Annotated in this window: 89 protein-coding genes and 1 tRNA gene (2 of these 90 only partly in view); 48 read left to right on the top strand and 42 right to left on the bottom strand. The window is 51.3% G+C overall.

All coding sequences use genetic code 11. The features are described 5' to 3' along the window. The 3 genes from Q4E93_RS16795 to Q4E93_RS16785 form a co-directional block, all read right to left on the bottom strand. A protein-coding gene (locus tag Q4E93_RS16795; RefSeq protein ID WP_303587135.1) for a GMC oxidoreductase crosses the window boundary here: on the bottom strand, positions 1-412 show its beginning. 1,268 nt of this gene lie to the left of the window's left edge; the window shows 412 of its 1,680 coding nt (coding positions 1-412); the start codon lies at positions 410-412; its stop codon lies off the left edge, out of view. 138 nt (positions 413-550) lie between these two features. Next, a complete protein-coding gene (locus Q4E93_RS16790; protein WP_303587133.1) occupies positions 551-1,441 on the bottom strand; it encodes a hydroxypyruvate isomerase family protein in 891 nt (296 codons plus the stop codon). Positions 1,442-1,552: 111 nt separating this feature from the next. Next, on the bottom strand, positions 1,553-2,800 hold the full coding sequence (locus tag Q4E93_RS16785) for an MFS transporter (RefSeq protein WP_303587130.1): 1,248 nt from the start codon (positions 2,798-2,800) through the stop codon (positions 1,553-1,555). A 178-nt stretch (positions 2,801-2,978) separates the two neighbouring features. Here Q4E93_RS16785 and Q4E93_RS16780 point away from each other — a divergent pair, with 178 nt between their 5' ends. The 5 genes from Q4E93_RS16780 to Q4E93_RS16760 are packed head-to-tail and all read left to right on the top strand — an operon-like array spanning position 2,979 to position 7,191. After that, positions 2,979-4,139, top strand: a complete 1,161-nt coding sequence (locus Q4E93_RS16780) for a Gfo/Idh/MocA family protein (protein ID WP_303587129.1) — start codon at positions 2,979-2,981, stop codon at positions 4,137-4,139. A 22-nt stretch (positions 4,140-4,161) separates the two neighbouring features. After that, positions 4,162-5,217: a sugar phosphate isomerase/epimerase family protein gene (locus Q4E93_RS16775; protein WP_303587127.1), complete on the top strand. Its 1,056-nt coding sequence runs from the start codon at positions 4,162-4,164 to the stop codon at positions 5,215-5,217. A gap of 56 nt (positions 5,218-5,273) precedes the next feature. Next, the gene (locus Q4E93_RS16770) at positions 5,274-5,681 is read left to right on the top strand and encodes a c-type cytochrome (RefSeq protein WP_303587125.1); all 408 of its coding nucleotides are present in this window, start codon (positions 5,274-5,276) and stop codon (positions 5,679-5,681) included. Positions 5,682-5,708: 27 nt separating this feature from the next. Continuing rightward, positions 5,709-6,404 carry a 3-keto-disaccharide hydrolase gene (locus Q4E93_RS16765; protein WP_303587123.1) on the top strand — a complete coding sequence of 232 codons (696 nt, stop codon included), beginning with the start codon at positions 5,709-5,711 and terminating at the stop codon, positions 6,402-6,404. A 13-nt stretch (positions 6,405-6,417) separates the two neighbouring features. Beyond that, a complete protein-coding gene (locus tag Q4E93_RS16760; protein WP_303587121.1) occupies positions 6,418-7,191 on the top strand; it encodes a ThuA domain-containing protein in 774 nt (257 codons plus the stop codon). 6 nt (positions 7,192-7,197) lie between these two features. On the opposite strand, the gene Q4E93_RS16755 is transcribed toward Q4E93_RS16760, so the two are convergent. Together Q4E93_RS16755 and Q4E93_RS16750 are read right to left on the bottom strand one after the other, a co-directional pair. After that, entirely contained in the window at positions 7,198-8,043 is an 846-nt protein-coding gene (locus Q4E93_RS16755) for a phosphatase PAP2 family protein (RefSeq protein WP_303587119.1), read from the bottom strand. Between the two features lie 160 nt (positions 8,044-8,203). Then, complete coding sequence (locus Q4E93_RS16750) at positions 8,204-9,535, bottom strand: Gfo/Idh/MocA family protein (RefSeq protein ID WP_303587117.1); 1,332 nt, start codon at positions 9,533-9,535, stop codon at positions 8,204-8,206. A gap of 152 nt (positions 9,536-9,687) precedes the next feature. On the opposite strand from Q4E93_RS16750, the gene Q4E93_RS34555 reads away from it, so the two are divergent. Then, positions 9,688-10,761, top strand: coding sequence for a hypothetical protein (locus Q4E93_RS34555; protein ID WP_303587115.1), 1,074 nt, complete (start codon positions 9,688-9,690; stop codon positions 10,759-10,761). Positions 10,762-10,807: 46 nt separating this feature from the next. Then, positions 10,808-11,245: a DoxX family protein gene (locus tag Q4E93_RS16740; protein WP_303587113.1), complete on the top strand. Its 438-nt coding sequence runs from the start codon at positions 10,808-10,810 to the stop codon at positions 11,243-11,245. On the opposite strand, the gene Q4E93_RS16735 is transcribed toward Q4E93_RS16740, so the two are convergent. From Q4E93_RS16735 to Q4E93_RS16725, 3 genes are read right to left on the bottom strand one after another with little or no spacing between them, the layout of a single operon-like run. Further along, complete coding sequence (locus Q4E93_RS16735; protein WP_303587110.1) at positions 11,169-12,068, bottom strand: ROK family protein; 900 nt, start codon at positions 12,066-12,068, stop codon at positions 11,169-11,171. The two genes, Q4E93_RS16740 and Q4E93_RS16735, sit on opposite strands and share 77 nt — an antisense overlap. Positions 12,069-12,070: 2 nt before the next feature. Continuing rightward, positions 12,071-12,808: a glucosamine-6-phosphate deaminase gene (locus tag Q4E93_RS16730; protein WP_303587109.1), complete on the bottom strand. Its 738-nt coding sequence runs from the start codon at positions 12,806-12,808 to the stop codon at positions 12,071-12,073. Further along, positions 12,805-13,386 carry a Crp/Fnr family transcriptional regulator gene (locus tag Q4E93_RS16725; protein ID WP_303587108.1) on the bottom strand — a complete coding sequence of 194 codons (582 nt, stop codon included), beginning with the start codon at positions 13,384-13,386 and terminating at the stop codon, positions 12,805-12,807. Before Q4E93_RS16725 ends, Q4E93_RS16730 begins: the two co-directional genes overlap by 4 nt. A gap of 59 nt (positions 13,387-13,445) precedes the next feature. On the opposite strand from Q4E93_RS16725, the gene add reads away from it, so the two are divergent. Continuing rightward, the gene (add, locus tag Q4E93_RS16720; protein WP_303587106.1) at positions 13,446-14,516 is read left to right on the top strand and encodes an adenosine deaminase; all 1,071 of its coding nucleotides are present in this window, start codon (positions 13,446-13,448) and stop codon (positions 14,514-14,516) included. A gap of 56 nt (positions 14,517-14,572) precedes the next feature. Here the strand turns inward: add and Q4E93_RS16715 are convergent, their stop codons facing one another. Next, the gene (locus Q4E93_RS16715; RefSeq protein ID WP_303587104.1) at positions 14,573-14,836 is read right to left on the bottom strand and encodes a hypothetical protein; all 264 of its coding nucleotides are present in this window, start codon (positions 14,834-14,836) and stop codon (positions 14,573-14,575) included. A gap of 232 nt (positions 14,837-15,068) precedes the next feature. On the opposite strand from Q4E93_RS16715, the gene Q4E93_RS16710 reads away from it, so the two are divergent. Continuing rightward, the gene (locus tag Q4E93_RS16710; RefSeq protein WP_303587102.1) at positions 15,069-16,655 is read left to right on the top strand and encodes a vWA domain-containing protein; all 1,587 of its coding nucleotides are present in this window, start codon (positions 15,069-15,071) and stop codon (positions 16,653-16,655) included. 6 nt (positions 16,656-16,661) lie between these two features. On the opposite strand, the gene Q4E93_RS16705 is transcribed toward Q4E93_RS16710, so the two are convergent. After that, positions 16,662-17,627, bottom strand: coding sequence for an N-acetylmuramoyl-L-alanine amidase family protein (locus Q4E93_RS16705; RefSeq protein WP_303587100.1), 966 nt, complete (start codon positions 17,625-17,627; stop codon positions 16,662-16,664). Positions 17,628-17,676: 49 nt separating this feature from the next. Between Q4E93_RS16705 and Q4E93_RS16700 the strand changes: the two genes are divergently transcribed. From Q4E93_RS16700 to Q4E93_RS16660, 9 genes are all read left to right on the top strand, one after another. Continuing rightward, a complete protein-coding gene (locus Q4E93_RS16700) occupies positions 17,677-18,579 on the top strand; it encodes a magnesium transporter CorA family protein (RefSeq protein WP_303587098.1) in 903 nt (300 codons plus the stop codon). Positions 18,580-18,765: 186 nt separating this feature from the next. Continuing rightward, positions 18,766-19,788, top strand: coding sequence for a hypothetical protein (locus Q4E93_RS16695; protein ID WP_303587096.1), 1,023 nt, complete (start codon positions 18,766-18,768; stop codon positions 19,786-19,788). An 18-nt stretch (positions 19,789-19,806) separates the two neighbouring features. Further along, positions 19,807-21,294 carry an MBOAT family O-acyltransferase gene (locus tag Q4E93_RS16690; RefSeq protein ID WP_303587095.1) on the top strand — a complete coding sequence of 496 codons (1,488 nt, stop codon included), beginning with the start codon at positions 19,807-19,809 and terminating at the stop codon, positions 21,292-21,294. A 98-nt stretch (positions 21,295-21,392) separates the two neighbouring features. Then, a complete protein-coding gene (locus Q4E93_RS16685) occupies positions 21,393-21,953 on the top strand; it encodes an RNA polymerase sigma factor (protein WP_303587094.1) in 561 nt (186 codons plus the stop codon). 42 nt (positions 21,954-21,995) lie between these two features. Continuing rightward, on the top strand, positions 21,996-23,048 hold the full coding sequence (locus Q4E93_RS16680; RefSeq protein WP_303587092.1) for a FecR family protein: 1,053 nt from the start codon (positions 21,996-21,998) through the stop codon (positions 23,046-23,048). Positions 23,049-23,067: 19 nt separating this feature from the next. Next, positions 23,068-26,829: a SusC/RagA family TonB-linked outer membrane protein gene (locus Q4E93_RS16675; RefSeq protein WP_303587091.1), complete on the top strand. Its 3,762-nt coding sequence runs from the start codon at positions 23,068-23,070 to the stop codon at positions 26,827-26,829. A 10-nt stretch (positions 26,830-26,839) separates the two neighbouring features. Beyond that, positions 26,840-28,603 carry a SusD/RagB family nutrient-binding outer membrane lipoprotein gene (locus tag Q4E93_RS16670; protein ID WP_303587090.1) on the top strand — a complete coding sequence of 588 codons (1,764 nt, stop codon included), beginning with the start codon at positions 26,840-26,842 and terminating at the stop codon, positions 28,601-28,603. 3 nt (positions 28,604-28,606) lie between these two features. Beyond that, the gene (locus Q4E93_RS16665) at positions 28,607-30,514 is read left to right on the top strand and encodes a metallophosphoesterase (RefSeq protein ID WP_303587089.1); all 1,908 of its coding nucleotides are present in this window, start codon (positions 28,607-28,609) and stop codon (positions 30,512-30,514) included. 30 nt (positions 30,515-30,544) lie between these two features. After that, entirely contained in the window at positions 30,545-32,785 is a 2,241-nt protein-coding gene (locus Q4E93_RS16660) for a ligand-binding sensor domain-containing protein (RefSeq protein WP_303587088.1), read from the top strand. Positions 32,786-32,795: 10 nt separating this feature from the next. Here the strand turns inward: Q4E93_RS16660 and Q4E93_RS16655 are convergent, their stop codons facing one another. Beyond that, the gene (locus Q4E93_RS16655; protein ID WP_303587087.1) at positions 32,796-35,171 is read right to left on the bottom strand and encodes an ABC transporter permease; all 2,376 of its coding nucleotides are present in this window, start codon (positions 35,169-35,171) and stop codon (positions 32,796-32,798) included. A gap of 127 nt (positions 35,172-35,298) precedes the next feature. Between Q4E93_RS16655 and Q4E93_RS16650 the strand changes: the two genes are divergently transcribed. The 7 genes from Q4E93_RS16650 to Q4E93_RS16620 all read left to right on the top strand — a co-directional run bounded on the left by Q4E93_RS16650 (position 35,299) and on the right by Q4E93_RS16620 (position 46,159). Beyond that, positions 35,299-35,784 carry a hypothetical protein gene (locus Q4E93_RS16650; protein WP_303587085.1) on the top strand — a complete coding sequence of 162 codons (486 nt, stop codon included), beginning with the start codon at positions 35,299-35,301 and terminating at the stop codon, positions 35,782-35,784. 105 nt (positions 35,785-35,889) lie between these two features. After that, entirely contained in the window at positions 35,890-36,471 is a 582-nt protein-coding gene (locus Q4E93_RS16645) for an RNA polymerase sigma factor (protein WP_303587083.1), read from the top strand. Between the two features lie 74 nt (positions 36,472-36,545). Beyond that, positions 36,546-37,742, top strand: coding sequence for a FecR family protein (locus Q4E93_RS16640; RefSeq protein WP_303587081.1), 1,197 nt, complete (start codon positions 36,546-36,548; stop codon positions 37,740-37,742). 155 nt (positions 37,743-37,897) lie between these two features. Next, positions 37,898-41,230: a SusC/RagA family TonB-linked outer membrane protein gene (locus tag Q4E93_RS16635; protein ID WP_303587080.1), complete on the top strand. Its 3,333-nt coding sequence runs from the start codon at positions 37,898-37,900 to the stop codon at positions 41,228-41,230. 10 nt (positions 41,231-41,240) lie between these two features. Further along, complete coding sequence (locus tag Q4E93_RS16630) at positions 41,241-42,785, top strand: RagB/SusD family nutrient uptake outer membrane protein (RefSeq protein ID WP_303587079.1); 1,545 nt, start codon at positions 41,241-41,243, stop codon at positions 42,783-42,785. A gap of 55 nt (positions 42,786-42,840) precedes the next feature. Continuing rightward, complete coding sequence (locus Q4E93_RS16625; RefSeq protein ID WP_303587077.1) at positions 42,841-43,656, top strand: phytanoyl-CoA dioxygenase family protein; 816 nt, start codon at positions 42,841-42,843, stop codon at positions 43,654-43,656. A 4-nt stretch (positions 43,657-43,660) separates the two neighbouring features. Then, positions 43,661-46,159, top strand: a complete 2,499-nt coding sequence (locus Q4E93_RS16620) for an alpha-L-rhamnosidase-related protein (RefSeq protein WP_303587075.1) — start codon at positions 43,661-43,663, stop codon at positions 46,157-46,159. Positions 46,160-46,164: 5 nt separating this feature from the next. Here the strand turns inward: Q4E93_RS16620 and Q4E93_RS16615 are convergent, their stop codons facing one another. Continuing rightward, the gene (locus tag Q4E93_RS16615; RefSeq protein ID WP_303587073.1) at positions 46,165-46,872 is read right to left on the bottom strand and encodes a Crp/Fnr family transcriptional regulator; all 708 of its coding nucleotides are present in this window, start codon (positions 46,870-46,872) and stop codon (positions 46,165-46,167) included. A gap of 124 nt (positions 46,873-46,996) precedes the next feature. On the opposite strand from Q4E93_RS16615, the gene Q4E93_RS16610 reads away from it, so the two are divergent. From Q4E93_RS16610 to Q4E93_RS16550, 13 genes are all read left to right on the top strand, one after another. Next, positions 46,997-47,272 carry a hypothetical protein gene (locus Q4E93_RS16610; RefSeq protein WP_303587071.1) on the top strand — a complete coding sequence of 92 codons (276 nt, stop codon included), beginning with the start codon at positions 46,997-46,999 and terminating at the stop codon, positions 47,270-47,272. A gap of 16 nt (positions 47,273-47,288) precedes the next feature. Continuing rightward, the gene (locus Q4E93_RS16605) at positions 47,289-47,891 is read left to right on the top strand and encodes a methyltransferase domain-containing protein (RefSeq protein WP_303587069.1); all 603 of its coding nucleotides are present in this window, start codon (positions 47,289-47,291) and stop codon (positions 47,889-47,891) included. 9 nt (positions 47,892-47,900) lie between these two features. Beyond that, positions 47,901-48,320, top strand: a complete 420-nt coding sequence (locus Q4E93_RS16600; RefSeq protein ID WP_303587067.1) for a DUF983 domain-containing protein — start codon at positions 47,901-47,903, stop codon at positions 48,318-48,320. Further along, positions 48,307-49,959, top strand: coding sequence for a SulP family inorganic anion transporter (locus tag Q4E93_RS16595; RefSeq protein ID WP_303587065.1), 1,653 nt, complete (start codon positions 48,307-48,309; stop codon positions 49,957-49,959). Before Q4E93_RS16600 ends, Q4E93_RS16595 begins: the two co-directional genes overlap by 14 nt. Before the next feature lie 45 nt (positions 49,960-50,004). After that, the gene (locus Q4E93_RS16590; protein ID WP_303587062.1) at positions 50,005-50,589 is read left to right on the top strand and encodes a Crp/Fnr family transcriptional regulator; all 585 of its coding nucleotides are present in this window, start codon (positions 50,005-50,007) and stop codon (positions 50,587-50,589) included. Between the two features lie 69 nt (positions 50,590-50,658). Continuing rightward, positions 50,659-51,630 (top strand): quinone oxidoreductase family protein, encoded by a 972-nt coding sequence (locus tag Q4E93_RS16585; RefSeq protein ID WP_303587060.1) that lies wholly within the window; start codon positions 50,659-50,661, stop codon positions 51,628-51,630. A 141-nt stretch (positions 51,631-51,771) separates the two neighbouring features. Continuing rightward, positions 51,772-52,638 carry a hypothetical protein gene (locus Q4E93_RS16580; protein ID WP_303587059.1) on the top strand — a complete coding sequence of 289 codons (867 nt, stop codon included), beginning with the start codon at positions 51,772-51,774 and terminating at the stop codon, positions 52,636-52,638. A 217-nt stretch (positions 52,639-52,855) separates the two neighbouring features. Then, positions 52,856-54,478, top strand: coding sequence for a T9SS type A sorting domain-containing protein (locus Q4E93_RS16575; RefSeq protein WP_303587058.1), 1,623 nt, complete (start codon positions 52,856-52,858; stop codon positions 54,476-54,478). A 146-nt stretch (positions 54,479-54,624) separates the two neighbouring features. After that, positions 54,625-55,179, top strand: a complete 555-nt coding sequence (locus Q4E93_RS16570) for a sigma-70 family RNA polymerase sigma factor (RefSeq protein ID WP_303587056.1) — start codon at positions 54,625-54,627, stop codon at positions 55,177-55,179. Positions 55,180-55,249: 70 nt separating this feature from the next. Beyond that, positions 55,250-56,299 carry a FecR family protein gene (locus tag Q4E93_RS16565; protein ID WP_303587054.1) on the top strand — a complete coding sequence of 350 codons (1,050 nt, stop codon included), beginning with the start codon at positions 55,250-55,252 and terminating at the stop codon, positions 56,297-56,299. A gap of 86 nt (positions 56,300-56,385) precedes the next feature. Next, the gene (locus Q4E93_RS16560; protein WP_303587050.1) at positions 56,386-59,544 is read left to right on the top strand and encodes a SusC/RagA family TonB-linked outer membrane protein; all 3,159 of its coding nucleotides are present in this window, start codon (positions 56,386-56,388) and stop codon (positions 59,542-59,544) included. A 17-nt stretch (positions 59,545-59,561) separates the two neighbouring features. Beyond that, on the top strand, positions 59,562-61,163 hold the full coding sequence (locus Q4E93_RS16555; RefSeq protein WP_303587048.1) for a RagB/SusD family nutrient uptake outer membrane protein: 1,602 nt from the start codon (positions 59,562-59,564) through the stop codon (positions 61,161-61,163). A 41-nt stretch (positions 61,164-61,204) separates the two neighbouring features. Further along, the gene (locus Q4E93_RS16550; RefSeq protein ID WP_303587046.1) at positions 61,205-66,667 is read left to right on the top strand and encodes an Ig-like domain-containing protein; all 5,463 of its coding nucleotides are present in this window, start codon (positions 61,205-61,207) and stop codon (positions 66,665-66,667) included. A 115-nt stretch (positions 66,668-66,782) separates the two neighbouring features. On the opposite strand, the gene Q4E93_RS16545 is transcribed toward Q4E93_RS16550, so the two are convergent. Genes Q4E93_RS16545 through Q4E93_RS16480 form a run of 14 tightly spaced genes read right to left on the bottom strand, consistent with a single transcriptional unit; the run spans position 66,783 to position 88,331 of the window. Then, positions 66,783-67,847, bottom strand: coding sequence for a mannonate dehydratase (locus tag Q4E93_RS16545; RefSeq protein WP_303587044.1), 1,065 nt, complete (start codon positions 67,845-67,847; stop codon positions 66,783-66,785). Between the two features lie 19 nt (positions 67,848-67,866). Continuing rightward, a complete protein-coding gene (locus tag Q4E93_RS16540; protein ID WP_303587042.1) occupies positions 67,867-68,559 on the bottom strand; it encodes an RraA family protein in 693 nt (230 codons plus the stop codon). 8 nt (positions 68,560-68,567) lie between these two features. Continuing rightward, positions 68,568-68,987, bottom strand: coding sequence for a hypothetical protein (locus Q4E93_RS16535; protein ID WP_303587040.1), 420 nt, complete (start codon positions 68,985-68,987; stop codon positions 68,568-68,570). A 1-nt stretch (position 68,988) separates the two neighbouring features. Beyond that, on the bottom strand, positions 68,989-69,786 hold the full coding sequence (locus Q4E93_RS16530) for an SDR family NAD(P)-dependent oxidoreductase (RefSeq protein ID WP_303587038.1): 798 nt from the start codon (positions 69,784-69,786) through the stop codon (positions 68,989-68,991). Next, positions 69,783-70,988, bottom strand: a complete 1,206-nt coding sequence (locus Q4E93_RS16525; protein WP_303587037.1) for a CaiB/BaiF CoA transferase family protein — start codon at positions 70,986-70,988, stop codon at positions 69,783-69,785. The genes Q4E93_RS16530 and Q4E93_RS16525 overlap by 4 nt, the downstream gene beginning before the upstream one ends. Continuing rightward, a complete protein-coding gene (locus tag Q4E93_RS16520) occupies positions 70,978-72,162 on the bottom strand; it encodes a M24 family metallopeptidase (RefSeq protein WP_303587034.1) in 1,185 nt (394 codons plus the stop codon). The genes Q4E93_RS16525 and Q4E93_RS16520 overlap by 11 nt, the downstream gene beginning before the upstream one ends. Positions 72,163-72,164: 2 nt before the next feature. Then, on the bottom strand, positions 72,165-72,932 hold the full coding sequence (locus Q4E93_RS16515) for an enoyl-CoA hydratase/isomerase family protein (protein ID WP_303587032.1): 768 nt from the start codon (positions 72,930-72,932) through the stop codon (positions 72,165-72,167). After that, on the bottom strand, positions 72,919-74,064 hold the full coding sequence (locus Q4E93_RS16510; protein WP_303587030.1) for an ABC transporter substrate-binding protein: 1,146 nt from the start codon (positions 74,062-74,064) through the stop codon (positions 72,919-72,921). Before Q4E93_RS16510 ends, Q4E93_RS16515 begins: the two co-directional genes overlap by 14 nt. A gap of 9 nt (positions 74,065-74,073) precedes the next feature. After that, the gene (locus Q4E93_RS16505; RefSeq protein WP_303587029.1) at positions 74,074-75,480 is read right to left on the bottom strand and encodes a sugar porter family MFS transporter; all 1,407 of its coding nucleotides are present in this window, start codon (positions 75,478-75,480) and stop codon (positions 74,074-74,076) included. Beyond that, on the bottom strand, positions 75,477-78,344 hold the full coding sequence (locus Q4E93_RS16500) for a glycoside hydrolase family 38 N-terminal domain-containing protein (RefSeq protein WP_303587027.1): 2,868 nt from the start codon (positions 78,342-78,344) through the stop codon (positions 75,477-75,479). Before Q4E93_RS16500 ends, Q4E93_RS16505 begins: the two co-directional genes overlap by 4 nt. Before the next feature lie 5 nt (positions 78,345-78,349). Further along, positions 78,350-81,046, bottom strand: a complete 2,697-nt coding sequence (locus Q4E93_RS16495; RefSeq protein WP_303587026.1) for a glycoside hydrolase family 38 N-terminal domain-containing protein — start codon at positions 81,044-81,046, stop codon at positions 78,350-78,352. Between the two features lie 6 nt (positions 81,047-81,052). Continuing rightward, positions 81,053-83,716, bottom strand: a complete 2,664-nt coding sequence (locus Q4E93_RS16490) for a glycoside hydrolase family 38 N-terminal domain-containing protein (RefSeq protein WP_303587024.1) — start codon at positions 83,714-83,716, stop codon at positions 81,053-81,055. Continuing rightward, complete coding sequence (locus tag Q4E93_RS16485) at positions 83,713-85,197, bottom strand: RagB/SusD family nutrient uptake outer membrane protein (RefSeq protein WP_303587022.1); 1,485 nt, start codon at positions 85,195-85,197, stop codon at positions 83,713-83,715. Before Q4E93_RS16485 ends, Q4E93_RS16490 begins: the two co-directional genes overlap by 4 nt. 11 nt (positions 85,198-85,208) lie before the next feature. Then, positions 85,209-88,331, bottom strand: a complete 3,123-nt coding sequence (locus tag Q4E93_RS16480) for a SusC/RagA family TonB-linked outer membrane protein (RefSeq protein ID WP_303587020.1) — start codon at positions 88,329-88,331, stop codon at positions 85,209-85,211. Positions 88,332-88,584: 253 nt separating this feature from the next. On the opposite strand from Q4E93_RS16480, the gene Q4E93_RS16475 reads away from it, so the two are divergent. The 4 genes from Q4E93_RS16475 to Q4E93_RS16460 all read left to right on the top strand — a co-directional run bounded on the left by Q4E93_RS16475 (position 88,585) and on the right by Q4E93_RS16460 (position 95,634). Continuing rightward, positions 88,585-89,463, top strand: a complete 879-nt coding sequence (locus tag Q4E93_RS16475; RefSeq protein WP_303587018.1) for an AraC family transcriptional regulator — start codon at positions 88,585-88,587, stop codon at positions 89,461-89,463. 234 nt (positions 89,464-89,697) lie between these two features. Continuing rightward, positions 89,698-92,016 (top strand): PSD1 and planctomycete cytochrome C domain-containing protein, encoded by a 2,319-nt coding sequence (locus tag Q4E93_RS16470; RefSeq protein ID WP_303587016.1) that lies wholly within the window; start codon positions 89,698-89,700, stop codon positions 92,014-92,016. A 5-nt stretch (positions 92,017-92,021) separates the two neighbouring features. Then, the gene (locus tag Q4E93_RS16465; protein WP_303587015.1) at positions 92,022-93,479 is read left to right on the top strand and encodes a DUF1501 domain-containing protein; all 1,458 of its coding nucleotides are present in this window, start codon (positions 92,022-92,024) and stop codon (positions 93,477-93,479) included. Positions 93,480-93,492: 13 nt separating this feature from the next. Further along, positions 93,493-95,634 (top strand): c-type cytochrome domain-containing protein, encoded by a 2,142-nt coding sequence (locus Q4E93_RS16460; protein WP_317505169.1) that lies wholly within the window; start codon positions 93,493-93,495, stop codon positions 95,632-95,634. Here Q4E93_RS16460 and Q4E93_RS16455 read toward each other — a convergent pair. The 4 genes from Q4E93_RS16455 to Q4E93_RS16440 all read right to left on the bottom strand — a co-directional run bounded on the left by Q4E93_RS16455 (position 95,631) and on the right by Q4E93_RS16440 (position 101,074). Further along, positions 95,631-96,482 (bottom strand): AraC family transcriptional regulator, encoded by an 852-nt coding sequence (locus tag Q4E93_RS16455; RefSeq protein ID WP_303587011.1) that lies wholly within the window; start codon positions 96,480-96,482, stop codon positions 95,631-95,633. The two genes, Q4E93_RS16460 and Q4E93_RS16455, sit on opposite strands and share 4 nt — an antisense overlap. Before the next feature lie 57 nt (positions 96,483-96,539). After that, positions 96,540-99,266 carry a glycoside hydrolase family 38 N-terminal domain-containing protein gene (locus Q4E93_RS16450; RefSeq protein WP_303587009.1) on the bottom strand — a complete coding sequence of 909 codons (2,727 nt, stop codon included), beginning with the start codon at positions 99,264-99,266 and terminating at the stop codon, positions 96,540-96,542. 419 nt (positions 99,267-99,685) lie between these two features. Further along, positions 99,686-99,759, bottom strand: a tRNA-Val gene (locus tag Q4E93_RS16445). A gap of 76 nt (positions 99,760-99,835) precedes the next feature. Then, positions 99,836-101,074: a proline dehydrogenase family protein gene (locus Q4E93_RS16440; protein WP_303587008.1), complete on the bottom strand. Its 1,239-nt coding sequence runs from the start codon at positions 101,072-101,074 to the stop codon at positions 99,836-99,838. A 118-nt stretch (positions 101,075-101,192) separates the two neighbouring features. Here Q4E93_RS16440 and Q4E93_RS16435 point away from each other — a divergent pair, with 118 nt between their 5' ends. From Q4E93_RS16435 to Q4E93_RS16425, 3 genes are read left to right on the top strand one after another with little or no spacing between them, the layout of a single operon-like run. Continuing rightward, positions 101,193-102,866, top strand: coding sequence for an N-acyl-D-amino-acid deacylase family protein (locus tag Q4E93_RS16435; protein ID WP_303587006.1), 1,674 nt, complete (start codon positions 101,193-101,195; stop codon positions 102,864-102,866). Positions 102,867-102,876: 10 nt separating this feature from the next. Next, positions 102,877-103,974 carry a mandelate racemase/muconate lactonizing enzyme family protein gene (locus Q4E93_RS16430; protein WP_303587004.1) on the top strand — a complete coding sequence of 366 codons (1,098 nt, stop codon included), beginning with the start codon at positions 102,877-102,879 and terminating at the stop codon, positions 103,972-103,974. Between the two features lie 17 nt (positions 103,975-103,991). Next, entirely contained in the window at positions 103,992-104,513 is a 522-nt protein-coding gene (locus Q4E93_RS16425; RefSeq protein ID WP_303587002.1) for an acyl-CoA thioesterase, read from the top strand. On the opposite strand, the gene Q4E93_RS16420 is transcribed toward Q4E93_RS16425, so the two are convergent. After that, positions 104,514-105,281: a lysophospholipid acyltransferase family protein gene (locus Q4E93_RS16420; RefSeq protein ID WP_303587000.1), complete on the bottom strand. Its 768-nt coding sequence runs from the start codon at positions 105,279-105,281 to the stop codon at positions 104,514-104,516. Positions 105,282-105,367: 86 nt separating this feature from the next. Here Q4E93_RS16420 and hxpB point away from each other — a divergent pair, with 86 nt between their 5' ends. Continuing rightward, positions 105,368-106,027, top strand: coding sequence for a hexitol phosphatase HxpB (gene hxpB, locus Q4E93_RS16415; protein WP_303586998.1), 660 nt, complete (start codon positions 105,368-105,370; stop codon positions 106,025-106,027). A 50-nt stretch (positions 106,028-106,077) separates the two neighbouring features. Here hxpB and rpsA read toward each other — a convergent pair whose 3' ends face one another. Then, entirely contained in the window at positions 106,078-107,994 is a 1,917-nt protein-coding gene (gene rpsA, locus Q4E93_RS16410) for a 30S ribosomal protein S1 (protein ID WP_303586996.1), read from the bottom strand. Between the two features lie 265 nt (positions 107,995-108,259). Here rpsA and Q4E93_RS16405 point away from each other — a divergent pair, with 265 nt between their 5' ends. Together Q4E93_RS16405 and Q4E93_RS16400 are read left to right on the top strand one after the other, a co-directional pair. Further along, on the top strand, positions 108,260-108,565 hold the full coding sequence (locus Q4E93_RS16405; RefSeq protein WP_303586994.1) for a type II toxin-antitoxin system HigB family toxin: 306 nt from the start codon (positions 108,260-108,262) through the stop codon (positions 108,563-108,565). A gap of 10 nt (positions 108,566-108,575) precedes the next feature. Beyond that, positions 108,576-108,950 (top strand): helix-turn-helix domain-containing protein, encoded by a 375-nt coding sequence (locus tag Q4E93_RS16400; protein ID WP_303586992.1) that lies wholly within the window; start codon positions 108,576-108,578, stop codon positions 108,948-108,950. Between the two features lie 16 nt (positions 108,951-108,966). Here Q4E93_RS16400 and Q4E93_RS16395 read toward each other — a convergent pair whose 3' ends face one another. The 10 genes from Q4E93_RS16395 to rplR form a co-directional block, all read right to left on the bottom strand. Further along, positions 108,967-109,386 (bottom strand): VOC family protein, encoded by a 420-nt coding sequence (locus Q4E93_RS16395; protein ID WP_303586991.1) that lies wholly within the window; start codon positions 109,384-109,386, stop codon positions 108,967-108,969. A 71-nt stretch (positions 109,387-109,457) separates the two neighbouring features. Then, the gene (locus Q4E93_RS16390) at positions 109,458-110,708 is read right to left on the bottom strand and encodes a BaiN/RdsA family NAD(P)/FAD-dependent oxidoreductase (protein ID WP_303586989.1); all 1,251 of its coding nucleotides are present in this window, start codon (positions 110,706-110,708) and stop codon (positions 109,458-109,460) included. A 20-nt stretch (positions 110,709-110,728) separates the two neighbouring features. Next, complete coding sequence (locus tag Q4E93_RS16385) at positions 110,729-111,049, bottom strand: heavy-metal-associated domain-containing protein (RefSeq protein ID WP_303586987.1); 321 nt, start codon at positions 111,047-111,049, stop codon at positions 110,729-110,731. A 75-nt stretch (positions 111,050-111,124) separates the two neighbouring features. Then, positions 111,125-111,472, bottom strand: a complete 348-nt coding sequence (locus tag Q4E93_RS16380) for an HYC_CC_PP family protein (protein ID WP_303586985.1) — start codon at positions 111,470-111,472, stop codon at positions 111,125-111,127. 63 nt (positions 111,473-111,535) lie between these two features. Continuing rightward, complete coding sequence (gene map, locus Q4E93_RS16375; RefSeq protein WP_303586983.1) at positions 111,536-112,363, bottom strand: type I methionyl aminopeptidase; 828 nt, start codon at positions 112,361-112,363, stop codon at positions 111,536-111,538. A gap of 75 nt (positions 112,364-112,438) precedes the next feature. Next, positions 112,439-113,773, bottom strand: a complete 1,335-nt coding sequence (gene secY / locus Q4E93_RS16370) for a preprotein translocase subunit SecY (protein ID WP_303586981.1) — start codon at positions 113,771-113,773, stop codon at positions 112,439-112,441. 79 nt (positions 113,774-113,852) lie between these two features. Further along, positions 113,853-114,302 carry a 50S ribosomal protein L15 gene (gene rplO / locus Q4E93_RS16365; protein ID WP_303586979.1) on the bottom strand — a complete coding sequence of 150 codons (450 nt, stop codon included), beginning with the start codon at positions 114,300-114,302 and terminating at the stop codon, positions 113,853-113,855. A gap of 55 nt (positions 114,303-114,357) precedes the next feature. Further along, positions 114,358-114,540, bottom strand: coding sequence for a 50S ribosomal protein L30 (rpmD, locus tag Q4E93_RS16360; RefSeq protein WP_303586978.1), 183 nt, complete (start codon positions 114,538-114,540; stop codon positions 114,358-114,360). A gap of 27 nt (positions 114,541-114,567) precedes the next feature. After that, positions 114,568-115,086: a 30S ribosomal protein S5 gene (rpsE, locus tag Q4E93_RS16355; protein WP_303586976.1), complete on the bottom strand. Its 519-nt coding sequence runs from the start codon at positions 115,084-115,086 to the stop codon at positions 114,568-114,570. 36 nt (positions 115,087-115,122) lie between these two features. Then, positions 115,123-115,343 carry the 3' portion of a 50S ribosomal protein L18 gene (rplR, locus tag Q4E93_RS16350; protein ID WP_303586974.1) on the bottom strand. It continues 133 nt past the right edge of the window, so 221 of the gene's 354 nt are visible here — the last part of the coding sequence; its start codon lies off the right edge, out of view; the stop codon is at positions 115,123-115,125.

The raw sequence follows: 115,343 nt of genomic DNA, 5'->3' as shown, positions 1-115,343 counted from the left end.
CAGCAATGCCTTCCTTGGCATTGGCTTCAAAATCATAATCGCTCCAGCGATAGCTTTGACGCCCCCACATCAGCGAACGGCCGCCGACATGATACCCCCTGAACCAGTCGAATCGCTTCGTCTCCGTATAAGGACATTCACTATCCTTTACCCAATAATCCAGGTTCCACTCACTCAGCGGATAATCCCTTTTCAGGACAGGATATTCAGCTTTCATCTGCTCGGTCGCCTTGCCGCGATGCGGGAGATCCCAGGCTTCCTTATTGGCATTGACATAATCTTTTACATGCTCGATATTTCTGCCACGCTCCAGCATGATCACCTTCAACCCTTTTTCAGTAAGCTCCTTCGCAGCCCATCCTCCACTGATACCGCTGCCTATTACAATCGCATCGTACGTGTTTTCAGCCATATTCTTTTTTTTAGCCTCAAGCTGCAAGCTACAAGCCGCAAGCCTGACCTTTATTAAATATTAAATCCTCGTTCTCTTAAATGAACCCACCTTGTAGCTTGTAGCTTGAAGCTTGTCGCTTGCAGCTAAACATCACAGCTACACATCACAGATCTTCACCCCCTGTTTCAGGGACTTTAATTTATCCTCCCGGGCAGGAATGAACTCCTGCGCAACATACCCCTTAAATCCCGTCGCAAGGATCGCCCGCATAATGGCGGGATAATACAGTTCCTGCGAATCGTCGATCTCATGCCTGCCAGGAACGCCGCCCGTATGGTAATGCGCAAAATATTGATGGTTGTCGTTAATGGTGCGGATCACATCCCCTTCATCGATCTGCATATGGTAAATGTCATACAGCAGCTTGAAATTTTCAGAGCCTACTGCCTTCACCAGTTCGACACCCCATTTCGAGTTGTCGCACATCTGGTCCGGATGATTCACCTTGCTGTTCAACAGCTCCATCACAATGGTAACGCCTTTCTGCTCCGCCAGCCCGATGATCTGCTTCAATCCCGCCACGCAATTCTTAATGCCCGTCTCCCGGTCCATCCCCTCGGAATTGCCGCTGAAACAAATGAGCTGCTTGTACCCCGCTTTCGCCACCAGATCGATATGCTCAGTGTAATTTTTTACCAATGTATCATGATATTCGGTGTGGTTCCAGCCCTTGGTCAGGCTGATCTCCGCGCCATTGCACATGGACGACCAGATGCCATTTTGCTGCAGGATGGGCCAGTCCTTGGGACCTACCAGGTCGATGGCGCTGAAACCTATTTTCTTCACAGCTACGCATAATTGTTCCAATGGAATATCCCCATAGCACCACCGGCATACGGAGTGATTGATATTACCTTTCAAGGCCATGTTCGTTTGATTTGCTGCTTCGGAAGTACTGAAGGACGACAGCATCCCTGCTGATCCCAATGCGGCTGTTCCCGCTACGATATTTTTTATTGCAAGGCGTCGGGAAGGTTGTTTAGACATAAGTGGTTCCGGTCATTAAAAAAAGAAAGTTACAAAATGTTCCAATGCAATCGATAACAAAAGTGATGCATGGCAGGAAAAAAAGATTAAAAAAGTATTAATGTGCGGCTGTCAATGCGCAGCGCCGGCCTGCACCTGCTGTTTGTGAGCAGCGTAAGATTTACGGCGCACAAAATAGATCAGCACAAATACCACGATCAGTATCGCAGGCATAATAGCCACTTTCATTAACGTATTGGAGCCCGCTATGGCATCCGCTTGCGCAGAACTGGATCCTGTGGCCACAGCCGCATCTTTAAAGTCCTGATACCATTTTCCCATCAATGGAAGTATCAGCGACACGGAGAACATCCCTGCCCCTCCCATCAACGAAAGCCCCAATGCTCCCGTCTTTGGTAAATATTCCGCTACAAAGCCCAGCATGGTAGGCCAGAAAAAACAGATCCCCACCGCAAATACCAATGCAGCCCCAAAAGCCCCGTAACCACTTGCATTGCTCAATAAAACAAGCCCGATGGCGGCAAAAATGGCCGAAAAGATCAACATCCCATTGGGGTTCAACCGATGTACGACCGGCCCCGCAAACGATCTGCCCAATGCCATAAGACCATTGATAAACACCAACACCAGGATGCCCGAAACATTGGCTCCCTGCAATAAGGCGACAATCCACTGATTCGTACCTAATTCAGTGGCCGCAGTCAGGAACATACAAAGGAGCATGACGATAAACAGCGGCGAAAGACAAGCCAGGAACATATCCTTCGTGCTCACTCCCGAGGTGACCCTTTCCGTCTTGGGAAAATCCAGCTTCCAGAACAGCACTCCATAAATAACAGCAGGAATGAACAATACACTGATCAGTAAATGCCAGCCCAGATGCAAAGTGTCCATCAACAAATAGGCTATAAGGCCGCCCACCGCAAGCCCGCCCGGAAACCAGACGTGAAACCGGTTCAGCATCTTGGTCTTATTATTCGGATACAATGTCACTGTCAGCGGATTGCAGGCGGCTTCCACCATCCCATTACCGATGCCAGTGCATAACGTGCCTATAAATAACATAGTCGCATCCTTGGCCAGCAGATAGACGATCACGCCGGAAATATGGCCGATGAAAGCAAGTCCTAATAATCTTTTCATCCCAATCACATCACACAGCGGTCCCCCAAAGATCATGGCCAGCGTGAATCCATAAAAAGCCGGACTGAATATCCAGCCTAACTGCTCCTTGGTTAAATGGAACTCATTGCTCCAAACCCCCTCTAAAGAAGCGCGGAAGGCAAAAGTCATAGCAGTAAAGATGAGCGCAATACGGCTGGCGAGAAAAAGTTTGTTGGATTGAATGGTGGGAGCCATAGCAAGTTCGTTTTATAGTTTGTAAATGTAATTTTTTATTTTAAAAATACTACAGCAGAATGCCTGTAACATCAATAATTTTTTAATTATTGTCCTAGTTCCGTAAAGAAACATTAAAATTGCAGTCGCAGAATGGACCACAGGTCCATTATCACACCAATAGAAGAAACCAGATATCATGAACAGAAAACTTAGAATGGGAATGATCGGCGGAGGCAAGAACGCCTTCATCGGCGCCGTTCACCGGATCGCTGCCAATATGGACGGACTCATCGAGCTGGTCTGCGGCGCACTCAGCAGCAACCCCGCTACAGCAAAAGAATCCGGCCTGGCCCTGTTCCTCCCGGAGGACCGCATCTACGGCAGTTATAAAGAGATGATAGAAAAGGAAAGTCAGCTGCCGGACGACAAACGAATGGATTTTGTCGCCATCGTCACGCCCAATCACGTCCATTTTGAACCGGCCATGCTGGCCCTCGAAAAAGGTTTTCACGTCGTCATCGACAAACCCATGACCTTCTCGCTGGACGAAGCGAAACAATTACAGAAAAAAGTGAAAGAGACGGGATTGCTGCTCTGCCTCACCCACACTTACTCGGGCTATCCCATGGTAAAACAAGCCCGGCAGATGGTGAAGGAAGGCGCCTTCGGTAAGATACGCAAGATCTATGTGGAATATCCCCAGGGCTGGCTCAGCCGCCTTTCCGAAAAAGACGGTAGCAAACAGGCGGAATGGCGCACAGACCCATCCCGCTCCGGCAAGAGCGGCTGTATGGGCGACATCGGCACGCACGCTGCCCACCTGGCGGAATATATCAGCTGCCTCCAGATCAAACAGCTCTGCGCAGACCTGACCATATTTGTGGAAGGACGCGCCCTGGACGATGATGGCAACGTCCTCTTACGCTTCGACAACGGCGCCACCGGCGTCCTATTCGCCTCCCAGGTGGCGGCAGGAGAAGAGAATGCCCTCAAGATCCGCATCTATGGAGAAAATGGCGGCCTGGAATGGTCCCAGATGGAACCCAATACCCTCCTGGTAAAATGGCTGGACCAGCCGACACAGGTGTATCGTGCCGGCATGGGCTATCTCTCATCCTATGCGAAACACAACACCAGGACCCCCGGAGGACATCCGGAAGGCTACCTGGAGGCCTTCGCCAACCTCTACCGCAATTTCGCGCTGGCAGTAGCTGCAAGGCTGGACGGAACAGTCCCTTCTCCCGAAGTACTGGACTTCCCCTCCGCCGCCGACGGCGTTCGCGGCATGGCATTTGTCGAGAATGTGGTCAAAAGCAATGAAAGCCCCGAAAAATGGACTTTCTTCAGAATAGATTAATTACCAATCAAAATATTGCCACATGACTACCATTAAAGGCCCGGCTATTTTTTTGGCCCAGTTCCTGGGAGACAAGCCTCCGTTCAATTCTCTGGCTTCCATCTGCAAATGGGCGGCCAGCCTCGGTTACATCGGCGTGCAGATCCCCAGCTGGGACAGCCGCTGCATCGACCTTCAAAAGGCGGCGGAAAGCAAGACCTATGCAGATGAAATTAAAGGCATCGTCCAGGATGCGGGTCTCCAGATCACCGAGCTCTCCACCCACCTCCAGGGTCAGCTGGTGGCCGTACATCCGGCCTATGACACCCTGTTCGACGGCTTTGCCCCCGCACAAGTGCACAACAACCCCAAAGCCCGGCAGGAATGGGCTGTCCAGCAATTGAAATACGCGGCAAAAGCATCCCGGAACCTGGGCCTGAACGCCCACGCCACTTTCAGCGGAGCCCTGCTCTGGCCCACGGTCTATCCCTGGCCCCAGCGTCCTGCAGGCCTGGTGGAGACAGGCTTTAAAGAGCTGGCCGCACGCTGGATGCCCATCCTCGATGAATTTGATAAAAATGGGGTCGACCTCTGCTACGAGATCCATCCGGGGGAAGACCTCCATGACGGTATCTCTTACGAAATGTTCCTGGAGCATACCAACAACCATCCCCGCGCCTGCCTGCTCTATGACCCCTCCCATTTCGTCCTCCAATGCCTGAATTACCTGGAATACATCGATAATTATCACGAACGCATCCGGATGTTCCACGTCAAGGACGCAGAATTCAATCCCACAGGCAAACAGGGCGTCTATGGAGGCTACCAGGGCTGGGTCGATCGCGCAGGCCGCTTCCGCTCGCTGGGCGACGGTCAGGTGAACTTTAAATCCATCTTCAGTAAGCTCACCGCCTACGATTTTAAAGGCTGGGCCGTGCTGGAATGGGAATGCGCCCTCAAACATCCTGAGGACGGAGCCCGGGAAGGCGCCATCTTTATAAAAGATCATATCATCCGGGTCACCGAAAAAGCATTCGACGACTTCGCCGGCACTGGCAGCGATGAAAAATTTAATCGCTCCGTTCTGGGGTTGAAATAGTATTATTTCGGAACTTGAGGGCCCTACGGTCAAAAGAAAAATTTAAAAAAAGAATCATGAGCAGAAAATTATTAGTCATTCTATCCTGTACCATCTTCGCCGCCGCCTGCGGCAACTCAGGAGAATCCAAACCCACGGACACCACCGCCAAGACACCTTCCACTTCCACAGCACCCGCAACGACCAATGCCGACAGCAAAGGTCTCGAACTCATCGGCGCCAGCGATTGCACCACCTGCCATCGTCTCGACAAGGCAGGCAGCGGCGCTTCCATCGGACCCGCTTACAGCGAAGTGGCAGCAAAATATAGCCCGGCAGCAGACTCCACTGTCAACAGGCTGGTAAAAAAGATCATCTCCGGCGGCAGCGGCGTTTGGGGCGCCGTTCCTATGACCCCTCACCCTTCTATACCCGAGCCTGACGTAAAGGAAATGGTAAAATATATCCTGACACTGAAAAAGTAGAGCTGCTACTACACGTAACTATTCAACATGAAGTATACACTGATTGCATTGCCTGCCGCCCTGTTGTTGATGGCAGCCCTGCCGCTTTCGAAACATAATAATATGACTGCAGAGGGATGGAAGCCATTGTTCGACGGCAAAACTACCAGCGGATGGCACACCTACGGGAAATCCCGCGCTGACGCCCAATGGGAAGTAAAGGACGGCGCCCTGCACCTCGATAAATCCAAAGGCGGCGGCGGCGATCTGCTCACAGACAAGGAATACGGCAATTTCGATCTTAAGCTGGAATGGAAAATAGCGCCAAAAGGCAACAGTGGCTTGCTCTTCTATGTTCACGAAGATCCCGCCAAATACCAGGAAGCCTATTACACAGGTCCCGAAATGCAGGTGCTGGACAACGACGGTCACCCCGATGGCAAGATCCACAAACACCGGGCAGGAGACCTGTACGACCTGATCCCCTGCTCCAAAGAAACGGTGAAGCCGGTGGGCGAATGGAATGAAGTAGAGATCATCAGTAAAGATGGAACCCTGAAATTATTCCTCAATGGAACCAACGTGGTGACCACTACCCTGTGGGATGAGCATTGGAAAAACATGGTGGCAAACAGTAAATTCCGACAGTGGCCCGATTTTGGCACATTTAAAAGCGGTAAGATCGACCTGCAGGACCATGGCAACGAAGTGTGGTACCGAAACATTAAAATAAAAGAACTTTAATAAAAGCCTCCACATGAGATCATTGAGACCTTCCGACTTTATCCGTTATGCGGCAGTCCTGGCATTTGTCACAGGCAGCATCCTCCTGATGAGCTTCGCCGGCCATAACAAGCCCTGGCCGGAGATCTTTGCAAAACGAAAAGTATTGATCTTCTGCAAGACCAATGGCTATCACCATGCCAGCATAGCCGCAGGCACCGCCGCGATCCGGAAGCTGGGAGAACAAAACGGCTTCGACGTGGACGTCACCGTGGACTCCACTCAGTTCCGCTATAAGATCCTGAAAAAATATGCGGCGCTTATTTTCCTTAGCCCCACCGGTAAGGTCTTCGGCCCCGAAGAAGAAAAAGGCCTCCAGGAATATATCAAGCATGGCGGCGGATTCGTAGGCATTCACGCAGCCACCGATTGTGAATACGATTGGCAATGGTATGGCGATCTGGTGGGCGGATATTTCAAATCCCATCCCAAACAGCAGCAGGCCAACATCATTGTTGTCGATAAGGATAATGCTATCACCAAAGGCCTTCCCGAAACATGGTCCCGCTGGGACGAATGGTACAATTTCAAATACCTCAATCCCAATCTTCATATACTATTGAAGATCGACGAAAAATCCTATACGGGAGGAGAGAACGGGGACAATCATCCCATGGCCTGGTATCATGAATACGAAGGAGGAAGAGCGTTCTACACGGAGCTGGGCCACACGGACGAGTCCTTCGCAGAGCCGCTTTACCTGGGTCACCTGCTGGCCGGTATCCAATACGCCATGGGCAAAAAATAAATCATTTTATAAAGCCTTCGCAAAAGACAATCCGAAAGATCCATTCTGGTAAGAAGGCATCAGCACCGTACCGGGAGAGCCTTTAAAGATGGAATGCTGCAGCTTGGGGTACAACCAGTACGCAAGACGGGTACCGGCAATGCCAAATCCCGCCCCGGCAACCACGTCGTTGAACCAATGCTTATTATTGTACATCCTCAACATACCCGTAGCCGTAGCGACGGCATAGCCGGCTACGCCATACCAGGGAGAGACGTCCTTGTACTCCAACCGCATAAATTCAGCGTTGGCAAAGGCAGTGGCAGTATGTCCGGATGGAAATGAATTATACGCGGACCCATCGGGCCGTAGGATATGACTCTGGCCTTTCAGCGAAAAGACAGCCGTCTGAGTAAATAATTGAGACATCAGCAACAAAATGGTCCGGTCCTTGAAATTATGCGCGCCATGGATCCCTGCCGCATTCAAGCCATATACCGCCAGGGCCGGAACATACATCAGGTAGTTGTCCGCATGCATAGGACGATGCGGGGACTCTGTCCATATTTCCTCCTTTATTCCGGAATTGATACTCTTCAGCCCCTTCACATTTAAGCCCGCAAACCCATAAGCCACCATAGCAGCAGGGACGATGAATTGCTGCACGGGGAAAGGCTTCTTATATTCAGGGATGGTCCAGTCCAAACGATGGCGAAAAGGAATGGTATCATGCAACCTGGAAGAGACCGGCGTGATACTGATCTCTTTGATAACTTCACTATCCTCACTCCCATTCAAGGGAAGAGAATCCTGAGATTTGGCCGAGAGGCAGACGCCGATGCACAGCGTCAACACAGTTGCCATTTTCGTCATGCGGGGCTAATTTTTGTTAATGTAAGAACGACAAAAATCCGGATAAATTCTGTTCAAAATCTGTTTTTCTGTCGCATTTACCCCCCAAAAGGGTTGTTTTAACAGGAAATTAAGGACCTTTCACAGCCCTTAGCCCGGGGCTTCCCCTTACGACGCTCCCCTATATCATAGGTAATTTATACCCATTATGATATTCCTTCATCAGGTATTGCTGATTGATCTTTTCCTCATTGAATTTCCCCGCCTTCGCATCCCAGGCCAGGCGTTGACCACTGCGCAGGCTGATATTCCCCATCTGGGCGACGGTAGCGACATGAGCCCCCGCCTGTATAGAACAGTGCAGATCCTCCATTTTCCGGTTGCGTACCACCTCTATAAAATTTGCAAAATGCTTGTCCAATCCATTGTCCGAAGATTTTACAAACGGCTTGCTGACCTTATTCTTCGACTGCCGCTCCTCAATGACCTCCCACCCGCCCCGGCTTAGTACCAGCGTGCCGTTGTTACCGATGTAGGCGATTCCATGATCACGGCCATAGGACCCGTTGTCGATGCCCATCGCATGGTCCCACACCAGGTTGAATCCGTCAAATTCATACAGCGTGGTCAACGTGTCTGGCGTCTCCTCATAAAGGTCCGGATAGGCAAAATTGCCACCCAGGGCCGCAATGGTCTTGGGAACACCTGCCTTCATGCCCAGCAGCCCATAATCCAGCAAATGGACGCCCCAGTCCGTCATCAGCCCGCCGGCATAATCCCAGAACCAGCGAAAATTGAAATGGAATCTGCTGGCATTAAAGCTGCGCACAGGCGCAGGCCCCAGCCAGCTCTTAAAATCCACCCCCGGTGGCGGAGCAGAGTCCGGCACCACCGGACCTGGCTTCATCCATCCCTGGTAGCACCATACCTTTACTGTACGTATATTCCCCAATTGCCCGGATTGTACAAAGTCCACGGCATCTTTAAAATGCTGCTGACTTCGCTGCCACTGCCCCGCCTGTACAACCCGGTTGTACTTCTGCTGGGCAGCGATCATAGCCCTGCATTCCCCAATGGAATTGCCCACAGGCTTTTCGACATATATATCCTTACCGGCCTGGCAGGCTTCTATCATGATCAGGGCATGCCAGTGATCCGGCGTGCCGATGATCACCACATCGATATCCTTCCGCTCCAGCAGCTTTCTATAATCGGAATAAACCTTCACCTTGCTGGTATCCACGTTCATCTTGGCCAGATCACCCATCCGCCGGTCCAGGACGTTCTTATCCACGTCGCACAATGCCACCACGTTGACACCCGGCAGCTTCAGGGCGGACGATAGATCCGCCCAACCCATACCATTGATGCCAATGGCGCCTACATTGATCTGATCCGAAGGGGTCAATCGCCTGCGTAAGTGCGCAAAAGCCTGGTTGTCAAAGGCGGAAAGCAAAAGAGCCCCACCAGTGAGGAGAGTGCCCTGTTGAAGAAAGTTACGTCTGGTTGGCATAGCTCATCGTATTTTATGATTACTGCGCCAATTTAGGGAAAAAAATTCAACCGATTGCAATCTGTTAGAACATAACGCTGCTGACAGAATAAGCTGGCACTTGCATTTCTCCAGGACGCTTATTATTTTTAGCGGCTAACAATGTCTGACCCATGAGGTACTTTGCCCTATTATTCCTGTTTCTCTGTATTATCACCGTCACACAAGCCCAAAAAGATTCCATTTGCCAGATAGTCATAAAGAAAAATTATGGATCCGCTTTCATTCAGTTGCCCCTGAAACGCAAAAACTATAATTTTCCTCCCGTCTTTAATAGTATACAGGTTGTCGATTGCCGGCAGGATACTTCCAGGCTCGGACTGGCAACCCGGGGCTTGCCCAAAGGACAGATACTTTTCCACACTACGGCAGCCGACGAGATTTCCACCTTTCTCAGTCTGAATTTCACCGACCCAAAAGGGGACAGATCTCTCCTGGTTGCTATAAAGGACCTTTGGCTCTACGATGACGTTGACAGCACCATCGAAGAATCATTTAAAAAGACGATTTATACCAGGCCGCAAGGCAACCTCGTATTCAGATGTGAAGCATACCTCCAGGTAGGTGAAGGCTATCTTCCCCTCACCTACCTGGATACCGTTTTGGCTTCCACGCTTCATAAATCATTGGGTATGGGGGAGGCAAAGTTGCCGGATCTGCTCGCTATCTTTATGAACAAAGTTGCCTCTGTCGACGTCGATGCCATCTCGAAAAGAAGAAGAGTTATTTCGTATAATGCCATTGACTCTTTCAGCCGCACCCGGTACAATTATCCCATGGATACGGCCATTACATTAAAAAAAGGTGTCTATGCCAATGTGGATGAATTTCTGAACAACCAACCCTCAATTGCAGAGTATGAAATAGTAAAGAACCCCAATGCGGAAATGGAATTGCGTATCCGGGATGAGAATGGTACATTTTATTATACGCACAAAATGTGGGGGTTCTGTGACGGGCGGTATTGCTATGTAATGATGGACGGAACCCTCTTCCCTATCCTCCCGGTCCAACACACATTCTATGTGTTAGGCTCTAAAGCTTACAAAGCCAAAAAAGTACACATCCCTCTCTTTATCGCATTTCCGGGAGCATACCTGTACGGGTTCGACACGGCAAGTGAGACGATCATAAAAAAACTAACGCTCTTCAGGCTCGACGTTCGGTCCGGAGAGATCATTCAGTAAGCCATGTCACAAAAACAAAGTCCTGTCTGTCCTATGTATAAAAAGAATGAAAAAGGACAGGAGGATCTATCGGATCACTACAGGTATCGTGACCATTGTCATGCTGTACAGCATATTTAGTTTTACTTTGTTCGATCATGCCATATATCCGGAAGGGGCATTCCAGCACCTGCATCTGCCGGGATATTTTCAGGTAGAACTTACCGTCGCCAAAACATTGGGCTTAGTCGCGCTTCTGGTACCCGCCATACCATTCAAAATAAAAGAGTTCGCTTATTTTGGATTTGCCATTACCCTGGTGTCGGCCATCATTGCCCATTCTTCTGTAGGTGATAAGTGGTATAATATTGCTGATCCGCTGGGCTTTCTTGTTGTGCTGATCATCTCTTATATATATTTTCTAAGGATCAGAACACTTCGCCAAACACAAGTGCGGCAGCGCCCAGAAAACCAGCCTTATTACCCAGCAAAGCAGGCTCTATGAGGGTTTGCGCGGCTGTCTCTTTCATGGCCAGGCGCAACGCCTCCTGCCTGATGGGACCTATGTAATCCCCGCCGGCTTCCGTAATGCCGCCGCCAATGATCACTTTTTGAGGACTAAAGATATTGATCAGACTGGCTATGCCGGAGCCCAGGTATGCAAAGTGATGGTGCATCGCCACAACAGCGGCATCCTCTCCTGCGAGATAACGTGAAAAGATCAGGCGGCCATCCGAACCGGCATTTCCACCCGCATCCGCATAATCCCTGCTCAATGCCTTCACCGATGCATGTGCCTCCAGGCATCCCGAAGCGCCGCATCCACAGGGCCGTCCCGGAAAGGCCACCCGTATATGACCCAGCTCGCCGCCCCTGCCGCGATATCCGCTGTATAACCCGCCATTCACTACCAATGCACCCCCGACGCCCGTACCGACAGTGAGAAAGACCACATCGGTCAATCCTTTCGCTGCCCCGAACCGCAGCTCGGCCAGGCCCATAAGGCTTGCATCATTGTCTATTACGACAGGCAGCCGGGCATATCGCTGCAACATGCTCCCGAGCGCCAGCCCCTCTATCTCCGGCAGGTTTGCGCCACAACCCGTAACCACTTCCCCATCCATGAGGGCCGGAACGCCAATGCCGATGCCTTCGACCGACAGCCCCTTCAATGCTGCCACCTCTCCCAGTTCAGTAATGATCGCTTTCAATTCATCCAACACACGGGCCGTAGCCCTCAACCCCTCGTGCAATATTTCTCCTCCAGCATCCACGATGCCGTATTTGATATTCGTTCCGCCCACATCAATCCCGATGGCGTAAGGCATATTTACTCTTTATTGTTCGATAGCTTTCCGGCTGCGGCCCTGTCAAGATGCACATGCAGACTGGGATGACCCCGCAAAAGGCTGGCAGGTAATACTTCGGAGATGGGGCCCTCCAAAGCTTTTTGGACAATAGCCGCTTTATGCTCGCCGATAGCCAGCAGATACAAATGCCTGGCTTCCAGAATATCCCCCAATCCCAGCGTTATGCCACAGGTCAGGGTCTGGTAGCTGGGAAAATATTTCTGCCCGGTAGCCTGGGTGGAAGGATGAAGCACGGATACATGACAACGTACCTCCGGAGAAGTCCCCGGCTCATTCATAGCGATATGCCCGTTGGTCCCAATCCCCAGTATAGCCACGTCAATACCCCCATGTTCCTTTATAAAGCTTTCTCCACGGGCACACTCCCGGGCAGGATCATCCGCCCTGCCATCAAAGAAACAGATCCGCTCTTTACGGATCATCAATGGATGGAAGAGGTCCCGGTCCAGGTAATATCGGCAGGAACCCTCATCAGCTCCATTCATGCCCACCCATTCGTCCAATCCGATGAAATGCCAGTTGGACACATCCAGTCTGTTGGCCTTTGCCCGTGCTTGCATTTCACGGTATAGCGCAGCCGGCGTATCTCCCGACGCAGGACAGAATAATGGGTTCGTCCGGAACGTCATGTAGGCGCTGACACCGTCTGCCACCCGTTGCGCCATCTCTTCCGCAGTATCGCTTATGATCAGATTCATTTGGTAAATGTAGCATTTTTCGATCCTTTCAGCAGCCGGTTCAGGCTCCGGACAGATATGCCCAGGTATCCCGAAAGATCTTTCTTGGTGAATATGACCCCGCCGGCATCCAGCACAGCCAGCAGCTGCGCCAGGCTGTAGGACAAAGTATACAGTTGCTGCCGGGAAGCCCTGATGGCGGTGTTCGCCAGCCTGCCAGCCATCAATTCCAATACCGCCCTGTTAAACGCGCTATTCTCCATCAACAGCTGTAAGAACCAGGCCTTATCGATCCTGACAACTGAAACGGGCGTCAGCGATTCCACCGTAGCCATACCCGTGGTTTTCCGGATAGCTTCCAGCTCCCCCAATATTTCTCCTTCCCCTAAAAATTCAAGGATATATTCCTTACCATTCTCTTCCGCGATAAAACATTTTACGACGCCCTTGCGGATGATATATACGCTTCGGGTATTCTTATCCTGTTGTATTAAACGCTTCCTTGCGGGCAGCTCCTGGATGGCGATTGCCGCCATAGACGCGTCATCGGACATCAGTTTATCTAACAGCTGAAGAAATATGGGACTTTTCCTGATCATGGTGCCGGTTGGGACAAATGTCCTAAAAATCACCGGTAATGGCAGGTAATTTTGTATGTATGAATCGACACATTCCCATTCGACAGCTGATCGCGCTCTCCCTGTCCCTGCTCATGACCCGGCCCGCGCCATGTCAGTCCGCGCCCCCCGCCGCCTGGCCCAAAGTACAGCTGCATCTCCACCTGGATTGTTCACTGAGCTATGCCGTGGTCAAAAAAATCGACCCCTCCATTTCCCCGGAAGATTACCAACGGGACTTTATCGCACCGGCCCGTTGTACCGACCTTCGTGACTACATCACCCGCGCTATACGAAGCATCAGCCTCATGCAGACAAAACAGTCCCTGAGATGGGTGACCCTCGACCTGTTCCGGCAACTGCAAAAAGATCATGTTCTGTATGCCGAAATTCGTTTTGCCCCTCTCCAGCACCTGCAGAAAGGTCTCACCCCCGAAGAAGTGGTGACGGCCGTGAACGATGCCGTTGCGGAAGGCATCCGGAATACAGGCATACAGGTGGGAGTGATCCTCTGCACTTTACGGCATTACTCCGCGGAACAAAGCATGACGACGGTACAGCTGGTTGAAAAATTTCGCCATACCCATATCGTCGGGTTTGACATAGCCGCCGACGAAGCAGGTTATCCCATCGACAATCATATTGCGGCATTCGCCTATGCCAGGGAAAGGAAGATCCCCTGCACTGCCCATGCCGGGGAAGCAAAAGGCCCGGCCAGTGTCCGGGAAACGCTGGATAACTTTCACCCCAGCCGCATCGGCCATGGTGTAAGAAGCATAGAAGACACTGCCCTCGTCAGCTACCTCGTCGCACATCATATTCACCTGGAAATATGCCCCAGCAGCAATCTGCAGACCAATATTTACAACAGCCTGGGAGACCATCCTATCCACCGCCTCTACAAAGCTGGCGTATCGCTCAGCATTAACACAGACGCATACACGATCTCCAATACGACCCTGAACAGGGAGTATCAGCTGGTGATGGCTCAGTTTCACTGGTCAAAGCAACAGTTGCTCACTTGCAACCTCGAAGCCATCGACCATGCTTTCACAGACGATAAAACAAAAAAAGAGATTCGGGAAAGGCTCTTGCAGGGCTATAAAGACTAAAATGGAGGACGGCATCAATACCGTCCTCCATGCGTATATATAGAATAGGAATATTATCAGGCTCTCGCCAACGCCAGGATCCGTTGATCGGAATTGATCAGCGCATCGGTGACGGCATCGAAATATCGCTTGTCCTGGTCCCCACAAGCCTTAAACCCTTTCGAAGGCAATTCATGGATCACCTGCGTCCCGAACAGATACTCCAGCTCCAGGTCCTTGGGGATAATAGTGTACTGAATATGATCGCTCTGGCGTATAACGTTGACATCCACTTCAAATATCGACTTGTCATATTGCAGTTTGATCGAAAAAGATCTCATACGCTGTTTTAGAGAATTCTATCCAAAAAAGTATGCCAATCTTTCATCGATCTTTCTGACGGACACCGGCCCGTCTCCAATGAGGAAAAAAATCCCCAGAATGCGCAAACCCGCTCTGGCCCTTCTATGGCCGTTTTTTTGTATATTTAGCCGGGCGGAATCTTATCAGTTCAGTATAAAATCAAATAACCTGAAAACAGCAGGTTCCATACTATTGCTTAACATCTTTTTCATGCCCCTGTCAGCCCAATACTATTTTACAGGTGAAGTGAAAGGCGCACACGGGGACAATCTGCAGCACGTCGGCATTATCATACGATCCACCGGGGAGATCTACAAAACAAGCGCTTCGGGTAGCTTCGAGATCATCACCCGAAAAACAGAGGATTCGGTGACATTCTATCTGGATGGATACGAATCTTATTCCACCGCTGTCAACACCAACGGATTTCTTCGGGTTACGTTAAAAGAACTGCCGTTGTCGCTGACGACGAAAAAAAAGAGCCTGGCTTCGGTGATCAATGGGTCCAGCATATCATTTGCATGCAACAGCAATGGCATTGCATACTCCAATGTCAAAAGGTTCCTGGATATGGGCATGCACGTTCCGGCAGAAGCCGTCAAGGTGGAAGAAATGTTGAATTACCTCAACTTTTATTACGAAGACCCGGAAAATGAAGAGCTCTTTCATTGCGCCTCCAATTTACTCTCCTGCCCATGGAATGACAGGCACAGACTACTGTGCCTGAACATCTGCACTAAAAAAACCTCCATCCGCAGGCCTGCCAGCCTGGTCTTCCTCATCGACGTCACGGGCTCCATGGATATGCCGAACAAGCTGCCCCTCGTTAAATCCAGCCTTCACCTGCTGATAAAAAATCTCCGGGACATCGACACCGTTTCCATCATCGAATATGGAGGAAGAGGGCGAGCGCTCGTAGGCGTACCCGGTTCCCGAAAAGATCAGCTCGTCAGGACCGTCGAACAATTGTCCGCTGATGGTCCTTCGCCCGGCGAAGCAGGTATCATGCTGGCTTACAAAATAGCGGCAGGACAGTATATCCCCGGCGGTAACAACAGGGTCATATTGATCACGGATGGCGATATCTCCTCCACTCCGGCGGCCAGGAACTACCTGGCAGACCTCGCCAGCCGCTTCTCCTCCGACAGTATACACCTCTCCTGCTTAGGCGTGGGGCTGAACAAAGAAGAAGCTTCAGAGCTCCCCATGCTGGCCCAGGCAGGCCATGGAACCTTCGGCCGTATAGAAGACGCACAGCAAGGCGAACGTTTGTTATTGGACGATCTTGCAAAAGGCCTGTCCGAAGTTGCCGGGAATGTCTGTTTCACCGTCGCCTTCGATACCTCCCTGGTGCAGGAATATCACCTCCTTGGCTTCGAAAACAAACACAGCGCCCTGGAAGACACCACGCTCAGATTTGTCGGGGGCAGCGTAGCTTCCGCCAATGCCCAGATGGCCATCTTCGAAATTATCCCTAAAAAAGACTCCACAGGTAATGAGAACCTTGCAAACATACAGATCCGCTACTGCCTGCCCGGACAAAACAAAATAAGAACAATGAGCTTCGATTGCCCCAACAAGTCGGCGCCTTTCGAGACGGCATCGGCAAGCCTCAAAAAAGCAGTCTGCATCGCCCTCTTTGGAATGAAGCTGAAAGGCCCGGATTATGCCGCTCAGCTCAGCTGGAGTGATATGGAGAAAATGACAAAAAAGATCTTTTCTGCTAACAACTTCATCGACAGGGATTACATCTCCCTGCTGGTAAAAGCCCGGAAGATCTATGAACATGCACCGTGATTCCGCTTACCGCTGACTCTTCGGCTCGCCGGAGCCACTGGTTGTGCTATCAATCCCCGCATTGCTCTTACGATTGCCTTCCACGGAATCCTTATACTTTATAAAAGCATCCAGAATATTCTGTACTACCTCATGCTGCCCTTCCTCGCTATTCAGATATTTCTCCTCTTCCTCATTGGTGAGATAACCCGTCTCGATCAGCACGCTGGGCATGCCGGTGGCTTCCAGTACCCAGATGCCTACCTCCCGCTGCTGCACACCCTCGGTTTTGCGCCCCGCTTTCACGAACTCATCCTGTACCAGCTGGCCAAAAAATGCGCTGTTGGCAAAATACCTTTTCTCGTATAGCTGAGCCCGTATCCTGGCCTCCGGAGAGCTCATGTCCATCGGGGTGGCCGTGCTGTCCCCCATATCTTCTCCCCCCAGGTCCTTTTCATTGATCTGCGTGCCCTTATATTGTCCCCACATCGCCTTCCATATATAGCTCGTGGTTCCCACCGTCATGTTCTTCCTCGTCTCATATTCATACACAGGCTGCCTTACCTTCCTTTTCCCCTTTTTGACCAGCTTGTGGCCCACCAGGTGCCTTACTTCATACTGCCCGGCTGAATGACCATTGGAATTGGCATGAATGCAGATAAAAAGATCGCCTTTCGCCTTATTGGCAACGTCTGCCCGGACACGAAGCCCGGCATGGATGCTGGATGCATTCCCCGGCATTATATCCGTGGTCCTGGTATACACGATCTTGATTTCGGGAAATGCTTCCTGTATGGCCGCCCCCAGCTTCATGGAAATCGATAGCGCTACGTCCTTTTCCCTGGAGAACAGGCCGCTGCAGCCATAGTCGAAACCCCCATGGCCAGGATCAATAATGATCGTGCGCAGGACAGCTTTATGATGGGGACGGGCATTGAATGAAGTAAAAGTGATAATTCCCGTCAGTAGAGCTATAAGGGTTATCTTATTCATCCAATAAATTTATGAAAAAGTGGGTAAATTGACCATTAAACAAGCCCAAATGGTCTACCACCTCACGCCAGGCACCGAATACCCCTTTAATTGGATAGATATTCTCGATCCCAATCAGTCGGAGCTGCAGGATATCGCCAACCAATACAGCCTGCTGGAACAATCGGTGCAGGACGCACTGCAAACAGACCACCTGCCAAAATATGAACACCTCAAAACTTATACATTCGCTATCCTGCGATTTTATGCCCCGGATAATGAGGTCGAGGCCGATACCGTTCAAGAGCTGACAAATAAGCTGGCGCTATTCATCGGAAAGGATTTCATCATCACCATACATAAAAGGCAATGGCCCGCATTGGACAAGATCACCCGGGAATTCATCCATGAAGAAACATGGAAAAAACCTGCGCATGTTTTCAACGCCATCGTTGTGGCCGCACTGCAATCTTTCGACGCCCCCGGAAAGAAGCTGACGAGATCGATCGAGTATTATGAAGAGAATATTTTTCTTAAAAACAAAAAAAAGCCGATCCTGAAAGGCCTTTACTTCCTTAAACGCAAAGTGGATGTCGTCAGAAGAATATTACTCCTCACCCACGACATCATCGAACAGGTAGACCCTCCGGAAGAATCTAATGCCTATACCAGGGATACCAGGGACCTCTACGTAAAAAACCAGAACATTTTCGACTCCCTGTCGGAAAACACTAACCATCTGCTGAATATTTATTTCAACATCTCCGCTCAAAAGACCAATGAGACCATGAGGGTGCTCACCATATTCTCGGTTTTCTTCCTACCCCTCACTTTCATTGTTGGCATCTACGGGATGAACTTTGAGCACATGCCCGAATTAAAATGGCGGCTGGGCTATCCCTTCGCCTACCTCCTGATGGCCATTGTTACCATCGCCATTTATATCTGGTTTAAAAAAAAGAAATGGCTGTAAGGCCCCTGCCAGAGAAAATACCCAGTTCCGTGGATTGATTTGCTGCAAAAATTGCATACCTTGGTTCATATCATCTTATTTTGACCTCATCTTCCTGTCCCTCTACACCTTTCCTTTTATAACGCTTCCGGAGACCACAAAGCCACACGTTGGGTAATAAGCTTCATTCACCTCTAAATCTAAAGAATGCCTGCAAACAATCTTTCGAAGGCTGCTGTATTCGCCCTCCTGGTCGTCGTATTGGTCATCGGAGGCTGGGAGATCTACCTTCGCAGCAAGGGAGTACGCGTATCTTATGACAATGGCAAAGAGCTCTGGGCGGATAAAAGGGCCATGGTCTATGAGCTATCCGATAAGACCACTGTATTCATCGGCTCTTCGCGGATCAAGTTCGACCTCGACATCGACACCTGGCAAAAAGAGACGGGCAGACATGCCGTTCAGTTGGCGATAGAGGGCAGCTCACCGATTCCCGTGCTGACTGACCTGGGCAATGATCCGGATTTTCGTGGCAGGCTGGTCGTCGATGTAACGGAAGGATTGTTCTACTCCGGCGATCGCTATAACCTTCAGAAACCGGAATCCTACACTGCATGGTATAAGAAAAGAACGCCGGCGGAAAAAGCCAGCTTCGTGCTGGATCACGCCCTGGAGTCCATGCTCGTCTTCCTCGACAGGGACAAGTTCTCCCTGAATGCAGGCCTGGATAGGTTCGGTATCCCCGACCGGCCCGGTGTATATGTCTTTCCCAGCTTTCCCATAGATTTCAACTGCAGTGATTTTAACAGGCAGAGCAAAATGACGCCCAGGTTCGTGGCAGACACGCTCCTGCAACATCGCGTTCAGGACGTTTGGCTATTTGTCATGGACCTGGGAAAAAAGGCGCCGCCCCCCAAACAGGATCCGGTGCCCCCGATCCTCGCAGTGGTAAAAGATGCGGTCGATAAGATCCGTGCCCGCGGCGGAGAGGTTGTCTTCATCAGGACTCCTTCCAGCGGCGTCATGCGGGGTGTCGAAGAGCATGTGTTCCCCCGTACAAGATGCTGGGACCCATTGCTGGCAGCCACGCATTGTCAGGGTATCTACTACACCGACTATGACGCTACCAGTCATTTTATTTGTCCGGAATGGTCCCACCTGAGCCCGCAGGACGCCATCAAATATACAAGAGCATTGATCACCGAACTTCCTGCCTCGTTCACCCGGTAACGCAAAACTAACCCGATCATGGTATTCAACTCCTATACATTCATCGTCTTCTTTGCCATTGTGCTGGTCCTGCACAGCCTCCCCTTTCCCTGGAAAGTAAAAAAGATAAATTTGCTGCTGGCCAGCTATATTTTCTACGCGGCATGGAACCCTCCTTTTATCCTCCTGCTCTGGCTGTCCACCATAGTGGATTTTTTTGTAGGCAGTGCGCTATACAGGCAGACCAACATACACAAGCGGCGGGCCCTCCTGGTCATCAGCCTGATCGGCAACATCGGGATGCTCTGCTTCTTCAAATATGGAGGCTTCCTCCTGGAAAATTTTGTCACGGTCATCAATGCGCTTGGCATCGATTATCATCCGGCAAAACCAAATATCATTTTGCCCGCAGGCATATCTTTTTACACTTTTACTACCCTTTGCTATACCATCGACATGTATAAAAAGAAGAGCGAACCCGTGCGGTCGCTCCTGGACTTCTCCCTGTTCGTGACCTTCTTTCCCCACCTGGTGGCTGGCCCGATTGTTCGCCCTCCTCAACTGGTGCCCCAGTTTGAAAACCCACGGAAGGCCACCAGGCAGCAGTTGATGAATGGCTTATTTCTGCTGTCGCTCGGTCTGTTCATGAAGGTGGTGCTGGCTGACAGCATGCTGTCAGCTTCCGCGGATACCATTTTTAACGCACCGGGTAAGCTGTTACCCCTGGATGCCTGGATGGGTGTCCTGGCATTCAGCGGCCAGATCTTCTTCGACTTTGCAGGCTATTCCACCTGCGCCATCGGGGTGGCGCTGTGCCTGGGCTTCGTGCTGCCACAGAATTTCCTCTTCCCTTATGCGGCCATCGGCTTTTCCGATTTCTGGCGAAGGTGGCATATTACATTGTCCGCCTGGCTGCGCGATTATTTATATATACCGTTGGGAGGCAACCGGAAAGGCACGTTCAGGACCTATATCAACCTCATGGTGACCATGCTGCTGGGGGGATTATGGCATGGCGCGAACTGGACCTTCGTTGCCTGGGGCGGGCTGCACGGCCTTTACCTGTGGGTGGAAAAATTCTTCACCGACAGAAAAGAAAAAAGCCGCGTTTCTGCCATTGGCGTGGAAGAAAGCCCCCTGCAAGGCAGGACCAGGCCGGCGATGGCTGGCGTCGGACTGCCCGGCAATAACACCGGGTGGATCTATGCGCTGTTGACATTCTTCCTTGTAAATATTACCTGGGTCTTTTTCCGCAGCCCGAGCTTTACAGGCGCCGGCAATATGCTGGGATCCATGTTCGGGATGACTAACGGAGGTACCCCCCTGCTCACCACCATGGCCATGATCAGGATAGCGGTGATCATTTCGGCTATGCTCATCGCCCATTGGTCAATGCGGAACACCCGGATACTGGACGTCGCTAACCGTCTTCCCTGGTGGTTCACCGGCCTGCTATGGTCGTCAATGTTGATATTGCTGATCCTCAGCCAGGAAAGCAGCAGTTCATTTATTTATTTCCAGTTCTGAGCCCGCGGCCGTTGCCGCATCAAATGGGGATATTATCTTTGGGTTAAGGCTCCTATAAAGGAGCAATCCATATCTCCTTTGCCTAATTTTATGGCCCAATGGCTCAGATTACCAACCATGACGACCTTCACTGGACGCGCCTGAAGATGGGCGACCCGGAAGGACTGGGTTATTTATATGACCGCTACGCCGATAGCCTTTTCCTGGCTGCTATGCGCATCACCGACGACCGGGACCTGGCAAAGGATGCCCTGCAGGAAGTTTTCATCGAATGCTGGAATTACAGGGAAACCCTCGGCGACGTCAGGCATTCCCTATCCTACCTGTCGAAAGTACTCCGGAACATCCTGGTAAAAAAGTTGAGATCCCGGCAAGCCGTGAGCCCTCTCCCGGCATTTGAAACACTACCCTGCCCCGAACATAACAGGGAAGACAGCCTCATTTCCCTGGACACTGACAAAGAGAAGTCCCACCGGCTGAAAGAAGCCCTCTCCAATCTCACAACCCGCCAGGCCCTCATTCTTAAATTACACTTTTATGAAGGCCTCAGCTATGAACAGATCGCCGACAAGCTGAGCATGAACTACCAGTCTGTCAACAATCTCGCTTTCAGGACCATCATGCGCCTCCGCCGCCACGTTCCAAAAAAAATTATCTGAACCAGTGAGTATCGGAAAGCCCCTCCCTTCTCTTTTAGGTAGATGAATCGCAATCCTGACCTATATACTGCTTACGGAGAGGAACTATTCGCGGCTGACGAGTATTTTCAGCAATGGGTATTGCATCCTGACAGCGATAACACCCTTTTTTGGGAATCCTGGCTTGAATTAAACCCTTCCCGGCAGGATATAATCAAAAAAGCAAGAATACTCGTGCGGGAGCTGGCAGCCAATGACTACTTTATTCACCCGCTTAGCGCCTCCGAAAAAGCAGACATAAAGAGTGAGCTGTTCCGGAACCTCAACCTGGGAAGCACCCCCCATCTGAACGAAGCTATCCCTCTTCGCCGCCGCACCCGCTGGATCCCCTGGGCCGCCGCCGCCTGCCTGCTGGCAGCCATCATAACTGCCTGGCTTCTTTTTACTACCAGGCCCTCTGCGAACGAGGCATCGCAAGAATATGCAGCCCTCACCGTCACGACGGGCCCGTCAGAAACGAAAAGAGTCATCCTCGAAGACAGCACCTCTGTCATCCTGAACGCAGGCTCTACCCTGCAATTCAGGAATAGCTCACGCGACCACGATCTCCGCGAAGCCTGGCTCACTGGCAACGCATATTTCAAAGTTAAAAAGGATCGAAAACCTTTCCTCATCCATGCCCGCTCTCTTGCCATCGCCATATTGGGCACTGAGCTTAACGTCAACGCACGCTCCGCGTCAATAGCAGTGGAACTCACCAGCGGCAGGATCAAAGTTCAGCAAAAAGACAGCAATACCGCCGCCTACCTGTTACCCGGCGACCGGTTACAGCTTGACACGATATCCCGTACCCTCGTCAGGACCACCATCGATGCAGGCCTCTATACGGCCTGGACAGAAGGCAATTGGAGTTTCCGGAAGACGCCCCTGGGAGACATCGCCGCATTGCTCGAAGAATACTACGGCGTCGACGTGCAGTTCAGGAGCCCGGGAAGCAGGCGCCTGCGCATCGATGCCCTGATGCCCGTCTCCAATCTACAGGACCTGGTCACCGTACTCCAACACACTTTGCCGATAAAAATTACTTTAATACAACACCAGTTGATAATTAACTAACATCCCTTAACAAACCGCTATGAGTAAAAAGTCTGTCTTTACACAGCGCTTTAGTATCCCCCTATGCCTGTTCCTGACGCTGTTGCTGTCCGGCAGCTTCAAAGAAAAGCAACCCATCTCCATGTCCCTGGAAAAATTCATGACCAGGTTCCAGCATACACACAAGATCTATTTCAGCTATGAAACAGATGCATTGAAGGAGGTGATGATCACCTACCCGCCGGATGCAGACAGCCCTCGGGCCGACCCCGCTGTCGTGCTGAAAAAAGTCCTCGCCCCTTCCCATCTCACCTATGAAAAGGTTAACAATGTCTATATTATAAAATGGGCCGCGGGAAAAAAAACATCACTGGATAACAAGGCGGCGGCAGTATTGGACCTCATCGTAAAAGGGAAAGTATCCGACAGTCACGGTCCGATGGCAGGCGTCACCGTCCTCCAAAAAGGAACTACCAGGGTCACCAATACCAATGAGAATGGCAATTTCGAATTAGCCGTCTCCGGTCCGGACGCCATCCTCGTCTTTACCTATGTTGGTTATGCCAGTACCGAAATAACCCTCAATGGACGCCAGGAGCTGAATGTCATCATGGAAACAGGCAAGGCGCAGGAATTATCCGGCGTCGTCGTGACAGCGTTGGGCATCACCCGGACCAAAAGATCCCTGGGCTACTCGGTGGGTGAGATCAAAGGCGAAGATATGAATCGTGTCAGCCAGACCAATGCGCTCAACAGCATGGCAGGAAAGGTCTCCGGCGTCACCATCAGTTCCACCGGCAGTTCCCCTACCTCCTCCGTCAGCGTGGTGATCCGTGGCATCCGTTCCCTCAACAGTGACAACCAACCCCTGTTCGTCATCGATGGCGTACCGGTAAAAAACTCTCTAAGCAATATCGGTTCCAATATGGGCAGCGACAATGATGCGGATTTTGGCAACGCCATTTCAGATCTTAACCCCAATGACATCGAGAGCGTCTCCGTCTTAAAAGGTCCCAGCGCAGCAGCCCTCTACGGCTCCAGAGCCGGCAACGGGGTCATCCTGATAACGACAAAGTCCGGCAAAAGATCCAACGGACTGGGCATCACTGTCTCTTCCAGCACAGAATTCGATAAACCCTACCATTATCTCCCCACCAATCAAAGCTACACGGTCGGTACCGATCCGTACACCACCCCCAATGGGTTCAATAGCTGGAATGGCAAGATCGTCGACCTGGCAGGCACCAACACCTACCGCTTCGGCACGCCCCTTAACCAGGGCATCAGGGCCATCCAGTGGAACAGCCGGCTATTACCCGACGGCACTTATGAAGAACATGAATTGATCAGCCATAATAACCTGAAGAATTTTGTACAGACAGGCATCACCTCGGTTAACAGTCTCTCCATAGAGAATGCCACCGATAAGGATAATTACCGGCTGTCCTACACCAATACGGCCAACAAGGGAATTATTCCTACCACCGGCCTTTCCCGCCATAACCTGGCCCTGAACATCGAACATAAAGTTGCCAGGAATTTTGCCATCAGCTCCTCCCTCAACTACACGCGGTCTGGCTCAGACAATGTCGTCGCCGGCAACAATGGCGGCGTCCTGAGGGATGTGGCCTACCTGTCCCCCAGCGTCGACATCCGGCAGATGAAAAATTATTGGCTGACCCCGGGCATCCAGCAGCGAAAAGCGCTTCCTCCCGTTGGCGTCGACCAGGACCCCAGCTTGTTCGATCCTGCCTCGGACGACTACGACAACAACCCCTGGTTCACGCTGAACCAGGTTAAAAATAGTTTCCTTCGCCATCGTCTTTTCGGCAACGTCAAAGTAGACTACAAATTCAATCCGCATTTCAGCGCTTTCCTCCGCTATTCCCAGGACCTCCTGCACGAATCGAGGGAGAACAAGATCTCCAAAAGTTACAACGGCGAGCTCAACGGCTTCTACGGCATCCAGAAGCTCTACAACACCGAGTCCAACACCGACTTTCTCGCCACCTATACCAACAGCTTCAAAGATCTGTCTCTCTCCGCCTCCGCCGGCGGCAATATCCAATACGTCTACTCCTCTACCCTCCAAAGCTATTCACAGTCCAAGGCCGGCATCGTCGCCCCGGAATTTTTCAACCTTTCCAATATCGCCCAAAGCAATCTGCGCACTGCCAACAACTATTCCGAAAAGGCCATCTACAGCCTCTATGCCACAGCCTCGCTCGGTTACAAGGACATGGCCTACCTGGACCTCACAGGCAGGAATGACTGGTCCAGCACCTTACCCTCCGATAACTTTTCCTACTTTTATCCCTCCGCTTCTCTCAGCCTGCTGCTGAATAAGATCTTCCACTTCGGCGAACAGGTAAACCTGTTCAAACTACGAGGCGGATGGGCCAAAGTAGGTAAAGACACCGACCCTTACAATCTCTATGGCACCATCGGCATCGGCAGCTTCGGCGGCATCACCACGGAATCCACTTCCGGCACACAGAAAAACCCTACCCTCAAGCCCGAGCAGGCCATCTCCACAGAGCTTGGAATAGATATCGCACTGTTCAAGTCCCGCCTCCGCTTCGAAGGCACCGTCTACCAATCGGATAATAAGAACCAGGTCCTTGGCATCAGCACCCCGCCATCGTCCGGGTCCTCCAGCCGCCAGATCAATGCCGGCCTGGTGCGGAGCAATGGCATCGAACTGCAGATAGGCGGCACCATCCTCACCAACCAGGACTGGAACTGGAACCTGAGCGTCAACTACACCAAAAACAACTCCTATATCATGTCCCTCGCCAATGGCGTCCCCTACTTCTCATTCTGGCAGGACGGCCGCAGCGGCTCATGGACCTATGCCAAGGGACAACCCATCCCCAACACCTTCAAAGCCGACGGATCACCACTGATCAGCGACGGAAAATTAGGCCAGCTCTGGGACAACAGGGTGGCCACCGTCACAGACAAGAACTCTCCCTACTATGGATACCCGCTCCTCGACAATGGCGGTCAGTACCAGCAGGTGGGCAATGGCGATTTCGCTCACAAAGAGGTCGTCGGCAATTTCAATCCCAAACTATTAATGGGCATACAAACCTCCGTCTCCTATAAAATGTTCACGCTGACAGCCAGCATTGACATGCGGCTGGGCGGCACCTTCTTCTCACAGACCTACCGCTATATGCAATCCGATGCGGCCATGGCCCGTCAGACCAATATAGGCATCCCCATCCCCGCCGCCAACAAAGGCGATATCCCCGCCTACCTGAAATCCAATCCCAACCGCTTCATCAAATTCTCGGGCCTGCAGCAGTTCCGGCTCGTGGGAGGACCTACCACGCAGACCGGCGGCTTCCCTTATACCAGCAACGGTAATATCACCATCGATGATGGCGCCTTCTTCCCCGGCGTATACGAAGATGGCAGCGGAGGATATGTCGAGAACCTGGGGGATATGAACCTTACCAAACTGGATAGTTATGAAGATGCCGTCACGGCTGGATGGAATTTTGCCAGGATGAGCATGTTCGACGCCTCTTACATCAAGCTGAGAGAGATCACTCTCTCCGCAGAGCTTCCCAAACGCCTCGCCAGTTCCTTAAAACTGCAGGGGCTCTCCCTGGGTATCTATAGCAGGAACATCATCCTGTGGACAAAGGCCAAGGCTGGCATAGATCCCGAACAGGCATTCCAATTCCAGGCAGGACCCCAGGGCAATGGTTCCCAGTTCAGACAGGGCATTGAACGATATAATATCTCCCCCTGGACCATTCCCATGGGCATCAAACTCAGCGCAAAATTTTAAAACCCCGGAAATGAAAAGTACTCCCAAAATATTCATCTGTTTTTGCACCCTCCTGGTGCTTATCGCCTCCTGCAAGAAATTCTCTGTGCTCAACACCGACCCCAACAATATTCCTCCCTCCGCCGCAGCGCCGGATTACCTCATGGCCAATGTCCTGATAAAGACGGCAATGGACTACGGCAACCTGGGGTCCGGCAATATGTCCGGCGCCATGCAACACACCGTCCAGGACGCCTTCGGCAGCACCTATAGCCAGTACAATTGGGATCCCGTCGACTGGACTGATAATTACGCACGATTGAGAGACAACAAGCTCATGCTGGAAAAAGCCCAGTCCTTCGGTTGGAAATTTCATCAGGGCGTCGGCCTCATCATGCGGGCATTTAATTATGGCGTCATTGCCGACTTCTGGGGAGACGCGCCGGACTCCATGGCTTTGAAAGGAGCCTCGGACGGAGCGGAAAATCAATTCCCCGTATTCGATCCACAGGAACAGATCTATGACCACGTCATCGCCGACCTCAGCGCTTCCCTCCCCTTCCTCACGGGCACAACAGCCGACCATCCCGAGATCACCAGCGTCACCATCTCCTCCGACGTTTTCTATGGCGGCAACCCGGAAAAATGGACGAAGCTCGCCAACTCCCTCCTGCTGCGCTATTACCTCCGCCTCTCCAACAAACGGAATGTGAAGTCCGAAGTAGAGGCGCTCGCAGGAAAGGTCTTCCAGAGCAACGACGACGACTGGGCCATGCCATTCCCCGGCCTCGACGAAAACACTTCCTATGATAAAGCCTCCGCATTCAAAGGCAACTCTAATTTTAATAGGAATAAGATGTGCGCCACCCTGGTAAAAACATTGGACGCACTGAAAGATCCCCGCATCGTCATTATGGCCGAACCGATCGTGACCCCCTCCGTCGTGGACGGCACTAAATTCGCTCCGGGAGATGTCACGACCCTCCTCTTGCTGCAGAATGGCACCAGGTATATCAACCCCGCTGCCGCGACCGCAGCCCATTTCAAGGAGTTCGATATCTCCACCTATGCCGCCGACAGACCCTATGGCACCCCCATCGCCAACGTATGGAATTTCTTCGACACCTCACCCGTATATGTAGGCATCCCTATCAGCTATTCCTCCAATGACTTCGCCTACAATATCAACGGCGTAGGTACCCAGTCCACTTCCAACAACAGCTATGTCTCTTACATGCGCCGGGATATCTATGATAATCCCGGCGGCAGCCTGCTGCGGCAACGAATGGCCTCCTACAGCGAGATCTGCTTCGACCTGGCAGAGGCCGCTCTTAAGGGATGGAGCGTCGGACATTCCGCCGAAGAATGGTATAACGAAGGTATCCGCGCTTCCTTCGACTGCTGGAAAGTCTTCGACACCTATCAGGCCGATGTCAACAACTACGCAGGTTGCGTCAAGGACTATGCCGCCTACATCGCTCAACCCTCCGTGGCATACAATGGTACACTGGACAGGATCATCAGCCAGAAATGGATCGCCTCCTGGCAGGCATCCTGCGAAGCATATATGGATTGGAGAAGGACTGGCCTGCCCTCCTTACACATCGGCTGGGCTTCTTTCCGGGCCGCCATCCCGCTTCGTTTCGTATACGACAATGCAGAATTGCAGAACAACCCGCAAAATGCCGCCGCCGCCGTCAGCAAGCTGGAAACCACCCCTTACAACGGTACAGACGGCAACAATAGCTCCTGGTCAAAATGCTGGCTCCTGCAAGGCACCGGTAAACCCTGGTAACTGATGAGAAAAATATTGCCACTGGCTCACCTGCTTTTTGCTATATCCCTTAACGGCGCCGCCCAACAGGAAAAAATGCGCTTCGTTGTCAGGCCCTACCTGCAATTCGCCACGCAGCACAGCATCCGGGTGCGCTGGGAGACTTCAGAGATGGCCACTACCCTGGTGGAATATGCGCCTGCCGGCTTCAGGAGCGGCAAGGTCCGCTTCACACAGAAAATATCGCAGCCGGGTACGCGCCTCATGCATGACGTAGAGCTTGAAGGGTTGAAGCCGGAAACCAATTACTTCTACCGGGTCAGCTCCATCCTCCCCGGCGGCGACACCCTGATCAGTGAGATCAACCCATTTCGAACAGCCGTTAACGACAGCTCCGCCTTTGCCTTCTCCGTATTCAGCGACTCGCAGGAGCGACCGGCGGTGTGGGGGAATATCACCCGCCTCGCGGAACGGGAAAGACCCGACTTCGCACTTCACGCAGGCGATCTCGTGGACCTCGGCTACATTAAAAAAGACTGGACTGACGAGTTCTTTGCCCCCGCCTATGACTTCATGAAGAAGATCCCCCTCTATTCCATCCTTGGCAACCACGAACACGACGCTTCCTGGTATTACCAATATATGTATAATCCCGCCCCCGCATACCGCTATAGCTTCCGCTATGGCAACGCCGAGTTCTTCATGGTAGACACCGACCAACCCATCGGCCCCGGATCGGATATGTACAACTGGCTGGAACAATCCCTGGCGAGGTCCACCGCCACCTGGAAATTCGTCGTGCACCACTATCCCCCCTATTCCTCCGATGCAGACGATTTCGGGGACACGGGAATGGAACGATCCATATTGGGCGATGAAGACGCTCGCGGACTGGTCCCCCTCTACGAAAAATATGGCGTGGACATCGTCTTCGACGGGCATATCCATCTCTATGAACGTACCTGGCCCATCCGCGGCAACAAGGTCGTGGACCACGACGGCGTCATCTATGTCACCACCGGAGGAGCGGGAGGCGACACCGAGATCGCCGCGCCCACCCGCTCCTGGTTTACCAACACCGTCCGTACCGTCCACCATTTCTGCTACTGTGCCGTCAACGGCAATAACCTTCAGTTCAAAGCCATCGACGAGAATGGCCTGCTCTTCGATTATTTCGGTCTCGATCGCAGCCGACACGCCACTGCTGCCGCAAACATCGCCCCCGCAGCTCCCGTCTTCCCACTCGAACGCCGCGTCTTCCCGGACACTTTGTCCGTATTCCTGGACGCAGCTTTGCCGGACGATACCATCCGTTATACATTGGATGGCAGCCGGCCGAACGCGTCCTCCCCCCTCTATACCAAACCCATCCTCCTTGACAAGACCACCACCATAAACATCGCTTCCTTCAACCGCTCAGGCATGAGCCGCATCAACACCGCGACCTTCGCCCTCCTCAAGCCCTATGCCGCCACTGCCCTCCACCATCCCGGTCAAGGCCTCTCCTATCGCTATTTCACCGGCCAGATCAAAGACCAGGACCTTGAAAAATTCCAACACTGCCTGTTCTCAGCCCAGGGCACGGTCCCTGTCCCGGCCCCGTCTCTCATACCCCATCGCAGGCAGTATTGGGGAGCTATATACGAAGGCTTCATCAAGGTCCCTTCCGACGGGTATTACAAATTTGAAGGCCATGCGGACCATATCTTCCGGCTGCACATAGAGCATCGCCTGCTGATGGAGGAGCTGGACCAGGAGACGAATTTTACCTCCGGCCTCTACCTGAAAGCAGGTTACCATCCCATCCGGATCGACTACTATGACAGCCGGGCAGACCGCGCCTTCCTGGAATTTTATTACAGCGGCCCCGGCATACAACGGCAGCCCGTACCCGCTTCCGCTTTTTTCCACCTGTCAACCCAAAATGATTAACTAATCAACGACACCATGATATTACCTTGCATGAGACGATCTGCTAACCTGGTCCTTTCCATCGCGCTCTCCATCCTGGCCAATCCAATCACTGCACAAAAGCCATTCCCCGGCCAGCCTTCCCATCGGGACCTTCCTTTCCGGCAACTATACAGCATCAAATATAAATTTGACTTTCCCCCTTCCCCAAACGCCCATTCCCCGAAAATATCCTGCGACCGCAACGGCGTCATACAGATCGCCGCTCCTTCCGGTCTCCTTAAACCCTCCGGCGGCGCCCTGCTGCACCCGGGACGGCTGATACCCGATCCATCCTACAAATACATAACAGACATACACATACGATCTATCGACGTGTCCGACGGCCAGCTGGTCTATTTGGACGGCAAGGCGGTCTTCAGCAATGCCTGGGCCGGAAAGCTGTACATAAAACATGCCCTGCCCGACGCGGCCCTGTTCCGCTGCGGTCCGGCATTTTCATTCCTGGTCTCCGACGGCAGATCCCTCCGATACCTTCGCGACAGCGCTGTATGGACGGGTGATGCCGGCGACAAAGTGATCGACATACTCTACGACAACCGCCGCTCATCCTTTTGGATCCTGGGCGAACATTCCCTCTCCGTTTTTTCGACACGGGACCATACGCTGCGCAGCCACTATAAAGGAAATGACTTCACCTGCTTTGCCCTCGACAGCGCCCGGCAGCTCATCGTAGGCACCCATGACGGCTACTTCACCCTCAGCGCGGACAAAGTCCCTGCACCAGCCAATGCCCGCCCCGTCATCCGCCGGGATCTACCCGCCACCGACCTCTCCGTCATCCGCATCATCGACGGCAAGACCTGGTTCGGCTCGACAGCAGGCGCATTCATGATGCAGGGCAACAGCCAGTTCGATTACTATTCCTCCGAAAGATGGATCCCTTCGGACAATGTCACAGACATTGCCAAAGGAAAAAATGGCTCCATCCTCCTGCTGACTGACAAGGGTCTCGGCATCATACATTCCAGTCCCATGACCCTCTACGATAAAGCCACGTTCTTTGAAGAGCAGGTGCGCACGAGGCATATCCGCAATGGCTTCAATGCCACAATTTCCCGTATGAAAGAAGGCAACCCCGACACCGGCATCCTCGAAGACTCCGACAATGATGGCCTCTGGTCTGCCATGTACCTGGGCGCAGAAGCCTTCCGCTATGCCGTCACCCGTTCGCCCGAAGCCCTTCAAAATTGCCGCGAATCGCTCGATGCGATGGAACGATTGTTCATCCTCACGCCTGTCAGCGGATTTCCGGCAAGATCTTTCGAAAGAAGAGGATACGCCTCCGCTGATACGCAAGTGTGGAGAAATGCCGCAGACCCGCAGTGGGACTGGAAATCCACGACCAGCAGCGATGAGGCCATCGGGCATGTTTTCGTTTATGGCGTCCTGGCCGAGGTCGTGGACGATCCCGATATAAAAGCCAGGGCTATTCGCCTGCTGGATACCCTCATGGGCCACATCGTCGAACATGACCTCTACCTCGTGGACTGGGATGGACAGCCCACTAAATGGGGAAGGTGGAACCCCGCATACGTCAATGCCAGACCGGTGATGGTGGGAGACAGAAAGATCACCTCCTCGAATATCCTCGCCATGCTGCAGACAGCCTGGCATTTTACACATAAGCCGGTCTACAGGAACAAGGCCCTCGAATTGCTGAATAAGTATGGTTACCTCGATAATCTGATGCGTCCAATGAAAGACATCGGTCCCGCACCTGACAACGCCGACCAGCTGAGCAAAGACCTCTCGGACGGATGGAACCATTCCGATGACGAAATGTATTTCCTCGGCTATTGGGGATTGTACCGCTATGCGCTCAATGATACCCTTAAGGCAAAGTTCAAATCAGCCATCATCGACCACTGGCAGATTGAACGGCCCGAACAGGAGGCTGCCTGGAATATTGCCACAGCCATCACAAGCGTAAAAAGCTTCGACCTTCCGGAAGCGGTCAATTACCTGCAACGCTACCCCATGGACCTCGTCAACTGGCAGGTGACCAACAGCCATCGTAAAGACCTGGTGCACATAGCGCCCAATTTCCGCAATCAAACGATCACCAGGGTGCTGCCTCCGGACGAGCTGCCCATCACACGCCACAACGCCAACCGGTTCACCTTGGATGGTGGCGACAACGGCACCTCGGAATACAGCGCCGGGGATATATGGCTGCTGCCCTACTGGATGGGAAGATACCTGGGCGTCATAAGCCCGCCCGCTCATTGATGCCGCCTGCTTATTCTGATCGAAGGTTGCGGACTGGATTGGCCAACCCAGCCGCAACAGCCTGGTAGCCCACGGTTACCAGGGCGATAAAGATGGCCAGCAGCCCGGCGACGATAAAGGTCCATGCCCCCATATGTATGCGGTAGTTGAACCCTTCCAGCCAGGAATGCATGGCATACCACGCAATGGGTGTTGCGATGATCACCGCAACGACGACCAGCCGGACAAAATCCCTTGCCATTAAAAATGCAATGCCGGCCACAGATGCGCCCAGGACCTTGCGGATTCCGATCTCCCTCCTCCTGGATTCAGCCATATAAGACGCAAGTCCAAACAGGCCCAGACATGAAATGAAGATCGTCAGCGCACTGAAAAGCAGACCCAGCCTGGCTTCCTGCTGCTGCGCCCTGAACTTCTTGTTATACGCCTCATCGGTGAAATAATATTCAAAGGGGTATTGAGGGTTGTAGCGTTTAAAGACCGCTTCCGCTTTTTTAAGATCCACCGACACGGGATTTTCCGGGTTAAGCCTGAAATGCAGCACTGGATAGGTCGTCGAAAGACCCTGGATGATCATGGGCTCGACGGCTTCATAAGGAGACTCTATTATGAAATCCTTCAGGACACCCACTACATGGCAGTCGACACCCTGACCATTCCTGATCATCTTACCCACAGGATGATCGAGTCGCATGGTTTTCACCGCCGACTCATTCAACAACACCGCAGTGCTGTCTGTAGGATAGGCCTTCAGATCGATATCCCTCCCCTGTAACAGGCGGGTTCCGGTAGTTTGTATAAAGTCAGCATCTGATTCGAATTGCAGAAAATTGATCTTCTTGTCGGCTTCCACACTGCCAGGCCAGGAGAATCCCGCCGCCGCCCCCCAGACCCTGGTCATGGGAGAGAACAGCCTGGTCACTGCGGTGGCGGCCCCGCTGCTGATCAGATCCCGCTTGATCAAATCATAATGCTTTATTACATCGCCCTGTACAAAGGTATATACCAGTTTGTCCTTGCTATACCCTGTGTCCCTCTCCCGTGCAAACCGGATCTGTCTGTCGACAATGATCGTGCAGATAATAAGGATGATGGCAAATGTGAATTGGAGCACAACCAGCACTTTGCGCGGTGTCAGCAGCGCATTCACTTTATGAAAGGTCCCCTTCAGGACCGCCACGGGCCGGAAAGAAGAAAGATAAAATGCAGGATAGCTGCCCGCAACTACCCCCGTGAGAAAGACGAATCCTATTGCAAAAACCCAAAACCGCGCATCTTCAAAATTAATCCGCAGATCGGCGCCGATCAGTTGGTTGAAACTTTTCAGACTGAGCGCCACTATGCAAAGAGCCAGCACGAAGGATAATGCTGCCAGAACCATACTCTCCCCGATGAACTGGGCCACCAGCGAACCCCGGATCGCACCCACTACCTTCCGTATGCCAACTTCCCTGGCACGCTTTGCACTGCGGGCCGTGCTGAGGTTCATAAAATTAATGCAGGCTATCAGCAGAATAAAGATCGCTATGATCGTAAACAGCCTCACCGTGGAGATCAGCCCGCCCGTAAGCCTGCCATTCTCAACCTTGGAATATAAATGCGCACGGACAAGAGGCTGGGTAAAGGTTTCCCGTCCCGCACCTTTACTCTCCGTTGTTTGCCGCTGAACGATGTTTTTTACTTTCAGGTCGAATGCTGCCTCGGAAGTTCCCTGCTTGAGAATTGTATACGTGACGGCATCCGTATTCTTCCAGGACCCTCCATTGTTATCCCATCCCAGCCGGTGAAGGTAGCTCCAGGGTAAAAGGTACTGAAAACTGAACCCGGTGTTATCGGGTAAGTCCTTTAGAACGGCGGTCACCCTGAAATTATCCGCGCTGTCAACGCGTACCGTCTGGCCAATAGGGTCCGTGTCGCCAAATAAGGACTTTGCCACATGCTCGGTAAGCACAATGTCCTGATCCCCGCTAAGCGCCGTCCGCACATCCCCTTTCAGCAGCGGGAAGCTGAAAACGGACAGGAATCCGGCATCGGCAAATGCACCCTCAAGATTGAAATGCTTCTCTCCATTGCTCGTCAGGAAAAAGACAGTCCTTATCCTGACGGCTTCCTCTATTTCAGAAAAGTCCTTTTTCAATTCCGGAGCCATCAGCGAAGACACACGCGGCCACGCTTCTGGCTTGCCGTTGTATTCCTCCCGGGTATATAATTGGTAAATACGATTGGCTTTCGCATGCCACCGGTCAAAACTGTATTCATGCTGCACCCATAATCCGATAAGCAGAGCGGATGCCATACCAATGGCCAGGCCGGTAATATTTATGGAAGAAAAAGATTTGTTCCGCCATAGATTGCGGATAGTGACCAGGAAGACATTCTTCAGCATTTGAAAAGCATTTTAGTTTGATCGATGGGTTGACATTCATTTCCCAAAAAATGAACCAAACACCGACTAGGTTAAAAATCAAACAATTACAGTTCAGCAATGCAAGTCCCTGTTCGCTTTCGATACAATGACCGACCGTTTTTTGAGTATTGAAGGCTGTGGCAGGGATATTGCCCCTATAGGTGAAGGCCCTTCCAATCACAGTTCAATTAATAACATAAAAATGCTAACAACAACGAAAAACCTGGGCATCTGGATGGATCACTCCTCCGCCCATTTAATGGAATTCACCACAGAGCCAATCACGACAAACATCATTTCTAACCCATTTGCCCACCGCCAAAATGAACACGGTCTGGGAAAAAGTAAGGATGGGATGCACCACAAGGAGCAACAGCAGCAATCGGGGTATTACAAACAATTGGGCAACTTTATCCTCAACTTCGAGGATGTCATCCTCTTCGGGCCGACGGATGCAAAGGTGGAACTATTAAATCTTTTAAGGGCCGACCACCAATTTGAGAAAATAAAACTTGAAACGAAAGACACCGATAAAATGACCCAAAATCAACAGCACGCTTTTGTGAAGAATTACTTTTCGAATCGGTTATGACAGGGTCCACCATCCTGCACCGTCCTGCCATGCAGAAAACAATTTGCAAAAAATTTTTAGTTCTGAAAATAAGTCTATTTTTGGTTCGACAAGGCTCGACCCATTTTGAGAAGCGCGCTGCCATATATTGAAAAAGACGAAAAAGAACTTGTTCTTCTGATTGCAGACGGAGACGAGATCGCATTCAAACAATTATACCGGCGCCTGCTCCCCTACCTGGCAGGCACAGGGATCAAACTACTAAGATCGGAAGAAGTAGTCGCCGAAGTCATCCAGGAAACGCTGATCAGGCTCTGGCTCCATCGCGAAAAATTACGCAACGTCCAATACCCCCGCGCCTGGATCTTCAAAATATTTTCCAATGAATGCTTCCGCTACTTAAAACAAAATGGACTACAGCATATACCATTGGAAACGCTTACAGACACCGACCTGAACAGCATCATCAATAACTCCGAACACGCATTTTCCATGAGAGAGACCCAAGGAATCATTCATGATGCAGTAAGGTCGCTTTCTCCCCGGCAAAGAGATATCTACCGGCTGAGCCGGGAACAAGGACTGAAAATTCCGGAGATTGCTGCACAGCTCGGCCTGACTTCCAAATATGTTAAGAAAACACTCATTGTGGCCCTCCGGGCCGTCCGGCGCAAACTCGTGGAAGCCGGGAAATCTTTGTCTCACTAATAATTCCTCCTTTTTTTTAATGGCAATGGGGGCCTAATGCAATTTTGCAGGGTCTCTTTACTATATACTATTCCATGATCAAGTCACGCCTGGCCTATTTGGTAGAGCGATATATGAATAATGCCATTTCTACCTCCGAACAGGAAGAGCTATCGGACTTTATTGAACAATCCGGCAATGAAGCATTGTTCTCACAGGTGATGATGGACCTATTGGATCGGGCGCCGCAGAAGGACAACGATTTGAAGCCCTACGAAGACCTGGCCGATAAAGCACTCCGCGCGGGCAGACCAACCGATCATTCGTCAGCCAGGACCTACAACATCGGAAGGTGGACTGCGGCAGCCGCCTGCGTGCTTCTGATAGTGCTGGCCGGCGTTTATTTCCGCCACACCAGCTCGCCGGTGCAGCCCCGGCTGGTGAAAAAAACCAATAGCACCAATGAGCTTATTGTACCCGGTAAAAATGGCGCGATCCTTACCCTCGCCGATGGTTCAAGTGTCCTGCTGGACAGCCTGGGCAACGGCAAGGTAGCAAGCCAGAACGGCGCGGATCTGGTGATCTCTCAGGGAAAGCTGGCTTACTCCACCACGGGAAGCACCTCCGGCGAGATTGCCTATAATACATTAAGTACGCCAAAAGGCCGGCAGTTTCACATTAAGCTTCCCGACGGTACCGAAGTATGGCTGAACGCAGCAAGCGCTATTCATTACCCTACCATTTTCACCGGCAAGGATAGAACGGTTGAGCTTACAGGAGAAGCTTATTTTGAAGTAGCCGGCAATCCCTCCATGCCTTTCATCGTAAAGGTCGACCAAACGGCCGGTATAAAAGTATTGGGTACGCATTTCAATGTCAATGCATACAGGAACGAGCCGGTCATGAAAACCACCCTGCTGGAAGGCAGCATTCAATTCCACACCGGCATCGAAATGGCGCCGGGAGAGCAAATAGTTAAGCTGAGGCCGGGCCAACAATCACAGCTGGAGACCAGTACGCGCAAGCTCGCGATCGAGAATGACGTGGAAACAGAAAAAGCCGTGGCCTGGAAGAATGGGATATTCAATTTCAATGATGCCAGCCTGCAGGAGGTCATGAATCAGCTGGAACGGTGGTATGATATTGAAGTAGCGTATGAGAATAACATTTCTCCTATCCGCTTTTATGGAAAAATGACAAAGAATATCCCTTTGAACGATCTGCTGCTGATCCTTGAAAAATCACAAGTTCATTTTAAAGTCGTAGGGAGGCGACTGATTGTCCTGCCATGATATGAAAAAATTAGGTCTATGAAAAAACCGGAAGTGTGGGGACACTCCCGGCGAAAATTTAGTTGACCTAAAAGACTGTAGTTAACCACTTTTATTAACAACCAAATCAATTGCAATTTATGCAAAAAACCGCTATTGGGAAAACGCTGTTTGTCATGAAGTTAACCTTTGCATTACTAACTGTTGCATTTATCCAGGTGCACGCTGCAGGCCTGGCCCAGAATGTCTCCATCGTAGGCAGGGCCATCCCAATGAAAAAAGTCTTCTCAGACATTGAAAAACAGACCGGTTACGTCGTTTTCTGCAACCGGGAGGTCATGGCCTTGACAAAGCCTGTCACCATCCACGCCATTCAGATGCCGCTCGCTGAGCTACTTTCATCTATATTGAAAGGTCAGCCCGTGGAGTTTCTCATCAGGGATAAGACCATCGTCCTGTTTGAAAAGAAATCTCCGCCCCAGCCTTTGCCGGCATTGGACAGCAGCCAGGTATTTCCTCCTGTCTCGGGCATAATACGCGGAAGTGATGGCCAGCCGCTGGCAGGCGCTTCAGTGACCGTCAAGGGCAGCAAGACTTCCACTACCACGGGCAATGACGGCACTTTTTCAATAAACGTAAGACCCGGCGATGTATTAATTGTCTCATTCGTAGGCTATGCCACCAGGGAATACAGAGTTGGTTCAAAGACGGCAGAGTTGGACAAGAGCATCGATATTACCCTCGCCTTGTCAGATGCCAAAATGAGCGAGGTGGTGATAGTAAGCTACGGCACGCAAAATAGACGCGACATCACAGGGTCCATCAGCCAGTTGAACACCGCAGAGGTAAAGGACATGCCGGTGAGCAACATAGGTCAAAAGATCCAGGGCAAGTTCGCGGGCGTACAGATCAATCAGAACAGCGGCCAGCCGGGGGTTGAAATGTCCTTCCGGATCCGTGGCGCAGCATCCATCAATGCAGGCAACAGCCCCCTCATCGTAATCGACGGGTTCCCTACGGAAAGCGGCCTTCAAACCCTAAGCCCCGACGAAATTGAAAGCATCACTGTCTTAAAGGATGCATCCGCATCCTCATTATACGGCTCCCGCGCCGCCAACGGCGTAATATTGGTCACTACCAAACAGGCTAAGGTAGGCAGGCAAAATATTGAATTCAGTGCCTTCAACGGGCTCCAGACCGTATCCAAAAGAGGCAGGCCGGATTTAATGAACGCACCCGAATTCGCGCAATTCAAAAAAGAATATTATGAAGATGCCGCCACCTATGAAGGCTACGCCGGTGGCGTTCCGGCACAATATCAAAATCCTTCGCAATACACCCCCTCCTCCGGCACCAACTGGTTTGACGTATTGTTGAGAAAGGCGCGCACCCAGAATTATAACCTGGCGCTTTCCACAGGCACCACGAATCTCAAGTCTGTGGTCAACCTTAACTACAACAAGCAGGATGGTGTGATGCTGAACCAATGGGCGGAAAGATTTACCGCAAGGGCCAACAATATCTACACCGCTTCGGATAGGCTGACATTGGGATTGAACCTGGGTGTAACCTACCGCAATCAGAATATTACGCCCGGATTAGGCGAAGGCCGCAACATTATCCAGGTGGCCTACCTGACAGATCCCACCCTTAATTACAAAAATGCCGATGGGACCTATCCTATTGGATTTGCGCCGCCAGGTATGTTCTCCACCCCCAATTACTACCAGGTGCTGCAGCAAACGGTCAACCTGACTAAAAATACGACCCTGATAGGAAATGCCTATGCCACTTATAAAATTATCGAAGGGCTTAAGTATAAGGTCAGCTTAAATGTAAATACGGATAATTCTGTCAATAGAGCCTTTAGTCCATCCACCATATTGGGAGGAACTTCGCCCGCATCTTCAGCTTCCGGAAGCTATAACACCAGCAACTTCCTGTCCTGGCTCATCGAAAATACATTGACCTATACCAAATCCTTCAACAGGCATAATATAGAGGCCTTCGTTGGATACAGTTCCCAGAAAGTCACACATGAAAGCAGCAACATCAATGGCACCCAGTTCCCGGATGATAATATCCAATGGCTCAATGTCGCCGCAACAAGGATCGGCAACGTAGACGCCAATGACTTTTCCCTGGTATCGTTCATCGGAAGGGCAAATTATGATTACGACGGCAGGTATCTGCTCTCCGTAGCATTCAGGAGAGACGGCTCGTCCAAATTCGGGTCCAACACCAAGTACGGGAACTTCCCTTCCGTCTCAGCCGGATGGATCATTTCCGACGAACAATTTATGAAGAACGTCAACAAGCTGAGCCTGCTTAAATTAAGGGCGAGCTACGGCAAAGTAGGCAATAACAACATAGGTAACTACACCTACCTGGCGGGTGTGAGTCAGAGCAATTACACTTTCAACAACCAGCTTGCCTCCGGCAGCACTTTGAATGGCATAGGCAATCCAAATTTAACCTGGGAAACCACGTCCGGTTATGACCTTGGTTTGGACCTGGGCCTTTTCAAAGGCAGGGTTTCTTTGACCTATGATTATTATTGGAAAAAAACGGACGGCCTGCTTTATGCCATTGATGTACCCGTACAGTCAGGTTTCAACAGCGTGACCTCCAACATCGGCCGATTTGATTTCTGGGGCCATGAATTTACCATCGAAACCAAAAACCTGACGGGCAAATTAAAATGGAGCACCGCCTTTAATATCTCCTTCGACAGGAATATGGTAAAAAAATTGGGCACCAGTGATGCACCGATTGGCGCCTACCAGGAATATTGGGATGATAACAGGACGGCAGTAGGCCATCCGATAGGCATGTTCTTTGGCTATATCAACACAGGCGTCTATATGACCCAGCAGGAATTCGACACGCAGCCGCACGACGCCACCGCCATGGTGGGCACCGCAAGGTTTGCCGACATCAGCGGACCCAATGGAAAGCCCGACGGGAAGATAGACATCAATGACCGGGCATACATCGGAAACCCCAATCCGAAATTTACCTATGGCCTTACCAACCAGCTGAATTATAACGATTGGGACTTTTCTATAACAGTAGCAGGGTCGGTCGGGAATAATATCGCAGATGATGCTTTCCAATCCACGGAGAACCTGGATGGCGTATTCAATGTGAGAAAAGGCGTGGCCAGGCGTTGGAGATCGGAAGCCAACCCCGGCGATGGCATCTACCCCAGAACAAGATCCGGCACCACGGCGGATTTCCGCAACTTCACTACCCGGCAGGTCTTCAGCGGTACGTACCTGATGGCAAAAAATATCACCTTAGGCTATACATTCCCAATAGGCGCAAATGCCTATATAAAAAGCGCAAGGCTGTACCTGAGCGCCCAAAACGCCTTCACTTTTACAAAATACCCGGGGATGAATCCCGAGATCGGCTATGCCGGGTTAAACGGTCTCAATCAGGGACGTGACTTCACCGCCTTTCCTATTGCGAAAACTTATTCAGTAGGAGTAAACGTTAACTTTTAAAAAGAACATTATGAAGAATAAGTTTCTATATATCATCATGCTCCTGGCGACCCTTTCCGCCTGCAAAAAAGACTTCCTGAATCTCGTTCCCGAAACTTCCTTAAGCTCCGCCTCCTTCTTTAAAAATAAGAGCCAGTTCGACCAGGCCGTGGTAGCCGCCTATCAACCCCTCCGCGTCATAGTACATACAGGCTTTTATATGGATGAAATGCGATCGGACAATACTTTCTTCACCCGCTACAATGCCAACAGAGGACTGGAGACCAGTACAGAATCCCTGGCCGAGTTCCTGGACGATGCCAATTCCAGCGCTCAGCCAAATTCACCCGGCAACAGGTACGGCAACGATTATTCCGGCATCGCGAGAGTGAATACCATCCTGACCAGGATCACCACTGCTGTTCTCACCCAATCCGCAAAGGACTCCATTTCCGGTGAAGCATTGTTCTTAAGGGCCTTTTATTATTACGACCTGGTGCAGCATTACGGTGGCGTCCCTTTGCAATTGAAAGAATTGACAGCCCCGGAGCAAGCCTTCCAACCCCGCAATACGGTCGATGAAGTGTATAAACAGATCGTTACCGACCTGAAAGCCGCCATTCCCCTGCTCCCTGTGGTAACTACCTTTCCTCAATCCGGCCGGGCATCCAAAGGAGCCGCAAAAATGCTGCTGGCATATGCTTACATGTCCCAGCCGACGAAAGATTATCCTTCCGCCGAAACCGAGCTGCTGGATATCACCAACATGAACTATTCCCTGCTGCCCAACTATGCGGATGTATTCGACCCTGCTAATAAGAACAATGCGGAGTCCATCTTCGAAGTTCAGTATATGTCAGATCTGGTAAGCGGCCAGCAAAGTAATTTTGCGTGGATCTTTATTCCCAAAACCCTCAACTCCGAGGTGCTCACTGGCTTCCACGGCAGCACGATGAATATCTTCAGCGGCTGGAACGTACCCACCCAGGAAATGGTCGATTCTTACGAATCCGGCGACCAGCGGTTGCCCGCATCCATAGCCGTGGTGGAAGGCACCATCAGTGGCGTGGAAGACTATACGGCCAAGGACCTCAAAAGCCCTGTCGGCTTTACACCCCAGCCGGGCCTGACGAATTTTTACATGATCAAAAAGTATTTTCATCCCCCTTATTCCATCGAGTTCAATACCCCGGACGACTGGCCGGTATTTCGCTATTCCGGAGCGCTGCTATTGCTGGCTGAATGCCTGGTTGACGAGAACAAAGCCGGTGACGCCCTCCCCTATTTGAACCAGGTCAGGCAAAGAGCCGGCCTCGCACCGTTGGCCCAGGCCACCGCCGACAATGTAGCCAATGAGACCCGGCACGAGCTGGCTTTCGAAAATCACCGCTGGACAGACCTTATACGCATCGGAAAAGCTATCGACGTACTGAATGCAAAAGGCGTGACATTAAAAGCGCTCTACGGCTGGCTGCTGCCCACTTCCTTTAACGTCACCGAAAACAGGCTGATATACCCACTTCCGTACAGGGAAATACAAATTAATACAAAGCTTACCCAAAATCCCGGTTATTAGTACCTTGAAGACAATTAGCAGGGGGGCCTCCCCCCTGCTATTAAAATCAATAAACATGAAAACTTCACTCTCGGAAGCGCAAGTGCTCTCCTATCAGAAAGAAGGTTTCCTCCTGATCGAAGATTTTTTGTCCGCGGATGAATTGTCGAGCTGGCGGACAGCAGTCACCGAAGCCATCGAACAAAGAGGCGGGAGAAAATTGCCGTACGGCGATGTAAAGGTGGGAGAAGATGATGGCATTAATAAAGAGAGCGATTACTACGGAAAGGTATTCGATCAGCTGCTCAACCTCTGGCAGACTAATGATAAAGTAAAACAAATAATGCTGGATGAGAAGCTCGGCAAAATGGTGGCGACATTGGCCGGCTGCAGCGGGATCCGGATCTGGCACGACCAGGCATTGATCAAACGCCCATGGGCGAACCCAACCTCCTGGCATCTCGATACGCCGTTCTGGTCTTTCAGCGACAGACGCGCCATGTCCATCTGGGTGGCATTGGACGACGCCACCTATGAAAACGGCTGCCTCTATTTTATTCCCGGCTCCTGCCACAAAACTACATTCGAGAACCCCGGCATCGGGAAAAATATGGATGCCATATTTGACTTCTACCCACAGTTTAAAAATTCAAGGTCCGTAGCTGTCCCCATGAAGGCAGGCAGCTGCTCTTTTCACAATGGTCTGACCATCCACGGCGCAGGCGCCAATATGACCAATGGTTTCAGAAGAGCAATGACCTGCGCCTATATGCCGGACGGCGCAACCTTCAACGGCATCAAAAATATCCTCACCGACGAACAGGTGGCTAAGCTGAAAGTAGGCGACCTCCTGAACGATAACGCACAAAATCCCTTGATCTACAGTAAATAAAAGTATGCGTACATTCCTGATTTTCATTTATTCCCTCGTATTGGCTGGTCCCTGTTTTGCCCAAATAAATAATGACCCCCACGGTAAAAAGATCACCTTCGGCAATCCAAAGCTAAGGCTGACGCTGGACTATAGCAAGAGAGCAGCCATCACACAATTGATCGCCAATAGCCAGTCGATCATCGAAGATCCTGCAGGAATGTATTCATCCATTACAACCGCCACGGGTACCTTATCTACCTTACATCTTTCATCGGAACCTACGCTTAACATAACTAAAAACACCATTAGACTTTCAGGGATCACCTACGGCGATAAAAACCTCGCCATCCATGAGAATTGGACATTCCACATAACAGATAAAGATATCACGTTCGACATAGACCGTACCTTGTCCGCCCCTGTTGCCGCAGAGAAAGTAGCCCTGCCGGTTTTCATGTTCCGCGATATGTCAACCTGGGAAGGCGCCTACCAGGATTATGGGGGTCTGGCCTGGTTTTACCTCTTTAAGAAAATGGATACTTACGGCGTACACAGCAGCTCATCCAGGTTCTGGAACAGCACGACGGACAATGGCCTCACCATCTCCGTAGATGCACCGGGCAGTCACGTGGCGATGGACTACAGCCGTACCCCGGAAGGCAGGCTTGCCTATTCCATTGGGATCTCTCCAAAAGAATTCCTCCCCCGTTTTGATGCCGGCACGCAAAGAAGAAGGTTCGTCCGGGACACCTCCTATGTTTGGGCGCCCCTTAAAATGAATGCCGGCAAGACCCGCCAAAGCATCACCCTGTCCTGGTTCAGCTTTAAAGATCAGTTTGGACGGGGCGCCTTCAAGGGGATAAATGGTGATCAGGTAAGCGCCGTACTGAATACGATCGCAAGGATCGGCGTGATCGATAAGGAACATTTTGGCGGCAACAGCTGGCATACGCCCTATGGCCCCATCTGCCTGCACGAACAATACATCGCCCAGATGGGCCTGGCTATAAATGACGCCAGTTATTTAAAAGGTTATCAGCAGTGCCTGGATTTCTACCGGGACAATGCCATAAAGCCCGATGGAAGGGTCTGGCCAAGATGGGCCTATAGCAATGAGGACGCAATGCCGGACCAATTCACGGATAAAGGATTTTATGAAGCCCAATGGGGTTATTTATTGGATGCAAACCCTGACTTCGTCTCTAACGTAGCTGAACTATACGACCAGACAGGCGACCTTAACTGGGTAAGAACCCACCAACGATCATGCGAAAGAGCCCTGGACTGGATCCTTAAAAGGGACGCCAATAACAACGGCCTCGTAGAGATGATGACGGACAGCCAGCAGCAGCAAAGAGGCAGTGACTGGCTGGATATAGTCTGGGCATCCTATGAAAATGCCTTTGTTAATGCCAAGCTCTACCATGCGCTCGTCTTATGGGCGGCTATAGAACAGCAGCTGGGCAACAAAGAAAGAGAAAGTTACTACAGCCATTTCGCTGAAAAACTAAAAACCAGCTTTAACAAATCAGTGTCCGAAGGCGGCTTCTGGGACGATGAAAAAAAATGCTACATCCACTGGAGAGATAAGGACGGATCCCTCCATGGCAATAATATGGTCACCCCCGTAAATTTCATGGCAATCGCCTATGGCATCTGCGATGATGGCCCCAGGATAAAGATAATCCTGGACAACATAGAGACTCAGATGCAAAAGGAACACCTTTTCTTTTGGCCCGTTTGCATGTATAGCTACAAAAAGGGAGAGGTGAAAGATTCCCAGTTCCCCTTCCCTGAATATGAGAATGGAGATCTGTTCCTATCCTGGGGCAGCATCGCCGTCAAAGCCTATGCGGCTTACAGGCCCGCCCTGGCAGTAAAATATGTAAAAAATGTCCTGGCTCAATATGCGAAGGATGGTTTGGCATTTCAGCGTTACGGCCGTGAAAAGCAGGATGGCCGGGGTGACGATATCCTTTCCGGCAATAGCCTGTCCGTCGTTGGACTATACCAGGCCATCTATGGCATCAACCCTCGCTACAACAGGTTGTACCTGAACCCTCATATTACCCCCGAATTGTCAGGCACGGAATTAAAATATAATTTCAGGGGCCGGAAATTCACCGTTAGCCTGGACACAAACGCCTATAGGATGTCCAGCGGCCAGTCCAGAATCACTTCAGCCACCGACTTCGGCATGTATGTCACCGACACAACCCTCTCCTATTTCGATCGTAGCAGCGTCTCTGCATCCCTGAAAATCAAGACCCCTGCAAACAATAGGCTGGCGCTCGACATAAAAACCTGGAGCCGGGAAAAAATATCCTGGTCCCAAACTTCCAATTCCACTCAATTAATCTACGAATTGAATGACATTAAACCCAATACCAACTACGCCATCTCAATAAACAATAAGGCATTTAAAACAGTCAGAAGCAATGCGGCGGGTTCCCTTACTTTTCAAAATACAATCCACAGCAAGCCCGGTAAGATCGTTATTGTTATTCAACAAGATAATTAATTGTTCTATCTATAATTAGCGATCTTGATCAGCTTCTTTACATCCAGTACGATTATCTTCCTGCCCTTCGTCGTGACTACACCTTCTTCCTTGAACTCCGAAAGCATCCGGACGACATTTTCCCTTGCCGTGCCTACCAGGCTGGCCAGGTCGTCGCGGCCCATATTTATCTCGACAGGCTGGCCAGGCTCAAAATCGACCTTGTATTTTTCGCGGATCACAATCAATTGAAGGGCCAGTCTCTCCCGGACAGACCTTTGCGCAAACATGGTAAGGCTATTTGCAAGGACGGCAAACTCATGGCTTAAGGTCTTGAGAAGCCTTCGGTTCAATACGTCGGATTGTTTGATGGCATCCAGAAAGTCCTCTCTTGGAATAAAAGTAATGAGGCTTTCCTCTAATACGGCCGCAGAATCCGGATAATTGTCTCCGGAAAGAATAGCATGATAGCCCAATAGCTCCCCCGTGTTTGCAACATAAATGATCTGCTCCCTGCCCTCCCCATCCACTTTATATTTCTTTGCCTTCCCGTTTACGATATAAAAGATGCCCGCGGGAAATGCGCCCTCCCGGAAAATGATCTCCCCCTTTTTATAAAGTTGTTCCGATTTACGGGCCATGAGCAATTCCAAATCTCCCGAAGGAAGATCCGCAAGTATCGACTCACTTTCGAAATCCCATTGATCGATCGGAAAAATGCCCTTTATGCTCATACATTACAAATCTATTATATAAAAATTGATATAACTCACTTTTTTTAGTGATAAGTATTACCGGATGGCGGAAGCCCCTTAAGTAAATTTGCCCAGGCTTTTTTCTCCTCTAAAACACAACTTAATGGGAAATTCCAAATCCCCTGTCAGGCTGACGATACAGAACTTACAGCATCTAAAGGACAAGGGATTCCTGTATGTTCTTATTAAAGGCTATACCAGGGACGGACGGGTTGATTATATTGAGCTTGATTATTTCACGCTCATCCCGGTGAAAAGCCTTCCCGACGACCCCAACAAAAAAGAAATATACGAGCCCATCGATAGTACAATATTAACGGGATGGGCCAATTTTCCTGATGAGGGCCTGAAAATATTCATCGAAGAGGAGCGCCAATAATATAACAGAATGCAATATGCCCGTAATTAATAGATCCTGTCCAGGGAACTGGTTTGATTCCGATGTGGAATTTAATACACTTTATCCAATACACATCCAGGCGCTTGCAAAATATCATTGGACGCCTTTGCATATTGCAGCGAAAGCCGCTCGTTTCCTCGCCGGGGACGGCAATACGAAGATCCTGGATATTGGCAGCGGTGTAGGAAAATTCTGTTTGGCCGCCGCCTGGCATACGCCCAAAGCCTGGTATTTTGGAGTGGAGCAAAGGAAAAGCCTGATCGAACATGCCGAAAAGGCCAAAAGCAGCCTGCATCTTGAAAATGTTTCCTTTATACATGGAAATTTTACACAGCTGGATTTGAAGAAATACGATCATTTTTATTTCTACAATGCTTTTTACGAGAACCTGGACGGTACCGACAAGATCGATGACAGCATCGACTACTCCGGAGAGCTGTTCAATTATTACAACCGCTATCTATTCAAACAATTACAGCAAAAACCAGCAGGGACCAGGCTTTGCACGCTTTGCAGCCTCGAAAATGAGGTGCCGCCCGATTTCCATGCTATTAATTCGGACATGGATGGTCTCCTGAAATTCTGGGTAAAAGTATAATCAGCATATATGAGCAAAGTGCCAAATTTATTATCGACGATCCTCCATCAAAAGTGCCCCCGTTGCCGGGAGGGGGACATGTTTAAGAATAAGAATCCCTATCATCTGAGAACTTTATTCGGCATGTACGACAATTGCCCGGTCTGCCACCAGCGTATGGAACTGGAGCCCGGGTTCTATTATGGCACCGCATATGTAAGCTATTCACTGACGGTGGCTTTTTCCGTCTCCACCTTCGTTGCCTGGTGGGTCTTGATCGGCCTGTCTACCGAAGATAATAGGATTTTCTGGTGGCTCGGTATCAATGGGGTTTTATTAGTCTTGCTGCAACCTTTTTTCATGCGAATATCGAGAACAATATGGCTGTCCTTTTTTGTAAAATACGACAAGCATTGGAGAGAGGAAATTTCACACCATGCTAAGGCCTAAATTATTCGATACCCTCAAGACCTACCATAGGCAGCAGTTCACCAAGGATCTGATGTCTGGCCTTATCGTAGGCCTCGTAGCCCTTCCCCTTGCTGTCGCATTTGCCATAGCCTCAGGCGTATCGCCCGAAAAAGGCTTATATACAGCCGTCATAGCGGGTTTTATCATTTCTGCGATGGGCGGCAGCCGGGTCCAGATCGGTGGCCCTACGGGTGCGTTCATAGTGATCGTCTATGGCATTGTTCAGGTACATGGCATAGACGGCTTGATCATTGCGACTTTTATAGCCGGGATCATACTCATCGTCATGGGTTTTGCCCGGCTCGGCTCGGTCATTAAATTTATTCCCTACCCGCTGATCGTTGGATTCACCAGCGGCATTGCCCTTATCATTTTATCTTCCCAGGTCAAGGACTTCTTTGGTTTGCAAATGGGTGCTATCCCGGCCGATTTTACAGATAAATGGGAAAGCTATATTGCCCATTTTCAGTCGGTAAATATCTACGCCGTCCTGATCGGGTCCGCTACTATAGCAATTATCTCCCTATGGCCCAAGATCACCGGCAAAGTGCCGGGTTCTTTAATTGCCATTCTCTTTACCACTGCGATCATGCATCTCCTGCACTTACCGGTGGAAACCATCGGCAGCAAGTTCGGGAGCATCTCCTCATCTTTGCCAAAGGCAGTCTTCCCCCACCTGGATGTCAGGACCATAAAGAATTTAATACAGCCCGCCTTCACCATTGCATTGCTGGGAGGCATTGAGTCATTGCTGTCCGCGGTAGTTTCGGATGGCATGATCGGCGGCAATCACAGGTCGAATATGGAGCTGATCGCGCAGGGCACCGCTAATATATTTTCCGCGGTCTTTGGCGGCATTCCGGCCACCGGTGCAATTGCCCGTACCGCTACGAATGTAAAAAATGGCGGCCGTACGCCTGTCGCTGGAATGATCCATTCCATTACTTTACTGCTGATATTGCTTTTCTTCGGAAAATGGGCAGCATTGATCCCGCTGGCCACGCTGGCCGGCATATTGGTGGTAGTAGCTTATAACATGAGCGAATGGAGGCACTTCCTTTCCGTGCTGAAAGGGCCTAAAAGCGATAGAGCGATCCTCCTGGCGACCTTCCTGCTGACGGTATTGATAGATCTTACGGTAGCCATAGAAATGGGACTGGTCCTGGCAGCTTTCCTTTTCTTGCGAAATATGATCAGGTTCACCGAGGTCAGCAGCCTGAAAAAAGAAATGGAAGACAATGAAGGCGCCGATCAGATGGAAGACCCCGCCCTGCCCAAACACGTGGAAGTCTTTGAAATAAATGGTCCCTTGTTTTTCGGCGCCGCCTATAAATTCAAAGATGCCATGAGACTGATCGAACGGCCGCCCAAAGTGCTTATCATCCGTATGAGAAAGGTACCTATCATTGACGCCACAGGCCTCAAAACGATCAAAGATGTCTACACTGAATCAAAGCAGGGGGGAACTAAGCTGATCCTGTCGGAAGTCCACAGCGAACAGGTGATGGAGGAGCTGAAGGAAGCGAGACTGGTATTTGCCATCGGAAAGGCCAATATAACAGATACTTTTGAGGATGCCATCCAGCGAAGCAAGGTAATTCTATTGGAGGCAGGATAAAGCATCGGGATTCAGGCTTATCTTTGCCTGTCACTTTAATGCTTTATGCTTTTCCATTTTAGAAATAAATTCCCGCAATTAGATCCTTATCTGGATAAATATCTGAAATTCCAGCAGCGCATGGAAGTCCCGGCAAAAAAGACTTTGCTGGAAGAAGGAAAAGTATCCAAGCAGTACATTTTCATCGGGAAAGGTTGTGTGCGCGCATTTTTCAATAATAATGGAGACGACAAGACCATACAGTTCTTCTTCGAAAATGAAGGCCTTACCTCGTTCGAAAGCTTCATCAACAATACCCCCAGCTTGTGTACGATCGAAACGATCGAACCCTCGATCCTCTATATACTCCCTAAAAAATACGTCACCCAATTGATGGATGAGTTAAGCCATGAACCCGGCTTCGTGCAAATGATCCTTCAGATGTCGGCCCGGCGCCAAACCCATTATATGAATGAGTTTGTTTCCTTTATCCGCGATACCCCTGAAGAACGCTATAAGAAATTATTGAGTGAAAGGCCGCATATCGTTCAGCGCGTACCCCAGCATTATATCGCCTCTTACCTCGGAGTCAGCAAAGTGCACCTGAGCCGTATCAAAAGTAAGCTTGCTAAAGGCAAATTACATTTCTGAACTTAATAACATATGTTATCGCTCCGTCGCTGCTTCCGGTCTAATTTTGCTTTACCAAAAAAGAAAAAAATGAAAGCAGCAGTAATGTACCAAAAAGGAGAATTGCCTCAGTATGTTGATTTTCCCGAACCGGTAGCTCAAAACAAAGATGAAATATTGGTAAATGTAAAGGCCGTTGCCATTAAACACTTTGATAAAGGACGCGCCGCCGGTAAACACTATTCAAGTGACGCACCGGCAGGTGGCGGCACAGTAGTTGGAGGTGATGGCATTTGCCTGCTTGCAGATGGAACGAGAGTATACGGGATGGGGGTAAGCGGCATGCTGGCAGAAAAAGCCACCATCCATAAAGACCGTATAGTAAAAGTACCTGAAAATCTGGACGACGCCACGGCGGCGGCCCTGCCCAACGCGGTCATTGGCGCAGCCATGGCCTTACGGTTCCGGGCGGATATTCAGCGGGGCGACGTGGTGCTGATCAATGGCGCCACCGGCTTCACCGGACGGGCGGCAGTACAAATAGCCAAACACTATGGCGCAAAGAAAGTGATCGCCACCGGCAGGAACCAGCAGTCGCTCAATGACCTGTTAACGCTGGGCGCGGATGAGTCCATCTCCGTTGCGCAGAATGATGAACAATTTAGAGCACAGCTCAAATCCATCCATGCTAATACTCCCATTGATGTCATCATTGATTATCTGTGGGGACACACCGCAGAAATGATCCTCGCCTGTGTAAAAGGCGATGGCTCGTTCACAAACAAGATAAGATTTGTATCTGTGGGTAGTGTCACCGGCGATCTTATCCAGCTCTCTGCCGCTAATCTGCGAAGCGTAGATCTCCAGCTGGCCGGATCCGGCCTTGGCGCCTGGTCAAAACAGCAGGTTGCCGCCCTTTTCACTGACATACTTCCTGAAATGTTTCAATTAGCTTCCGAAGGGAAGCTCAAAGCAGGGACGATCTCGGTTAAGTCGCAGGACATCGCAGAGCTTTGGAACCTGGATGTTCCTGCCGGACAACGTCTGGTTGTCACCATTTGACGGGATCCCGAATAAGCGGTGCTCGGCTATTGTATAGGAAATGCAGTTATTCGTCATATCGTGCACTTATAAATTCTGCGCCCTCCGGCGCCGGAAGTAGCATAATTTCATTTGATCAGAGCCATTTAACCCCTTATTTATATGAAAAAAGCAAATTCCCTCCGGATTGGCATCTTTGCCGTGGCATTATTACTCTTGTTGAATTCCTGCCATAAAGGCATCTATTCCTACGATCATTTTCCCGATCCGCTGGAAGGCGGATACCAGGTGGCGGAATATCATATTCCACTATTTGATCATATTTTACCTCAGCCCCTCCATTATCCCTTCGGAAAAAAATTCAACGATTCCTGTAAATTGACAGAGATCATCTGCTCTTTCGACAACGAGCAGTTGCCTTCCGATGTCATTCCTTTCCAGTTGGACCTGCATGTCATTGACCAGGGCAGGACCATCTACCTGCTTACCCGGGACACCACCGGTCATGGCGCCACTGATACAACCGCCCGCATCTATCTTGGCTGGAATGGCAGACCCGACTCCTGCGTATGCAATTACAGGCTTCTTTTTCATCGGACCGCCGAATCCCATGCAACGGGAAAAACTTTTTTTACCTACCGGGACCACCGGCTCTTCTCGGTAAGGAACGACAACGACTACAACAATGGCTTCCCTTTCAGTGGAACCGATACTGTTCGCTATGACCAGCTGGGCAACCCCTTATCCTACTCGCAAAACTCTTATGAATACGACACAACCCGTAAAGCCAGGCAGCAATTCTACTGCGATGATTACATGGGGAGCTCCCATACGTTCTATCTGCTCCAGTACCTGGGCTATTTTCCGGAGATCACTTCGCCGCCGAATGTCCGCACCAAGGTCACCAGGTTTTTTGAAAGCGGTTCATATACGCTCACGGGTCATCAATTCGACCAGGAAGGCCGCCTGATAGCATACAGCTATTTGGGATATAACACACCCAATACCATTACCTGGAAGGGTTATTAGACAGCAATTCGCTTGTTAGCTCTGCAAGAAACGTCAGGCCTGTTATGCAACATCGCATAATAGGCCTGACCATTGCATGACACGCTTATAGGCGATATTGACACGGATTTGCCTAATAGCTGCACGAATATGAACTGTGACTTACTGATAATTTTGAGTTTACTAAATTGCGGGAACATTGAGCCATCAAATACTTTTATCGTATTAACCTTCTATCATGAAACAATTTTCCCTTTTCACTGTCCTATTTCTATTTTCTTATTGTAGCTTTTCACAAACCATTTCTCCGGCTACCAGCAACGAATATTGTCCGGAGGTTGCGTATACCTTCACATTGTCCATAACGGGCGTTGCCGACAATGTTACTTTGAACGGAGACCAGCAAGCTGGCTATACATTTGTTTTGCCCACCGCTGCCATTAACGTAACTCCCATTACTGACAATAATGGAAATACCACGAGTACAACGGTCCAGATCCATGTTACATTTTTACGCATTGATCCTTTAAGCCCGCAAGGTTTTAGGCTGTCCTACATTGACAAGGACAAAAAGCAGCAATATACGCCTTTCTATATCTTCGATAAGGTGAAAACAATCCCCAGTGCGCCGAACTTGGGAATTTCATCCTTTACACCAGGCATCTGCGATCTGACTCCGCTGAACGTTTCGTTCGCACGCGTATCCTATGTTACGGCCAACACCTCGTCCACCGGTGGCAATAATAGTATCGCGTACAAACAAATAACGCAATATGAGTATGCAGTTCCCACGGGATGGCTGGTCAACGGCACTATCTCGACTAGTCCTGGCACCTATATTTTAGGCAGTAATAACGCGACGATCACTCCTGACGGGACCAGTGGAAATGGTGGTTTCATTAAAGTTCGGTCAGTCGGCGAATGCAGCGACAGGGGGCCGGAAGCGCAGATCCCGATCATCAGGCCCAGCTTTTCTCTCAGCGGACCCGATGATGTTTGCGTCACCAATGTCACCTATTCCGTTACCAATTTGCCGGCCGGAAGCAGCGTCGTCTGGCAGGTAGGCAGCGGCATTACCATCACAAGCTCAACAAGCACGACGGTCACTGTCAAAAGCAGCGGAACATTCAACGGGGTCAGTTCCATCAGCGGGACTGTTACTGTGCCCTGTTCGACCATACAATATCCTATCACAAAGTCCGTCAATGTGGGCATGGTGCTGATAGATAATTTAAGCGCTTCGAATACCTCATCCAGCACGAGCACGAATTCACTTTGTCCATACACCACGGAAAACTCCGTGACACTGGCCTTTCGACCAGGCGCTAATGCTTATAGGATAACCATCAATATCTACGGGATCAATACGAACGGTACGGTTATTACGAGCGGTTACACCTCTAAGGAGATCATCTCGCCAGAGGGTATCGGCAGTCAGCAGACTGTTACCAGCTTTGGTTTGCCAGTAACTTATAATGGGTTCTATAAGATCGTTGCAACTGCCTACAATAGTTGCAATACGCCAACAACGCGTAATTTGTTTGCTCAGCAATCCTGTACGACAGGAGGCGGCGGCGGTCAGCTCAAGGTCGCATCCAATACCGTCCTTGCCTCTCCCAACCCCGTGAACTCCTCGCTGACCTTGCAATTACAGTCCTTTTCGGGCAAAACGACTGTGGGTAAGGCTCAAACCATCCTCATTACCATTTTCGATATAGCCGGAAATCCCGTCTTCAAAAAGAAGGCCGAAAATAACTACCAGGAGGTGATCAACACTTCTTCAATCCCATCAGGGACCTATTTTGTCCAGGTTTCCGATGGCATCAACAAATCGGTACAAAAAATTGTGATAGCGCACTAAGCGGCAGGCTGACAAGTAAAGCAAGCCCCTGGCCCCGGTCAGGGGCTTTTTGGAATATAAGTGTCACTGCAGATCACCACTTCCGATCGTATCTCTTGGAATTTCCACATTTATTTCTTTAAATTGCTGTGGTAAATTGCCACGTTTTGAATACGATTGCTGCTTTGAGACAGGGTAACCTTTTGGTGTTCAATGAAGTCTACTATTCCTGGCACAAAAGGGTCTACTATTTTATTCTCCAAAGAACCAGGTCATCCTTCATTGCAGAAGAGGTGACGCAGCTCACATTCATCAAATGCTGGAACTACCGGGAAAGTCTCACTGATGACCTCGATATACAGCTACAGCTGTTCCGCATTGCCCGCACCACCCTGATCGATTTTCTCCGCAAGGAGTCTGTTTACAAGGAAAAGGTAATCCATATAATAGACAAGTATGCCCTGCCGGTAGATGACTTCTGGGGGAAGCTGGCGGAAAAAGAACTACAGGCGAAGCTGGCGAATGCTTTGAAGGAAATGCCCCCGGTGCGTCGTAAGGTATTCGAAATGAGTCGTTTTAAAGGCATGAGCTACCAGCAGATCGCACACGAACTTTCCTTATCGTCCAGAACGGTGGAAACACATATTTTCCAGGCTATGAAACAGATAAAACACTATCTCGGGCTCATGGTCTCCCTCCTGGCCTGGCTTATCCGGTTTTAAAATATTTTTGGACCAGACTACGTAGTTCGCGCGGTAGAAACGTATTACTCATCTGTCAGCCGTATATAATATGATAAATGATGAATTAATTCGACGGTTCTTCAGCGATCAATGCACCCCGGAAGAAGCCCGCAGGGTAGCCAATTTCCTGCAGGAGCATCCTGAAATGCTGGAGAAATACCTGTCGGAAGAGGAATTCCTGCAATTACAGGAAGACGGCCATTTCCCGGAAACCGTCTCCCAACAGTGGCTGAAAAATATTCATGAACAAACGATATCGGCTGATCACCGGAATAAATGGGTTAAACGACTGGCTATCGCTGCAGTAACAGCCGGCGTATTGGTTGGAGGGACCATGTTACTACTCCACCGCGGCCATCAGGAAACAACGGCTGCAAATCCGGGAATGACTGCAACAATTCCTTCCGGACAACAGCAACTGACCACCAACAGCAGCAATAAAGCCATGGCTATCGTATTGCCGGATGGTTCTGTAGTACGGCTGCTGCCGGCAGCCTCCGTAGTGTATAACAAACAATTCAGGGAAAACAGGAACATTTATCTGACAGGAGAAGCTGATTTTACCGTAGTCTCCGATAAATTACATCCCTTCATAGTGTATAGCGACGAACTATATACGACCGTACTGGGCACCTTTTTTCATGTGAAAGCCATCCCCGGGCAAGATATGATCAGCGTAAGACTGAACAGCGGGAAAGTGATGGTGCAAGGATCTGTCAATAAAAAGAAAGTCATCAACGATGTAGTACTTACGCCTGGTAAAGAACTCAACTACTACCGAAAAACAGGAAAATCCTATGTTTTTGACTTCAATACCAGGGGCACGGAAATATTAGTAAGAGCCGGCAACAACGGTACGGATTATACGAAACCAGATTGGTACAAATTCAGCAATCAACCAATGTCGCAGGTACTGGATCAGCTGAGTAATTACTATGGGAAAGCTATCTATTATTACCCTGCAGATGTGATAGATATTTATTTCGATGGAAAATTTGAAAAAACAGACTCGCTGGAGAAGATCCTGACTGATCTAACGCTTCCCAATAATCTGAAGCTGATCCGGAATGATAGCGGATTTATAATTAAGAGAAAATAATTCACCCATATAGTTCTATTCCAAATGTGGGCGCCTTTAGCGCCCCAGGGTTTACTATGCCCTGCACTTAAAAAAACGTTCCAGTTATGAAGATGTTACATCGGCCAAAATGGCGTCTGTTTTTGCTTTTAGTCCTGTTGATATCAGGCGTTTCAATGACCACCCAGGGACAGGGTCGTATGCAGGTCACGGGCATCGTGCGCACAGATCAAGGGGACCTTCTTCCCAATGCCTCCGTGGTGGCGCTCAATGAAAAGACAAAGTATACCGCCGGCGTGGCAACTGACAGCAATGGCGTATTCCGTTTCTCCGGATTACCACCTGAAGGAAAATACTCCTTCAGCGTTTCTTACACGGGTTTTGAGACCCAGCGGCTGAACGATGTTTCCCTGAGATCAGGCGCCACACTCACTTTTTCCGTACGCCTCGTCAAAACAGCAGAGGTCCTGAACGACGTCGTTGTCATCGGTTATGGTATTGCCAGAAAGAAAGATATGGTAGGTGCCTTTAACGTAGTGACGGCGAAAGAAGCCGGCGGGGTAAATGCCACCAATCCCTCGCAACTACTCATCGGTAAGGCCGCCGGCGTACAGGTGCTGCAAAGCAGCGGCAGCGCCGGCGCAGATGCCCAGATTATCATCAGAGGTACCGGTAGCTTCACCGATGTCAATCCCCTGTATGTAGTGGATGGCATCCAGGGCAGCAAAAACCTTTTTAATACGCTCAATCTTCAGGATATAGAAAGTATCACCATCCTGAAAGATGCCTCTTCCACCGCTATCTATGGCTCCGCAGCCGCCAATGGCGTGGTGATCATCACCACCAAAAAAGGAAAGACCGGTCCTCCCCGCGTCAGCTTTACCTCTCAGTGGGGCATCGCCAGGGCCTGGAAACAGCTGCACCTGCTCAATGCAACGCAATATGTGGACGCGCTGAAAGATCTCGCCGCTACCAAGAATACCGTGCTGCCGGCAAAATTCAACACAACGGCGGTTTTACAGGACAGCACCGACTGGCAGCATACCATTTTCCGTAACGCCCTGGTATCCGAAAATGACCTGAACATCAGCGGCGGTGGTGAAAAAGTAAACTATAGTATATCCGCCACTTATATCAATCAACAGGCGATCTTAACCGATGCTACCAACAAGAGATTCCAGGCACGCGTAGGCCTCGAAGAAACGCTGGGCCGGTTCCGGCTTACCCAAAACATCATCGTCAGGCAATACGTAAGCAAAGGTTACTATGCCAATATCATCAATGCCATACAATACGCCCCCTATAAACCCATCCTGGACCCATCTATCCAGGGCGGATATTCTATCCTATCCAACATCGACGACTTCAGTAATGCTGTTAATCCGATCCAGGAGATTTCCATGAAAAGCCAAACTACCAAATCACTGGCTTTCTTCCCGCAACTATCAGGCGAAGTACGTATCATCGATGGATTAAAATTCCATTCACAGTTTGCAGCAGAAGTGAACTCCAGCCGGAGTAATAGCTATCAGCAACAGTTCCAGTCGTCCAATTTCCTGAACCAGGCCCGCCAGTCGATGCTGAGTTTTACGGAAAACTCATACTACATGCTGGAAAACTACCTGTCGTACGAAAAAACACTTGGCAAACATCAGCTCTCTTTGATCGCCGGGCAAAGCTATATTGATCCGGGCATCACCAACGGCTCTTCCATCAGGGGTACCGGTCAACCCAACGATAATATCCCCAATGTGGGGGTAGCTTCTTCCCAATCTGTTACCAATTCCTATTCCAACTATGCACGTCCTTCTGTGATCTCCTATTACGGCCGGGCTAACTATACTTATGACAATAAGTATATACTGACCACCAGTTATCGCAGGGATGGCGCTTCCAACTTTGGCCCTAACAACCGTTACGGCAATTTTGCCGCAGCAGGTTTATCCTGGCGCTTTTCAGAAGAAGCATTTATGAAAGATGGCTTCCCGCTCCTTTCGGATGGCAAGCTGAGTGCCAGTTGGGGACAGACGGGCAACAACAATATTCCCAACTTCCTGAATACCGCAAAAACATACCAGGGTACACCCGGTGGCGCCCTGGTATACTCCCTGGGCAGTACGGAAACATTTGTATCCGGTACCACGTTGACTACCTTGAGCAACCCGGATCTAAAATGGGAACAAACCAATCAAACCGATATAGGCATCGACCTGGCCTTCTTAAATCACCGCCTCACCGTCGAAGCCGATTGGTACGATCGTAAAAGCACCGGTTTGCTGGTAACCACCTTACTACCCGCCAGTATCGGCGTGAGTCCTACGGGTACACAGCCTCGTAAGACCGTCAATGCAGCCAACGCCAGGAATAGAGGCTTTGAATTGACCGTCGGGTATAAGGATAAGATCAGCAATAACCTCAGCTTCAATGTAAGCGTCAACGGATCCGTTAACCATAACAAGGTGTTATCCTTAGGCTATCAGTTTTCTGCGCCTATCCAGGCTGGCGCTTTTACACCCGTACCCGCCACCACTTACACGGCTGCAGGCAATGCCATCGGCTCCTTCTATGGCTACAGGCTGGATCATGTGGCCAGGGATGCTGACGAAATAACTGCCCTCAACCAGGAAGCAGCTAAGAAAACAGGCAAACCCGATGCGAAGTACCAGGATGGTTTATTACCGGGCGATTTTATTTATAAAGACATCGACGGCGACGGCGTGGTTACCGCAAAAGACCAGGAAATATTAGGCAATGCCATCCCCAAATATATTTACGGCATCAATGCAGGTATCACGTATAAAAACTTCGATATGACCCTGGTATTGTCAGGTATCAGCGGATCGAAACTCCTGAATGGCTTAAAGTTAAACACCAGCTTCATGTCCACCGGGCATAATGCCAGCACCGATATTCTGGACAGGTGGCGTAAACCCGGCGATATAGCGGCTTTGCCCCGGATAGGCCAGAATGTCACGGGCAATGGGAACCTCCGCCCATCCGACTGGTGGCTGGAGGATGGCAGCTACCTGCGTCTACGGAATATTACCATTGGATACAGCTCACCGGTGTCGATGTTAAACAGTGCCACCAAGGGCGCCATCAAATCGCTCCGGATTTACATAGCTGCGCAAAACTTAATGACCCTCACGCATTATACCGGGTATGATCCCGAAGTAGCGGGTGACTATCTGTTTGCACGCGGTATTGACCAGGGACAAGTGCCACAGCCAAGAACTTTCCTGGCAGGTATTCAATTAGGGTTTTAATTCTTAAACGTGATTTTATGAAGAAGTATATACATCAATTTCTGCTCATAGCTGGGCTCATCGCCGTCTCCACCGGATGTAAAAAGTCGCGCCTCGACCTGGTGGACCAGAGCGCCTACGCATACGATACCTATTTCACTAACATCGGAGCGCTGAACCAGGCTACCATTGCGAGTTACGCTACACTGTTGCATCCCGGGTTGTGGGCCAGGGAGTATTATTTTATTTTCGACCTGATGGGGGATGAAGCCAAGCGTGCCAGCTTTTTGCAGGGGCCGGAACAGGAATTGGGCGATTACAGTTTTGGAACCAACAACGCAGATCAAAGTGCCTTATGGAGTTCCCTCTACCGGATGATCTTCCGGACCAACCTGGTGATAGACAGGGCAGCAGCCTGGAACCCCACAGCTACCACAGATCGCGCCAAACTGAATCAATACCTCGCAGAAGTGAAATTCCTTCGGGCATATGCGTATTTTCATTTAGTAACCTTATGGGGAGATGTACCACTGTATATAGACTACCAAACCACGCTTCAAAACAACTATTTATCCCGCAGTCCCGCCGCTGATGTATGGAAGCAGGTTGAAAAAGACCTGACGGAAGCGGAAGCAACCACGGAGCTGCCCACCGTATATTCCGCCGCAGAATTAGGCAGGGTAACCAAAGGCGCCGTAATAGCCCTGCTCGGAAAGGCATATTTGTACCAGAAAAAATGGGAACTGGCGCAAACCGCCTTCGAAAAGCTGATGGTTGCGCCATACACCTACAAACTCGATCCCTCATTTGATAATGTTTTCAGCACTACCAATCAGAATACGCCGGAAAACATCTTCCAGATCATGGACCAGCAATGGACCGACTGGGGTATTGGTTCGCCTTACTATATGTTCGGTAATGGCGCAGAACAGGTAGGTAAACAAACCCATACAGGTCGCGCTATGGAATATGGCTTCAACGATTGGAAGAACGTATATATCAGTAATTCCGCTGTGAGCGCATTCACTTATCCCAATCCCACCACCGGTCAACCCTATACCGATCCCCGCGCCAGATCCACTTTCTATGGCACTGCAGCTTCCGGAGGAGATACCATGTACTGCCAGCAATGCGCTACAGGTGCAAAAGCGTTTCCTTTTGATGCCACCGATCCACAAGGCGACTATCGCTGGAAGAAATATGAATATTACAATCTTGTGGAAAAATATGGCGACCCCAAAAGCCCCATCAACGGGCAGGTGATCCGCCTGGCTGACGTGATGCTGATGCTGGCCGAGACCTATATTCAGCAAGGCAATACAGGCAATGCCCCACTGGCGTTGATCGACAGCGTACGCTCCCGCTCTCATGCCTTTTTGTATACCACGCTGGGCGATAAAGACAATGCCATGAAAATATTGATGCGCGAACGCCAGCTGGAATTATGCGGAGAACAATGCCGGTATTTCGATCTGCTGAGATGGGGCATCATCAAACAAACGATCAATACGGAAAAAGCTGCGGAACCAGGAGTCGGCACACAACCTTTCCAGGATAAGCACTTACTGTTCCCTATTCCCGATATAGAGAAAAATTATAATCCCAATGTCGCTAAAGACATTCAAAATGGCTGGAATTAATAACATAAACCATTTTCTAAAACCATCCTTAATACTTCCATATGAACATGAAAAAACGCTACTACATCTTCCTGCTAACAATTTTATATCTCACCGCTTTGCAGGGCGTACAAGCGCAAACGTATACCTGGAACCAGGTTCGGATAGGCGGGTCTGGGCAGCTGCCCTCTTTCATGGCGCACCCTAAAGTCCCCGACCTTTATTTCATCACCACCGATGTAGGCACCCCCTACAGATGGAATAAGAACCTGCAGAAGTGGGAACATTTAATGCTATTTCAAAAGATACCGGTCAACTACTGGAACTGGGAAGTTAACCAGCGTTGCGGCAGCCTCGCGGTGGATCCCAATGATAGTACCGGCAACATTCTGTACGCTACCGTGGAGAACAGCGCCGGTCCCAGTCCTGGCAAAGGTTCAAGCGCAACAGGTACTATCCTGAAGAGTACTGACAGGGGGGATTCCTGGACCGACCTGCATGTTCCCATCGTTGTACATCCCAACAGCACCCAGGCTTACGGGGAAAGGATACAAGTGGATCCCTCCAACAATAATAATGTATGGGTTGTTACAGACCAGGATGGCGCCTGGAAAACGGACAATGCCGGCACCAGCTGGTCGCAGGTAAGCGCCATCACTACGCCAGGCTCCTGTGCTTTTATTCTTTTCGACAAAAGCGCCGGCACCGTTGCTGTAAACGGTCAGAATGTCACCAAACGGATTTACATCGGCCGGTCTACAGGCGTATGGTCGTCAGAAGATGGCGGCGCTTCTTTCACGCTGATGAGCAACAGTCCCCTGTCTCCCACCCGGGCCACGATTCACGCAGATGGGACCCTGTATGTGTCCGCCAATGCAAACAATGTTAAAAAGGGTGTGTTCAAATATCAGGCCGGCAGCTGGCAGGACATCTCTCCTGTCGTTTTAGATCCTGATCCGTCCAAAGACCCAAGAAGCTTCGCTAAAGTGGCGGTGAACCCAGCTAATTCAAATGACATCGTTGTAACCACCCGCGGCACCTGGCAAAAAGATCCTTATTATATTTCAAGGCAGGGCGGCGCCCCGAACAGCTACATATCTGCAAAGATCACCCGCGATAATTCCGAAGCGCCGCACTCGGCAAATGATGGCTTACCCTATAATGATCCGGCCCATAATGCTTGTGGTCTTACCTGGGATCCTTTTTACCCCAACAGGGTTTGGATCAATGATATGCTGGACGTACTGTCTACTGACAATATCTTTGATCCTGTTGCCAATTGGAAGATCCGTGTCGTGGGCCTGGAAGAAGTTGTGGTAATAGGCCCCATGGTGGCTCCTCCCAGCGGCAAAAACCTCCTGCTCACGGTTACGGCAGATATTGGCGGCGCCAGCCACCGTTCCCTTACGGAGCCCTTGTACCAGGGATCAGTTTCCTACACCGCTCTGCATAGCAACATCTTCGATGCGTTTGAAATGCAGGGGGTGGCTTTCCAGTATACCGATCCTGATTTTGTAGTTCGCGTTGGCAGCGATGGCCCCGCGAATACCAGTCTCAGCGCATCGCGCTCAGGTTACTCCACCGATGGCGGCGATACGTATACGCTTTTCCCTAAGTCGCCCGGTGTACGCGGGCGTGTAGCCGTATCAGCCAATCGCAGGAACATCCTCTGGCTCACCCAAATGGATGGTAATAATCCCGGCAACGTTTACTGGTCGGAAGACCTGGGCGCCACCTGGACAAAATCCACCGGTGTTTCTTCGGGTATCTTACCCGCAGGCCCGCAGTGGAACCTTTATCCTGGGGAAAATCATCTTGTAGCGGATAAAGTAAACAGCGATTATTTCTACATCTGGGACAGGGGCTCGTTTTATGTAAGCACCGATGGAGGAAAATCATTCCAGAAGACAACCGCCGCTGGTCTTACTGCAAACGCAGGCAGCAATCCCAACGGCTCTTCGTATGCCACCACTTCCAACGTTGAAGCAACACCAGGGCGAACAGGGGATGTATGGATCGCATTTTACGATGACGCTAACCCACAATACAGCGCCCTTTACCATACCTCGGACACTGGTAAAACGTTCAGTAAGGTGGGCGGTGAAAATTTCAAGCCCAAATGGATAGCGGCCGCTATGTCCGATACCACCGCCAGTGCGCACCTGGCTTTGTACGCCACCAGCCAGGTCCTTCCCATCAATGGCATTTCCTACGGCGCCTTCCGCTCAGATGACACCGGTCGTACCTGGACGACCATCCTGGACCGGCTGCCTGGTGTAGCGCCGAATATTACTGCCGACAACAAGGGAAGAATGTTTATTTCCGCCAGCGGAAATGGCATCTTTTTCGGCTCCCCGGTAGCCGGTCCAGTTCAATCGGTAGAAATAGTCAATCCCGCGTCAGACACCCTTGTAAAAGGATTCTCCGTTAAGCTAAGCGTAAAGCTTACCCCTACCTACCCCACCAATCCATCTGTCACCTGGAGTTCCTCGGATACGGCAATAGCTAAAGTGGACCCCTTTGGGAAGGTCAGCGGCATAAACGCAGGTACTGTCACTATCACCGTTACATCGGTCGATGGAGGAAAAACGGGCACAAGACAGATCGTCGTCATTCCGCCCACTATATCCACTGGTATTACGATAGACAGTGTCTTATATGGTACCATGAATACGCCTAAGCAGATTGCGGCAACCATCGTGCCTTCAAATACCACTAATAAGACCCTGAGCTGGTCAGTGGCGGATAGCACTATTGCAAAGGTGGATGCCAATGGCGTGGTTACTGGTTTAAAGCTGGGCACTACCACCCTCACCATTTCCGCGGCAGATGGGGGCACGACTAAAACCGTGCAGCTGATCGTGAACACCATCGTGACAGCTATTAACGCAGGTACAACGGCTACCACGGGCAGCCCGGCAACGCCGTATCAAAATATGGCGATCGGTCAATATATACCCGAAGGGCCCGCCGGTACCGATAAACTATGGCATGCTGGATATACCTGGAGCGGCCATAACACGGCAACGATGGACCTGAGCCAGGTGACAGCGCCTGCTCCCCGCCAGGTATATGAGTATATGCGCATCTCAAAAAATAGTTCAGCCCAGCTGCGTTATTATTTCCGCAACCTGATCCCCAATGCCAACTATGCGCTGCGCCTGCACTTCGTTGAGCCCAGCGATGTAGACAAAGGCAACCGGGTGTTTACTGTGAAAACCGGCGGCGACAGCCTCGTCAACTTTAACGTTTACCAGGCTGCAGGAAATAAGCTAAACACAGTAATTACACGCACCCTTGAAGCAAAAGCAGACAACGCAGGCTTAATCACGGTATACTTCATTCCTAAGGCTGCCACCAACGATCCGTACATGGCCTCCGTAGCCGCTCTTGAAGCGAGTATCATCCCGCTCCAGGGGATCAGCATCAATTCGGATAGCAGCAATCTCTATGTAAGCTATAAAGACACACTGAAACTGACCACTACGCCGGCAAATGCCACCAATCGGAACCTGGTTTACAGGTCCTCCAATGACGCCGTTGCTACCGTAGACCTCAACGGGGTGGTAACAGGAAAAGCTGCGGGCACGGTTACGATCACCGCTACATCCGTGGAAAGCAGTTTTACAGCTGCCAAAACCTATACAGTTATCTACGTTCCTGTAACTTCCTTAACGCTGGATAGCACTGCCGCCAGTGTATTTGTGGGGTCAACTTTCCAGCTGCATGCCATCATCAACCCGGCAAAAGCCAGCAATAAGGCGCTGATATGGACATCCTCAGATACAACCGTGGCCAAAGTAAGCAACAACGGCACTATCAGCGGTATCAAACAAGGCGATGTAATAATAACAGCCACCTCGGCAGACAATACGGCTATTGCTGCACAGGCCAATATTCATGTAGCCAATGTACTGGCCACCGGTCTTACGCTGCAACCATCTGCGGCCATCATCGGGGAGAGGGATACACTGCGGGTACAGGTTACCTTCCTGCCCGCTAATACTTCCATTAGGAAAACAACCTGGAGCAGTTCTGATACAACATTAGCCAGGGTTGACAGTACAGGCCTTGTCACTGCTATTAAACATGGCGCCCTAACCATCACCGTCAATACCCAGGACGGCTCAGGCGTTTCAGATACCTTGCCGGTGACCGTGGTGCCGTTTGATTCATGCGGAGGAATACCCAATGATGGTTTTGAAAGCGGCCTGATCAACTGGATAGCTTATAAAGTAGGCATTCCTACAGTAGGCGCCGTGTACACCGTTAGCGGGAAAGGCCACTCCGGCGACAAAGCCGCCACATTGGGTTACACTACGGCAAATACCTCTTTGAACATCAAAGATTCGATACCGGTAAGAGGCGGCAGCGTCATCGTATTTACCCAATGGGTCAAAGTAGAGAAAGACGCCACTGGGTATCCCTGGTGGGCAGGATACGGTGTTGCATTTGTAGATAGCCTGGGTGCGGCCACCGGTAATGCTTCCTACCAAAAACAGGTAGACAATGTGGTTGCCTACCGGGACAACTGGGCCCAGATAAGAGATACCATCAATGTGCCGGATAGTGCGGCAGGGCTTACTTATTGGGTGGCTAAGGTGGGACCCGGTACGGTATGGGTGGATGATTATTGTATAGAAGTTTTAAAGACAAATCGATCGGCAGTTTATGGCATAAACGCCGGTACCACCAACACGCCTCCTGGTCCGTATGCCAATACCACCTTTGCCCAATATGTTCCTGAAGGACCCACCGGTACCGATAAACTTTGGCATGCAGGCTATACCTGGATACAAAGAGTGAGTTCACCTGTAGACGTGTCTCACGTTATTGATCCGGCTCCTCCGCAGGTGTACGAATATATACGCGTATTCAAGGACAATATCAGCCAGATGCGTTATTACCTGCGCGGGCTCACCCCCAATACATTTTATGCTATCCGGATGCACTTCGTTGAAGCACAGGATGCACAAAAAAACAACAGGATATTTAGCATAAGAGCCACCAATGCTATCGACAGTCTGATCAATTTCAATATATATCAGGCCGCAGGCAACAAGTTGAATACTGCTGTTATAAAGACCATCAGGGCAAAAGCAGACAGCACGGGTTTGATAATGGTACTTTTCTATCCTAAAAAAGGATTGTATGATCCTTACAGCGGCTCAATTGCGGCTATCGAAGTGCGGACGCCGGCGCCCGGGGACACCCTGCAAAGTTTGATTGCAAATCCAAACATGAAGACAGCAGTCACCAACAAATTAAACACGCACAGTAATCTGGATTTTACAACGGAAATATATCCCAATCCTTCCAATGGCATGTTTAATATAAAAATGACTTCTTCCTCGAAAGCGCCAGCGCAGCTTATCATTGTTAATAATGCCGGCAGCATAATTTATGCTACAAGAATAAATGCCGGCGCATATTACCAGCTTGGTCAGGATCTGAAACCTGGTATTTATTATATCAATATCAGGCAAGGCGCTCAAAGCAAAACGACAAAAGTTGTGAAACACTGAAAAATTAAACTAAGAGAAAAGCTGTCTCATAATAAATGAGGCAGCTTTTTCATTTGTCCGCTCTGGCGAGTAAACCCGCCCCGCTGCCTGGGTTACGGCTCACCAATTACAGTACTCAAATAGCGTCCAGCATTTTCAAACATGCGTTCATATACCCCAACGCATAAGCCATGCCCGCATACCAGGGATCATCGCAGCTCATCTGCGGCGTATGGTCGGGGATAAGCACCCCTTTGAATCCCGAGTCCCGTAGTATTTTCAAGACACGTATCATATCGATGTCGCCTTCGTCTACAAAAACCTCCCGGTAGTGTGGCACTTTACCTTTCACATTCCGGAAGTGTACGTAGGCAATTTCTCCAGCATAAGTGCGTGTGGCCTCGTATACATCTCCTTCCGTCATTTCCGCGATGGACCCCAGGCAGAACTCCAGCGCATTGGATCTGCTGGGATAGATATCAAGCAATTTCCGGTACAATCCCGGCTGATATACTAGCCTGGGAGTACGTCGCACCACCGGCATCGGCGGGTCGTCGGGATGGGCGGCCAGTCTTACACCGGCTTCCTCCGCTACGGGTACGAGCTCATGCAGGAAGTACTCAAGCCGTCTCCAAAGTTCCTCGTGCGGGATTTCGGGGAGATGTCCCGGCGGCGCTCCGGTGTCATAGATCATATTCCATACCATCCCGTTGGGCACCGGCCTGTCATCGACACCGTCCATTCCTACCGAAAGGGCATTGCCCCGGGCAAAATTGCCGGTGATCCTGCTACACACGCCGGCCAGGCTAAAATTATATCCCATGATGGGAATGCCGGCCGCCCCCACATTGCGTATCGTTTCTTTGAGTCCCTCCATTTGTTTCGCTCGCCCCGCACCGCCCAGCAGGATGTCATGCCAATGTGCAGGGTCGAAATTCTCTATAGCCTCCAATACAAGACCCGCCTCATTGATCTCTTTCTTCAAGGCCAGCAGCTCTTCCACCGTCCACAGCTTATTCGGGTCGCCCGCAATACCCCATCCTCCATCGCCTCCGATGGGCTGGTTGTTCTTATTTTCCTGACCGCCCTTGTTGAAATAATCCACCAGGTGGACCACGACATGGGTACAGCCGCACTGTCTGGCAAAATCATAATGGCGCCTGTTCAACATGTGCCGGTAAAGACCTAATCCCAACTTCATATCCTTGGTTTTTGAACTATTAAAGTATTCCGTATTTCTTAAAAGCCGCCGTGCTGGACATGCCATTCTCTATCTCCTTGCGGACCAGCTTTTCTCCCCTCGCCTTTTCCAATGCCCGCAGGGTGACGATCGCTTCGTGCTGGCGCGGAATGATCAGCACGCCATCCATATCTCCAAAGACGAGGTCGCCCGGCAGAATGGTAACCCCTCCGACCTCGATACGGCAACGATAATCCACGACCTGCGTACGTACGCATGAATCCTGCGCATACCGGCCCCGGCTGAAAACGGGCCATTTCTGTTCCAGCACTCTTGTCGTATCCCTGTAAAAACCATTGATCACGGCGCCCGTGGCCCCGCGCATCCTGGCCGTCGCGGTCAGGATCTCTCCCCAATATGCACAACGCATATCTCCGCCGCTGGCAATATAAACCTCGCCCTTCTGCAGTTGATCCAGAGCCTCTGTTAATTTGCCAAATGGATTTTCCTGCGGCCCGTATACATCGATCATAAGGGCAGGCATGGCCCTGCCGACGACTTTATGATGCATCTCAGCGGGCTGTATAGGCTGGGGAAGAAATTGATGGTAACACCCCATCTCATCTAAAATGTCCCCTACCACGGGTGTATACAGTTCATTTCTGTACAATTCGAACAAGGCTTCATCGTCTTTCCAGGTCTGAGAATAACTTAGATCGCTTCCTGTTATCATTGGTCATGCTATTTTAAAATTTCTGAAATCATTGCCTTCAACGCACACTGCTGGTCCGCGGTCAGCTCCAGGAATACAAAATCTCCCAAATGCGTGCCGTCACGCTCCATGATGATCACGGATGCGTCCTTATCCATGGCGATATTATGCCACGTATTCACGGGAATATTATAAGTGAGACCATGCTCCATCCTCACGCATCTGAATGCCGGCTTCCCGCCGGCGTCGATGGTAGCCCCGATCAATACGGCCCGGCCGCGCAATAGGATGAACGCTTCATCAGTCAGCCGGTGCATATCCAACTTACGGATTCCATCCATGCCCTGCGCAGCCGTATGGTTCAATTGAGCCACCTGCCAGCCATCCCTGATCAGGAATGGCGCATATCCCTCTCCTTTATGTTCGTATATCTCTATAGTATCGGGCATTTCATATTTTCTTTTTACGCGGATCGTACGGAATGGTACTTTCTTTATACCCCCCGTCGATGTAAATCTCCGTAGCTGTTATATAAGAGGCCTTATCACTTGCCAGGAAGGCGCAGGTCCAGGCAACATCATCCACCGTTCCTATGCGTCCTGCCGGGATCCACTCATTGAACTTCCCGCGGCCGAAGGCTTCAATTTCCCCTCTGTTCATTTCCGTCTCGATGGCCCCTGGTGAGACGGATACCACCCGGATATGATGCGGCGCCAGCTCCAGCGCAAGGCATTTCGTCATCATATTCAAGCCTGCCTTCGCGGAACAATAATGTATCAGCCCTTTGCGCGGCACCTTATCGTGTATGGAAGAGATATTGATGATAACTCCTTGGCTCCTGGCGATCATCCGCTTGCCCGCCTCCTGCGCACACACAAACGCCCCTCTCAGGTTGACATCAAAAACCATATCCCATTCCGCCAGATCGAGGTCCACAGCATGGTCGACCGTCTCGCACCCGGCATTGTTGACGAGCACATCGATGCCCCCAAGCTGCATATCTGCCGCGCGGAACATCTCCACCACTTCCGGCGGCCGGGAAATATCCGCCTCATGCACAACGGCTTTCACGCCATGATCCCGCCGGACGGCGGCTGCCAATGCCATGGCATTGTCCTCGTCCCGGTGATGGTTGATCAGCACTTGCGCCCCGCAGGCTGCCATGGCCCGCACGATCGCCGCCCCGATACCCCGGCTGCTGCCGGTGACAAGCACGACCTTATCCTTCAGCTCGATGTTGTTGTTCATGATTTCCCGATTTTAATGAATGCCTCCACGGCTTCCGCGCTATATCCGCAGACTTCCCGCAAGATCTCCCCGGTGTGCTGTCCCAGCAGCGGCGCGGCCCTGCTGATGACGGCGGGGGTTTCGCTGAAACTGACAGGGATCCCTGTCGTAGCTACCCGGCCGGCGGTGGGATGATCATATTCCGCTATCATTCCATTGTGCCGCACCTGGGGATCGACGGCCATCTCCCGGAAGCTGTTGACCTGGGAACACCAGATATCATGGGGCAGCAGCACGGCAAGCCACGCATCCGTGGTCCGCGTCCGGAATACGTCAGCAAACACTTCGTAGATGGCATCCCGGCCGTCGATGATATTATTACTTTCGAACTCCTTGCTGTCAAAGGCGTCCAATCCCATGACGGCAGCCAGCTTACGCACGGAATTCATGCCGATGGCGATATAGCTGTCCTTCGTCGGGTACAGCCCGTACGGCGCGCCCAGCCATGGATTGGGAATGCCGCTGGCGCTCCGCGGCGGATTTTCACCTTTTTCCAGATAGGCGGTGATCTCCTGGGTATGGAAAGCGATGATCGAGTTCAGCAGGCATGCATCTATCCGTTGCCCGGCGCCGGTGTGCTGCCGGTGGTACAATGCCGCCAGCACGGACTGCACGATAAAAAGACTGGTCAGCAGGTCGGCCTGCCCTACGGCAGTCACCACCGGCGGATCTCCGTCCCTCCCATTGAGATAAGCTCCACCCGCCAGCGATTGTGCCAGCAGGTCCTGTCCTGGACGGGTCTTGTAAGGACCGTCCTTGCCATAGCCGGAGCTCGCACAATAGATCAGCCCGGGGTGCCCGGCTTTTAATGCCTCATACCCGATGCCGAGCCTGTCCATAACGCCAGGTCTGAAATTTTCTATGACGATATCGCTTCGGGATATGATATCTTTTGCGGCCTGCAGGCCTTGGCCCGTCTTCAGGTCCAGCGCAATGCTTCGTTTGTTCCGGTTGAACCCCAAAAAGGAAATGCTCTCTCCCCCGGGATAAAGATTGCCGTAAGCATAATGCCGCATCCAATCTCCGCCCGGCGGTTCGATCTTTATGATATCGGCCCCCATATCTCCCAGCATCTGCGTGGCCCATGGTCCTTGCACCAGCTGCGTGAAGTCGGCAACGCGCACTCCCTTCAACGCCCCTTGATGCAGATTGTCAGTTGACATGATTTCCTCCTTTCAATTGACGGGGACTGTCGGACAACAGCCGGTGTCCATCCCCGGTGATCAATACATTGTCTTCTATACGCAGGCCGCCGGCAAGCGAGGTCCCATATACGCCGGGCTCGATGGTCAGCACCATACCGGGCTCCAGCACGCCGGTGGAATAAGGCGAAAGCACCGCACCGGGATCATGGTACCTGAATCCGGTCTGGTGCCCCAGCGCATGGTTGAACAGGTCTCCAAAACCTGCGTCGACGATACAGGATCGTGCAGCACGGTCCACTTCCCGCATGGCAACGCCGGGACGTAACAGGTCGAACGCCGCCTGCTGCGAAAGACTAACGGCATCAAACATCCGCTGTTGCAATTCCGAAGGCTCCCCTACGACGGCAGTACGGGTGATGTCCGCCCAATAGCCGTCTACGCATACGCCCATCTCCAGCACGACCAGCTCACCCATCCCGATGACCTTGCCGGTGCTCCGGTTGAACCTTCCCGCGTCAGCCGCATTGCTCCCGGACTGCACCAGGGGCCATGCCATTGCAAATCCGATCCCTTCCCGTCCCACCGCCTCCTGTACGGCAGATCCGATAAGGGCAGCCAGTCCAGCTTCCGTATGCCTTTTCTCCACCTCCTGGTAGAACAGCTCCACCGCACGGGCAGCCACCCTGTGCGTCCGCAAGAGGCCGGCAATGTCGGAGGCTGTCTTGCACGCATACAACGCGAGCAGGTCCGCCCCGGCATCTTTGAAACCACCTTCACTCACCCGGTCGAACCTCTCTACAAGGTGCGACGGCAGCGGCGGCTGCTCCCCGGACATCCTGCAGGGAGCGCTGCTCCCCATATGCCTTATAAAGGATATAGACCCGCCTATGAGATCTTTGCCGGTCAGCACTTCCCTGATACTTTTGTACAACACTTCCCAGGGATCGTTGCCATCGAGGACACCCCAAGGAAATCTTTTGACCGTAACGCCCGCAGGCAGTATGTCTTCAGGCTCCAGTTCGGGCACGAAAAGCACGGGCTCCCCATCCGCCGTGTACAACAGTACGGAGATACCCCACAAAGGCATATACCCGAGCATCATCACCAGCTCGTCAGGCCGCCAGAACAACAGTCCCGCCAGCCGGTGGTCCCGGATGATAGCATCCACCATCGCCTTCCTCCTTGTATCCATCGTCATTTATTTTTTTCCACGAATTCCTGTATAAGCTTCCTGGCCTCGGCGGTATGGAATAATGCCGCCACAGCTGCACCTTCCCGGTCCAGCCTGGACTCGAATGCAGCCTCGATGGCGGATGGCGTCAGCATCCCCTTGATAGCCTTCACCGCCTGCCGGGGCCTCCGCTTCAGCTTCTCCGCCAGCGCATTTGTCATTTCCTCCAGCGATCCATCTTCGGCCACGGCATGCACGACACCCCATTCCAGCATTTTCGCCGCCTCATAAGCCTGTCCCAGCAGCAGCATCTCCTTCGCCCTGCCCAAGCCTATTCTTAGCAGCAGTCGCTGCGCGCCTCCTCCACCGGGTATCAGCCCAAGATGCACTTCCGGCAGACCCATTTTTGCCGAAGCGGCCGCCACGATGAAGTCACAGGCCAGTGCGATCTCGAAGCCGCCCCCCAATGCAAAACCATTCACCGCCGCGATAAAAGGTATTTCCGCGCCTTCGATCAACGCATAAAGCCGTCGCCCCTTGCCCTGGAAACTCCTGAACTCGTCCGGCGTCTGCCGGCTGTATTCCTTTATATCCGCGCCGGCCATGAACGCTCTTCCACTGCCTGTGATGACTGCCACGGATACCTGCTTGTCGCCCGTTATAAACTCCAGCGCATCGATGATCTCGTCCATCATAAGACGGTTCATCGCATTCAGCATATCGGGTCTGTTGAAGCCCAGCTGGGCCACCCCGTCCTGCACGTCGCAGACGATGGTCTCATACTGCCTCATAACATATAGTTTGATAAAGGTTGTTTAATTGCCGCATGCATGAAGACGTCGCCGCCCTGTCCCGCACCCAGCGATGCACAAGATCGGCGCCTTGTTCCTGGAATCTGTTGAATCCGGGAACGCCCTTCCGGCGATAAGCATGCTCCAGGGTATATAAGGTGCGGGAAAAAAAACCGCCGCAATCCCAATTGCACACCGGATCTTTCCACGCCGACAAATGCCCGGGCTGGCCACCGTTGCGGTAGTACACGGTCCGCTGGACGACTGGGTCCAGCACATATCGTATAAAATCCATGGAAGCCTCCTGCCGGGTGCTGCGGCTCGAGACCGCAATGCCGGCGCCGCCCAGCAGCGTAGACACACCATCGGCGCGACGTCGCGGTGCATCCATAAATACAAGCTTCCTGCCGGAAAGATCCCTCCGTGCATAGTTGGTATACCCAAAGCTGAAAGGACAGTATACGATCTCGTCCTCCGACACCATGCGGTCCATCATTTGTATGGGGTTCATATGAAATGAATCCCGATGCAGGAACCCGGACCACTCCCCAAGCTGATCCAGGGCATAACAGCCGGCCTCCACATCCAGACCCGAGGGCGAAAAGAACTCACCGTTGTTGTATTGGGCGCACAGGGTGAGGAAGACGCACCAAATGTCGGTAGGGCACAAGGGCACGGCCATATAATACTTACCGGGCAGCTTCGCCGCTGCCGTCCGCAGTTCGTCCGTAGATACAGGCGGCTGCCAGCCAAAGGCATCGGCAAGGTCCATCCGATATACGGCCACCTGGGCGGCGGCATCCACGGGCAATGCATACTGATGTCCGTTCCAGCGATAGCTTTCATACGACGGCCCAACACTTTCCCCCGCCTGCACGGCCAGGAACTCTTCCGGCAGGTATTCATCCAGGGGCAGCAGCAGCCCTTTCGACGCGGCTTCTCCCATATATGGATGATCGACAATGATAAGGTCATAAAGATCGACGAGCTTCTCCACAGGCATATCTCCAAACTCCTGCAATGTCCGCACATCCCATTGCAGGTCGATACCCGACGGCTTGCGCCAGATGTCGGCCGCAGCGCGTAATGGCTGATAGCCCCTCGGATGATCCCAACTGATACCTTTTAACATCGTTGTCTGTTAGTTTAAATTTTTGTTTTTTTCTTCCACCGTCCAGTGACGTTCGATGTCCTCCAGCGTCCGGCCCTTTGTCTCGGGCACCAGCTTCCCGACAAATGCGATGGCGGGGGCCATCGCCAATCCGTATAGCACGAATGCAACCCCGATACCCAGCGATTCCCGCAACAGCGGATAGGTCTGCGTGACAAAGGTCGAACCCAGGAACAGCGACAAAGTGGCGATGGACATAGCCCGGCCCCTTACCCGCGTGGGATAGATCTCCGCAATGATAACCCATACCCCCGGACCGATAGTAGCCGCGAATACAGCTATATAAAAAATAAAAGCCCCCAGCAGGAAATGCTGATCGCCGCCACCATAGAACAACAATCCGATAGTCAGCAGCGCCACGCTCAGTCCGGCAAAGCCCCAGATAAGCATCGGCTTTCTCCCCCAGGCATCGATCTTCCATATAGCAACGAAGGTGAAGATCATGTTGAAGAAGCCGATGACCGAGGCGCTGCCCATGGCCGATCCGGACTGGAAACCAGCCTTCTCGAAAATGGCGGGCGCATAATACATGACGGTGGTGATGCCGGTGAGCTGGCTTAGAAAGGGCAGCGCCAGCCCGATGACGAGCGCAGTCCTTAATCCCGGCGCCAACAGCTGCCGGAAGTTGCCCTCCCTTTCCTCCGACAGGGCCATCGTTATCTCCTGGAGCTCGCCGGCGGCCTGTACTTCTCCATTGATACGACGCAACACTTCATAAGCAACCCTCTCCCGACCTTGCTGCACCAGCCATCGGGGACTCTCCGGGACCAGGAACAGCAGCAGGAAGAAAAGCAGCGCAGGCAGGACATTCGACCCCAGCATGCCCCGCCACACTTCAGCTACCAGGAAATAATGAACGGGACCGCTGGCCGCACCGATATGCGCAGCTGCATATTGCAGCAACAGGGCGTTGGATAAATAGGAACAAAGAATGCCGAGCGTAATAGCCAGCTGATAGATAGACACCAGTCGCCCCCGCAATTTGGCGGGCGCCAGCTCGGCGATGAACATCGGCGCCACCATGGCGGCAAAACCCACCCCGACGCCTCCGACGATACGCGCCACCACCAGCACGGCAGGCGTACCCGCCACCATACAGCCGAGCGCGCTCATGATAAAAAGCAACGCCGATGCGAACAGCACTTTTCTTCGGCCGTACCTGTCCGAAAGCAAGCCGGCAACGGCGGCGCCGGCAACGCATCCAACGAGCGCCGAGCTCATGATCCAACCTTCCAACGCGGGACTCAGCCGGAACTGAACCCGCAAAAAATTCACCGCGCCCGAAATGACGGCCGTATCAAAGCCAAAAAGAAAACCTCCCATCCCGGCGGTGGCGCAAATACCCGTTAAATATCGTTTGCCTTTGGTCATCATCATTTTTTAAGGTCGATGGAATAAGTTTCGATCCTTCCGCCCCCGATGGTTTCATTGATCCCACTGCCACGAGGGCTCAGCACCTGCTCCTCTTCTTCGATGAGGTTCACCCGCCTCAACCCCGTGATCTCCCTGAACAGATGCAGCTCGTTCACCTGCGGCGCCTTGTCCATATTTACGATCCGCAGTATCGTGCCATCACCCTTGTCGGCCTTTTTGATGGCCGTGATAAGCGTACCGGGAGCGGAAGATCCAAAAAAGCTCATCCGCACAGGAAGGGTCGCCACCCCGGATGTGGGCGCCGTGACGGCGTACAGCTCATGATTGCTGCCCATGCCGAAGAAAAATGCTTTTTTCCAGTCCGGAGAATGAGTACTGATGGACAGGCGGAAAATATGCTTCCCCCGTTGTTCATACCAGGGCCCCTCGCCATGACAGCTCTTTTGCGTCGTCATCATCACGGCCTGCAGGACGGGGTAGCTGACGGCATCCCTCGTCGGATCGATCCAGTCGAATACGGCCATCCTGGAGGCCAGGGTAATCCCAAACCTGTCCGTGGCGGCCGTTACAAAATTCTGCGATTCCCTTGGGTGGATATCCTCCGGCTTTTGCCGGTAGGTGCCATCCCAAGCCCATCCTCCGGGTCGCATGCTCAGCTCGGTGCCATGCACGGACGCCATCCCCATCGGCACATCGTAACGGATGGCAGCGCGGAGGGTATTCAGCGGCAGGGCAAAGCTCAGCTGCCGGCTTCTGATCCCGTGCCAGTCGGGCAGCTCGTATTCAAAGTCTATCTTCTTTTTGTGCTTGTACACGGTGATACGCTGAATAAGGACGTCCCTTCCGAGCACACCCTTGCACCCGAAGGTGGTGAACACGGGACCGTCGCTGACCCTGGACCATTGGGAACGATGGTTGCTGAGCTTGTCATAATCCCGCATATTGGTTGGCGTTATCTCTGTGAATTCCCCGGCATCCAGCCCATCATAGCCCATGTCGAGGACGTCTCCGCCCGCAAATCGCGTGGTATTCAGGAGTTCCTGCCCCAGTTCCTTATCGAAAAGACTTTTGATCCCGCCATCGCCGAACGAGATCCTGTAGAAATCATTTTCATATCCGTTGACGGCCGCCTCCGTGGGCGAAGCTTCAGCAGCCTTCCTCTCCTTCGAGATATAGTACGTAGTGTATCCGATGGCAGGCACGCCTTCCGCCAGGATGGCAAGTCGGCTTCCTTCGGGTGTGGTCACGGGCTGTGACGGGATAAGCCTTCCTTCCGCATCGCGCACGGAACATGCGTTGGGATCGCCCTTCGCCGGCAATAAGACCACTGCATCCCGCTGCCATGACAGGTCGTTGAATACGACCACGGGGTCGCGCCGCCGGGCGCCGACCCTGGATGCGATCCGGCGCAGCGCCGGATACAAGGTGGCCAGGGCGATGCTGTCGCCGTCCTCCAGGCTCCTACGATAAATGCTGTCGGTGATATCCCCATGCTTGCCGCCCCAGCCGTGATCGGGATAGATGGACTTATACCAGGCGCTGTCGAATGCGGCCTTTGGATAGTTCGTAAAATTGCCGCCGAGCAGGCCGTCGATGGTATTGAACATCTCGGATGCCGGCAGATGGATGGCAGCGGCCCGTTTGGCCTCGATGGCCTCATAATGCGCGGGCCCGTGAATATACAGCCACAGATCGGGCCTCTCGCCCGAAATGGAGTCGATATGCGCCTCGGGGACATCCACCTCATCCAGGAACTGGTCGGCGGTGGTATACCGCAGACGGGGAATGGGCAGCGCGAGCTGGCCGGCCAGGTGGTTCCATTCTTTCAGCACGCGGTCATAGTACACAGGCCCCGACGCGTCGTTGCTGATGACGACGGCATAGTGCGGAGGTATGTGCCGGGATGCATAATAGTCATTCCAGTTCTTTAATACCTCATGCAGCTTGTGCATCGCGGTGGGCGCGTCCACATCAAAATACTTATAGAACATGACGGCCCAGCCATAGTTGCCTGGACTGTATGTGAATATCTTCGAGCCGTCGGGACTGTACCAGTTGAAAAAGCCTTCTTTGAAGCGGCTGATGAAAAGATGCCTGACCCCGCTGCGGGCCAGGATCTGCGGAAGCTGCGGCGTCCTGCCCGGCACATCCACGTTGAAGGCCGTATGGGCGTCGATGCGCCCATTAAAATAATCTTTCATCCACTTGCGTCCCAGGTACAGCTGCCGGACCAGCTGCTCGCTGGATTCCAATCCCTCATAGGGCTGATTGAAGGTGGCTCCCCAGCCGAACTGCCCATGCTCATAAGCACGTACTGCCTCCTCCTCATACGAAGGGTCCTGCTTTATAAGCTCCATGAGATTCAGGGTCTGCTCCATGCCAAAACGGAATGCGCTGTCCCGCTCCATGATATGCATGGCAGGTACGATGATCTTCTCTATCCGTTCCATACGGCAGGAGTCGGGCGTATTCATCCACGCGATGTCCTGGTGGGAAGACGAGATGATGTCGATGGTGCCGTTGGCAAAATAGTTCCAGTCGGAAGGAACAAATGGCTCGAACTCCTGCACAAGGGTGATCCTCCCTCCCCGCCGGAATACCATCCGGCCTTTGTCGCCGGTGAGGGGCAGCCGCACGCGCAACGAATCCCCGTCGGCGGTAAAGGACAGCGGCTTCCCATACAGCTCCGCCGAAAGCCCGTCCTTCTCTCCCCTGTAGACGATAACAGCCTTTGTCTGCATCATTCCTCCCGCCATGCCATATCGCATGGGATGCGGATAGACCACCTCTGCCTGCTGCGCAAATGTCCCCAACTCCGCCATCACCAGGACGGCGGCCGCTAACAATTTCCTTATATATGGTCTCATATATGCTACCGCCAGTAAATTTTTAATGTCTCGATGGCATTATGCCCCATCCTGTACTTTATCTGTCTGCCCATCACGGGTATCTCTTTCGCCCCGTCCTCGATAAGGGACGTGCGATAAGCTTTCCGGACTTCCTTATGAAAGATCAGTGTCACTTCCACATCCTTTCCTTCTGTCTCATACATCCGAAGTACGGTACCATCGTCGTCCTCCGCCTTCTTCAGGGCAGTGATGACCACATTGTCCCTGTTGACGGATACAAAGCTGTCCCTTGAAGGCAGCTTCTTCCCGGACATTCTCTCCGCACCGGCGACCGCTGCCAGCGGCGAGTTCACCTGGCTGCCAAATCGGGCGCCGCGTTCCCATCCCGGCGCGTGGGTCATTAGCGAAAAGCTGAAATTGTGATCGCCCGTCTGCGGATAGTTGGGCCCCTGTCCATGACAGCTTCTCCGCGATGCCAGCAAAATAGGCTGCAAAAGAGTGGCATGTGGAGCGAGCCCTGTGATGTCAGTATAGTCGAACGCTGCCGTGCTCACCCCAAGGGTTACACCCAGCGCCTTTCCGGAGGCGTCGATCCAGTCCTGGACCGCCCGCGGATGGATCTCCTTCGGCGGGTCCATATATATCTGCCCCGCGGGGTCTTTCAGCTCGTCCCTGCCAACCTCCACCTTACCGAACGGCACTTCATAAGCCACCCGGGCATCGGACAGGTTTAGGGGCAGCGCCATCCTGTATTCCCGGTACATAGTGCCGTCCCAGTTCTTCAGGGCAACGTTGAAGTCTATACGCTTCACCGTTTTGTATATTTTAATGTCCTCTTCCACAGTGGCATTACGTATCGCCTGCCGGCAATGCAATATCGTGTATATATCGCCATCCTCGGTCATGCTCCAGCGGGTGTCGTAATTGCCTGTCCTGTCGAACCCTTCCATGGTGGGCTGCTGCACGCTGCCAAACTCTCCTGCATCCTCACCAATAGACTGCACGGTAAATATTTCTCCCGCCGCCAATGAGCTGCCATCCACCAATGTGCTTCCGGTGGTCCTGTCCACCAGGTGTACGATACCTCCTCTGCCCATCCGGAGACGGTAAAACCGCCCTTCTACACTGTCTGCCGCCCGGGCTGCAAATGCGGCCGCCGGCTGGCCCGCCTTTATATACCAGGTGGCATAGCCCATGGAAGGGACATCTTCCGCGATAAAGGTGAGCATTTCCTCGGGTGCGCCGGCCAAGGCAGGACGCTGCCATTGCTGACATGGGACCCGCTTGCCATTTCTATCATATACCTCCACAGTCCGGCCATTGAACGAGGAGGGCAGCCCGAAAGACACGGGGTCGGTCCGCCGCCAGCTCAGGCTGTTGAAGACGACGACGGGCACGCCTTTCTCTTCCGGCGTTTCTATCCTGCCCGCAATCCGCCGCATGGCGCCGCCGAGCAGCTCGTCCCCTTTATCACGGGCATAGGTGAATTTTGACAGGAAGATATCGTCGGTGGATTGGCCTTCCAGCCCTCCCCACCCATGGTCGGGATACACTTTTGACATCCACGCCTGTGAAAGTTCACGCTGTGGATAACTTACTCCGGGATCCATCATCCTGTTGACGGACCAAAATTTTTCTGCGGCGGGCAGCAGCTTGTCCGCCTCCCTGCTGGCGCTTAGCGCCCAGTGATGTGTGGGACCGTGAATATATACCCAGACATTCGGCCGCTCGCCTTCGATGACGGGTATATGGGAAGAAGCCTGCTTCACCGCCTGAAGGAATTTATCGAATGTGGCAAAGCGGAACTTCGGCAGCGAGACAGATAGCCTTTCTCCGGCCTCATTCTCCACAACGGAAATGCCGTTCCACCTGCTGACGAATGGATATAAATTACGCACGGCTTTCTGATCCCAGCCGAATTCATAGTTGAGGACGGCGGGCACGGCCTTTTCCATACCCCTGTCATTGAAATGCTTCAGCCAGTACACCACCTGCGTGGCCATAGCGGCGATGCCCGCGGTATCTTCCTTCGCCAGGATATTGTAGAAGTCGATGTAGTGCCCGGGCGAATATGCCGTAATACCGGACCCATCAGGGCTTTTCCAGTCGTAAAGGCCCATGCCAAACCTGCTGAAGAACATCCCGGTGACCCCGGCCTTTGCCATCAGCTGCGGCATCTGCATGCTGCGGGCCGGCACATCCGAATTATAATAAGTGGTCGTGTTGTATCCGAATTGATCATGCAGCCACTTCTTGCCAAAATAGAACTGTCTTGCGAGGCTCTCGGACGCGTACATCTCTTCATACACCTGCGTGTAGGCAGCTCCTACCAGCATCCGGCCCTGCTTCATATACATTGCCATCGTGTCCTTCATCTCAGGATGCCGTTGAATATACTCCATGACGATGGAAGATTGCTCGATGTCCATTTGAAAATCGGGCGATTGCCGCAGTCGCGCGATATAGGGCGTCAGCCATAACGAATCCCGCATGATCTTACATCTTTCTATGGAATTGATCCAGGCCAGGTCTTCATGCGTAGTCACCGTCAGATAAATGGCGGCCTTGCCGGCCGACAATAGGTTGGCCTCCTTCAGAAGGGCAAAGCAGGCGTTGTTCACTTTTAGCGTCCCTCCCGCCGGGACCTGCCCGGTTGACGGATTCGCAAAAGAACAAGAAAGAACGGCAAACAAAATCATCTTTTCATGTAAGTACTTCATATACGATTATTTTCTAAATGGCCACGCATCGAACTGGAAAGTTTCTATGCTGTATTTATTTACTGACACCGTCCCCTTGCCGCCGGCAGCCACGGGAGACTGTTCGATGATATTCGTCATCGCCAGGTTATGGATCCCTTTGAACCAGCTCAGCACCGCCTCGGTGTCCCTGCCTTCCATGTCGTAGCAACGCAGGATGATCTTATCCAGGTCGTCATTTTTTTTTATCGCAGAGATGACGATATTGCCTTTATCCACGCCGGCAAAAGAATACCGTTCGGGCAGGACAGCCCCCGGATCCGTAGTCCGGCTTCGGCTGTCAGGGATATCGTCCACTACCATCAGAGGCTGTGCCGCCTGTTTGCCGTCCTTCCAATCCGGACGGCCTTTCAAATCACTGGAAAATAAGGAGAAGGTGAAATGGTGGTCTCCGCGCTGGAGATACCAGTTGGCCAGCGGGCTTTCATTACAGCTCCTCCGGCTGGCCAGAAGCAAGGGCTGCAGGACAGGTTTGTCATTGGGACCCGTAGGGTCTATCCAGTCGAAGACTGCAACGTCGGAGCTGATCGTAACGGAACCCCTGTTATCCCAGGCCCCGAACCAGTCCTGTACTTCGCGGGGATGAACCTCCCTGCACGGCGTATTGTATATCTGCTCCGGCTTTGAAAACCCCGGCGCAAACGGGAGCTCGCTCTTTCCGACCTCTACAATACCCATCGGCACTTCATAGCCCACACGGGCGCTGTCCATATTCAGCGGGAACGCCATCCGGAACTCGCGGGATCGCTCTCCGTTGAAGCCGATGATATCCGCCTGGAAGTCTATCCGTCTGACCATGGTGTAAAAGATCACCCGTTGCCGTACAGTGCAGTTGCGCCACGGATGCACCGTCTCCAGTACCGTACGCACAGGACCATTCTCCACCAGCGACCACGGCGCATTATATTGGCCCATTCGCTCAAAACCTTCCATGGTGGGCTGTTGCACGCTGGTAAATTCCCCTGCGCCATTGCCGACGCTCCGAAGGGAGAACACCTCTCCGGCCAGCAGCCTTCCGGGTGCTATCAATTCTCGCTGCTGCGTCTTATCAAATATAGACTTAATGCCGCCTCCGGCCAGCTCCACTTTGTAAAATCTTGTATCGATGACATTTCCCGTGATATTGACAGCCAGTTTTTCCGCGTCGCCCGCCTGGCCCGGAACAAGATAATAGGTGGCGTAGCCGATGGAAGGGACATCCCGCGCGATGAAGCTGATGGTAAGTCTGGCATCCGGGCCCTGACCGGGCGAGGAGATCACCTGGTAATCCACCCGATGTCCTTGTTCGTCCAGCAACCGGAACGCGTTGTCATAAATACCCTCCGTACTGACGGTAGCCTGTACGGGGTCGGTCCGCGACCAGGACAGGGCGTTGAAGACGATGATCGCCTTGCCTGCGTCTTTATATTTTATCGACTTCGCGATCCGCTGCAGCTTGCTGCGCAAGATGGAATCTCCCAGACAGGCGGCCTTTCCATAGCTCTTCGCAAAGATCATGTCGGTGCTGTCTCCATGTACCCCGCCCCATCCGTGGTCGGGGTAGATGGCATGCTGCCATGCGTTGTCGAACATACCTTGCGGATAGTCGGAAAAACTACCTTTCAACACGCCGTCGACCACGGAGAACTTCTCGGCCGCAGTCAGCAGCCTGGCCGCGAGGCGTCCGGCACGGACGGCCTTTTCATGCGTCGGTCCATGGATATAAAGCCAGAGATTGGGATATTCACCCATAACACTGTCGATCCTCCCCTTGCCCGCCGTCAAAGCCTCCAGCGCCTCCGAACCCGTGGCATAGTTGATAAGCGGCAGATCGCTGCGCTTGTCACCCACCTCTTTATTCCAATGGGCAAAATAGGCATCGTAATCCAGGGGTTCGGAAAAATCCTCCGAACTGATATAGATAAGGTCAGGCGGCAGCGATCGCCTTTTGTAATAGTCGTTGAACGTGGACAATTTATCCGCAAAGGCCGCTGTCCTCTCCGCGTCGCTGCCGGCGCCTCTTATCACCCTCCCGGACTCCTCGTACTGCCCGGGCGTCCAGCACGTGATATGACTTCCATCGGGGCTGTACCACCTGTATACCCCGGGCTGGAACCGGCTGAACTGTAAATAGCGTATCCCTGCTTTCGAAAAAATTTGTGCCGTCTGCAGCGACCTGCCGGGTACATCCTCCGACCAGGCACAGGTAAATTTCCCGCCCGGCAGGAGTTTCTCCAGCTTCTTCTTGCCGTAATAGACCTCGCGGATCAGCGCTTCTCCGTCATACAATCCTTCATATGGCTGGTTATAGGTAGCACCCCATTCCAGTCTTCCTTCCCGTGTGTATTGGGCGATCTCGGGCAGCCGGTCCGGGTGACGTTCCAGGTATTCGTATAAGTTCAATGCATTTTCGACCGAAAAACGAAAATCCCTGCTTTCCTTGAGCCGGCGCAGCGCAGGCGTAATGACGAAGAGATCGCGAAAACGCTTGCAGCTATCGGGCGTATCCATCCACGCAATGTCCTGATGGGAAGAAGGCACGACATGGATCATGCCACCTGTGAAATAGTCATGGCTCATGCCCTGACCGTGGCTGGACCCGGGAACCAGCGCCACGGCAAGGAGTACTACGATCTTTATACGTTCTATCATTTCAGCAATGGGTTGACCTGTACTTCTGACAAGGGTATGGGAAATTTAAGGTTGGCTGACTGGAAGGTAGCCCCGGACGGAAGGACAAAACCCACCGCATCCACAAAGAGCCCGTTTGTCGCATCGAATATCTTATGCGTACGCACGATGTCGTACCATGCCTTGTTCTCCGCGCACAGCTCCCAGATCCGCTCCTTCCACACGGCCGTCCGGAAATCTGCCTGGCTGAGCCCCGACAGGGCAGGAAGACCTGCGCGGCTGCGTATGCCGTTGACCGCAGAAAAGGCATCGGTGTTCGGACTCCCGTCCGCCTCGTTCTGTGCCTCCGCATAGGTCAACAGCACATCCGCATACCGGATCAGTGGAAAATCTTTGCCGGAACGGGGTGCCTTGTCCAGCAAATTCTTGTCGAAGAACTTATAAAGGCTCCAGGGGAAGCTGTACTTCGTCCCGTCGACATTGATGGTGTCGTAAAAGAAGCCGTTCTCCTGCCTTCGCAGGTCCGCCGGATCGTATGAGCTTAGAAAGCCAGTTTCGGGATACAGCAGCCCCATGTCGTTGTTGACATAGCCGTTGCGATTGAATGATACGCCCTTCGGATAAAGCTCGATGGGAAGAATATTGTTGACGATGTCCAAACCGAAATTGATGCTGAAGATGTTCTCCTCCTTGTTGTCGAAGTCGGGGTTGTTCAGCTTGTTAAACCAGGTCAGCGATCCATCGGACTGGAAGAGATGAAAATCCCCGCCGTCTATTACTTCCTTCGCCTTGTCACGCGCGAGTGCATATTTGTCGGTCTCTGCAACGGGAAAGCCAGCCATGCTGAGATAAACCTTTGCCAACAGCGCTTTAGCCGCGCCGGTGCTGGCCCTGCCGCTGCCGGCGGGCGTGGCGGCTAGCCCGCTGGACTCCGCATCCTGCAGGTCCGGAACGATGGCCTGCTCATAGATGTCCTTTACTGCCGTCTTGGGGATAAGCCCGTCCGCGGCGCTGGCCGTAGGTTTTAGCTTCAAGGGCACATCCCCGAATATGTTCACCAGCGTGTAATAATAGTAGGCCCGCAGGAACTTCGCTTCTCCGACCATCGACTTTTTCAGCGCAGCATCCATGGAAATATTCGGGACATTGGCGATAACGAGGTTGGCAGCTTCGATACCCTGGTAGGCAGATGTAAACCATTGCTGCAGCAAAGGGCTCGCCGAGTTCTGCCGGAGATTGTATACGTTCACCAGGTCATTGCCTTCGGACACTGTACGGAACTGTCCTGTCACTAGCTCCAACATGGCGTAGGAATAGTTCCTGCCTCCGCCTGTGAAGGGTGGATAAAGGAAGTAATATAACCCATTGACGGCCGACTGGGCATCCTGCTGGGTCTTATAATACTGATTGGTCGTAATAACAGACTTGGGAGCTTCTTCCAGCCATTTTTTGCAACCGGAAAGTCCAAGCGCGATCAAAAGTATGAGAACAATATTTTTCATATGCAATATGTTTAGAAATTAGCAGTAAGGCCTATCGTATAAGCGCGCGGTCTGGGTGAGCCATAGAATTCTATACCCTGTGCGAACGATCCGCCGAAAGTGCTGACCTCGGGATCGAAGCCTCTGTATTTAGACAGCAGGAAGAAATTCTGCACATTGGCATAAAACCGCAGTCCGGTGAGTCCCAGCCTCAGCACTTGCTTGTCCGGGAGTGCGTACGCGAGATTGATGCTTTTGCCTCTGACAAAGCTCCCATCCTCCACCCAACGGCTGTCCATGAAAAAGGGAAGATCGGTGCCCCAGGGGTCGATATTCGAAAATCGCAGCGAAGGCACGACGGTATTCTGGTGGTCGGGTGTCCAGGCATCCTTGAGGATGCTCGCATAGCTGTTGGCATAATACTGCCTGTCTTCCACCGTCAGGGTGGTAATGTTCATCACCTTATTGCCATGCCGTATCTGTACGTCTGCGCTCAGGGTCCAGTTCTTGTAACGTACGGAGGTGGTGAGATTCAGCTCATACTTCGGGAACATATTGCCCAACACCATGGCGTCGCTGTTGTCGAAAACATGGTCGTTATTGACATCCAGCCGTTTGATATCACCCGGCTTCTTACCATACAAAGCGGCCTCGGCGGCCTCCTTGTCGCTCCAGGTGCCCACGCGCTTGAAACCCCAGAAATTACCGATGGGCTTGCCCACCTGCAGGATATTGGTTTGTCCCAGAAAATTGGGACCAGGGAAAATATCTGCATTGGTAGTACCAAGCGCCAGTATCTTGTTCGTATTGGTGGAGATCTGCGCACCCAGACTCCAGCTCAGGTTGTGGCTCCTGACGATGTCTCCGTTCACAGCCAGCTCTAAACCCGTATTCTGAAGACTGCCGATATTGGTAGTGACGGACGTGTAGCCTGTGACGGAAGAGATGGGTACGTTCAACAGCAGGTTCGTGGTCTTTTTCTTATAATAGTCAGCCGTAAGGGACAGACGATTGTCCAATACCCGGAAGTCGACGCCCACATCTGTCTGAGCCGTCTGCTCCCACTTCAGGTTGGGATTCGGGACGCTGACGGGACCGGTGCCCTTCACGATCTGGTCGTTAAGGCCGATGGTATAGACCCCCACATTGCCCAGCGACGAATAAGGCGTGATCTCGGAGTTCCCCGTAATTCCATAGCTGCCGCGCAGCTTCAGGAAAGAAATAAAATGACTGTTCGCGAGGAAGTTTTCCTTCGACAGGATCCAGCCGACGGCGCCGGAGGGGAAGAACGCGAACTTGGTGGCGTCACCGAACTTCGACGACCCGTCATACCGACCCGTAAAGGTCACCAGATATTTGTCCAGGTAGGCGTAATTGAGCCTGCCATAATAGGAATTCAGCTTGTAATTGCTGTAGCCGGACTGTGGCGTGCCGAGAACGGACCCTGCGCCAAGGTTATTGTACTGGTAATAGTCGGTGGAAAAGCCGGTGGCGCTGGCCTGGGCGCTCTCCAACGTGGATTCCATCCAGCTGGCGCCAAGCACGGCGTTCAAATGATGATTATCGCCGAAGTTCCGGTCATAGGTCAGGTAGTTCTCGGCCTGCCAGTATACGGTCCTGGAATTACCTACGATGGCTGAACCACTGTTGGCTATGCCGATGTCCTCCAGGTCTTTGCCGACGTACTGGTTATTTTTTGTGGAGAACACCTGCGAGGAATAGGTGGTCTTGAAGGTAAGCCCTTTGGCGAGCCTGACGCTGGCGAATGCGTTCAGCAGGATCTGATCGGTGAGATAAAGATTGACCATTTGATCCAGTTGGCGGACGGGATTCTCGGCGGGATAAATGCCCGCTTTTGTATGTGCGCCCGTTCCGTCGAAGTTATAGCCGAACTGATCCAGCCTGCTCCAGTCCCCGTTGGGATATTTTATAGGGAAGATGGGCAGGAACTCGACGAGCATGCGGGTGGCGTTCTCGGCGCCCACGGCAAAGTCATCCACCCGATTGGTCCGGATCTGGTTGTAGGAGATGTCGCCGCCTACGGTGAACCAGGACCGGAGATTCATTTCAGTATTGTAACGTGAGGTGAATTTCCGGTAATATGTATTACGCAGGATCCCCTCATCGTCCTGGTAGCCCGTATAAAAACCATTTTTCGACTTTGCCGTACCCTGGGTCAGGGAAATAAAATGACGGTGGGACAAAGCATTACGGGTGGCAGCCTTCTGCCAGTCCGTATTGTAGAGCGGGTTTTCGCCGGCGTCAAAAAGAAGCGGATAGTCAGCATGCAGGTCCGGCAGGGGTCCTCGCTTGGGATCATAGGCCCATGCCCGCTTGAACCATTCCATCCAGCCTTTGGAATCCAGCATGTCCATCCTGCGGGCCAGCGTGTTCAGGCTCGCGCTGCCGTTGTAGGAGATCCCGAAATCGCCGTTCCTCGCCTTTTTGGTCGTGACGATGATGACGCCGTTGGCGCCGCGTGATCCATAAATGGCGGTGGAGGACGCGTCCTTCAGTACATCCACGGTCTCGATATCGCTGGGGTTGATGGATTGGAAATCCGCTCCCACCACACCGTCGATCACGAACAGCGGTGAGTTCGAAGCCGAAATGGAGTTGAATCCCCGCAGATTGACACTCACACCGCCGCCGGGCCTTCCGGAATTGTTGTAAACACTCAGACCCGGGACCTTGCCCGACAATGCCTCCAGCGGGTTGGAGGTGATCCTGTCCGCCATGTCAGACGCCTTGACAGACGCCACCGCGCCCGTCACATCGACCTTTTTCTGTGTACCATATCCAATTACCACTACATCGTTGAGCACACCGACCTGGGCCGTCAATACGATGTGTAATGGCGCGTCGCCCCGCACCTGTACGCTCTCCGTCCTGTACCCTGTAATGGTAAATACCAGCCGGGCGCCTTCGGCCGCCTTGATACTGAACTCGCCGCGTTCATTCGTTATGGCTCCGCCCTTGCTGCCCAAAACCTGTACGCTGACACCGGGCAGTGGCACGCTCGCGCTGTCCATGACGACTCCGGTAACAGGACCTGCCGTCTGCTGGCCGGAGGAAGAAAAGGTGCATATAAGCACGAAACAAAAAGAACAGATCATCCTGGGAAGATGCTGCAGTAAATAATTTTCTCTTTTCATAATAGCAGTTCGTCGCGTTTTAAAAATATTGTTAAAATGGAGGAATAAGGTGTGCCGGGATAGAGGTTACCGTGTGAAAGTTTGTTGTGTGGCGCCCTTACGAAGATAGATTGCGGCTGATCCGGCAGCTAAAACTTTATTATTTTCTATTACAATTATTTTAATCCAATTGAAGTATTTCGGGCATTATATCGAGAAAATTCTTCTACAAATAAAGAATTGTACTACATTAGGGATACGAAAATCGCTTGTCATGAAAGCTCAACTGATAGAAGTAGGACTGCAAAAGGAGGAGACATTCTTTATCAAACAGCTGGATTGCGATCATTTCAACACCCCCTTTCATTTCCATGAATTGTGCGAATTGAACTTCGTGGTGGAAAGCTCCGGCAAACGCGTCGTAGGCGACAATATTTCTAATTTTTCTTCCGGCGATCTTGTACTGATGAGCTCGAATCTGCCGCATATCTGGTACAACGATCCGGACTATTTCAAGGACATCGATCGCGGCACGGCCAAGGCGATCGTCACGTATTTCAACCCAAATTTTCTTTTGCACCTGACAAAGGACGAACACTATGAGCTAAAGATCACGCACCTGCTGGAGAAGGCCAGGCGCGGCATACGCTTCACGGGTGATACGCAGCAATATGCCACTACCAAACTCCGGGGCATCGTTCATAAAAAGGGATTGGAAAAAGTCATCGACTTCCTTGACATGATCAAACTGTTCCTGGATACTACCGAATACGAATGTCTCGCATCTATAGGATACCAGCACTCTTTTAATGAGAAGGACACCAGGCGGATGAGCACGGTTTATCAATACCTGCTCAAAAATTTCACCGACCCCATATCCCTGCCGCAGGTAGCAGCCATCGCCAATCTCTCGCCGCCCGCGTTTTGCAGTTTTTTCAAACGTCGCACGCAGAAACCGTTCTCCCGCTTCCTGAACGAACTGAGGGTGGGTCATGCGTGCAAGCTGCTCCACAACAACGAGCTGTCCATATCGGATGTCGGCTATCAGTCCGGCTATCAGAACATGACGAATTTCAACAAGTTTTTTAAGGAGATTACTGGGAAGACGCCGTCCCAATACAGGAAAGAGATCATCGACTCATTGTCAGTATGAACGCCTGTCCTACCCCTCTCTATCAACCTCCACTGCAGGTCCTTTCGATACTCCTCCTGTTCTCCAATCTTAAAGGTATGCCGAGCTCATTCTGGATCACCATGGTTAGGGTTCGCCGTAGCAGCATTTGTTCAATACAGTAAAAGTAATCAGCATTATAGAGGAATAAAAAGAGCAGGCATACACCCATATTTGCACAAAAATCCATTTCATAACTGACAGCCAACTCATTTCATGAATAAGAGATTATATATATTAATTGTTCTTGGCACAGGGTTTTTCCTATACATTCTTCACTTAAACAGTTGCTCTTCATCGGTTCGTGGGATTGATGACCAGGTACCCGGTACAATAAGTTATGATTTTAATATCCGCCCGATCCTTTCAGACAAATGCTATAAATGTCACGGGCCCGATTCGACTCAGAGAGCAGCAGGGCTAAGGCTTGACATACCCGAAGAGGCATATAAAGCGCTGAAGGATAATCCAAACGCACATGCTTTGGTGCCTGGAAGAGTAGATTTGTCTGAGCTTTTCAAACGGGTTTCAACGGAGGATACCGCTGAAATTATGCCGCCAGTATCCTCAAATTTAAAAAAGCTGACACAAAATGAGGTAGATCTGATTGCAAAGTGGATAAAACAAGGAGCTAAGTTTGAAAAACATTGGTCGTTCGTACCGCCTCGTTTATGGCCTTTGCCACCTGTGAAAGATAAAAAATGGCCGAAAAATGAAATTGATTATTTCGTACTGAATAAACTCGAAAAATACGATCTGTCGCCCAACCCCGAAGCAGACAGGGAACGTTTGTTAAGACGGGTGTGTCTCGACCTGACCGGCCTTCCTCCGACCCTTCAAATGATGGATTCATTTTTAGCCAACAACAGCCCCAAAGCATACGAAAAAGTCGTCGATGAGCTTCTAAAAAGTCCGGCATATGGAGAAAAAATGGCGCTGCACTGGCTCGATGTAGCAAGATTTGGGGACACTTATGGTTATCAAAACGACAATTATCGCAGCCAGTGGCCCTGGAGAGATTGGGTGATCCATGCATTTAATGTGGACCTATCCTACGACAAATTTGTAACCTGGCAATTAGCCGGTGACCTTATGCCCAATGCGACAAAAGAACAAATACTTGCCACAGCGTTCAATAGGAACCATAAAATAACAGAGGAGGGGGGCATCATACCTGAAGAATACCGCGTGGCTTACGTCACCGATCGTACCAATACATTTGGCAAAGCGTTGTTGGGTATAACGCTGGAGTGCGCCCATTGTCATGATCATAAATATGACCCCTTTTCGCAAAAGGAGTATTACCAGGTCTTTTCATTTTTCAACAGCGTCAAAGAGTCCTTTGAAGAGCAGGGCGGGTCGCAGACCTATGCAAAAAAGCCCAAAATGAGTATTACGAATGACGATGTAAAGAACGTGCTGAGATTTATAAACAAGCCCGATACAGACAATCTCATCGTCTCGGTGATGGGCGATAGCGAGGTATATCGCAAAACCCATATACTCTTGCGTGGTGACTATAATACATACGGCGATGAGGTACACCCGGGCACACCCAAGGCGATCCTACCCTTTAATGACTCCTATCCCCAAAACCGGCTGGGTCTTGCCAGGTGGCTATTTGACACGGCCAACCCGTTGACCGCACGTGTTTTCGTTAATCAGATGTGGCAGGAAATTTTTGGAAGGGGAATAGTAAAGACCAGCGCGGACTTCGGCATGCAGGGCGGTCTCCCATCGCATTTAGAGCTGCTGGATTGGCTTTCCGTGGATTTTATGCGTCACGGATGGGATATCAAGCGACTGATCAGGCAGATGGTAATGTCGGCTACCTATCGCCAATCGGCCCTGATGACTCCGGAAAAAATGAAGATCGATCCCGAGGATGTTTTGCTTTCCCGGACTTCTCGTTCCCGGTTGCCCGCAGAGATCATCCGAGACGTGGTACTGGAAAGCAGCGGGCTGTTGGTTCACTCTATTGGAGGGCCGAGTGTAAATCCTTATCAGCCCGCGGGGTTATGGGAAAGCGCCGGAAGCTCAGGCTCGACATTTAAAGATTACAAGCAGTCTCACGGTCCGAATTTATACAGGCGTGGAATATATACTTTGGTCAAGAAGACGGTACCTCCGGCGGCCTTTGCCATATTCGATGCCAGCAACCGCGATCAGTGTGAGGTAAACCGTTCAAGAACAAACACCCCCCTTCAGGCATTGGTCATGATGAATGACCCTACTGTTTTGGAGGCAGCAAGAGTTTTGGCAGCGAAGCTCCTGGAAGAAAAGACAGGTTTAAACGATAAAATATTTAAGGCCTTTAGGCTGATCATTAACAGAAGCCCTGATCAGCAGGAACTTTCGATCCTTGTTTCTTATTATGTACAGCAACAAAAAATATTCGATCAACGTAAAGCCGAAAGAGTATTGAACGTGGGAGAGTATCCGATACCAAGTGGTATGAACAAGGTCGAGCTTGCGAGCATGATGGAAGTGGTTGATGCCATATATAACCTTGAGGAAGCCATAACAAAATCATAAAGAGAATGGAAAAAAATATTTTAGAACACCATTTGAATATCAACAGGCGCCGGTTCTTATCCCGGCTGAGCCTGGGACTGGGAAGTGTGGCTTTAGGATCCTTGCTTATGCCCAAACTTTTTAGCAGGCTGGGCGCCGACGATGAACCGGATTTTACTCCTGGGATCCCGAACTTTGCACCCAAAGCGAAGCGCGTAATCTATATGTTCCAGGACGGCGCGCCCTCCCAGTTGGAATCTTTCGATTATAAGCCAAAGTTAAGAGAAATGATGGGACAGGAGCTACCACCTTCTGTTCGTGGCGGTCAGATATTAACAACCATGTCGGCTGGGCAAAAGTCTCTTCCACTTGCCGGATCTTTCTATGATTTTAAGCAATATGGGCAGTCGGGAGCATGGATAAGCGACCTTTTCCCCTACACAGCAAAGATCGTAGACGATATCTGTATCATCCGGTCCATGTTTACCGAATCCTTCAATCATGATCCCGCATTGACCTTCTTTCAGACGGGCGCCACGCAGGGCAATCGCCCCTGCATGGGATCCTGGGTTAGCTATGGATTAGGCAGCGATAACAAGAACCTGCCTACGTTCACCGTCCTGCTTTCGAAAGGAAAGGGGAACGGTCAGGGTGTTTACTCCAAGCTTTGGAGCAATGGCTTCTTAGATTCAATACACCAGGGAGTGCAGCTTAGCAATAGCGAAAGCCCGGTGCTATATTTGAATGACCCCGATGGCTTAGACAGGTTGGACCGGCGCCGCCTGCTCGATAAATTAGCTCAACTCAATGAAATAGACTACAAAGAACTCGGTGATCCTGAAATAATCGCAAAAATGCAGCAGTATGAAATGGCCTACAGGATGCAAACCGCCGTCCCTGAGACGTTGGATATATCGAAAGAATCGGATGATACGATAAAAATGTACGGCCCGGACTGCCTGGTCCCGGGGACTTACGCAGCAAATTGCCTTTTAGCAAGAAAACTTTCGGAGAACGGTGTTCGCTTTGTCCAGCTATATCATCAGGGCTGGGACCAGCATGCTAACCTTCCTCAGGAGATGGCTGGTCAGGCAAAAGATGTCGACCAGGCATCCGCAGCATTGGTCACCGACCTCAAGCAGCGTGGTTTATTGGATGAAACACTGGTTATTTGGGGAGGAGAGTTCGGGCGCACGAACTATAGTCAGGGCAAATTGCTAAAAGACAATTATGGCCGGGATCACCATCCCCGTTGTTTCAGTATATGGATGGCCGGAGGCGGTATCAAACCAGGAGTTGTTTATGGTGAAACAGACGAGTTCGGCTACAATATCATAAAAAATAAGGTGCACGTCCATGATTTCCAGGCAACAGTCCTTAACCAGCTGGGGCTGGACCACACCAAGCTCACTTTTAAGAACCAGGGGCGAAGGTATAGGTTAACCGATGTTGGTGGAAACGTAGTTAGAGATATACTAATTTAAATAATCCCCCGGGATGTCAATACGGAACATAGGCAGGTATGCAACAAACCTGCTAATAGCTCTGAATTCGCTCATTGCTTTTTTACTGGTATTCATTAACGAATTGGTCGTGCCCAAATGGCTTCAACCGGCCGGTAGGCTACACCCGTTACTTCTTCATTTCCCCATTGTGATACTTATTATGGCGATGGGGCTGGAATGGTTTAGATTTAAAGAAAGAATAAGACAGCAGGAACTAATTCAAAATTTTATCACATTATTATGGCTTGTTGGGGCCCTCTCCGCAGCAATAACCGTAGTCATGGGGATACTCCTATCAAAGGAACCCGGCTATGAGGGCAGCACTTTGGAATTGCACAAATGGTTCGGAGCAAGCGTCGTTCTCATTTCGTCCGCTATAGTTTGGTGCCGGAATGCTTCCTGGTATTCCATAAGGGTTGCCCGATCCGCATCCCTGGCGTCAGCCCTTGGCCTCGTTGTCGCGGGGCACTTTGGAGCCGACCTGACACATGGAGCAAATTTTGTCCTGCAGCCCGTTTTGAAACCTTCAAAAGAAGATATCTCTATAGAGCAGGCGTTAGTCTTCAGCGATGTGATCCTTCCCATTTTTGAAAATAAATGCACTAGCTGTCACAATGCCGACAAGCAAAAGGGTGGCTTAATGCTCGTTGATGAAAAATCCATTCTAAAAGGTGGCAGGACCGGCAAATTATTTGAAACCGGGCAACCACAGGTTAGCCTGCTTTTGCGCAGGATCCACCTGCCCGATGGAGAAAAGGAACATATGCCGCCAAAGGGCAAACCTCAATTAACGGAGGACGAGGCTCAACTACTCTATCTCTGGATAAAGGAAAAGGTCGACTTCAAGAAGAAAGTAATCGACTTGCCTTTAAATGACTCCCTTCGCCAATTGTCTGCCGCCATATTAAAACCCGCCGGCAACACCGGGGACGAATATGCCTTTGCCGCCGCCGATGAAAAATTGATCAAAAAATTAAATACTAACTATCGTTCCGTCTCTGCAATGGGAAAAGAATCCCCGGCACTAGGCGTCAATATTTACAATAGAAAAAATTATGATCATAAGGTATTGGAGGAGTTGAGCCCGATCCAAAAACAGATTGTATCTCTTTACCTGGACCACATGCCTGTGAAGGACGCGGAACTAAAGGATATTGCAAAGTTCGAGAACTTAAGGAGCTTGAATCTAAACTTTACCGACATCACCGGGACTACGTTGAAGGAACTGGCAGTCCTTAAGCATCTCAAATCACTGTCACTTTCCGGAACAAGACTATCTCCCGACGCAGCAAAACAATTAGGCCTGTTAAAGAACGTCGAAAATGTCGTTCTATGGAATTGCGGTCTCAAGGCCGACGAAATTTCAAAATTAAAACAAACCAATAAAAATATCAACTACACGGAAGGCTTTAAGGATGATGGAAAACCCATAAAACTGAATTTTCCCCAACTTAAGACGCCCTTGGTATTTTCGAACGCGCTATTGCTGCAGTTATCTCATCCGATCAACGGCGTGGAAATGCGATATACCACCGATGGAAGCCAGCCGGATAGTGTGTCCTCGCCATTGTATAAACCCGGGATCGTCTGCAGTCAGGACAACATCTCGTTGAAAGTCAGGGCTTATAAAGCCGGCTGGCTTAGCAGTGATGTTGCGCAGTTCGAATTTCACAAAAGCACGTACACTCCCGATAGCATTAGCTTTCTGACATTTCCAAGTTTTCAATCAAGCCCTCAACGGGCAAGATCATTAATTGACAAAGACCTGGGCAGCGGCTTTATTGCTGATGGTAAGTGGATCGGTTCTCAAAAAGATCTGGCATTGTATGTACAGTTTGCCCGCCCCGCTAATTTAAAGTCAATTACGATAAACTCGCTTCGCGATAATTTACCCGGTGAGATAGAGATCTGGAATGACGTCAATAACGCCGATACAAAATTGCTTTGCAGGATGACTCCTAAGAGATCCCCGGATCCAAATTCAGGCGTTACCAGGAGCATAGAATGTAAACTACCAAAAGCTTGTCTTGCATCGAGCCTGAAAATAGTTTTTAAGCCGGCAGGCAGAACGTCGCAGCCAGGTAAAATAAATCAAACCCCGTATTTTTTTGTCGATGAAATATTCTTTAATTAGGAATAGCCCTTTCTAAAAGTCCTTGGCGAAAGATTCACCAAAGCGTTAAACTGCTTGTTGAAATTAGATAAACTGCCGTAGCCACATTCGTATGCTATTTCCGCGATGGACTTTTCAGTTTCGATTAATAAACGTTTGGCCAGGCCAATTCTCATTTCATTGACAAATTGAGTAAACGTCTTCTGGGCTCTTTTTTTAAAATAATGGCTAAATGTGGAAACGCTCATATTTAAAAGACCTGCGATCTCAGCTATTTCCAAAGGATTACCTAAATTATGATATACGTAACTATATACTTTATTCATCCTGGTAAGCTCTGTCTCGTGAAGAGATGGTTTAAATCCCGGACTGGATAGGTAATGAACCTCCGACTTTGCGAAAAGATCGAGTATTTCAAGTAGTAGCAAAGTTTTCCCAAAGGTATTCAGATGATTGAACTTAAGCAATTTATCAAGTATGATGGCCTTTGCATTGGCGTCTTTTAAACAAATTCCCCGCCCGTCATTGATCAATCTGTCGATATGTTCAGCTCCGGCCAGCTTAAAAAAATCTTCGCCAAGGAAATCTTTTTTAAACTGCAATACGATTGCCCTCGCGCAACTATCTTCTGACAAAATAGGGGAACTGCACCAGTAATGAGGGATATTTTCACCCACCAATACAAGATCCCCCGGCTGAAATTCCTCTATACTGTCTCCAACAAATCGTTTACCTGTGCCTTCCAATATCAATGTAAGCTCAAGTTCCGGATGATAATGCAACAACGCGGAAAACCTTTTTTCAACGACCTCTGTAACGACAATGGGCTCATTCGAGTTGGCGGTTATTTTTATAAACTGACTCCTCATCTGGTGGAATATTATCGTTTATTTCGCCTGGGCCGACCCAGACATCCGCCCATGCGTTCATTTCAACAGAAACGTCCTTGGCTGATTGGGCCCGATCTCAAATACAAAGGAATTCATGGAAACAGGGATACCCGCCGCATTTGCCGTGCCTTCTCCACGCAGGTTGCATGGGTAAGCGAGCTTAAATTGCGAATGCTGAGGCAGCGTTACGGTACATTTTCCCGAGTTGCCTGCTTCTTCCCACAGCCGGATCATAGCTTCATTCCCGTGTGTATTGAAAGACGTGACCAGGATCCCCTTTCGATCCAGCATAAGGCCGCCCTGCGTGTCGGGCAGGTCGCCATTGGTGTCATAATTATAAGCAAATGAAAGACCTGTCGGCGCATAATAAGCGGCGCTGAGCGGGGTACGCGTTTCTTCGGCGGGTGTGACAAAAGTCGATTCCGCATTGTAATTTTTGTAACTCCAGACGTAGAATTTTGCAGCATGCGACCCTTCGATCCATTCGGTAAAGTTGGTACCCCAGACATTGTTGTACAAATTCGACAACACGGTACCCGAAGTCAGGGTTCTTGATCTTGAATACACCCCGATCCCAGGCTGGTCGATGCTTACACCAGGCGTGTGCGGACAATTCAATCCAATGCCGCCGCTACTGTCATACATCGCCATGGCAGTATTTAAAAAATAAAAATCATGATTGGCGCCATTCACCAGATCTCTTTGCGGGTCTACGACACCGCCGGTGCGCAGCAGCCGGTATTCCGGCTTGTCCAGGCTGAACGGGAAAGCCACCCACCCTGATTCGGGATCGGGAACAGGTCTCTTTCCATTCAGTCCCATCGTGATCTCGATATAGGGCTCATTTTCGTACAGGGTATAGGTCACCAGGTAACGCTGCGCGGTGCTGTCGTTCAGCCGGCATAAGGCCGTTGCACGTATCATGCTTTTGTTGCTGAGCCACTCAATTCTATCGCATGACCCGGTGTATCTTATATTGTGTTGATTGGGCACTTTCCATCGGATAAACTCTTGTGCCGCCCAATCGACATTGCCAGGCTTGATATAATTGCTATCATAGGCATCGATCTGGTCCTGCCCCAGTCGTTCATAAACATATTCCCCGAAACCATATTTACTTTTCGAATTCACCAGTTCACGGTCGTTGACCTTATCCCGGATGGATTGCAATGTGCCCGTGTGCGGATCGATGGTCAATCTAAAAAACTTGTTTTCCATGGTCTGGTTTTGCTCATCGTGTAGCAGCGACGAGGACAGTTCTCCGGGATTATCGACCACCTCAAAAGTTTTATACCCGCCCGCAGGAATTTCCGTTGCATCAAAAGACAGCAGGTTACGGTCCTGGTATACAGGGATGAGTTGTCCAGTCCCCGGGTCTTTCAGCGCTGCGATCACTGGCGCCTCGTGGAGGGGCGTTTCATAAAAGCTTTGGAACAAAGTGACATGCCCGTGGCGGGGCCAGGGCAGGGGATTGTAAACGGTGACATGCCGCTCCTTGTTCTTTACGGACTTCACCAGTTCGAAGAGGAGGTTGCGCTTGAGGGGCCACATGATCTTCTCGGCCGTTCGTGGATAGGCAGATTTCTCCTCCCATGACTTTTCCAGGAAATAATAATTTCCCTCGGCCTTGTTTATCTCAAAATCATCTCCATATTTCCAATATGGCTGGTTTCCATGCGATAGGGCCGCACCAAATGTGTGTTCATCGAACAGCAGCATATTTTCTGCCGCCTTGTCCACATATTTATCGATCGAGACATGTTTGCCTTTCCATATATTCATGTGGGCATTCAACTGCTCGGCGACATATGTTTCACGTTGAAATATTTTATTCGTCTTGACATCTTCCGGCGCGGACATAAAGCCGTGGATCCAGGTGTCAGGCATATCTCCTCTTATCACCGGCAGATTGGGTTTCTCCTTCATCAACAGGTCATAAAAGTCAGCAATTCGTCCGATGTGCACTCTCGCATTCGGCATTTTCTGCCTGGCTTCTTTTATTAGTCCGGCTACAAGTTCGGGATCAGGCGCACCGGTATTTTCATGTGTCATGATCATGGCCAGCCAGGTTTTGTATGGCCAGTCCTTTGGAGGCAGGATACCGGAGCCATAATACTTATCCCAGTAGAAGGTCAGCAGCCTTGAGCTATCGGGCCCCTGCCACCAGAACAAGGTCGGTACAGCCGGCGACGCAGAGCCCGGATTGCAGCCAATATGCAAAACATCCACCCCTGCATTTTTTAACAGGGTCGGAATTACCCACGAATGTTCGGGTACATCGGTAAACTTCGCGTCACGTGCAGGTTTTAGTCCCCACCTGCGGTTGATGTTATCTGTAAACGACAGCCCGCGGGTAAGATTCTCCATATCACTTGCCTCAGTCTCCAGGGTAAAGGGCAAGGCATGCGGAATGATACGCTGGTCTTTGATGGCTTTCTCCAGCCTGATCTTATTCTCAGGGGAACAATTGTCGAGCATATAGTGTAATGGCCAGCCCGGCACGGTCCACACAAATCGTTCGTTCTTCGGCAGCGAGGAAGTCTGATCGATGTACCGAAGGGTCTTATCCAACATAGGTCCCGCGTACTTCTGAAGCACCGCCCCCGCCCATTCGGTGTATCCGATGTCAAAATGCATTTTAAAGACCACCACTATGTCCGTGACATTGTTGTTCTCCCCTCCCTTCCCCGCGTCTACCGCACTTATCTGCGCTTGTAATACAAGCGGAAAAAGCTGTAAAAAAGCCAGTCTCCATATTTTCATATCCCTAATCGTTTCAAAATGTGGCGCAAGTGTATAATTTGCATCATGCCGCGCGCAATTGCCAACATGGGAATTTCACCACCACCGCTCGGGGGCAGTAGGACATAAAAATTTCCTTTTATTTTCATATTCCCGATCACAAGCGCCTCAAAAATACTTTTCAGCAATGGCTGCCCCTAAAAGGCCTCTAATCAATAGTTAAACTATTTTAATCATTTAATCAACAAAAAGGCCTCCCATCCCACTTCGCGGGATCGTACAGGATTAGCTTCGCTGATCCTTTGCCTCCGGCGGCCTCCTTACCCGAAGCCCCACCGAACCGCTTCGCGGTCCGCGGCTTTTTCATGCGTCCGCTTTGGAGAATAAATTCTCCACGCTACCGCACGAAAAAGCCCCTCGGCATTTGCCGAGGGGCTTCGTGGATCGTACAGGATTCGAACCGGTGACCCCTTCCATGTCAAGGAAGTACTCTAACCAACTGAGCTAACGATCCGGTTTCAAAATAACAGGGCGTAAAAGTAAAGAATTTTTTAGATTTATCCCATAAAAAATGCCCAGCTTCCTCCCCTTCATACCCCTCTCCTCCGCAGCTCCTTCCTGATCAACCCCAGTTCCCGCCCCGTCTGCCCCGACACCGAACTATTCTCCTGTGCCCTCCGCATCAGGTAAGGCACCACATCCCGTATGGGCCCGAACGGCAGGTACTTGCTCACCGGACACCCTGCCTTCGCCAGGTTGAAGGTAATATTATCGCTCATCCCATACAGCTGCGAAAAATGAATATGCGGATGATTCAAAGGCAACCCCCGCTCCTGCAGCAGCTGCACCGCATAAAGGTTGCTATATTCATTGTGAGAAGCTACGATAAGCCCCACACGATCCAGATGCCCGATACAAAATTCCAGCGCCGTATTATAATCCTTATCCGAAGCTTCCTTGGAAGGCTGTATAGGCGAAGCATACCCCACTTCCGCCGCCCGCCGCCGCTCCTTCTCCATATAAGCGCCCCGCACCAGCTTGGCGCCCAGGATGAAATCCCTTTCCACCGCTGCTTCATAGCAATCCTTTAAAAAACTTAATCGATCATGGCGATATAATTGGATCGTATTGTACACCGTTACCCGGCCCCGGTTCAGCTTCTCCATCATGAGGATGGTCAGCACATCCACGGGATCCTGCACCCAGGTCTCTTCCGCATCGATCAGCACACCGACCTTTTTCGCCGAAGCTTCCACGCAGATCCGCTCCATCCGCCGCTGAACCCGCTCCCATTCCTCTTTTTCCTGCCGGGTCAGCGCATCCACAGCCCGGGCATAGCGCTTCATCAGGCTTCCACCCTCCCCTACGCTGCCTACACCGCGGTCCAGCTTCTCCAGCAGCCCAAAACGGGCAATACCCGTCACTTTTACGCTCATAAAAGGAATATTGGGCTGGGAGGCGGCATAGTCGATGACCCGGATAAACTCCTCGCAGGCATGGTCAAACCCCTCCTCCCCCTCATCACCGCCCTCCACCCCATAGTCCAGGATCACCTGGACATGGTATTCCCCCAGTTTACGGGCGACGGCAGCCGTTTCCGCAAGGGTCTCGCCTCCCACGAATTGCGCGAATATAGTGTTGCGTATCAGGCCTTTCACTGGCAGGCCGGAACGGATCATCCAGGGCGTGAGCCGCGTTCCCAGCTTTACCAGGGTGCCATTGCCCATGCTGGAAAATAAAAAAGCCGCTTTTTTCAGCTCCTTGTCGGATTTGTACTCGAAGGCATTCTGCGTATTGTCGAAAGATATGGTGCCGGGGTCTGCATTCATAATGGGAAAACCTGATTTGCGGGCAAAAGTAAGAAGGAATCTTGAAGCCCCGGCCCCGACCCAAATTTTTCAACGCCCAATTCCATGCAATTCATATATTGAACTCAAATAGCCTCGCATGAGAAGATATAGTTGGTTCCCACTATGTATAGTCCTCCTCTATTCCTGCCATAACGCCCCCTCCTACGACACCATTATCCGCCATGGAATGCTTTACGATGGCACAGGCAAAGCACCCATTCAAACCGACATCGCCTTACAGGCCGATACCATCGCCTTCATAGGAGACCTCTCCAAAGCCACCGCAAAACATGAAATAGACGCCGCTGGCAAGGCAGTAAGCCCCGGCTTCATCGATATGCAAAGCTGGTCCGTCACCTCGCTCCTGGCCGATGGCCGTTCCATGGGCGCCATCCGGCAAGGCGTGACCCTGGAAGTTTTCGGCGAAGGCAGCTCCGAAGGCCCCCTCACCGATACAATGAAAAAAATAGAGGAATCTCAGCAAGGCGATATAAAGTACAAGGTCGAATGGACTACCCTGAAGGATTATCTGACCTGGTTACAAAAGAAAGGCGTCTCCACCAATGTAGCCTCCTTTGTGGGCGCCTCCACCATCCGGGAGAACGTACTGGGGGACGCCAACAGGCCCCCCACTCCCGCCGAGCTGGACAAAATGAAGGCCCTGGTCAGGCAATCCATGGAAGAAGGGGCCCTGGGCATCGGTTCAGCCCTGATCTATGCACCCGGGTTCTACGCCGGCACAGACGAGCTGATAGAGCTTTGTAAGGTCGCCGCACCCTATGGCGGCATATACATCTCCCACATCCGCAGCGAAGGCAACCGGCTGCTGCAGGCCTCCGACGAACTGATCCACATTGCCCGGGAAGCCCGTATTCCGGCCGTATTCTATCACCTGAAGGCCGCCGGCAGGAACAACTGGGGCAAGATGGATTCCCTCATTGCTAAGATCGACAGCGCCCGGGCCGCCGGTCTGGACATCTCCGCCTGTATGTATACCTACACCGCCGGCGCTACAGGTTTTGACGCTTCTATGCCCCCGGCCGTACAGGAAGGAGGACTGGATAAATGGATAGAGAGACTCAAAGATCCCAGGATATACAGGCAGACCCTCAGGGACATGACCACCCCCACCAATGCCTGGGAAAACCTTTATCTCGGCGCAGGGGCGGATAACATCATTTGCGCCGGCTTTAAACAGGATTCCCTGAAATACCTCACGGGCAAAAGACTGAGCGAGATTGCCAAAATGCGCCATACGACCCCCGAGGCGACGATCATCGATCTGGTCATACAGGACCATTCCCGGGTGGAGGTGATCTATTTTCTTATGAGCGAGGACAACGTGAAAAAAGAGATCCGGCTGCCATATATGAGCTTTGGCTCCGATGCGGCCAGCATGGCCCCGGAGGGCGTATTTTTAAAAAGCAGCACCCATCCCCGGTCCTATGGCAATTTCGCCCGCCTCCTCGACACTTATGTACGGGAAGAAAAGGTCATCCCGCTGGAAGAAGCGATCTATAAGCTCAGCGGTCTGGCAGCCGCCAGGCTGAAATTGAAAAAAAGAGGCGAACTTCGCGCCGGTTATTACGCCGATGTGGTGATCTTTGATCCCGCTGCCGTTCGCGCAAATGCCACTTACGAGAAGCCACATCAGCTGGCCACAGGCGTATCGGCCGTATTCGTCAACGGCGTGGAAGTGCTGAAAGATGGTCAGCATACAGGCGCCAGGCCGGGAAGGGCCATTTTCGGACCGGGCTATAAAGGCCAATAAAAAACAAAACATGAAGATCCTTCAGACCGACATCTATAAGCTCAGTATTCCTATGCATCCCTTTACGATTGCCACAGGGACGATGCATGCTGCACAGAATATCTTCATCCGTATCCATACCGACGCGGGCTACTATGGAGTGGGCGAATGCTCTGCCTTCCCTATGATCGTTGGCGAAACGCAGGCCACCTGCTTCGAAATGGCCAAAGACTTTGCCGCGCTCTGGAAAGGTAAAGCCGCCGAAAACATCGAAGAGCGAATGAACGAGCTGCATGCTTTCACCGCCTTCAACGCCACCATCAAAAGCGCTTTCGACATGGCCCTCTACGATCTGGCGGCAAAAAAGGCCGGTCAACCCCTCTATCAATACCTGGGTGGAAAGAAAAAGGATATCGAGACCGATCTGACCATTGGCATTGATACGCCGGAGAACATGGCGGCAAGAGCCATTCAATTCATGGAAAATGGTGTCAGGATCATCAAGATCAAGTTGGGTAAAAATGTCAGGGAAGATGTGGAAAGGGTTAAGCAGATCAGGGCCGCCGTCGGAGAGGACATCCAGCTGCGGATCGACGCAAACCAGGGCTGGGACTTCGATACAGCCCTCGATGCCCTGTGTGATATGGATCCATACCATGTTCAGTTCTGCGAGCAGCCCATGCGGCGTTGGGACGACCACAAGTTGCCTTTGCTGCGCAAGGAATCTCCCGTAAAGATTATGGCCGATGAAAGCGTCTTCGATCACCATGACGCGGCAAGACTGATCAGAGCGCATGCCTGTGACTACATCAATATCAAATTCGCCAAATCCGGCGGCATCCTGGAAGCCATCGAGATCGACAAATGCGCCAAACAGCACGACATCCCCTGTATGATGGGCGGCATGCTGGAAAGTCGCGTGGCCCTCAGCGCATTTGCTCATTTTGCCCTGGCGCACGATAATATCATCTTCCACGACATGGACACCTGCCTGCTGGGCCACAAGACAGATCCCGTCACGGGCGGCGTGCAATATAAAGGCTATTTCCTGGAGATCCCTGATACCCCGGGCCTGGGCGCGGATGTCGACGAAACATTCCTGCAACAGTGCGAAAAGATCACCGTTTAAGGTGTTATATTTGCCCCATGCAACTCAAAGCAAAGACCGCCCATGAATCACTGATCGTAATGACAGAGCTGGTCCTACCCAATGACACCAATGTATATGGCAACCTGATGGGGGGCCGCCTGATGTACTGGATGGATATAGCAGCCGCCCTGTCTGCCGGAAAACATTGCAACGCACCGGTGGTCACCGCCTCGGTGGATAATATCTCCTTCGAGAATCCTATCAAGCTGGGCAATGTCGTGCACATCGAAGCCAAGGTCACCCGTGCATTCACCAGCTCGATGGAAGTATACCTGAAAGTATGGGGTGAAGATCACCTCCAGCAGTATAAATACAAGAGCAACGAAGCCTATTACACCTTTGTCGCCCTCGACCCCAACAGAAGGCCGCGGCCTGTTCCCCAGCTCACCGCGGAGACAGAAGAAGAAACGCGATTGTTTGAAGGTGCCCTTCGCAGAAGGCAGTTGCGCCTGATCCTGGGCGGTAAGCTAAAGCCGGAAGATGCGGGTGAGCTAAAGGCATTTTTTATGAAGAGCTGATCACGCCGGCTGGCTCTTCCAGTGGTGCGCCCCCTTCATCATATATTCCTTACTCTGCTCGATGGCATCCATGATGAGGGCAAGGATCTCCTCCGCAGGAGCGTCGTAATTAATGTCCAGCGGCGCCTTGAACGTGACGGATAATTGTACCCCTTTCTTTTTAAACTTAAGTCCCGTTTTATTAAAGGCCCTCCAGAAACCGCTGATCACCACTGGTACTACTACGGGTTTGTTCTGCTTGATGATAAGCGCCGTTCCTTTTCTCCCCGGAGCAAAAGCCTTGGTGGTTCCCTGAGGGAAGGTGATCACCCAGCTGTCCTCAAGGGCCCGGGTGATCTTACGGGTGTCGGAAGGGTCCAGTCCCCTCCTTACTTCCGTACCTTTGTTGGTCCAGGTTCTTTTTACGGTCAGCGCTCCGGCCAGCGTGAAAAGCCGGCTCACCCAGCTGCCCCGCATCGTTTCTTCCGCAGCGACATAATATACATTGGTAAAAGGATTCAGCAAATAGTAAGGGATCCCCAGCTTATTGTTCTTACGCCATTTCACGGCACAGAAAATATGAAGGAAAGTGATCACATCCGCAAAATAGGTCTGGTGGTTGCTGACAAAAAGAACATTTTTCTTCGGCAGGCGACGCAGATGCTCCGTGCCGCTTATTTTGAGGCGGTTCACCATCGTCAGGCCAGGATATGATATAACGCCTACGACAGCATACACCAGCTTGCGAACAAGACGGATTCTTTTTAGACGATCGCTAAATGTGCTCATTCCCCGTGTTTAGTAGAAGTATAACATCCCGAATGTACGGAAATGTTACGACAGAAATCCTTACATCTCGTTAACTTTGGAACCCTATGCAATTGAACACCGTTATTTTTGATATGGATGGGCTCCTGATCGATTCCGAGCCCTATTGGCAGATAGCAGGAATGGAAACCCTGAGAGAGTATAATGTCACTTTAGCGCCGGCACAGTACCATCATACGACAGGCCTGCGTACCCCGGAATGGCTGGATTACTGGTTTGGCTATTATGACATCCCCAAAGACAATATACCGCAGGCCGTACAGGCCCTTCACGAAAATGTCTTTGAAAAGATCCGGACAAAAGCCGAAGCCCTGCCCGGCGTCGATCACATCTTTCAATTCTTTAAACAGAGAGGTTTCCGCATCGGGCTGGCGACCTCCTCCCCCCTTTCCCTGGTGGACATAGTGACAAAAAAGCTGAACATCGGTCATTACCTGGATGCCACCTCTTCCGCGGAGCATCTTCCCTTCGGCAAACCGCATCCGCAGGTGTATATGGATTGCGCCGCCGCCCTGGGTGTACACCCATTGGAATGTCTCTGCTTTGAAGATTCCTTCAACGGGATGGTTGCCGCCAAAGCCGCCCGTATGCGCTGCGTGGCCATCCCTGTCGCGGATCAATACGCACTGCCCAAATGGGGTGCCGCCGACCTGAAGCTGCATTCCCTGGCAGACTTCGGCGATGCACAATTCGACCAGATAAAATAAAAAAACCCCAGGGGTCACCTGGGGTTTTATATGTAAGCTTTATGATGGCTTTACTGTGCGGGCGTCTCGCCGCCTTGCTGTCCCTTCTCTTCCTGCTTCAGCTTTTCCTTGATCGATGCTAAAGCGCCCAGGTCTCCGAGTGTCGGCTTTTCCACCTTGCTCTGGATATTCTTGACGGCTTTGCGCGTCTTGTCAGCGTCAGCACGTGCTTCCTTCTTGGCAGCTTCCTTCTCTTCCATCTTGCCTTGCTCCCACAGACGGGTGTGCGATAATACGATACGTTTTTCATTGCGATCGAATTCGATCACCATGAACTGTGCCGTTTCATCAGCAACCACCTGCTTGCCGTCTTCCTTGTTCAGGTGACGGTTGGGGGCGAAGCCTTCCAGGCCGTAAGGCAGCTGTACGATAGCACCCTTGTCATCCTTCCGGGTAACAGTGCCTTCATGGACAGATCCTACTGCGAAGGTTTCTTCCAGTGCATTCCAGGGATCTTCTTCGAGTTGTTTGTGTCCAAGCTGCAGCTTGCGGTTGTCCTTGTCGATACCCAGGATCATCACGTCGATGTGCTGACCGACCTTGGTGTATTCGGAAGGATGGTTAAAGCGTTTCAGCCAGCTGAGGTCGCTGATATGGATCATGCCACCGATGCCGGGAGCCAGCTCCACGAATACGCCATAAGGGGTGATGTTCTTCACCAGGCCGTTGTGGCGGCTGCCCTGCGGGAATTTGATCTCGATAGTATTCCAGGGATCTTCGCTCAGCTGTTTGATGGAAAGGCTCATCTTACGGGCATCCTTATCCAGGGTAACAACCTTGGCCTGGTGCTCGTCGCCCAGTTTGAAGAACTCCTTGGCGTTGATGGGGGTATTGGCCCAGGTAATTTCGCTTACGTGTACCAATCCTTCTACGCCCGGCATGATCTCCAGGAATGCGCCATAATCTTCGATGTTCACCACCTTGCCCTTCACGATCTCACCTTCCTTGATGGTCTCAGGCAGCACATCCCACGGATGCGGGGTCAGCTGCTTCAAACCCAGGCTGATACGTTTCTTGCCGTCGTCGAAATCCAGTACTACTACCTGGAGTTTCTGGTCCAGCTTCAGCACTTCGCTCGGATGGCTGATACGGCCCCAGCTGATATCGGTGATATACAGCAGACCGTCCAGACCGCCCAGGTCCATAAAAGCACCGAAGTCGGTAATATTCTTGATCGTACCTTCCAACACCTGGCCTTTCTCCAGCTTGCTGATGATCTCCGCACGTTGTGCTTCGATATCGCTTTCGATAAGCGCCTTGTGGGAAACTACGGCATTCTTGATCGCTTCGTTGATCTTTACCACCTTGAACTCCATGGTCTTGCCGACAAACTGATCGTAGTCGGTCACAGGCTTCACGTCGATCTGGGATCCGGGTAAGAAGGTCTCCATTCCGAATACGTCGACGATCAGGCCGCCCTTGGTCTTGCTGGTAACTGTGCCGGTAACAACTTCGCCGGTCTTGTGTACTTCCACGATCTTTTCCCATGCACGGGTGATACGCGCTTGCTTGCGGCTCAGGTGCAGGTGACCTTCCCTGTCTTCCTTCTCCACAACCATAACTTCCACTTCATCGCCCGTCCTTAAGTTCGGGGTGTCGCGGAACTCATTCAGAGAGACGAGACCGTCGCTCTTGAATCCAATGTTCACTACCACGTCGGTCTTGGTCATGCCCACCACGAGGCCCTTCACCAGCTCTCCATCAGTGATAGCTACGAATGTGTTGTCATACACCTTGTCGTACTTCTCTTTTTCGTCCTTGGTGTAAGCAGCAACATTACGTTTGTCGATGCTCCAATCGAAATCATCGTGCGCAGTTTGCACGAAAACAGGTTCTTTTTTTGTCGCTGTAGCCTCGGCAGTAGCAGTAGCCACTTCCGCAGTCTCCTGTCCTTCAGCGTTTGAGTTAACAATATTGTTTTCAGACATTTTTAAATCCCGAAGGTTTTTATATTCGGGGCTGCAAATATACAAAATTTTCAGGAAAAATCCGCTGTAGCCACCATTGATTTCCAATTGATTATGAAACAGTTCGTTCTAGAGCTTTGTACTTAAGTAGAACAAGTATTACAAATGAGAACATTTTTCACATTTGAGAAAAAAGTTATAAATTTGCCATAATTAAATTGCAGTATTATGAACCAAAAATTAAATTATGGTCTTCACATGAAGATCATTAAAAACATTAATATTTATGGTCATTATATCAAGACCAGTGATTCGCGATTTCATATCCCGTTATCCACTAAGCGCAAACGCCCTGAATGAATGGTATAGTAAGACAATGGGAAGTGACTGGGCGCAATTCAGCGATGTTAAAAAAAACTGGAACAGTTGTGACGCCATCGGCAATGATAGATCCGTATTCGATATTGCAGGGAATAATTACAGATTGATCGCAATGATCCATTTCAAGAAAAGAACGTTATATATCCGTCGGGTTCTTACCCACAAAGAATATGACGTATTAAACAAACGGGGAGAGTTAAATACCTTGTAGGGAATTAAAAATGTCAAAAAAAATCAACAACAAACAACAATACTATGCTGCAATGGCGGAGATCGAAAGCTATTTGCAGAAAGGCTTCTCCAATCTGACCACAAAGGAAGAAGATCACCTGGAAGAGCTCTCCAAAGCCGTGGAGGCCTGGGAGCTTAAAGAGTTTCCCATGCCCATGCAGCCCTCTTTCCAGGATATACTCATCTATATCATGCAATTCAAACGTTATTCCCAATCGGAGCTGTCCGAAGACCTCTCCATCTCAAAATCTTTACTGTCCGAAATTCTGAACGGAAAAAAACAGCCCAACCTCAACATCGTGGTCAGCCTTCACCAGAAATTTGGCATCGACGCCAATGTGTTACTGGAAAGTGTATCTCATTAGTATAATTTAGACCACCTTACTCCGGCCTCACAGCAATCCTTTTCTGGAATGTCCACAAATGCCCGAACGGGTCCTCCACCGTCCCCTGCCGCAGCCCGTAGAAGTAATCCTGCATGGGATGCGCCTCCTTCCCACCTGCTGCCAATGCCCTCGCCATCAATGCGTCCGGATCAGGCACAAAGATCACCAGCTCCACCGTCGTCCCTTTCACGCTCTCCGGACTCCGCCCCTGGCTGCCCGGCATCTCCTCATGAAGATAAAACTCGGTGCCTTCCAGCATCAGCTCCGCCACATGAATACTTCCATCATCATTGGAATAGCGCTTCAATTCCACCACGCCAAAAGCATCCTTATAGAATTGCAGCGCCGGCGCCAGCACGCGCAGGGTTAAGGAAGGCGCAAAAGATGCCTTTCCCGTTCCGGTTTGATTGCTCATATATAAAGGTTTAAACTCCTCAATAAAGGTAGTCTTTCCCTATATACCTCACCTGCCGGCCGCCCGAAATCTCACCCGCTTATTTGTCCACTTCGCCGGCTGATATTGGCAGCCGCAATCCATCCGCTCGTCCAGGCATGCTGAAAATTAAATCCTCCCGTCACCCCATCCACATCCAATATTTCCCCCGCGAAAAAAAGCCCCGGCACCCTTCTGCTCTGCATCGTCGACGGATCAACTTCCGCCAGTCTTACACCTCCTGCCGTGACAAACTCTTCTTTAAAGGTTGTCTTTCCACTCACCGGGAATTCTCCTGCAGCAAGAAAACCAACCAGCTTATTCGCCTCCTTCGCCGGCAGGTCTGACCATCTAACGTCGTCACGTACCCCACACACTTCCAACGCATACTCCCACAACCGCGCAGGGAGACCAAACGGGTTTTTCGACGCTACCTTTTGAGCCGCCCATTCAAAACGCACCTCTTGCAACCGATCACGTACCTTCTGTTCAGAAAGCTCGCCGGTCCAGTTCACCAACGCCGTAAACTTATACTCGCCCACAGCCAGTTCCCTTGCTCCCCAGGCAGACAGCCGTAGCACCGCCGGCCCGCTCATCCCCCAATGCGTGATCAGCAACGGCCCCTTCTCCTGGAGCTTCGATCCCGCTATCTTCACCCTGGCCTCAGGCACCGACAATCCCATTAATTTTGTGATCCCATTTCCCGGCATATTAAATGTAAAAAGAGAAGGCACGGGCTCCTCGATCGTATGGCCCAAAGCGCGTATCCACTCGAAGGACGCAGACTTGGGATAACCGCCGCAGGCAATACACACCGCACTCGCTTCCAGCACCTGCCCGCTCGCCAGATGCACGGCGAATGTATCATCTGTCCGCGCCACCCGCACCACTTCCGCATGCAACCGCACCTCAACGCCATACCTTTCAACCTCCTCAGTTAAACAATCTATGATGGTCTGCGACGAATTGCTGACCGGGAACATGCGGCCATCCGCCTCGGTATGCAGCTCAACACCCCGCTCCGCAAACCATCGCACCGTATCCGTAGTAAAGAACTGGTGAAAAGCTTTCCGGACAAACTGCCCGCCCCGCGGATATTTCTTCATCATCTCCCCGATGTCAAAACAGGAGTGCGTGACATTGCAGCGGCCGCCCCCACTGACCTTTACCTTGCTGAGCAGTTTGCCGGTCTTTTCCAGGAGGATCACCTGCAGGGAAGGATCCAGACGGGCGGCATTGACGGCGCAGAAAAAGCCCGCGGCGCCGCCACCGATGACCACCAGTCGTTTGTCCTTGGTTTGCATGCGGCAAAAGTATACAACATCTACTTAACCCCAACCCTCCGCAAACAAATAGTGTCTTGTCTCTTCGCAGCTATCGACTGCTGTATCTTCTCCGGGTTGGTCCGGGTGCGCAGATATTCCACCAGCAGTGTTTGAGAATCCATGTCCCAATGCGCGTAACGTACCCCTGGCGTGCTCTTCGCAGCCCGCTCTATCCGGTGCTTGCACATTTCACAATCGCCATATATCTTAATGGTCTTCTTCACAAGGAAAGGCCCGTCCAGCTTGTAGTTCTGGGCGTTAGCAAAAGAGCTCGCACACAAAAAAAGAATCATCGCTGAAAATATCCTGATCGGCTTCATACAAACAAAGTTTTGTTGATTAAAAATGTGGAATGAATGCCTGCCATAGCAGGCCATCGCTTGGAAGGATGCCGGTCAGATGCGAAAATTACAGTTGCGTAAGAACAGGGGGACTTTATCCGGAAGGAGATGATCCTGGTGAGGGAAATACTTTGCAGAAAAGCCATGTGCTGCCTGGCCTGGCCATCGGGCTGGCCATGCTGAGCATACGGCGGCGGAAGAGGGATGAATTTTAAACGAAGCCGCCAACCCTTGCAGGTGATGCTCTGCCTGTACATGTCCCGGCGCTTCCTTGCAACAGTCGTTCTTACCTTGAGAAAGACAGATGCCCTGTCCTGCCTCGCAGTAGTGCAGGTACGATCCGGCGCCCATCGAGGTGGAAAGATAGATCAGCGCTAATATGAAGGCAAAAGTCTTTTTCATCTTTAGAACCTTCAATAAAAATACGACCGCTGCAATCCTCCCTGGTCTTAAGAAATGTTAATATTACTGGGGCTGCACCAGCACAGGTGAATCCTGCGCGGTGAAAAGATGAGGGTTCCCCTTCTCGGCCGCCTCGATGATGCTGTAATCCGACAGGATATCAGCCTTGCCCTTTTGAATGGCCACATCATGTTCGAAATGAACGGAAGGTTGATGATCGGCCGTGCGCACCGTCCAGCCGTCCCTTTCCGTATACACTTCCTTTTTCCCGAGGTTGATCATGGGCTCGATGGCCAGCACAAGGCCTTCTTTCAGCTTGGCGCCTGTACCGCGCCTGCCATAGTTAGGCACCTGCGGTTCCTCATGCAGATGCTTGCCGAGACCGTGTCCCACCAGCTCGCGCACGACGCCATATCCATATTTTTTTTCGGTATGCTCCTGGATCGCAAAGGAAATATCTCCTACCCGGCCGCCTGCCACCGCTTTCTCGATGCCTTTATAGAGAGATTCCTTAGTCACGCGTATCAGCTGCATGATCTCCGCCCCCGGATCACCGATGGCGAAAGTATATGCATGGTCGCCATGCCAGCCATTCTTGATCACGCCGATGTCCACCGAGATGATATCCCCTGCCTGCAGCGCGCGTTCGTTGGGGAAACCGTGCACCACCACGTCGTTGACGGAGATACAGGAATTGAAAGGATAGCCCCGGTAATTGAGGAAAGAAGGTATTCCCCCGTTGTCCCGGATAAATTCAGCAATGAGTTGATCCAGCTGTAGGGTAGTTATGCCTGGCTTGAGCATTTTGGCCACTTCTGTCAGCGTCCTGCTGACAAGCAGGGCGCTTTCTCTCATTGATGCAATTTCTGATGGACTCTTGTAATGGATCATATATTCGTCTGATATTGAAAAAACCTGTCCAGCGTTGGCCTGGACAGGTTTGCCTATAAAAATTTCGTTCTATCGTTATATCACAGCGCTCGATACCGATGACTGCCGTCCCTGGATCCTTCCGCTCTTCATCAGGCCATCGTACTGGCGCATCAGCAGCTGCGTTTCAATCTGCTGGAGAGAGTCGAGAATGACACCCACCATGATCAGCAGGGATGTGCCGCCGAAGAAGGAAGAAAAGCCCTGTGTGATACCCAGACGCTGGGCAAAGCCAGGCAGGATACCGACCACGGCCAGCAGAAATGCGCCGGGCAGCGTGATCTTATCCATGACAGCACCGATATAATCCGCCGTAGGCTGACCCGGTTTAACACCAGGGATAAAGCCATTATTGCGTTTCAGATCTTCAGCTATCTGCTTGGGATTAAAGATAAGCGCGGTGTAAAGGAACGTAAACCCGATAACGATCACCGCGTAGATGATCATATGGACGAAGTCCCGGGGATCCGAGAACACCTTAGCGATACCCTTGGTGGTTTCGAAGTTGGCGAATATTGTCGGCAGGAACATGATGGCCTGCGCGAAAATGATCGGCATAACACCTGCGCTGTTCACTTTCAGGGGGAGGAACTGGCGGGCGCCTCCGAACTGGCGGTTGCCCACGATCTGCTTGGCGTAGTTTACAGGTACCTTACGTACACCCTGGATAAGGATGATAAGGCCCATGATGATAGCCACCAGCACGCTGCATTCGATGACGAACTTCAGGATGCCGCCGGTGCCTTCCGCAAATTTGGCATTCCATTCATCATGGATGCTGCGGGGCAGACGTGCAAGGATACCCACCATGATAATGAGAGAGGTACCGTTGCCGAGACCTTTATCCGTTATCTTCTCACCCAGCCACATGACGAACAGGGTGCCTGCTGTCAGCACGATGGGAGTGGTCAGCCAGAAATAGGCGCTGAAAGAATCTATGATGGCGTCCTTACCCAACCCTTTCAGGTAGGTGACATATGCATACGCCTGTACGAAAGTGACGATCACTGTCAGATAGCGGGTCCATTGATTGATCTTCTTCTGTCCGCTGGCGCCTTCCTTCTGCACTTTCTGCATCTGCGGGATGAGGATGGTCATCAGCTGCATGAAGATGGAGGCAGAGATATAAGGCATGATACCAAGGGCGAGAATGGAAGCCTGGGAGAAGGCGCCGCCGGAAAAGGCGTCGATCAGCCCTAGCGCTCCGTTCTTGGCGCCGCTGAGTGCGCTGAGTTTGTTGGGGTCGATACCGGGCAGCACAATGTAAGTCCCGAAGCGGTATACGAATATCAGGGACAGCGTGACGATGATCTTTGACTTGAGATCGTCGATGCTCCAGATATTTTTAAGCGTTTGAATAAGTTTCTTCACGGAACAATCTAATTTTTGGGTTCTCTGAGCAATGCAAAAAAGACGCATGGCAGATGCGTCTATGCAAGTTACATAAAAATTACTTCAGAATTTCTATCGTCCCGCCGGCTCCTTCAATGGCAGCTTTGGCCTTTTCGCTGACCGCGTTGACCTTGAAGGTCAATTTAGCTTTCAGCTCGCCATTGCCGAGCACCTTAACCAGGTCGTTCTGAGCGATTAATCCGTTGATATACAAGTTCTCAGGAGAGAATTCAGAGATACCGTACTTTTCCGCCAGCTGGTCTATCTGGCCCAGGTTGAACACTTTGTATTCCACCCGGTGGATATTGTGGAATCCGCGTTTGGGAAGCCTTCTCTGGATCGGCATCTGGCCGCCTTCATGCGCCATTTTGCGTTGATAACCAGCACGGCTCTGTCCACCTTTGTTACCTTTTGTAGAAGTTCCGCCTTTACCGGAAGCTTCACCGCGGCCTAAACGTTTTTGCTTATGTGTGGCTCCTTTGGCGGGCCTGATCGTGTGTAAGTTCATGACTGTTGATTTTTACTCGTTCGGGGTTGTCTCCCCTCGCTTTTTAAATGAATAATTATTTCACCTCTACCACGGTCACCAGGTGCTCCACTTTACGGACCATACCCAGTATCTGCGGAGTAGCTTCCACTTCTTTAGTGGCATGCATCTTGTTGAGACCAAGCGCTTTCAAGGTCAGTTTCTGACGCTCGGGCCGGTCGATGCCGCTCTTAACTTGTGTTATCCTGATCTTTGCCATAGCTGTATTATTTGTGCTCCCCCGGCATTACCCGTTGAAAACTTTCTTTAATGAAATATGACGCGTCCTCGATACATTGATGGGCTCTCTCAACAACGCCAATGCCCTGAAGGTGGCTTTCACCACGTTATGCGGGTTAGCGCTACCCAAAGACTTGGCCAATACGTCCGTTACACCGGCGCTCTCCAGTACAGCACGCATGCTGCCTCCGGCGATCACACCCGTACCATGAGCGGCAGGCTTGATCAATACCTTGGCGGCGCCTTCCTTGGCCAGCTGATCATGAGGAATGGTTCCATGCATCACAGGCACCTTGATCAGGTTCTTCTTCGCATCTTCGATACCCTTGGTGATAGCTTCCTGTACTTCCTTGGCCTTACCCAGACCATGGCCGACAACGCCATTCTCGTTACCGACTACCACCAATGCAGAGAAGCTGAATGCACGGCCACCCTTGGTTGTCTTTACCACGCGATTGATCGCAACCACCTTTTCCTTCAGTTCCAGATCGCCGGCTTTAACTCTGTTTAAGATTACTTTTGCCATTGTAGTTATTTACGAATGCTGTGTTTATGTATTTTATTAAAAAACCAGACCGCCTTCGCGGGCGCCTTCTGCCACGGCTTTTACACGGCCGTGATACAGGTTGCCGCCACGATCGAAAGTAACGTCTTTCAGACCCAGCTCGCTGGCTTTCCGGGCGATTGCCTGGCCTACCAACTTGCTTTTTTCCACTTTCGGAAGTTTCTGAGCGGCGATGTCCTTGTCCCTGGAAGAGGCGGCAGCCAGCGTCTTGCCTTCGC

This window comes from Flavitalea plasmicola (assembly GCF_030546645.1).
Classification (GTDB): domain Bacteria; phylum Bacteroidota; class Bacteroidia; order Chitinophagales; family Chitinophagaceae; genus Puia.
Note: the sequence above shows the minus strand (reverse complement) of the source record. Positions and strands in the feature narration are given on the sequence as shown.

What these genes read in the sequence shown, in the direction of transcription:
- Q4E93_RS16760 (WP_303587121.1), top strand. Translation starts at nt 6,418, where the DNA reads ATGAGATCATTGAGACCTTCCGACTTTATCCGTTATGCGGCAGTCCTG.
- Q4E93_RS16520 (WP_303587034.1), bottom strand. Translation starts at nt 72,162, where the DNA reads ATGGATACAAGGAGGAAGGCGATGGTGGATGCTATCATCCGGGACCAC.
- Q4E93_RS16420 (WP_303587000.1), bottom strand. Translation starts at nt 105,281, where the DNA reads ATGAGCACATTTAGCGATCGTCTAAAAAGAATCCGTCTTGTTCGCAAG.
- Q4E93_RS16555 (WP_303587048.1), top strand. Translation starts at nt 59,562, where the DNA reads ATGAAGAAGTATATACATCAATTTCTGCTCATAGCTGGGCTCATCGCC.
- Q4E93_RS16505 (WP_303587029.1), bottom strand. Translation starts at nt 75,480, where the DNA reads ATGATGATGACCAAAGGCAAACGATATTTAACGGGTATTTGCGCCACC.
- Q4E93_RS16690 (WP_303587095.1), top strand. Translation starts at nt 19,807, where the DNA reads ATGGTATTCAACTCCTATACATTCATCGTCTTCTTTGCCATTGTGCTG.
- Q4E93_RS16610 (WP_303587071.1), top strand. Translation starts at nt 46,997, where the DNA reads ATGGGAAATTCCAAATCCCCTGTCAGGCTGACGATACAGAACTTACAG.
- Q4E93_RS16635 (WP_303587080.1), top strand. Translation starts at nt 37,898, where the DNA reads ATGAAGTTAACCTTTGCATTACTAACTGTTGCATTTATCCAGGTGCAC.
- Q4E93_RS16775 (WP_303587127.1), top strand. Translation starts at nt 4,162, where the DNA reads ATGACTACCATTAAAGGCCCGGCTATTTTTTTGGCCCAGTTCCTGGGA.
- Q4E93_RS16545 (WP_303587044.1), bottom strand. Translation starts at nt 67,847, where the DNA reads ATGAAGTTGGGATTAGGTCTTTACCGGCACATGTTGAACAGGCGCCAT.
- Q4E93_RS16735 (WP_303587110.1), bottom strand. Translation starts at nt 12,068, where the DNA reads ATGCCTTACGCCATCGGGATTGATGTGGGCGGAACGAATATCAAATAC.
- Q4E93_RS16525 (WP_303587037.1), bottom strand. Translation starts at nt 70,988, where the DNA reads ATGTCAACTGACAATCTGCATCAAGGGGCGTTGAAGGGAGTGCGCGTT.
- Q4E93_RS16680 (WP_303587092.1), top strand. Translation starts at nt 21,996, where the DNA reads ATGAATCGCAATCCTGACCTATATACTGCTTACGGAGAGGAACTATTC.
- rplO (WP_303586979.1), bottom strand. Translation starts at nt 114,302, where the DNA reads ATGAACTTACACACGATCAGGCCCGCCAAAGGAGCCACACATAAGCAA.
- Q4E93_RS16675 (WP_303587091.1), top strand. Translation starts at nt 23,068, where the DNA reads ATGAGTAAAAAGTCTGTCTTTACACAGCGCTTTAGTATCCCCCTATGC.
- Q4E93_RS16730 (WP_303587109.1), bottom strand. Translation starts at nt 12,808, where the DNA reads ATGAATCTGATCATAAGCGATACTGCGGAAGAGATGGCGCAACGGGTG.
- Q4E93_RS16575 (WP_303587058.1), top strand. Translation starts at nt 52,856, where the DNA reads ATGAAACAATTTTCCCTTTTCACTGTCCTATTTCTATTTTCTTATTGT.
- Q4E93_RS16755 (WP_303587119.1), bottom strand. Translation starts at nt 8,043, where the DNA reads ATGACGAAAATGGCAACTGTGTTGACGCTGTGCATCGGCGTCTGCCTC.
- Q4E93_RS16590 (WP_303587062.1), top strand. Translation starts at nt 50,005, where the DNA reads ATGCTTTTCCATTTTAGAAATAAATTCCCGCAATTAGATCCTTATCTG.
- hxpB (WP_303586998.1), top strand. Translation starts at nt 105,368, where the DNA reads ATGCAATTGAACACCGTTATTTTTGATATGGATGGGCTCCTGATCGAT.
- rpsA (WP_303586996.1), bottom strand. Translation starts at nt 107,994, where the DNA reads ATGTCTGAAAACAATATTGTTAACTCAAACGCTGAAGGACAGGAGACT.
- Q4E93_RS16550 (WP_303587046.1), top strand. Translation starts at nt 61,205, where the DNA reads ATGAACATGAAAAAACGCTACTACATCTTCCTGCTAACAATTTTATAT.
- Q4E93_RS16535 (WP_303587040.1), bottom strand. Translation starts at nt 68,987, where the DNA reads ATGCCCGATACTATAGAGATATACGAACATAAAGGAGAGGGATATGCG.
- Q4E93_RS16710 (WP_303587102.1), top strand. Translation starts at nt 15,069, where the DNA reads ATGCCCCTGTCAGCCCAATACTATTTTACAGGTGAAGTGAAAGGCGCA.
- Q4E93_RS16595 (WP_303587065.1), top strand. Translation starts at nt 48,307, where the DNA reads ATGCTAAGGCCTAAATTATTCGATACCCTCAAGACCTACCATAGGCAG.
- Q4E93_RS16515 (WP_303587032.1), bottom strand. Translation starts at nt 72,932, where the DNA reads ATGAGGCAGTATGAGACCATCGTCTGCGACGTGCAGGACGGGGTGGCC.
- Q4E93_RS16430 (WP_303587004.1), top strand. Translation starts at nt 102,877, where the DNA reads ATGAAGATCCTTCAGACCGACATCTATAAGCTCAGTATTCCTATGCAT.
- Q4E93_RS16560 (WP_303587050.1), top strand. Translation starts at nt 56,386, where the DNA reads ATGAAGATGTTACATCGGCCAAAATGGCGTCTGTTTTTGCTTTTAGTC.
- Q4E93_RS16585 (WP_303587060.1), top strand. Translation starts at nt 50,659, where the DNA reads ATGAAAGCAGCAGTAATGTACCAAAAAGGAGAATTGCCTCAGTATGTT.
- Q4E93_RS16385 (WP_303586987.1), bottom strand. Translation starts at nt 111,049, where the DNA reads ATGAAGCCGATCAGGATATTTTCAGCGATGATTCTTTTTTTGTGTGCG.
- Q4E93_RS16650 (WP_303587085.1), top strand. Translation starts at nt 35,299, where the DNA reads ATGACCGACCGTTTTTTGAGTATTGAAGGCTGTGGCAGGGATATTGCC.
- Q4E93_RS16770 (WP_303587125.1), top strand. Translation starts at nt 5,274, where the DNA reads ATGAGCAGAAAATTATTAGTCATTCTATCCTGTACCATCTTCGCCGCC.
- Q4E93_RS16750 (WP_303587117.1), bottom strand. Translation starts at nt 9,535, where the DNA reads ATGCCAACCAGACGTAACTTTCTTCAACAGGGCACTCTCCTCACTGGT.
- Q4E93_RS16480 (WP_303587020.1), bottom strand. Translation starts at nt 88,331, where the DNA reads ATGAAAAGAGAAAATTATTTACTGCAGCATCTTCCCAGGATGATCTGT.
- Q4E93_RS16380 (WP_303586985.1), bottom strand. Translation starts at nt 111,472, where the DNA reads ATGAAAAAGACTTTTGCCTTCATATTAGCGCTGATCTATCTTTCCACC.
- Q4E93_RS16660 (WP_303587088.1), top strand. Translation starts at nt 30,545, where the DNA reads ATGAGACGATCTGCTAACCTGGTCCTTTCCATCGCGCTCTCCATCCTG.
- Q4E93_RS16425 (WP_303587002.1), top strand. Translation starts at nt 103,992, where the DNA reads ATGCAACTCAAAGCAAAGACCGCCCATGAATCACTGATCGTAATGACA.
- Q4E93_RS16620 (WP_303587075.1), top strand. Translation starts at nt 43,661, where the DNA reads ATGCGTACATTCCTGATTTTCATTTATTCCCTCGTATTGGCTGGTCCC.
- Q4E93_RS16485 (WP_303587022.1), bottom strand. Translation starts at nt 85,197, where the DNA reads ATGAAAAATATTGTTCTCATACTTTTGATCGCGCTTGGACTTTCCGGT.
- Q4E93_RS16510 (WP_303587030.1), bottom strand. Translation starts at nt 74,064, where the DNA reads ATGTTAAAAGGTATCAGTTGGGATCATCCGAGGGGCTATCAGCCATTA.
- Q4E93_RS16765 (WP_303587123.1), top strand. Translation starts at nt 5,709, where the DNA reads ATGAAGTATACACTGATTGCATTGCCTGCCGCCCTGTTGTTGATGGCA.
- Q4E93_RS16740 (WP_303587113.1), top strand. Translation starts at nt 10,808, where the DNA reads ATGAAAAAGGACAGGAGGATCTATCGGATCACTACAGGTATCGTGACC.
- Q4E93_RS16615 (WP_303587073.1), bottom strand. Translation starts at nt 46,872, where the DNA reads ATGAGCATAAAGGGCATTTTTCCGATCGATCAATGGGATTTCGAAAGT.
- Q4E93_RS16400 (WP_303586992.1), top strand. Translation starts at nt 108,576, where the DNA reads ATGTCAAAAAAAATCAACAACAAACAACAATACTATGCTGCAATGGCG.
- rpmD (WP_303586978.1), bottom strand. Translation starts at nt 114,540, where the DNA reads ATGGCAAAGATCAGGATAACACAAGTTAAGAGCGGCATCGACCGGCCC.
- Q4E93_RS16665 (WP_303587089.1), top strand. Translation starts at nt 28,607, where the DNA reads ATGAGAAAAATATTGCCACTGGCTCACCTGCTTTTTGCTATATCCCTT.
- Q4E93_RS16405 (WP_303586994.1), top strand. Translation starts at nt 108,260, where the DNA reads ATGGTCATTATATCAAGACCAGTGATTCGCGATTTCATATCCCGTTAT.
- Q4E93_RS16780 (WP_303587129.1), top strand. Translation starts at nt 2,979, where the DNA reads ATGAACAGAAAACTTAGAATGGGAATGATCGGCGGAGGCAAGAACGCC.
- Q4E93_RS16725 (WP_303587108.1), bottom strand. Translation starts at nt 13,386, where the DNA reads ATGATCAGGAAAAGTCCCATATTTCTTCAGCTGTTAGATAAACTGATG.
- Q4E93_RS16470 (WP_303587016.1), top strand. Translation starts at nt 89,698, where the DNA reads ATGAATAAGAGATTATATATATTAATTGTTCTTGGCACAGGGTTTTTC.
- Q4E93_RS16705 (WP_303587100.1), bottom strand. Translation starts at nt 17,627, where the DNA reads ATGAATAAGATAACCCTTATAGCTCTACTGACGGGAATTATCACTTTT.
- Q4E93_RS16440 (WP_303587008.1), bottom strand. Translation starts at nt 101,074, where the DNA reads ATGAATGCAGACCCCGGCACCATATCTTTCGACAATACGCAGAATGCC.
- Q4E93_RS16540 (WP_303587042.1), bottom strand. Translation starts at nt 68,559, where the DNA reads ATGATAACAGGAAGCGATCTAAGTTATTCTCAGACCTGGAAAGACGAT.
- Q4E93_RS16655 (WP_303587087.1), bottom strand. Translation starts at nt 35,171, where the DNA reads ATGCTGAAGAATGTCTTCCTGGTCACTATCCGCAATCTATGGCGGAAC.
- Q4E93_RS16435 (WP_303587006.1), top strand. Translation starts at nt 101,193, where the DNA reads ATGAGAAGATATAGTTGGTTCCCACTATGTATAGTCCTCCTCTATTCC.
- Q4E93_RS16640 (WP_303587081.1), top strand. Translation starts at nt 36,546, where the DNA reads ATGATCAAGTCACGCCTGGCCTATTTGGTAGAGCGATATATGAATAAT.
- Q4E93_RS16490 (WP_303587024.1), bottom strand. Translation starts at nt 83,716, where the DNA reads ATGATAGAACGTATAAAGATCGTAGTACTCCTTGCCGTGGCGCTGGTT.
- Q4E93_RS16500 (WP_303587027.1), bottom strand. Translation starts at nt 78,344, where the DNA reads ATGAGACCATATATAAGGAAATTGTTAGCGGCCGCCGTCCTGGTGATG.
- Q4E93_RS16530 (WP_303587038.1), bottom strand. Translation starts at nt 69,786, where the DNA reads ATGAACAACAACATCGAGCTGAAGGATAAGGTCGTGCTTGTCACCGGC.
- Q4E93_RS16670 (WP_303587090.1), top strand. Translation starts at nt 26,840, where the DNA reads ATGAAAAGTACTCCCAAAATATTCATCTGTTTTTGCACCCTCCTGGTG.
- Q4E93_RS16495 (WP_303587026.1), bottom strand. Translation starts at nt 81,046, where the DNA reads ATGAAGTACTTACATGAAAAGATGATTTTGTTTGCCGTTCTTTCTTGT.
- Q4E93_RS16580 (WP_303587059.1), top strand. Translation starts at nt 51,772, where the DNA reads ATGAAAAAAGCAAATTCCCTCCGGATTGGCATCTTTGCCGTGGCATTA.
- Q4E93_RS34555 (WP_303587115.1), top strand. Translation starts at nt 9,688, where the DNA reads ATGAGGTACTTTGCCCTATTATTCCTGTTTCTCTGTATTATCACCGTC.
- Q4E93_RS16605 (WP_303587069.1), top strand. Translation starts at nt 47,289, where the DNA reads ATGCCCGTAATTAATAGATCCTGTCCAGGGAACTGGTTTGATTCCGAT.
- Q4E93_RS16600 (WP_303587067.1), top strand. Translation starts at nt 47,901, where the DNA reads ATGAGCAAAGTGCCAAATTTATTATCGACGATCCTCCATCAAAAGTGC.
- map (WP_303586983.1), bottom strand. Translation starts at nt 112,363, where the DNA reads ATGATCCATTACAAGAGTCCATCAGAAATTGCATCAATGAGAGAAAGC.
- Q4E93_RS16715 (WP_303587104.1), bottom strand. Translation starts at nt 14,836, where the DNA reads ATGAGATCTTTTTCGATCAAACTGCAATATGACAAGTCGATATTTGAA.
- Q4E93_RS16465 (WP_303587015.1), top strand. Translation starts at nt 92,022, where the DNA reads ATGGAAAAAAATATTTTAGAACACCATTTGAATATCAACAGGCGCCGG.
- Q4E93_RS16455 (WP_303587011.1), bottom strand. Translation starts at nt 96,482, where the DNA reads ATGAGGAGTCAGTTTATAAAAATAACCGCCAACTCGAATGAGCCCATT.
- Q4E93_RS16785 (WP_303587130.1), bottom strand. Translation starts at nt 2,800, where the DNA reads ATGGCTCCCACCATTCAATCCAACAAACTTTTTCTCGCCAGCCGTATT.
- add (WP_303587106.1), top strand. Translation starts at nt 13,446, where the DNA reads ATGAATCGACACATTCCCATTCGACAGCTGATCGCGCTCTCCCTGTCC.
- Q4E93_RS16450 (WP_303587009.1), bottom strand. Translation starts at nt 99,266, where the DNA reads ATGAAAATATGGAGACTGGCTTTTTTACAGCTTTTTCCGCTTGTATTA.
- Q4E93_RS16695 (WP_303587096.1), top strand. Translation starts at nt 18,766, where the DNA reads ATGCCTGCAAACAATCTTTCGAAGGCTGCTGTATTCGCCCTCCTGGTC.
- Q4E93_RS16565 (WP_303587054.1), top strand. Translation starts at nt 55,250, where the DNA reads ATGATAAATGATGAATTAATTCGACGGTTCTTCAGCGATCAATGCACC.
- Q4E93_RS16790 (WP_303587133.1), bottom strand. Translation starts at nt 1,441, where the DNA reads ATGTCTAAACAACCTTCCCGACGCCTTGCAATAAAAAATATCGTAGCG.
- Q4E93_RS16395 (WP_303586991.1), bottom strand. Translation starts at nt 109,386, where the DNA reads ATGAGCAATCAAACCGGAACGGGAAAGGCATCTTTTGCGCCTTCCTTA.
- Q4E93_RS16475 (WP_303587018.1), top strand. Translation starts at nt 88,585, where the DNA reads ATGAAAGCTCAACTGATAGAAGTAGGACTGCAAAAGGAGGAGACATTC.
- Q4E93_RS16700 (WP_303587098.1), top strand. Translation starts at nt 17,677, where the DNA reads ATGGTCTACCACCTCACGCCAGGCACCGAATACCCCTTTAATTGGATA.
- Q4E93_RS16625 (WP_303587077.1), top strand. Translation starts at nt 42,841, where the DNA reads ATGAAAACTTCACTCTCGGAAGCGCAAGTGCTCTCCTATCAGAAAGAA.
- Q4E93_RS16685 (WP_303587094.1), top strand. Translation starts at nt 21,393, where the DNA reads ATGGCTCAGATTACCAACCATGACGACCTTCACTGGACGCGCCTGAAG.
- Q4E93_RS16390 (WP_303586989.1), bottom strand. Translation starts at nt 110,708, where the DNA reads ATGCAAACCAAGGACAAACGACTGGTGGTCATCGGTGGCGGCGCCGCG.
- Q4E93_RS16460 (WP_317505169.1), top strand. Translation starts at nt 93,493, where the DNA reads ATGTCAATACGGAACATAGGCAGGTATGCAACAAACCTGCTAATAGCT.
- rpsE (WP_303586976.1), bottom strand. Translation starts at nt 115,086, where the DNA reads ATGGCAAAAGTAATCTTAAACAGAGTTAAAGCCGGCGATCTGGAACTG.
- Q4E93_RS16630 (WP_303587079.1), top strand. Translation starts at nt 41,241, where the DNA reads ATGAAGAATAAGTTTCTATATATCATCATGCTCCTGGCGACCCTTTCC.